The 89,377-nt window shown below is 42.6% G+C and carries 87 protein-coding genes, 1 tRNA gene, 1 other RNA gene, 1 pseudogene and 1 riboswitch; of the genes and pseudogenes, 21 read left to right on the top strand and 69 right to left on the bottom strand.

Annotated elements, in window-relative coordinates:
- Window positions 1–333: 333 nt before the first annotated feature.
- The 3 genes from LU279_RS03360 to LU279_RS03350 form a co-directional block, all read right to left on the bottom strand.
- Entirely contained in the window at window positions 334–1,038 is a 705-nt protein-coding gene (locus LU279_RS03360; RefSeq protein WP_274421158.1) for a CvpA family protein, read from the bottom strand.
- Window positions 1,039–1,054: 16 nt separating this feature from the next.
- Window positions 1,055–2,236 (bottom strand): DUF5711 family protein, encoded by a 1,182-nt coding sequence (locus LU279_RS03355; RefSeq protein WP_274421157.1) that lies wholly within the window; start codon window positions 2,234–2,236, stop codon window positions 1,055–1,057.
- A 181-nt stretch (window positions 2,237–2,417) separates the two neighbouring features.
- Entirely contained in the window at window positions 2,418–3,854 is a 1,437-nt protein-coding gene (locus tag LU279_RS03350; protein WP_274421156.1) for a LysM peptidoglycan-binding domain-containing protein, read from the bottom strand.
- A gap of 160 nt (window positions 3,855–4,014) precedes the next feature.
- Here LU279_RS03350 and yyaC point away from each other — a divergent pair, with 160 nt between their 5' ends.
- The gene (gene yyaC, locus LU279_RS03345) at window positions 4,015–4,581 is read left to right on the top strand and encodes a spore protease YyaC (RefSeq protein WP_274421155.1); all 567 of its coding nucleotides are present in this window, start codon (window positions 4,015–4,017) and stop codon (window positions 4,579–4,581) included.
- Here the strand turns inward: yyaC and LU279_RS03340 are convergent.
- The 8 genes from LU279_RS03340 to LU279_RS03305 all read right to left on the bottom strand — a co-directional run bounded on the left by LU279_RS03340 (window position 4,565) and on the right by LU279_RS03305 (window position 12,364).
- On the bottom strand, window positions 4,565–5,503 hold the full coding sequence (locus LU279_RS03340; protein WP_274421154.1) for a transketolase family protein: 939 nt from the start codon (window positions 5,501–5,503) through the stop codon (window positions 4,565–4,567). The genes yyaC and LU279_RS03340 overlap by 17 nt on opposite strands.
- A complete protein-coding gene (locus LU279_RS03335; RefSeq protein WP_274421153.1) occupies window positions 5,491–6,330 on the bottom strand; it encodes a transketolase in 840 nt (279 codons plus the stop codon). The genes LU279_RS03340 and LU279_RS03335 overlap by 13 nt, the downstream gene beginning before the upstream one ends.
- A 100-nt stretch (window positions 6,331–6,430) precedes the next feature.
- Window positions 6,431–7,084, bottom strand: a complete 654-nt coding sequence (gene fsa / locus LU279_RS03330) for a fructose-6-phosphate aldolase (protein WP_274421152.1) — start codon at window positions 7,082–7,084, stop codon at window positions 6,431–6,433.
- 258 nt (window positions 7,085–7,342) lie between these two features.
- A complete protein-coding gene (locus LU279_RS03325) occupies window positions 7,343–8,434 on the bottom strand; it encodes a LacI family DNA-binding transcriptional regulator (RefSeq protein WP_274421151.1) in 1,092 nt (363 codons plus the stop codon).
- A gap of 45 nt (window positions 8,435–8,479) precedes the next feature.
- Window positions 8,480–9,076, bottom strand: a complete 597-nt coding sequence (gene recR, locus LU279_RS03320; RefSeq protein ID WP_022066902.1) for a recombination mediator RecR — start codon at window positions 9,074–9,076, stop codon at window positions 8,480–8,482.
- Window positions 9,076–9,432 carry a YbaB/EbfC family nucleoid-associated protein gene (locus LU279_RS03315; RefSeq protein WP_022066901.1) on the bottom strand — a complete coding sequence of 119 codons (357 nt, stop codon included), beginning with the start codon at window positions 9,430–9,432 and terminating at the stop codon, window positions 9,076–9,078. The genes recR and LU279_RS03315 overlap by 1 nt, the downstream gene beginning before the upstream one ends.
- 123 nt (window positions 9,433–9,555) lie before the next feature.
- A complete protein-coding gene (gene dnaX, locus LU279_RS03310) occupies window positions 9,556–11,169 on the bottom strand; it encodes a DNA polymerase III subunit gamma/tau (RefSeq protein WP_274421150.1) in 1,614 nt (537 codons plus the stop codon).
- A gap of 112 nt (window positions 11,170–11,281) precedes the next feature.
- A complete protein-coding gene (locus LU279_RS03305) occupies window positions 11,282–12,364 on the bottom strand; it encodes a 6-phosphofructokinase (RefSeq protein ID WP_274421149.1) in 1,083 nt (360 codons plus the stop codon).
- Between the two features lie 136 nt (window positions 12,365–12,500).
- Here LU279_RS03305 and ffs point away from each other — a divergent pair.
- Window positions 12,501–12,762, top strand: an RNA gene (gene ffs / locus LU279_RS03300) — signal recognition particle sRNA large type.
- Between the two features lie 54 nt (window positions 12,763–12,816).
- Here ffs and LU279_RS03295 read toward each other — a convergent pair.
- Entirely contained in the window at window positions 12,817–13,254 is a 438-nt protein-coding gene (locus LU279_RS03295; protein ID WP_274421148.1) for a GatB/YqeY domain-containing protein, read from the bottom strand.
- 146 nt (window positions 13,255–13,400) lie between these two features.
- Complete coding sequence (gene tadA / locus LU279_RS03290; RefSeq protein WP_274421147.1) at window positions 13,401–13,883, bottom strand: tRNA adenosine(34) deaminase TadA; 483 nt, start codon at window positions 13,881–13,883, stop codon at window positions 13,401–13,403.
- A 193-nt stretch (window positions 13,884–14,076) separates the two neighbouring features.
- Here tadA and LU279_RS03285 point away from each other — a divergent pair, with 193 nt between their 5' ends.
- A complete protein-coding gene (locus tag LU279_RS03285) occupies window positions 14,077–14,772 on the top strand; it encodes an anaerobic ribonucleoside-triphosphate reductase activating protein (RefSeq protein WP_274421146.1) in 696 nt (231 codons plus the stop codon).
- Here LU279_RS03285 and LU279_RS03280 read toward each other — a convergent pair.
- The 3 genes and pseudogenes from LU279_RS03280 to LU279_RS03270 all read right to left on the bottom strand — a co-directional run bounded on the left by LU279_RS03280 (window position 14,746) and on the right by LU279_RS03270 (window position 16,721).
- On the bottom strand, window positions 14,746–16,101 hold the full coding sequence (locus LU279_RS03280; protein ID WP_274421145.1) for a hypothetical protein: 1,356 nt from the start codon (window positions 16,099–16,101) through the stop codon (window positions 14,746–14,748). The two genes, LU279_RS03285 and LU279_RS03280, sit on opposite strands and share 27 nt — an antisense overlap.
- Window positions 16,102–16,261: 160 nt before the next feature.
- Window positions 16,262–16,381 (bottom strand): annotated as a pseudogene (locus tag LU279_RS03275) (ABC transporter ATP-binding protein); the annotation flags it as partial.
- Window positions 16,382–16,647: 266 nt separating this feature from the next.
- Window positions 16,648–16,721: transfer RNA gene (locus tag LU279_RS03270), tRNA-Pro, on the bottom strand.
- Between the two features lie 231 nt (window positions 16,722–16,952).
- Between LU279_RS03270 and pduB the strand changes: the two genes are divergently transcribed.
- The gene (gene pduB / locus LU279_RS03265; RefSeq protein ID WP_274421144.1) at window positions 16,953–17,666 is read left to right on the top strand and encodes a microcompartment protein PduB; all 714 of its coding nucleotides are present in this window, start codon (window positions 16,953–16,955) and stop codon (window positions 17,664–17,666) included.
- Window positions 17,667–17,767: 101 nt separating this feature from the next.
- Here pduB and LU279_RS03260 read toward each other — a convergent pair whose 3' ends face one another.
- The 6 genes from LU279_RS03260 to LU279_RS03235 all read right to left on the bottom strand — a co-directional run bounded on the left by LU279_RS03260 (window position 17,768) and on the right by LU279_RS03235 (window position 24,120).
- Entirely contained in the window at window positions 17,768–18,469 is a 702-nt protein-coding gene (locus LU279_RS03260; RefSeq protein ID WP_274421143.1) for a response regulator, read from the bottom strand.
- Window positions 18,462–21,092, bottom strand: coding sequence for a sensor histidine kinase KdpD (locus LU279_RS03255; protein WP_274421169.1), 2,631 nt, complete (start codon window positions 21,090–21,092; stop codon window positions 18,462–18,464). Before LU279_RS03255 ends, LU279_RS03260 begins: the two co-directional genes overlap by 8 nt.
- A 158-nt stretch (window positions 21,093–21,250) precedes the next feature.
- Window positions 21,251–21,754: a LysR family transcriptional regulator substrate-binding protein gene (locus LU279_RS03250; RefSeq protein WP_274421142.1), complete on the bottom strand. Its 504-nt coding sequence runs from the start codon at window positions 21,752–21,754 to the stop codon at window positions 21,251–21,253.
- Between the two features lie 49 nt (window positions 21,755–21,803).
- Window positions 21,804–22,451 carry a potassium channel family protein gene (locus tag LU279_RS03245; RefSeq protein ID WP_274421168.1) on the bottom strand — a complete coding sequence of 216 codons (648 nt, stop codon included), beginning with the start codon at window positions 22,449–22,451 and terminating at the stop codon, window positions 21,804–21,806.
- Between the two features lie 21 nt (window positions 22,452–22,472).
- Complete coding sequence (locus tag LU279_RS03240) at window positions 22,473–23,813, bottom strand: TrkH family potassium uptake protein (protein ID WP_274421141.1); 1,341 nt, start codon at window positions 23,811–23,813, stop codon at window positions 22,473–22,475.
- A 118-nt stretch (window positions 23,814–23,931) separates the two neighbouring features.
- Window positions 23,932–24,120, bottom strand: a complete 189-nt coding sequence (locus LU279_RS03235) for a hypothetical protein (RefSeq protein WP_274421140.1) — start codon at window positions 24,118–24,120, stop codon at window positions 23,932–23,934.
- Between the two features lie 551 nt (window positions 24,121–24,671).
- On the opposite strand from LU279_RS03235, the gene guaA reads away from it, so the two are divergent.
- Complete coding sequence (gene guaA, locus LU279_RS03230) at window positions 24,672–26,216, top strand: glutamine-hydrolyzing GMP synthase (RefSeq protein ID WP_274421139.1); 1,545 nt, start codon at window positions 24,672–24,674, stop codon at window positions 26,214–26,216.
- A gap of 292 nt (window positions 26,217–26,508) precedes the next feature.
- Here guaA and LU279_RS03225 read toward each other — a convergent pair whose 3' ends face one another.
- Entirely contained in the window at window positions 26,509–27,039 is a 531-nt protein-coding gene (locus LU279_RS03225; protein ID WP_009247529.1) for a helix-turn-helix domain-containing protein, read from the bottom strand.
- A 448-nt stretch (window positions 27,040–27,487) separates the two neighbouring features.
- On the opposite strand from LU279_RS03225, the gene LU279_RS03220 reads away from it, so the two are divergent.
- The 10 genes from LU279_RS03220 to LU279_RS03175 all read left to right on the top strand — a co-directional run bounded on the left by LU279_RS03220 (window position 27,488) and on the right by LU279_RS03175 (window position 37,724).
- Window positions 27,488–27,676 carry a transcriptional regulator gene (locus LU279_RS03220; RefSeq protein ID WP_009247528.1) on the top strand — a complete coding sequence of 63 codons (189 nt, stop codon included), beginning with the start codon at window positions 27,488–27,490 and terminating at the stop codon, window positions 27,674–27,676.
- Complete coding sequence (locus tag LU279_RS03215; protein ID WP_009247527.1) at window positions 27,677–28,768, top strand: site-specific integrase; 1,092 nt, start codon at window positions 27,677–27,679, stop codon at window positions 28,766–28,768. It begins immediately after the preceding gene.
- On the top strand, window positions 28,758–29,093 hold the full coding sequence (locus LU279_RS03210; RefSeq protein WP_009247526.1) for a plasmid mobilization protein: 336 nt from the start codon (window positions 28,758–28,760) through the stop codon (window positions 29,091–29,093). Before LU279_RS03215 ends, LU279_RS03210 begins: the two co-directional genes overlap by 11 nt.
- Window positions 29,083–30,237 carry an AAA family ATPase gene (locus LU279_RS03205; protein ID WP_009247525.1) on the top strand — a complete coding sequence of 385 codons (1,155 nt, stop codon included), beginning with the start codon at window positions 29,083–29,085 and terminating at the stop codon, window positions 30,235–30,237. Before LU279_RS03210 ends, LU279_RS03205 begins: the two co-directional genes overlap by 11 nt.
- A gap of 355 nt (window positions 30,238–30,592) precedes the next feature.
- A complete protein-coding gene (locus LU279_RS03200; protein ID WP_019190307.1) occupies window positions 30,593–31,732 on the top strand; it encodes a plasmid recombination protein in 1,140 nt (379 codons plus the stop codon).
- Between the two features lie 26 nt (window positions 31,733–31,758).
- Window positions 31,759–32,136: a TnpV protein gene (locus tag LU279_RS03195; RefSeq protein WP_009247523.1), complete on the top strand. Its 378-nt coding sequence runs from the start codon at window positions 31,759–31,761 to the stop codon at window positions 32,134–32,136.
- A 453-nt stretch (window positions 32,137–32,589) separates the two neighbouring features.
- Window positions 32,590–34,134, top strand: coding sequence for an ATP-binding cassette domain-containing protein (locus LU279_RS03190; RefSeq protein WP_009247522.1), 1,545 nt, complete (start codon window positions 32,590–32,592; stop codon window positions 34,132–34,134).
- Between the two features lie 84 nt (window positions 34,135–34,218).
- Window positions 34,219–34,716 (top strand): nucleotidyltransferase domain-containing protein, encoded by a 498-nt coding sequence (locus tag LU279_RS03185; protein ID WP_009247521.1) that lies wholly within the window; start codon window positions 34,219–34,221, stop codon window positions 34,714–34,716.
- 1,164 nt (window positions 34,717–35,880) lie between these two features.
- Window positions 35,881–36,336, top strand: coding sequence for a MarR family winged helix-turn-helix transcriptional regulator (locus LU279_RS03180; protein WP_274421016.1), 456 nt, complete (start codon window positions 35,881–35,883; stop codon window positions 36,334–36,336).
- A 29-nt stretch (window positions 36,337–36,365) separates the two neighbouring features.
- Window positions 36,366–37,724, top strand: coding sequence for an MATE family efflux transporter (locus tag LU279_RS03175; protein ID WP_274421014.1), 1,359 nt, complete (start codon window positions 36,366–36,368; stop codon window positions 37,722–37,724).
- Window positions 37,725–38,054: 330 nt separating this feature from the next.
- Here LU279_RS03175 and hpf read toward each other — a convergent pair whose 3' ends face one another.
- The 21 genes from hpf to LU279_RS03070 all read right to left on the bottom strand — a co-directional run bounded on the left by hpf (window position 38,055) and on the right by LU279_RS03070 (window position 60,758).
- A complete protein-coding gene (hpf, locus tag LU279_RS03170; RefSeq protein WP_274421012.1) occupies window positions 38,055–38,582 on the bottom strand; it encodes a ribosome hibernation-promoting factor, HPF/YfiA family in 528 nt (175 codons plus the stop codon).
- A gap of 184 nt (window positions 38,583–38,766) precedes the next feature.
- A complete protein-coding gene (locus tag LU279_RS03165; RefSeq protein ID WP_274421010.1) occupies window positions 38,767–40,602 on the bottom strand; it encodes a glycosyltransferase 87 family protein in 1,836 nt (611 codons plus the stop codon).
- The gene (locus LU279_RS03160; protein WP_274421008.1) at window positions 40,599–41,636 is read right to left on the bottom strand and encodes a glycosyltransferase; all 1,038 of its coding nucleotides are present in this window, start codon (window positions 41,634–41,636) and stop codon (window positions 40,599–40,601) included. Before LU279_RS03160 ends, LU279_RS03165 begins: the two co-directional genes overlap by 4 nt.
- Window positions 41,633–42,565 (bottom strand): NAD-dependent epimerase/dehydratase family protein, encoded by a 933-nt coding sequence (locus LU279_RS03155; RefSeq protein ID WP_274421006.1) that lies wholly within the window; start codon window positions 42,563–42,565, stop codon window positions 41,633–41,635. The genes LU279_RS03160 and LU279_RS03155 overlap by 4 nt, the downstream gene beginning before the upstream one ends.
- Window positions 42,566–43,005: 440 nt before the next feature.
- Window positions 43,006–44,847, bottom strand: coding sequence for a thiamine pyrophosphate-binding protein (locus tag LU279_RS03150; protein ID WP_274421005.1), 1,842 nt, complete (start codon window positions 44,845–44,847; stop codon window positions 43,006–43,008).
- Between the two features lie 82 nt (window positions 44,848–44,929).
- Entirely contained in the window at window positions 44,930–46,249 is a 1,320-nt protein-coding gene (locus LU279_RS03145) for a phenylacetate--CoA ligase family protein (protein ID WP_274421003.1), read from the bottom strand.
- Between the two features lie 38 nt (window positions 46,250–46,287).
- A complete protein-coding gene (locus tag LU279_RS03140) occupies window positions 46,288–47,502 on the bottom strand; it encodes a lipopolysaccharide biosynthesis protein (protein WP_274421001.1) in 1,215 nt (404 codons plus the stop codon).
- 16 nt (window positions 47,503–47,518) lie between these two features.
- The gene (locus LU279_RS03135; protein ID WP_274420998.1) at window positions 47,519–48,835 is read right to left on the bottom strand and encodes a phenylacetate--CoA ligase family protein; all 1,317 of its coding nucleotides are present in this window, start codon (window positions 48,833–48,835) and stop codon (window positions 47,519–47,521) included.
- Between the two features lie 42 nt (window positions 48,836–48,877).
- Window positions 48,878–50,218, bottom strand: a complete 1,341-nt coding sequence (gene rfbH, locus LU279_RS03130; RefSeq protein ID WP_274420996.1) for a lipopolysaccharide biosynthesis protein RfbH — start codon at window positions 50,216–50,218, stop codon at window positions 48,878–48,880.
- Window positions 50,219–50,235: 17 nt separating this feature from the next.
- Window positions 50,236–51,300 carry a CDP-glucose 4,6-dehydratase gene (gene rfbG, locus LU279_RS03125; protein WP_274420995.1) on the bottom strand — a complete coding sequence of 355 codons (1,065 nt, stop codon included), beginning with the start codon at window positions 51,298–51,300 and terminating at the stop codon, window positions 50,236–50,238.
- 81 nt (window positions 51,301–51,381) lie between these two features.
- Complete coding sequence (locus tag LU279_RS03120) at window positions 51,382–52,782, bottom strand: DUF6382 domain-containing protein (RefSeq protein ID WP_274420993.1); 1,401 nt, start codon at window positions 52,780–52,782, stop codon at window positions 51,382–51,384.
- Window positions 52,782–53,237, bottom strand: a complete 456-nt coding sequence (locus tag LU279_RS03115) for a TadE family protein (protein ID WP_274420992.1) — start codon at window positions 53,235–53,237, stop codon at window positions 52,782–52,784. Before LU279_RS03115 ends, LU279_RS03120 begins: the two co-directional genes overlap by 1 nt.
- Window positions 53,234–53,650, bottom strand: a complete 417-nt coding sequence (locus tag LU279_RS03110) for a prepilin peptidase (RefSeq protein WP_274420991.1) — start codon at window positions 53,648–53,650, stop codon at window positions 53,234–53,236. The genes LU279_RS03115 and LU279_RS03110 overlap by 4 nt, the downstream gene beginning before the upstream one ends.
- 12 nt (window positions 53,651–53,662) lie before the next feature.
- Window positions 53,663–54,466 carry a TadE/TadG family type IV pilus assembly protein gene (locus LU279_RS03105; protein ID WP_274420989.1) on the bottom strand — a complete coding sequence of 268 codons (804 nt, stop codon included), beginning with the start codon at window positions 54,464–54,466 and terminating at the stop codon, window positions 53,663–53,665.
- Between the two features lie 27 nt (window positions 54,467–54,493).
- Window positions 54,494–55,981, bottom strand: coding sequence for a DUF5702 domain-containing protein (locus LU279_RS03100; RefSeq protein ID WP_274420987.1), 1,488 nt, complete (start codon window positions 55,979–55,981; stop codon window positions 54,494–54,496).
- 63 nt (window positions 55,982–56,044) lie between these two features.
- Window positions 56,045–56,224, bottom strand: a complete 180-nt coding sequence (locus LU279_RS03095; protein ID WP_274420986.1) for a Flp1 family type IVb pilin — start codon at window positions 56,222–56,224, stop codon at window positions 56,045–56,047.
- A gap of 26 nt (window positions 56,225–56,250) precedes the next feature.
- Window positions 56,251–57,276 carry a type II secretion system F family protein gene (locus LU279_RS03090; RefSeq protein WP_274420983.1) on the bottom strand — a complete coding sequence of 342 codons (1,026 nt, stop codon included), beginning with the start codon at window positions 57,274–57,276 and terminating at the stop codon, window positions 56,251–56,253.
- 38 nt (window positions 57,277–57,314) lie between these two features.
- The gene (locus LU279_RS03085) at window positions 57,315–58,073 is read right to left on the bottom strand and encodes a type II secretion system F family protein (protein WP_274420981.1); all 759 of its coding nucleotides are present in this window, start codon (window positions 58,071–58,073) and stop codon (window positions 57,315–57,317) included.
- Complete coding sequence (locus LU279_RS03080) at window positions 58,070–59,260, bottom strand: CpaF family protein (RefSeq protein ID WP_274420979.1); 1,191 nt, start codon at window positions 59,258–59,260, stop codon at window positions 58,070–58,072. Before LU279_RS03080 ends, LU279_RS03085 begins: the two co-directional genes overlap by 4 nt.
- Window positions 59,257–60,270 (bottom strand): hypothetical protein, encoded by a 1,014-nt coding sequence (locus LU279_RS03075; protein ID WP_274420977.1) that lies wholly within the window; start codon window positions 60,268–60,270, stop codon window positions 59,257–59,259. The genes LU279_RS03080 and LU279_RS03075 overlap by 4 nt, the downstream gene beginning before the upstream one ends.
- On the bottom strand, window positions 60,267–60,758 hold the full coding sequence (locus LU279_RS03070; protein WP_274420974.1) for a prepilin peptidase: 492 nt from the start codon (window positions 60,756–60,758) through the stop codon (window positions 60,267–60,269). The genes LU279_RS03075 and LU279_RS03070 overlap by 4 nt, the downstream gene beginning before the upstream one ends.
- A gap of 393 nt (window positions 60,759–61,151) precedes the next feature.
- Between LU279_RS03070 and LU279_RS03065 the strand changes: the two genes are divergently transcribed.
- Window positions 61,152–61,901 (top strand): GNAT family N-acetyltransferase, encoded by a 750-nt coding sequence (locus LU279_RS03065; protein ID WP_274420973.1) that lies wholly within the window; start codon window positions 61,152–61,154, stop codon window positions 61,899–61,901.
- 127 nt (window positions 61,902–62,028) lie between these two features.
- Here the strand turns inward: LU279_RS03065 and LU279_RS03060 are convergent, their stop codons facing one another.
- Window positions 62,029–62,598 (bottom strand): folate family ECF transporter S component, encoded by a 570-nt coding sequence (locus LU279_RS03060; RefSeq protein ID WP_274420971.1) that lies wholly within the window; start codon window positions 62,596–62,598, stop codon window positions 62,029–62,031.
- Window positions 62,599–62,666: 68 nt separating this feature from the next.
- A riboswitch (THF riboswitch) is annotated at window positions 62,667–62,773 on the bottom strand.
- A 193-nt stretch (window positions 62,774–62,966) separates the two neighbouring features.
- On the opposite strand from LU279_RS03060, the gene LU279_RS03055 reads away from it, so the two are divergent.
- Both LU279_RS03055 and LU279_RS03050 read left to right on the top strand, forming a co-directional pair.
- The gene (locus LU279_RS03055) at window positions 62,967–63,221 is read left to right on the top strand and encodes a hypothetical protein (protein WP_274420969.1); all 255 of its coding nucleotides are present in this window, start codon (window positions 62,967–62,969) and stop codon (window positions 63,219–63,221) included.
- An 18-nt stretch (window positions 63,222–63,239) separates the two neighbouring features.
- Window positions 63,240–64,379, top strand: coding sequence for a hypothetical protein (locus LU279_RS03050; protein WP_147599835.1), 1,140 nt, complete (start codon window positions 63,240–63,242; stop codon window positions 64,377–64,379).
- On the opposite strand, the gene LU279_RS03045 is transcribed toward LU279_RS03050, so the two are convergent.
- The 7 genes from LU279_RS03045 to LU279_RS03015 form a co-directional block, all read right to left on the bottom strand.
- Window positions 64,360–65,235, bottom strand: a complete 876-nt coding sequence (locus LU279_RS03045; protein WP_173752857.1) for a Xaa-Pro dipeptidase — start codon at window positions 65,233–65,235, stop codon at window positions 64,360–64,362. The genes LU279_RS03050 and LU279_RS03045 overlap by 20 nt on opposite strands.
- Before the next feature lie 36 nt (window positions 65,236–65,271).
- On the bottom strand, window positions 65,272–66,423 hold the full coding sequence (locus LU279_RS03040) for an alanyl-tRNA editing protein (protein WP_173752855.1): 1,152 nt from the start codon (window positions 66,421–66,423) through the stop codon (window positions 65,272–65,274).
- A gap of 329 nt (window positions 66,424–66,752) precedes the next feature.
- Window positions 66,753–68,234 (bottom strand): glycoside hydrolase family 32 protein, encoded by a 1,482-nt coding sequence (locus LU279_RS03035; protein WP_147599832.1) that lies wholly within the window; start codon window positions 68,232–68,234, stop codon window positions 66,753–66,755.
- Window positions 68,235–68,272: 38 nt separating this feature from the next.
- Window positions 68,273–69,121 (bottom strand): carbohydrate ABC transporter permease, encoded by an 849-nt coding sequence (locus LU279_RS03030; protein ID WP_022068549.1) that lies wholly within the window; start codon window positions 69,119–69,121, stop codon window positions 68,273–68,275.
- A 17-nt stretch (window positions 69,122–69,138) separates the two neighbouring features.
- Window positions 69,139–69,981 (bottom strand): carbohydrate ABC transporter permease, encoded by an 843-nt coding sequence (locus LU279_RS03025; protein ID WP_390573370.1) that lies wholly within the window; start codon window positions 69,979–69,981, stop codon window positions 69,139–69,141.
- Window positions 69,982–70,134: 153 nt separating this feature from the next.
- A complete protein-coding gene (locus LU279_RS03020) occupies window positions 70,135–71,448 on the bottom strand; it encodes an ABC transporter substrate-binding protein (RefSeq protein WP_274420959.1) in 1,314 nt (437 codons plus the stop codon).
- Between the two features lie 247 nt (window positions 71,449–71,695).
- On the bottom strand, window positions 71,696–72,697 hold the full coding sequence (locus LU279_RS03015; RefSeq protein WP_274420957.1) for a LacI family DNA-binding transcriptional regulator: 1,002 nt from the start codon (window positions 72,695–72,697) through the stop codon (window positions 71,696–71,698).
- A 313-nt stretch (window positions 72,698–73,010) separates the two neighbouring features.
- On the opposite strand from LU279_RS03015, the gene LU279_RS03010 reads away from it, so the two are divergent.
- From LU279_RS03010 to LU279_RS03000, 3 genes are read left to right on the top strand one after another with little or no spacing between them, the layout of a single operon-like run.
- Window positions 73,011–73,595, top strand: a complete 585-nt coding sequence (locus LU279_RS03010; RefSeq protein ID WP_147599830.1) for an RNA polymerase sigma factor — start codon at window positions 73,011–73,013, stop codon at window positions 73,593–73,595.
- 1 nt (window position 73,596) lies between these two features.
- Window positions 73,597–74,115, top strand: coding sequence for a hypothetical protein (locus LU279_RS03005; RefSeq protein ID WP_147599829.1), 519 nt, complete (start codon window positions 73,597–73,599; stop codon window positions 74,113–74,115).
- A complete protein-coding gene (locus tag LU279_RS03000) occupies window positions 74,112–74,870 on the top strand; it encodes a hypothetical protein (protein ID WP_274420954.1) in 759 nt (252 codons plus the stop codon). Before LU279_RS03005 ends, LU279_RS03000 begins: the two co-directional genes overlap by 4 nt.
- 178 nt (window positions 74,871–75,048) lie before the next feature.
- Here the strand turns inward: LU279_RS03000 and atpC are convergent, their stop codons facing one another.
- From atpC to LU279_RS02915, 17 genes are all read right to left on the bottom strand, one after another.
- Window positions 75,049–75,456, bottom strand: coding sequence for an ATP synthase F1 subunit epsilon (gene atpC, locus LU279_RS02995; RefSeq protein WP_274420952.1), 408 nt, complete (start codon window positions 75,454–75,456; stop codon window positions 75,049–75,051).
- Between the two features lie 12 nt (window positions 75,457–75,468).
- Window positions 75,469–76,860, bottom strand: a complete 1,392-nt coding sequence (gene atpD / locus LU279_RS02990) for a F0F1 ATP synthase subunit beta (protein WP_274420951.1) — start codon at window positions 76,858–76,860, stop codon at window positions 75,469–75,471.
- 5 nt (window positions 76,861–76,865) lie between these two features.
- A complete protein-coding gene (gene atpG, locus LU279_RS02985) occupies window positions 76,866–77,756 on the bottom strand; it encodes an ATP synthase F1 subunit gamma (protein ID WP_274420949.1) in 891 nt (296 codons plus the stop codon).
- Between the two features lie 19 nt (window positions 77,757–77,775).
- Window positions 77,776–79,293 (bottom strand): F0F1 ATP synthase subunit alpha, encoded by a 1,518-nt coding sequence (gene atpA / locus LU279_RS02980; protein ID WP_274420947.1) that lies wholly within the window; start codon window positions 79,291–79,293, stop codon window positions 77,776–77,778.
- Window positions 79,294–79,298: 5 nt separating this feature from the next.
- Window positions 79,299–79,802, bottom strand: a complete 504-nt coding sequence (atpH, locus tag LU279_RS02975; RefSeq protein ID WP_274420945.1) for an ATP synthase F1 subunit delta — start codon at window positions 79,800–79,802, stop codon at window positions 79,299–79,301.
- On the bottom strand, window positions 79,783–80,283 hold the full coding sequence (atpF, locus tag LU279_RS02970) for a F0F1 ATP synthase subunit B (RefSeq protein ID WP_274420943.1): 501 nt from the start codon (window positions 80,281–80,283) through the stop codon (window positions 79,783–79,785). The genes atpH and atpF overlap by 20 nt, the downstream gene beginning before the upstream one ends.
- A gap of 36 nt (window positions 80,284–80,319) precedes the next feature.
- A complete protein-coding gene (gene atpE / locus LU279_RS02965; RefSeq protein WP_022068536.1) occupies window positions 80,320–80,544 on the bottom strand; it encodes an ATP synthase F0 subunit C in 225 nt (74 codons plus the stop codon).
- A gap of 66 nt (window positions 80,545–80,610) precedes the next feature.
- Window positions 80,611–81,279 (bottom strand): F0F1 ATP synthase subunit A, encoded by a 669-nt coding sequence (locus LU279_RS02960; protein WP_274420938.1) that lies wholly within the window; start codon window positions 81,277–81,279, stop codon window positions 80,611–80,613.
- A 177-nt stretch (window positions 81,280–81,456) separates the two neighbouring features.
- Window positions 81,457–82,437 carry a biotin--[acetyl-CoA-carboxylase] ligase gene (locus tag LU279_RS02955; protein ID WP_330684538.1) on the bottom strand — a complete coding sequence of 327 codons (981 nt, stop codon included), beginning with the start codon at window positions 82,435–82,437 and terminating at the stop codon, window positions 81,457–81,459.
- Window positions 82,382–83,428 carry a helix-turn-helix transcriptional regulator gene (locus tag LU279_RS02950; RefSeq protein ID WP_274420935.1) on the bottom strand — a complete coding sequence of 349 codons (1,047 nt, stop codon included), beginning with the start codon at window positions 83,426–83,428 and terminating at the stop codon, window positions 82,382–82,384. Before LU279_RS02950 ends, LU279_RS02955 begins: the two co-directional genes overlap by 56 nt.
- Before the next feature lie 10 nt (window positions 83,429–83,438).
- Window positions 83,439–83,705, bottom strand: coding sequence for a hypothetical protein (locus LU279_RS02945; protein WP_274420933.1), 267 nt, complete (start codon window positions 83,703–83,705; stop codon window positions 83,439–83,441).
- 173 nt (window positions 83,706–83,878) lie between these two features.
- Window positions 83,879–84,334: a metallophosphoesterase family protein gene (locus LU279_RS02940; RefSeq protein ID WP_274420931.1), complete on the bottom strand. Its 456-nt coding sequence runs from the start codon at window positions 84,332–84,334 to the stop codon at window positions 83,879–83,881.
- A gap of 290 nt (window positions 84,335–84,624) precedes the next feature.
- Window positions 84,625–85,221 (bottom strand): GDSL-type esterase/lipase family protein, encoded by a 597-nt coding sequence (locus LU279_RS02935; protein WP_274420929.1) that lies wholly within the window; start codon window positions 85,219–85,221, stop codon window positions 84,625–84,627.
- Window positions 85,222–85,902: 681 nt separating this feature from the next.
- Window positions 85,903–86,175, bottom strand: a complete 273-nt coding sequence (locus LU279_RS02930; protein ID WP_274420928.1) for a DUF1294 domain-containing protein — start codon at window positions 86,173–86,175, stop codon at window positions 85,903–85,905.
- Window positions 86,176–86,182: 7 nt separating this feature from the next.
- Window positions 86,183–87,178, bottom strand: a complete 996-nt coding sequence (locus tag LU279_RS02925; RefSeq protein ID WP_274420927.1) for an alpha/beta fold hydrolase — start codon at window positions 87,176–87,178, stop codon at window positions 86,183–86,185.
- An 807-nt stretch (window positions 87,179–87,985) separates the two neighbouring features.
- A complete protein-coding gene (locus LU279_RS02920) occupies window positions 87,986–88,546 on the bottom strand; it encodes a M48 family metallopeptidase (protein WP_274420925.1) in 561 nt (186 codons plus the stop codon).
- Complete coding sequence (locus LU279_RS02915) at window positions 88,539–88,967, bottom strand: N-acetyltransferase (RefSeq protein ID WP_274420923.1); 429 nt, start codon at window positions 88,965–88,967, stop codon at window positions 88,539–88,541. The genes LU279_RS02920 and LU279_RS02915 overlap by 8 nt, the downstream gene beginning before the upstream one ends.
- Window positions 88,968–89,377 lie beyond the last annotated feature (410 nt).

Here is an 89,377-nt window from a genome sequence, read left to right as displayed (position 1 = left end):
TCAAGGTTCTTTGTTTTCTGTCTCTCAGACAGCTCATTTACTTTATCACATCTCTTTTTGTTTGTCAAGAACTTTTTCAAGTTTTTTCCAAACTTTTTTGATGTTCTTTTAAGCAGTTCGCTCTCTCGTTGACAGCTTGTTTACTTTACCACATCTTCAAGCGGTTGTCAACATTTTTTTTAACTTTTTATTTTTCTTTAAATCAGAAAAAATAAAAGCCCGCTTCTTTTTTGAAGCGGACTTTAGTATAGCATCCATGTTCTTTTTAGTCAAGCACTTTTTTATATTTTGTAAATAACTTCGACCTCATAACACAAAATTTACTTTTTCAGCTCACATCCCATAAAAAATGCTCATAAAAACATTTACAAAAATATCATATTCATACAGCACGCTGAGAAAGGCATCCTTCTCAATAAGCGCAAGAGCCTGTTTTCCAATGGATGTGCTGCACAAAATCGTCATTACAAGAAAAGCGATCCACACAAACAGCACGCCTTTCACCACTCCTACAACTCCTCCTGCCAGCTTGTTTGCACTTTTCAGTACAGGAAGACCGGCAAGAAGATTTAACACCCAGGTACCAAGGCGCAGGATTACCGATGCCAACAGATAAGAAACAAAAAAAGAAAGTCCATTTACAATCATCCTTGCCAGGGCTTCTGATATGTATTCCCCAAAAGAATCAACTGCAAGGTAGGTATATACCTCTGCGGTATTATTTGACTCAAGACCTTTCTGCAAAAGTTCTGGCAATTCCAGTCCCTGGATAAAACCTTTCTGCTCATCAGCTCCCGGCGATGCCAGTTCCTGTTTTTTCTGAGATTCCACAAAACTCTGACAGCTTTCCTGTATTTTTTCATACACAGGCGTATTTTCCATAAAAAACTCATTGACATAAGGATTGATCGCCCATGACACTGCAAGAGCCAGAAATACAAAAAAGAAGGATACAATTTCTCTGATAAATCCTCTCCTGAACCCTTTATAAGCCGTCAGAAAAAGGATACCTGCCACTGCTATTCCCAACCAGGTCAATGCTATTCCCCCTCCTTTAACTGAATTTGATCACATTAACCCCGCTGTCAAGCACCAGCAGATAACGATTCCATCCGATTTTTATAAAATTATTGATACTTCCGTCTACTGTGCCACTGTATTTTTCTACACCTCTGCTGTTCATCACACAAATCTGCGAATCATTATAAAGCAGAATATTTCCTCCGCTGATTTTTATAGTGGTATACGGAATATTAAAATCCTTTGTAAACCGAAGGCTTCCATTAACAGAATACACCTTCATGGTATACTGCTTGTCTTTATTTCCGTTTTTAAACACCATGCCTATGGTATCGTCATCACAGAACGTACTTACAATTTCTTTGTCCACCTTTTCTGTAGCACTTTCCTTTGGGATCTGCCGTCCTTTATATACGGTAAATCCGTCTTCCCGAAGCGCCACAGACTGTTCTGTGTCAAAATATCTGATTTCCGGAATCACCACTCCCTCATATGTATAACCGCTTACAATTCTGTCATCTTCATTTTGTCCTACATCGCCAAAATTATAAAAAGCTACATAACTGGTCGTATCACTTCCATCTATAAACTGATATGTCACCATCATGATCTCGCCATTATCCGAAACCGCCACATCCATTGGATATCCGGGATCTTCCACATGAGTCTGATTCTCTGCTATCAGACTTCCATCCGAATCATAATAATTGATCCATGTGGAATCCCCTCCATCCAATATAGCTGCAACAAGACCATTGGACGATATCCTTGCTTTGACAATGCTATATGACGTTGTAACACTTCCCACTTCTCCGTCTTTGTCAAAAATCTCCATGGAGGTTCCGTCAACATCAGCGATCACTGCCCAGTCCCCTCTGATATCAGCCACAGGATTCTGCATTTCATACAGCGTACTCCAGTAAGCATCCATTTCACTGTTTACAAGAGCCGCTCCATCCGGACTGTATCTCAGGATTTTTCCTGACATCACTTCATACTTTGTGGAAACAATATCCTCCTGTTCACTTGTCTGAATAATATCATAAGTGCGATAGCTTCTCTTTTCTATAAAAAACACAACTCCCACTGCCACTGCCGCCACTACAGCCACAGTAAAAGCTGTCTTTTTCATTGCTGCAATTTTATGCATGGAAAGCTGTCTTCTATATTCTTCTTCACTTCCCACATCCCTGGACAGTTTCCCATTCTGGGCCATTATTTTGGCTCTCTTTCGTTTTTTTCTCCATTTTTGAAATATATTGGACATACTAAACCTTGCCTTTCGGGTTCTCTCTCTGTTCTTTTTACTGACATATGAGAAGTTTCTCCGTTACTGTTCAATCCGTTCACAATAACGTCTTTTCGCTCTTCTCATATGTCACATTATAGCAAAATTCTCAGGGCAATACAATTATTTGTCCGGGATAAATAGTGTCGCTTTCTGACATATTGTTCATGCGGCATATTTCCGCAACCGTTTCCATGCTTCCATATTTTTCCATACTGATCTGATACAAAGTATCTCCGGGACGTATAATGTATGTCTTTCCGCTGGCCGACGTTTCCTCTGACCGGACATTATTTTCATTCCCTGTTGTTTTTTCTGAATCTGTATTCCCGGCAGTATCCCTGGACTCACGAACTCTTCTTTCCGCCTTTCTCATATCTGATTCCTCTCTGTAAATTGCCCGATCCTCATCTGACAGTTCAGACTGAACATTTTCATTGGAGGTTTTCGCTTCTGTTTCAACGGTTTCCGAAGACGCTGCTTCCCGCTCATCTTTTTTCGGTTCTGACTGATTCCCGGAATTTTTTTCTTTTATCTCATTTTTTCTCGCAGAAAAATCTTCTATTTTCCCTGTGTTTTCTCCTGATTTTTTACCGTGATCTGTTTCTTTCCCACCAGCTTCTGTCCTTTCTGTCCTATCCGATGGGTTCTCCATTTTCTCTTTTATTTCTTCCGGAAATTCTGTATCTTCCGCTTCAATCACAGAAGCTGCCATTTCCGCCTTTGCATCTGCCTGCTGCAAAGACTGATAATTCTGATAAAACTTCATTCCTGCTGCCACAACAGCCAATGCAAGACAGGCTGTAGCTGCATATGAAAAAACAGAGGTCCGTTCTTCCGTATCCTCCGTCTGTTTTTCCTCTGCACTCTTCTTTTTTTGTATGATTCTCCGAAATGCTTTTACCGCTTCATCCGGAACCTCTTCCTGCCTGTCCTTTGTTCCTTCCGGATTTTTTTCCAGCATATACGACTGCATTTGCGGATTCTTTTCATAGTAAAGATAATATCCGCTCTGCTTTACAAGGAAGCTGTTTTCATACCGAAAAAACACCTCTTCCCGCTCCGCCGGATCCATCAGCATCAGAACCTTTTCCCCTCCGCCAAAGTGTTTCAGGTGTACCCGTTTTAAAAGTTCTGTGGCCTCCAGAGGCATTGATTTCTGAGAAAAGAACCAGCCCACGATCTCCTGTCCCTCAAAATATTTTTCTGTTTGCTCCTGTATTTTTTTCCACATTTTTTCTGTGAACTCAATATGCTCCGCTGAAATATCCTCCGCTTCCACATCCAGCGCCCCTTTAATGAACATATAGGTGATTCCTGAAGCCCACTTTGTTTCCCCGGTCAGAACCGCCAGACATTTTTTCTCTTCCCCGTTTATGTCCCCTGCCCCGGCAGCTCTTCCAAGAAAAGTGTATACATAATCTTCCATGTAAATCCGGTAATCCTCGCCGGCCTGACCTATCTGACGTATATTCTTTGGCACAGAAAATATACTCTCATTGCCCTTTGCTTCCTGTTTCTCATCTTTATAGATGACTTCTATCATGATATATCACCCCTTCGGGTACAAGAATAGCATATAAAAAATGCGGATTTTAGCATAATGTAAGATGCCTGTATCATAATTTAACGACATATTCCGCACATGCATAATTTGTTCCGCAGGCGGATACAATAAATCAGGACAAACACTGCGAGGAAAATTTATGACCTTTTATATTGACACAAATAAAACCGGAGCCGCCAGAGAAATCTCTTCTCTTCTTAAAAACTGCATCCTTCACCACGAAAAAAGCTGGAAAGAGCTTGTTTTTCTGTGTATCGGCACCGACCGTCTCACCGGAGACTGCCTTGGTCCCTATGTGGGACAACAGCTTCTCTGCAATGTATCTGAAAAAATTCATGTATATGGAACTCTTTCTCATCCGGTACATGCTCTGAACCTTACCAGCGCAAGCCAGGATATCTGCTGCAGCCATCCGGAAGCTCTTGTGATCGCAATTGACGCTTCTCTGGGACAGAAAAAGCACCTGGGCTACGTGACCATCGGAGACGGCGCGCTTTACCCAGGTGCTGCGGTCCGGAAAGAACTGCCCCCGGTAGGGGACATTCATGTAACCGGAATTGTAAATACAGCCGGATTACTGGAGCAGCTTACACTCCAGACAACCCGGCTGTCTACAGTCATTCATCTGGCTGACAAGATCACTCAGGGAATCCTGGCCACGATCCCATCTGCCATGCACGAATCATATTTTATACAAAAGCTTTAATCTGTTTATAGATGCCCTCTCCATCCAGACCGTATTTCTCAAGAAGAGCAACAGCCGGACCGGACTCACCGTATACGTCATTGATACCAATGCGCTTAACCGGAACCGGAGCTTTTTCGGACAGACATTCGCAAACTGCACCGCCAAGTCCGCCGATTACAGAATGTTCCTCAACTGTAACCACTTTTCCGGTTTCTTTTGCCGCTTCAACGATCAGCTCCTCATCAAGAGGCTTGATCGTATGGATATTGATAACTTTTGCTTCAATTCCATCTGCTGCCAGTTTCTCTGCCGCTTCCAGTGATGCAGCAACACAGAGACCATTTGCAACGATCGTCAGGTCTTTTCCTTCACGGAGTACGATACCCTTGCCAAGCTCAAATTTATAATCCGGTCTGTCATTGATCACCGGAACCGCAAGACGGCCAAAACGCATATACATCGGGCCCACATGCTCATAGGCAGCCTTTACCATAGCTCTTGCCTCAATGTCATCAGACGGAGAAGCAACAACCATTCCCGGAATACTTCTCATCAGGGCAAAATCCTCACAGCACTGATGAGTCGCACCATCCTCACCTACGGAAATTCCGCCGTGAGTTGCGCCGATCTTTACATTCAGTTTCGGATAACCTACAGAGTTGCGCACCTGCTCAAATGCACGTCCAGCTGCAAACATGGCGAAAGTGCTGACAAAAGGAACTTTTCCTGTAGAAGCAAGTCCCGCTCCGATACCTACCATATTGCACTCTGCGATACCACAGTCAATATGACGCTCCGGAAATTCTTTTTTGAACATTGCAGTCTGAGTAGCAGCAGCAAGGTCAGCATCCAGAACAACAAGATCCTCATGTTCTTTTCCAAGTTCCACCAGAGCAGCGCCGTAGCTTGCTCTTGTAGCGATTTTCTTTACATCTGACATAATGCTTCACCTGCCTTTTCCAAATCTTCCATTGCCTGAGCGTACTCGTCATCATTAGGAGCTTTTCCATGCCATCCAGCCTGGTTCTCCATGAAAGAAACTCCTTTGCCTTTCACTGTTTTCATGATAATTGCAACCGGCATTCCCTTTACAGTTCTTGCCTCATCAAAAGCTGCTTTCAGCTGATCCATATCGTTTCCGTCTTCCACATTGATCACATGGAAATTAAATGCTTCAAACTTCTTGTCAATCGGGTACGGAGAACATACATCATCTACCTTACCGTCAATCTGAAGTCCATTGTTGTCAACGATCACAACAAGATTGTCCAGTTTTCTGTGACCTGCAAACATGGCAGCTTCCCATACCTGGCCTTCCTGGATCTCGCCGTCTCCAAGAAGAGTATATACTCTGTAGGAATCATTGCTTAATTTTGCAGAAAGAGCCATTCCCACTGCTGCAGAAATTCCCTGTCCAAGAGATCCGCTTGACATATCAACACCCGGAATATGCTTCATATCCGGATGTCCCTGAAGATAGGAACCAAGGTGACGGAGAGTTTTCAGATCTTCCTTCGGGAAGTACCCTCTCTCAGCCAGTACAGAATACAGACCCGGAGCTGTATGCCCTTTTGAAAGGACAAAACGGTCACGATCTGCTTTTTTAGGATCCTTCGGGTCAATGTTCATTTCTTCAAAATACAGATATGTAAATAAATCTGCTGCTGAAAGTGATCCGCCCGGATGGCCGGCTTTTGCAGCATGGACTGCTGTAACGATGTCTTTGCGGACTTCGTTTGCAATCTTCTGAAGTTCTAATTTGTTCATGTTGGTCTGTCTCCTTTAATTTTATAACACCATACATGTTACATCATACTATATCTACAACTTACATTCAACAGGGAAGTTCAATTCACCGGGTTCTCTGTTAATCCCCAAAAACAGCTCTGTAATCTTTCTGGAATTTTTCAATTCCCGCATCTGTCAGAGGATGATGAAGCATCTGTTCCAGGACTTTATACGGAACCGTGGCAATATCAGCCCCTGCAAGCGCGCACTCTGTCACATGTACAGGATGGCGTACGCTTGCACAGATAATCTCTGTATCAAGGCCTGCAACTTCAAACATCTGAACGATCTGACGGATAAGCTCCAGTCCGTCTGTGGAAATATCATCCAGTCTTCCAAGGAACGGAGAAACATAAGTTGCTCCGGCTCTGGCTGCCAGAAGTGCCTGATTTGCAGTAAAGATCAGGGTTACGTTTGTTTTGATCCCCTCTTTTGAAAGAACCTTAACAGCCTTCAGTCCTTCCCCTGTCATAGGAATCTTCACCACCATATTCGGATGGATTTTTGCAATTTCCCGTCCTTCAGCGATCATTCCCTCAGCATCTGTGGTAGTAGCCTTTACCTCTCCGCTGATGGGTCCGTCTACGATGGATGTGATCTCTTTTATGACCTCATTAAAATCTCTTCCCTCTTTTGCGATCAGAGACGGATTTGTGGTAACACCACAGATAATCCCCATATCATTTGCCTTACGGATATCCTCTACATTTGCTGTGTCAATAAAAAATTTCATTCTTTTTCCCTCCTGAGTTCTATCGTCAGTTTTACCGACGGATCACGTTCTTTATGGCTTCATTATAGCAAAAACTCCCAAAGGGTCAAGATAAGTCATTTTTATTAATAAATTTTATATTAATAATTTTGTGTTTTATTAATAGTCTTTGAGGATATTAACCTCTTTTACAAAAAGGCAGATGCGAAAATCCCTTTTCTTCTATTGTACTGAACTAATCATAAAAATAATTATTAATAATATTTTTTTAAAAGATATTTATTTTTTTACTCTGGCATATGCTGTGGTTTTTCGGGCGATCAGCTTGGGTGTATATTCAATATTATACAGACTGGTAGGCTGAAGTCCTGTATAAAACTGATCATTGGTAGTAATTTTCCGGATAATAATATCACAGGCATCTCTGCCTTTCAGAGCCACAAAATGCTCTATGGTAGTAAGAGACAGCCTGCTGATCCCTGAATAAAAAATATTATCGCAGCCGATCACAGATACCTCTTTCGGTACATGGATCCTGGATTTTTCCAGTGCATCGATAGCTCCAATGGCCATCATATCATTCTGCCCTGCAATGGCAGTAAAATATTTCTTCTCTTTGAGCAGTTCCATAGTCAGCTGGTATCCCATGGTATATTCTGAATCCATCCTTGGAAGAGTGCGATCCACAGACTCATCTGCTGCCTTGATCAGCACGTGGTCTTTCAGTCCTTCTTTCTCAAACTCTTTTACAAAACCATCTATCCTTCTGGAACGCTGCCACTGCCGTTTAGTCAGGGGAGGCGTAATAAACGCAACATCCCTGTGTCCCAGATCCAGAAGATGACGGGCCATCAGCCTGCCAACCATCGTATTATCCTGATTAATGGCATCCACAGTTGTTGTTTTCTCTTTATTACTGATAATAACAAGAGGAATCTCTCTGGCCATTTCCTCTACCTTTTTCTGAAAATCCGGGTGTGGATTGCAGGTATAAATAATTCCCTGCGGCTGTACCGTTCGGATCATACGGAGATATTTTTCTTCCAGACCGGCATCTCTCTGTGTGTTACAGATAAAAACACCATATCCCTTCTCATTTGCCACAGCTTCGATCCCCTGAAGCAGCAGCACATAGTAAGGGCTGGTAAGTGTGGGACAAAACACCACGATCAGCTTTTCTTTTCTGCTGTCTGCTGTTTTTCTCCTTCCCGGAAGCTCATAGCCCAGTTCTCTGGCAGCCTGCTGTACCCGCTCCACGGTTTCTGCTGAAAAAGACACATTATTTCTGCGATTCAGGATCATGGAAACCGTTGCCTGAGAAACCCCTGCTCTTTCCGCTACCTGAGAAGAAGTTATTTTCTTTTTTGCCACTGATTCTTCACTCTTTCTCTGCAGATATCCCTGCGCAGCTCCGGATCAGAGTTCTACTCTTCCCTCCAGAGCGCGCAAAAGCGTCACTTCGTCAATATATTCCAGATCGCCGCCTACCGGAACCCCGCTGGCGATCCGGCTGACCTTAATGCCGGTAGGCTTGATCAGTTTGCTGATATACATTGCCGTAGTCTCCCCCTCAAGGCTTGAATTTGTGGCAATGATCACTTCCTTTACATCCTTCTGGAGTCTCTGCATCAGCTCCTTCAGGCGAATATCATCCGGTCCGATACCAAGCATAGGCGAAATCGCCCCGTGAAGTACATGGTAAACACCATCGTACTTGCCTGTTTTTTCGTAAGCTGCCAGATCTCTTGTATTTTCCACAACCATGATCGTTGTTGGATCTCTGCGTGGATTACTGCAGATAGGGCAAAGCTCCTGGTCTGTCAGTGTACAGCAGTTTTTACAGTAACGAACTTTCTCCCTGGCTCCTGTAATGGAAGAGGTAAGCTGCTCCACCTGATCTTTCGGCATATTCATAATATGAAAGGCAAGTCTCTGAGCAGATTTTGCCCCGATTCCCGGAAGATGCGAAAGCTGCTCGATCAGCTTATTAATGTGTGTACTGTAATATTCCATCAGAAAGGAAGACCTCCGCCCAGGCCGCCAAGACCTCCGGTAAGTTTTGACATTACAGCGCTGGATTCCTCATCCACTTTGCGAAGAGCTTCATTTGTAGCTGCTACGATCAGATCTTCCAGCATTTCAATATCATCCGGGTCTACCACTTCCTCAGAAAGTGTTACCTTTTTGATCTCACGCTTACCGGAAATAGTTACCTCTACAGCTCCTCCGCCTGCTGCCGCAGTGAATTCCTTTTCTTCCAGAGCTTTCTGGTTTTCTTCCATCTGACGCTGCATTTTCTGTGCCTGCTTCATTAAATTATTCATATTTCCCGGCATTCCCATGCCTGGAAAACCTCCACGTTTTGCCATGTTTATATCCTCCTGATTTTTATTACAAAAATATCTACTACGCTCTCTACTATATTTTATTGTTCCCACTGTGTCAATATGTTTGCGGTGTGGAAACCACAGCCATACAGCCTTGCGCTGTGACTATTCGCCGGAAAATCCTCCCGGTTCCTCCTCAATGATCACATCCATATGAATGTTTTCCCTGATTGCCTGGTCTACCGTAATTCTTGAAAGGTTGGTCTGCTGATGATCCTCAGCCACCAGCATATGAAGCTCCACACTTTTTCCGGTCTGACGCTCAATAATCTCTTTTAGCTCCCGGCAGGCATCAGAATCATCCGGATAATTTCTTCCCAGAGGAGTCTGAAATTCTACATACAGAACAGGTTCCCCTGTTTCGCCATTATACTTTGGTATGGATTTCAGAAGAGCCTGCTTAAAGGCAGCCGTAGTCTGTCCCACGATCACCTTCCAGCCTGCCACGATCTTCTGCAAATCTTCCGGAGCCGCTTTCTGTGGTTTTTTCTCTTCCGGAGCCGCGCTCTGATGCGCCTCTCCTGTATTGCCCGCAGACTGCTGAACGATCACCTGCTGCACAGGAGCCTCGTCCATTCTCTGCTCCAGAACACGGATACGGTCCAGAACAGAATCAAGATTTGTTTCCATGGCAGGGCGACAGAGTTTGATCAGCGCGATCTCCACCAGAACTCTTTTTTGCGTGGCAAAGCGGATCTGATTGGAAAGCTCTGAAAAAATTCGGATATACCGCATAAGAGTATCCACATCTGTCATTTCACTTTCTTCTTTCAGAAGCTTCAGATTTTCTGAGGACACATCAATGGCATCCTCAGGGTTTTCCGAAGTTTTTACCAGAAGAAGATTACGCATGTACCAGGTAAAATCTCCCACAAACTGGCTCAGCTCCCGTCCGCCTGTAATCAGATCCTCCAGAATATGAATGGAGCCTGTCACATCTCCGGAAAGCACTTTCCTGAGAAGCTGGCTGAACACCTCTGTATCCACTGCTCCCAGAACTTCCAGAACCTTATCATAAGTTAATGTCTGTCCGAGATAAAAAGCAATACACTGGTCCAGAAGGCTGAGCGCATCTCGCATAGAGCCGTCTCCTGCCTTTGCCACATAACGCACAGCTTTTTCCTCCGCCTCAACGCCTTCTGCTTCCAGAAGCTCTGTCAGACGGGCCGCAATCGTATCAATAGTGATCCTGTGAAAATCATACCGCTGACATCTGGAAAGTATGGTAATAGGAATCTTGTGGGCTTCTGTTGTGGCAAGAATAAAAATCACATAGGAAGGCGGCTCCTCAAGGGTTTTCAGCAAAGCGTTAAACGCTCCTGTGGAAAGCATGTGAACCTCGTCAATAATGTAAACCTTATAGTTTCCCTCTGTCGGACGATAGGTTACCTCCTCACGAATCTCACGGATATTGTCCACACCATTGTTGGAAGCGGCATCGATCTCGATCACATTCATGGATGTTCCGGCCTGGATCGCCCTGCACATTTCACACTCGTTACAGGGACTTCCGTTTACCGGATTCTGACAGTTGACTGCCTTTGCAAGTATCTTTGCCACTGTTGTTTTACCGGTTCCCCTTGTTCCGCAAAACAGATAGGCATGACCGATACGGTTCGCCTTGATCTGGTTTGTCAGGGTTGTCACAATATGATCCTGCCCTTTTACATCATCAAAATTATCGGGCCTGAATTTACGGTACAGGGCAGTATAGCTCATAAGTCATTCTCCTCTCCTTATACCCAGGGGCATGAAAAGGATGCCGCAGAATACCTCAGTACAGTCTGCAGCACCCTTTATTGTTATCCTGTATATTTACTGCGCCGGCCGGTCAGTCGCCAAAGCTGATTCCTATCTGTTTGGCAGCCTTAACCGTCTGATCTTTCGGTGAAACCATTTTCAGCTTGCCCGCACATTCCTCCAGCGGAACACGCTTGATCTTGCCGTTTACCATGCCGATCATAATTCCATATTCCTCATCCAGAATGGCTTCTGCTGCGCCGGCTCCGATCCTTGTGGAAAGAACACGGTCATAAGGACAGGGCTGTCCGCCTCTCTGAATGTGTCCCGGAACAGTCACACGGACTTCACTTCCAATTTCTTTAAAGATCTCATCTGCAATCTCGTAGGAAACAGACGGATACTTCTTTGCTCTGGCTTCCAGTTTTTCTTTATATTTCTTTTTGGGCAGTTTGGCGTCTTCCCTGGAAATAGCTCCCTCGGCAACTGCAAGGATGGTAAACCTCTTGCCTGCTTTATTTCTTTTCTGAATGGCTTCTGTTACTTTCTTAATATCATATGGGATCTCCGGAATCAGAATAATATCTGCTCCGCCCGCCAGTCCTGCATGAAGAGTCAGGCTTCCAACTTTGTGTCCCATAATCTCCACAATAAACACCCGGCCATGAGAAGTCGCTGTTGTGTGAATACAGTCAATGGCATTGGTCGCAACCTCCACAGCACTCTGAAAGCCAAAGGTCATGTCTGTGCCAAAAATATCATTGTCAATGGTCTTTGGAAGATGAATAACATTCAGCCCCTCTTCTCTCAGAAGATTTGCTGTTTTCTGTGTCCCGTTTCCTCCCAGGATCACCAGACAGTCAAGACACAGTTTGTAGTAAGTCTGTTTCATTGCTTCCACCTTGTCCAGTCCCTTTTCATCCGGAACTCTCATCAGTTTAAAAGGCTGGCGTGAGGTTCCCAGAATGGTGCCTCCCTGTGTAAGGATCCCGGAAAAATCCTTTGCGGTCAGCATGCGGTATTTCCCGTAGATCAGGCCTTTATATCCATCGTCAAATCCATAAACTTCCAGATCATCCACAGCATTGGACAGCGCCTTTACAACACCCCTCATGGTAGCGTTTAATGCCTGGCAGTCTCCGCCGCTTGTCAGCAATCCAATTCTTTTAATCATAATTGACACACCCCGCTTCTTTTTGTAATTATGTTGTTACTGTTCACCCCGTTCCCAGTAACCTGACAGTTCTTTATCATTATATAATATCCGGGCCCCACTTGACAAGACTCCAAAAATCGTCTATACTTAAATTCCGCGCAGCCGGGGAGTTAGCGGTGCCCTGTACCTGCAATCCGCTACAGCAGGGGTGATGCCAATCTGAGGCTTGTATTTTGCAGAGCTGCCCTTTATAAGCGGCGCTGACGTCCGGGTCTCACGCAACAGGAATCCGCGAACCGTGTCAGGGCAGGAATGCAGCAGCACTAAGCGGACACTCTTGTGTGCCGTGAGGGTGCCTGGGCCGAGTTGGCTGTAAAGGTAACGTCTGTGAGTACATTTCGAGGTGCGGCGCGCGTAAAAAATGAATGTTTTAAGGAGTTCCATGCAGATTGCAGGAACTCCTTTTTCTTTTACTGGCAAATAGATGCCACCACTTTATTGATCAGCTTTCCGTCAGCTTTTCCCTTCAGATCGCCCATTACCGCTTTCATGATCTGGCCTTTGTTTTTTGTTGCAAGAACCTCTGCAAATTTATCTTCCAGATATGCGCGGATTTCTTCCTCGCTCATCTGCTGAGGCGCATATTTTGCAATGATATCATATCTTGCCTGATACTCTGCACGAAGATCCTCTCTGTTTTCCGGACAGGTATCCAGCTGCTCTTTTACTGTTTTCAGTTCCTTGAGGATAACACGATCCACCAGTTCCTCCGAAATATCATCCCGGCATCCCTCGTCGATCGCTACCTTTTTTGCTGCTGCGATCAAAGAAGAAACCGCCTCTTTGGTCACCTTATCTTTTGCTTTCATAGCTGCTACCATGTCTTTTCTTAAAGTTTCTAACTGCATGATATATTCCTCCTTAAATCTTATATTATTTGTTAGCTTTTCCCTGATTTATTCATGCTCCTGAAACAGAGCTGCAATCATTCAGCCTTTCCTTTGTCTTCATTATCAGACTTTTATAAAAAAATTTATTAAGCCCGAAAACTGCTTCAGACTTTTGCTTCTTTTCTGAGTTTTTTCTCCCGACGCAGCTCCCGAAAAAATTCCGAAAGCATGGAAGAACATTCCTCCTCCAGGATTCCTTTTGTAATTTTTACTTTATGGTTAAAGCCTTCCACTTCCAGAAGGTTCAGAACCGATCCGGCGCAGCCGGCTTTCGGATTCATGCTTCCGATCACAACCTCATCGATTCTTGACTGCACAAGAGCTCCCGCGCACATCTGGCACGGTTCCAGCGTCACATACATGGTACACCCCTCAAGTCTCCAGTCCCCAAGCTTTTTGCTTGCTTTTCTGATAGCGTTCAGTTCCGCATGAGAAAGAGTATTTTTATCTGTATTTCTTCGATTGTATCCTCTGGCAATGATCTTTCCCTCTGACACAATGACACATCCGATAGGAACTTCCTTCAGAGCCCAGGCTTTTTTTGCCTGTCGGATGGCTTCTTTCATAAAACGTTCTTCTTCTGTCACTTAAGCCTCTCCTCTCCTGGTTAATGATAGAGCAAAATACATTGCAAAATCATTCTGTGAGAATAATAAGATGTCTTTCTTTTTCTGTGTTTATTATAGTAAATGGCCATTGCAAAATCAATGTGAAAAATCTAAAATAAAAGAACAAGTTCTTCTTATTGTTCGTTACATATTTCAGGATTGGAGGTTCTTTATGAAAATATACGGTTTAAATAAAACAACCCTTCTTGACTATCCCGGTCGGGTGGCCGCCACCATTTTTCTGGGGGGATGTAATTTCCGCTGTCCCTTCTGCCAGAACAGCAGCCTGGTACTGAACCCTTCCTCGCAGCCGGAGCTTTCTGTAGAAGAAGTTCTGTCCTTTTTAAAAAAACGTCAGGGCATACTGGAGGGAGTATGTGTCACCGGCGGAGAACCCACTCTTTCTCCTGATCTCCCTGAATTTCTGGAAGAAATCCGAGCTCTTGGATATCCCATAAAACTGGACACCAACGGTACCCGGCCCGATCTTCTAAAAACTCTTTCCCAAAAGGGACTGATCCAGATGACTGCCGTAGATATTAAGGCCTGTCCTGATAATTATCCTTCACTTTGCGGACTCCTTCATCCTGACCTTGATGCCATTAAAGAAACGGTTGATTTTCTCATAAACGGAACCCTGGACTACGAATTTCGGACAACCGTAGTAAAAGAGCTTCATTCCGAACAGGATTTTATTATAATCGGAAAATGGCTTTCCGGAGCAAAAGCCTATTATCTCCAGGCATACAGAGACTCTGAAGAAGTTCTGCAGCCTGGATTCAGCAGCTACTCTCAAAAAGAGCTGGAGCATTTTCGTCAGATTCTGTTGCAGACCATTCCTTTAGTAGAACTTCGGGGAATTGATTAAACGATACCAGTATCCGCCTCTGCTTTTAGGAAGCTGAATCTGCCTGCTTTCTTTAAAATACGGAAAGCCAAACATATTTGCCATAAATCGTTCCTGTTGGTCATAACCTCCCGGCACTCCCAGTATGTAATGCCCGGAACAGTTCTTTCCTATCAGTAAATGGCCGAAATTATAAAATCCATACTGCAGAAAACGATTATTCCGAAGCCCACATTCTCCAGGATGAAAATGACAGAGATCTGCCGGCTGTATTTTACGGCAGTCAAAGATTTCCCCATCACCAAACGCATCAATCGGATCTCCGAAAGAAAGAGGCTTCTCTTTTACTCCGGACATTCCCTGATTGCAGGCAGGCACCGCCTGAGATGTCAGATACTCTGCTCCCGGCTTTTCTGAAGTATGCGCTTCCTTTTCTGCCTCTGTTTTTTGCGGATGTCTTTCTGACGGAATATGCTGCCTCTCTGCCTCCATCACATCCTGCTTTAAATCATTCTCTGAGCTTCCCGAATTTTGTTCTCTCAATTTATTTTTCTGCATTTCCCCTGTAGCTTTTTTCTCTGTATTCTCAAGTGTCTGACAGATATTCTTTTCCAAATTCACAAGGTTCACGCAGGTATTCTTTTCTTCTGATTGTGCTTTCTGTTGTCCTTCTACAATTTCCGTTTCTGAATCCACATCTTTCAGACCAGCATTTTTCTCTTCCCTCTTACTTTCCTGTACTTCTTCTGTCACAGCTTCCGGATTATGCATTTTCTGACAGCTATGATTGGATTCCACTGGATTTTTCTGCATTTCCCCCTCTGATTTTGTTTCCGCAAAAATATGCTCATCCTCAGATTTCATTTCTTCAGGGGACTCTTCTGATGTTCCGCTGTGCATGGTACTATTTTGCGGATTCATTTCTTTGTCTTCTCTTTTATCCCCTATGCCCTCTGCCTTTACTCTGCGGAAATTTTCCGGACGGATCGGTTTATCATCCCATTCCGTTCCAAAAAACGCCCCGTTTTCCGTAAGCAGGATCATTCCCCCCATGTTCTCCAAAGTCATTGTACTTCCGCCCATATGTTCCCGTTCCGTTTCCAGAACACAGTCCGCCCTGCTTTCTTCAGTTATGCAGGATCCCAGCAATACTCCATCCAGCAGCCCTGTTTTTCTCGTAAATCCAAATATTTCACACTTTACCCTGGGAGTAAGTCCCGGACAAAGAATGTGCGCCTCCATTCTGCATATCTGCTCTTTTGCCTCCACTCGGATAAACCCACAGTTTCTTCCTTTTTTTCCTTTTTGGTACTCATATACATATGCGACAAAACGCCGATATCCACTCAAAGGATTTCCTCCTGGCATATCATTTCATTAATGTATATGTATCTTATATAAAAAAAGACCCCCTTATCTTTTCCAAGTCACACACTGTTTTTCTGGGGATACAGAAACTTCTAGACAGCCCGCAGAACAAAAAACAGAGTTACAACTCCAACAGATACTTTCCTGCCTTTGCAACAAACTCGCCTTTTTCTACTGAAATACTGACATCATCCACGGCTTTTACCAGGCTGTCGCCCTGACCATAATATTTTTTCAGATGTTTTGTCTCTAATATTTTCATAAAAAACATCTCCCTTCGCTATGTTGAGTTTATCATAACAAAGGGAGATTACAATCTGGTAACAATATAAAGTTTTAATAGCTGTTTTTCAGAATCGCACTGTAAAAGTTTTGTACATAATACGAAAATCAAATATTTCAGGGATATTCATGGAGTGGGATTTTTCAGGTAAAAAGAAGGTTTTAATGTAACACGAACATATTTTCTCACACTGTTTCAGCAAAAAGAAAAAGAATCCCTTGAACAAAGGATTCTTCATCATTTAGTCGAAGCGACAGGATTTGAACCTGCGGCCTCTGCGTCCCGAACGCAGCGCTCTACCAAACTGAGCCACGCTTCGATTTCTTTAATTGTCAGCCACAACTCGCGACTGCAAAAATTATTATATTCATTTCCATGCCATTTGTCAACACTTTTTTTAAAAAACTTCAAAAAACCTGTAAAAAAATTCCCAAAATCATATTTCTTATTTTTAAAGGCATAAAAACGCTCTCAAATACAGCAAAATCCATTGAAATCCCACAGCTTTTAAGCTAAAATTAAAATCACAATACCAAAAGGGGATTTTTTTATGAATGTAAAAGACATCAGTACACACTGCACACGTACAGAATTTGTCGGAACCACAGTTCTTGATACCATCGGACTTGTGATCTCCGGCGTTGACGATACACTTCTTCCAAAAATGAACATCGGAACAAAGTATCACACTCTTGGACTGTTCAGCTCCCGGACAGGAGCTGCCGGACAGCTCACTGCCATTGATGATGCGGTCAAGGCTACTAACACAGAGGTTCTTTCCATTGAGCTTCCCAGAGATACCAAAGGCTGGGGCGGTCATGGAAACTATATTGTACTTGGCGGAAATGATGTTTCTGATGTGCGTCACGCAGTTCAATTGGCTCTGGAGCTTACAAAAAAATATGCCGGTGAACTTTATATCAGTGAATCCGGTCACCTGGAATTCGCCTATTCTGCAAGCGCAGGTCCTGCTCTTCAGAAAGCTTTTCACGCAGCGCCGGGCGAGGCCTTTGGTTTTATGGCCGGATCTCCTGCTGCTATCGGACTTGTCATGGCAGACACTGCCATGAAGGCATCCTCTGTAAAAATCGCCAGCTATATGACACCGGATATGGGAACCGCTCATTCCAACGAGGTTATTCTTGCTCTTTCCGGCGATGCAGGCGCTACAAAAGAAGCCGTCCTTAACGCCCGCCAAATTGGTCTGGAACTGCTGATTGCCATGGGCAGTTATCCTGAAATCCCAGGTACACCTTACCTGTAAATCAAATTCCCGGAAACAAGAGATTCAACTGTAATATCCGTAAATATTAAAAACCCGGTTTCCCTGAAAGCTGAACTGTCAGCAGGGCACCGGGGTTTGTTTTATTCTGTTTTTATCATACGATAACCTACACCAATATGGGTCTGGATATATTGTGGAGAATCCGGACCTTTTTCTATTTTTTTTCGGAGTGTTGCCATAAATACACGGAGAGAGGCAACGTCATTTTCCCAGTTGCTTCCCCAGATATTCTGAGTGATAAAAGTATGAGTCAGAACTTTCCCTACATTTCTGGAAAGGAGGCAAAGAAGCTTGTATTCAATGGGAGTCAGATGAAGCTCTTCATCGTCCAGATATGCACAGCCTGCAGCGTAATCAATACGCAGGGCTCCATTTACAAAAACAGAAGCTTCTGCAGGTGAATCATTTTTGATCATGGCCAGACGTCTCTGTACAACACGAAGTCTTGCAAGAAGCTCTTCTACAGAAAAAGGCTTAGTCAGGTAATCGTCAGCTCCTGCATCCAGCGCATCAATTTTATCCGTATCTTCACTGCGGGCACTGATAACAATAATTGGCATATTAGACCAGGAACGGATCCTCCGGATCACTTCCACTCCGTCAATATCAGGCAGACCGAGATCCAGAAGAACGATATCCGGATTGTGGGAGGACGCTTCAAGAATGGCAGTTTCTCCGTTTCCGGCTACCAGATAACGATAGTCATGGGTTTTCAGTGTAGTTGTGATCAGATTTTTTACGGAAGAATCATCTTCCACTACTAAGATCAACGGTTTATTCATGTAACTGTACCTCCTCAGCTGGTAATGTAAAAGTAAACACTGTTCCATGTGGGACATTGTCAGAAACACTGATAGATCCTCCATGTGCATTTATAATAGACTTGCACAGGGAAAGTCCAAGTCCCAGACTTCTCCGGCTGTCTACTACCCGGTTCGAACCTGTATAGAACATATCAAATATTTGCTTTTTGTTTTCATCAGGAATACCCGGACCATCGTCTGATACAGAAATGACAGCCCAGTTGTCTTTCCGGAAAGTGGAAACCTGGATCTCCGATCCCCAGGGAGTATACTTAATTGCATTATCCACCAGATTTATAATAACCTGAACAATCAGTTTGGCATCCATTTTTGCCAGAAGCAGATCGTCCTGATGCTTTACTGTAATGTGATGTTCCGCAGAAAGTCTGTTTACATGACGGAGAGCTTCTGTAACCACCTCGTCTGTCAGTTCTGCGGAAATACGAAGATTCAGTCTGCCCTCTTCCAGCCGGGTAACAGACAGAAGATTTTCCACAAGGTTGATCAGCCACATCGAATCATCATAAATATCCTGATACAAGGTCATTTTTGTATTTTCATCAAAAGAGCTGCTGTTTGACAGAAGATTGCTGGCATTTCCGGAAATAGACGTCAGCGGAGTACGCAGGTCATGAGAGATTGTGCGAAGAAGATTCGCTCTCAGCTGTTCGTTCTTTGCCAGAATAGCTGCTTCTTCTTTTTCATGGGCATTTTTTTCGTTTTCCATAGCAAGAGCACATTCCCCAAGTATGGAAAGAAGAATATTGTTTTCTGAGGCATCCAGAGGCTGCTTTCCGGCTGCAATGCCTACAACTCCGTAAACAGAATCATTTACACGGATTGCCAGATAAAGACATTTTGCGTTGGAAAGTGTCTGAGTAGTGGCGCCTGCATGGCGGTTGTTTTTAAATACCCATTCAGCCACTGCGCTTTCGTTTCTTGTAAGATAATCAGAAGCAGTATCTTCATCACTGGCAAAAAATGTCATGGGCGCAGCCAGGGCATTTTTTTCCGCAGGATAGATCACAATATCTCTGTTCAAAAGTTTAGTAAGCTGATGAGCAGTAGACGTCAGAATTGCATCGCGGTCTGTTGCCTGCTGAAGTATCTGACTGGTATCAAACAAAATCTTTGTACGGAAAGCTGCACGGGCAGACTGTTTCGCAATGGTTTTCATTCGTGTGGTAAGAGTTCCTGTCAGAAAAGCTGAGATAAACATTACCACAAAAGTAACGGGATAACCTCTGCCATATGCCATAAGCGTAAATTTGGGATCTGTAAACAGAAAATTAAACACAAGCACACTGACAATTGAGGTGATCAGGCTGTATACCCGGTTTACGGTTACAATGGAAGTTACCAGTACCGCAAGTACATATATAGTAATAATATTGGCCTCATCAAAGCCAAGCTGCTGGAAAAGGTAACCCAGGCAACTGGCTGCCGACAGGATAAAAATACTTTTTAAAATGTCGGATGCCGAAAAAATAATATGATTTTTCCGTTTGCGGACCATTTTATTCCGGTCCGGTGTCTGGTCTGGAATAATATGCACATCCATATTAGGGGCATTTGTAATAAGCCGTTCTGTAAGGGAAGCTTTTCCAAACAGATGCCTGCCTGTCACCGTACTTCTTCCGATTACAATCTTGGAAACTCCGGATAACTTTGCAAATTCTGCAATCTGAAGGGGAACATCATCTCCGTAAACAGTTTCTATGGTTGCGCCAAGCTGCTGCGCAAGATAAATATTAGAACGCAGCCGCTGTCTGTCCTCTTCCGTCATAGAAGAAAACTGTGAGGTTTCCACAAACAGCGCGGTAAAGGTTCCACGGAAAGCATTTGCCATTCTTGCTGCTGTCCGGATGATCTTTGCATTGGACGGAGAAGAAGAAAGGCAGACCAGGATGTGTTCATCTGTATAATAGTCGCTTTTATTTCTGATACGGGCAGCCTCAGTTCTTTTGTTTACCCGGTCCGCACATCTTCTGAGCGCAAGCTCTCTCAGCGCAGTCAGTTTTTCCAAAGTAAAACTAAAGCTGTCTCCCTCAGAGGCATCTGACCTGTTTTCAGAAGCCAACCGTTCAAGAAGTTCCTGAGGTTCAATATCCACAAGTTTTACCTGATCCGCATTGTCAAAAACCGAATCCGGAATCCTTTCAAGGATCCTGTTTCCGGTAATTGCTGTCACCATATCATTAAGACTTTCAATATTTTCTACGTTGGCAGTGGTATAGACATCAATGCCGGCTTTTAAAAGCTCATAAATATCCTGATACCGCTTATGATGCCGGCAGCCGTCTGCGTTTGTGTGCGCAAGTTCATCTATAAGAATAAGTCCGGGTTTTGCTTTTATGGCTTCATCAAGATCAAACTCTTCCACAGGAGTACCATTATGTTTGGAATGGAGAGACGGAAGAAGCTTCAGACCATTCAGCCGCGCCCTAGTCTGAGGATGGGCATTTGGCTTAATATAACCTACCGCAACATCTGTCCCATGCTTTTTTTCCATATGGGCAGCATCCAGCATTGCATATGTTTTTCCCACTCCTGCCGCATAGCTGAAAAAAATCTTCAGATGCCCTCTTTCCGTAGAGGACATCTGATCGGATACTGACGGCAGGATATCTGCGCTCTGATTTTGTTTTTCCACACTATCACTCCTCGTTATTTGATACAGGCATTATAACGTATCTGACAGAATCCTGCTGAAAAATATGTTGGACACAGGTATTTTTATGTAAAGCCCATGAGCAGCAGCTATTTTTCCAGGTATCCTGATTTCAGCAACCGGATAAATAATTCCGCTTCCTGAGAAATGCAGTCTTTTTTCCACAAAGCATTCACAAAAAATTTCTGACGATTCAGAGGCATAACAGGAAGTCCCATAGGCTCACATGCAAGAATGTTTTCATCCATGAGAAAAAGAAAAGAACCAAGACTCTGATCAGGCTCTGTATTTACATCCGCCCGTATCAGACCAAGATCGATCTTTCCTTCATCCAGCTGTTTCTGGATATCCTTTGCAGAGCCGTAAAAAAGACTCAGCTCGCAGCCGGGAGCCTGATGTAAAAACCTTTCCAGAAGGTCATTTAAAAGGGAAATTTCTTCTGTATGTTCAAAGGCAATGGAAAGCGTTAAGGGGCTGTTGGAACTGATTACAGTCCGGCTGCTGTCGCCAAAGAAAATATCCATTTTTTTCAGTAAGAGAAAGCACAGGGCAAAAACAACAGCTACTGCGCCAATCAGAATCAGCTCTTTCATATAATCATCCCTTCATGTTACATACATATTTACAGAAGTTTTATTCCAATCAGATATGGAAACACTTCTGAATATCCCTGATGTTTCCAAGAACAAGCATGGTATTGTTTTCCGGAACCGGGGTGTCTGATTTAATATTCATATTCATGACTCCCCTGTGCTTAAATGCCATAATATTGATGTTATGCTTATTTCGGATATCAAGCTGTCCGACAGTTCTTCCCACCCAGTTTTCCGGAACAGAAATTTCAAAAATAGCATGTTCATCATCAAGTTCCACATAATCCAGAATATGATCTGCACTGTAACGGATCGCAGCCCATTCAGCCATCTGTTTTTCCGGATAAATAACTTCATCAGCACCATTTTTCAGAAGAAATTTGGCATGGACATCTCTGGCAGCTCTGGAAACAACACATTTTGCTCCCAGTTCACTGAGCAGAGAAGTGGTTTCCAGAGAGCTCTGGAAATTATCACCAATAGCAACAATACATACATCAAAATTCCTTACTCCAAGAGATTCCATAAAACCTTCTTTTGTGGCATCGCCAATCTGTGCATTTGTCACATAAGGAAGAATGGCATCTACTCTTTCTTCATTTCTGTCAATAGCCATTACCTGATGATTAAGCTCATCCAACTTCATTGCAATATGTCGTCCAAATCTTCCAAGTCCTATCAGTAAAATTGATTTCATCATAACAATTATCTCCTTTTATTAACCTACTGTAATTTTTTCCTGAGGATATCTGGATCCAAAGGAATTTCTTTCTGAAAGTGCGGCAAAAATAAGTGTCAAACCACCAACCCTGCCAAAGAACATAAGCAGGATCAGGATCAGCCTTGAAACCATCCCAAGAGTCGGAGTCAGTCCAAGGGACAGACCAACCGTACCAATCGCAGAGCTTGTTTCAAACAGAGCAGAAATCAGCGGAACATTGTCAATATAGCTGATTATCATACCGCCTCCAAGAAACAGGACCAGATACATCAGCATAATGGTCGCAGCATTTTTGATCACACTGTCCGGCACACGTCTGCGGAAAAAGTGAGCAGATTCATTTTTACGGAACACGGACAAAGCTGACGAAAACAGAACTGCGATAGTAGTTGTTTTCATACCGCCGGCTGTGGAGCCGGGAGAACCACCGATCAGCATCAGAATGATCATTACCATCAGTCCGGTTTCTGTAAGCAAGGTGAGATCTGCCGTATTAAATCCCGCTGTTCTTGGCGTTACTGACTGAAACAGAGAAGTCAGCATCCTTTCGCCCAGAGGTAATCCGGAAAATTCACAGAAAAAGAAGTAAACTGCAGGAACTGTGATCAGAATGGCAGTAACCGTAAGAATCACTTTACTCTGCATATTATATTTTTTAAAATGTAATTTATTTTTTTTGATATCCGCCCAGGTAACAAAACCTACGCCGCCTGTTACGATCAAAGCCATGATCGTAAAGTTTACAATAGGATTGGAGGCATAGGAGGTCAGAGAAGAAAACGGTTCTCTGACACCGAACAGGTCAAATCCGGCATTACAGAAAGCAGATACAGCGTGGAACAGAGAGTACCACAATCCCTTCAGAATGCCGAAGTCTTTACAGAATACAGGCATCAGAAGCGCTGCTCCGATCAGTTCTATAAAAATACTGGTTTTCAGAATAAACTTGGTAAGACGTACAATACCGCCTACCTGGTGAGCAGAGATCGCCTCCTGCATAGTGCTTCTCTGCATCAGACCAATTTTACGGCCTGAAGCAACCGCAATGGCAACCGCAATCGTCACAACACCCATACCACCAATCTGGATCAGCGTCAGAATGATCGCCTGACCAAATTCAGACCAGTAGGTTGCAGTATCATGAATAATAAGTCCTGTTACGCAAACTGCCGATGTGGCAGTAAAAAGGCTGTCTGCAAAGGATGCGCCATTTCCGTCCCGTGTGGAAAGCGGAAGCATCAGAAGCAGGCTGCCAAAAAGTATTACAGAGAAAAATCCCAGGATGATCACCTGAAAAGAAGTAAAATGTCGATGTTTTCGGTTTCCTGTATGATTCATTGCGGCGATTGCCTCCCTTTATCTCGTCTTTATATTGTCTTAATCATATCTTAATTCGTATTAAGTATGTATAAATAAGAATTTGATAATATTAAGATTGTATAAAGACAAAAGGGCGTTATCCGAGGAACAATGTAACCGGTAGTGTAACCAGAAGCGTAAGAAGAGATACAGCTGCCAGAATAAAAACGGGAAGTCCTATAAACATAGCCAGAACAGCCGCATGAGGATGACGAAAAGCAAATCTCTCTGCACGGCTGTCAAATTTATACTCTAATTTGTGTATGGATTTCAAAATACTGGACATAATCATTTCTCCATTCTTATTTTATAGTAAGGAATCTGTTTTCAGACTCTCTTCTGTTCTGAAATTATGGTAACACGAAAAAAATTAAGATGGGAAAAATGCATAGTCCTGTGAGATAAAAGTTCTATAAAGAAGGAGGGCCGGGCTGTACGGCCCGGCGAGTATGAAAAAGAAAAATTTGATTTATGTAAAAAAGCATTCGCTTTATTTACTTAATACTATAAATGGAATTTGTGATGAAAATGTGAGGATAAGTTGAAAAAAGAATGATGTAATTCTAAAAAACCTGTAAAATCAGCGAAAGCGTTTTTCCGACATATGTATACAAAAACCTTAAGACATACAGGTTAAAATGCTGTCAGCGAAGATGGTCGGGAATGTTTTTTATCAGATTGCTGTGAACATAGTAAAAAATAACAAAAATTTTTGCGAATCCTGGCCTGACGAAAAAAAATATTGTAAAATACATTCTCCTTCTATATAATAGGAAAAGAAAAAACAGGAAAAGCAAACGAGCGCGTTGCTCATAACCAACTCTCAGGAGGAAAATAATGAAAAGAGAAACAGTTGTTGTACTTGATTTCGGCGGTCAGTATAATCAGTTGATTGCCCGCCGTGTAAGGGAATGCAATGTATATTGTGAAATCTATTCCTACAAGACAGATATTGAAAAAATAAAAGAAATCCAGCCGAAGGGAATTATTTTTACAGGCGGACCAAACAGTGTGTATCTGGAAGATTCTCCTGCGTATACAGAAGAAATTTATAAACTCGGAATCCCGATCCTGGGAATCTGCTACGGTTCTCAGCTTATGATGCACCAGCTTGGCGGCACAGTAGAAAAAGCTCCTGTACGCGAATACGGAAAAATTGAGGTTAATGTAAACACAGATTCTGCACTGTTTCAGAACGTTTCTCCAAAAACAATCTGCTGGATGAGTCATAATGATTACATTTCCAAAGAAGCCCCAGGCTTTGAAATTTCCGCCTGGACCAATGACTGCCCTGTAGCTGCAGTGGAAAATAAAGAAAAGAAGCTTTATGCAGTTCAGTTCCACCCGGAGGTTCTTCATACTCAGGAAGGAACCAAAATGCTGTCCAACTTTGTATATCAGGTATGCGGATGTGCCGGAGACTGGAAAATGGATTCTTTTGTGGAAGATTCCATTAAGGCAATCCGTGAAAAGGTAGGAAATGGAAAAGTTCTCTGCGCTCTTTCCGGCGGAGTGGATTCTTCTGTGGCAGCCGTCCTTCTTTCAAAAGCAGTAGGAAATCAGCTTACCTGCGTATTTGTGGATCACGGTCTTCTCCGCAAAGATGAAGGCGATGAAGTGGAAGCAGTTTTCGGCCCGGAAGGTTCCTATGATCTGAACTTTATCCGCGTAAATGCTCAGGAACGTTTTTATGAAAAACTCAAGGGTGTTGAAGAGCCGGAACGTAAACGTAAGATTATTGGCGAAGAATTTATCCGTGTGTTTGAGGAAGAGGCAAAAAAAATCGGCGCTGTGGATTTCCTTGTACAGGGAACCATTTATCCGGACGTGGTTGAAAGCGGCGTAGGCGGCGAGTCCACTGTCATTAAATCACACCACAATGTGGGAGGACTTCCTGACTATGTTGATTTTAAAGAAATCATTGAGCCTCTGAGAAATCTGTTTAAAGATGAAGTGCGTAAAGCCGGACTTGAACTGGGCATTCCGGAGTATCTTGTGTTCCGCCAGCCGTTCCCGGGTCCCGGACTGGGTATCCGTATTATCGGAGAAGTAACTGCCGAAAAAGTAAAAATGGTTCAGGAAGCAGATGCCATCTGGCGTGAGGAAATTGCAAATGCAGGCTGGGACAAAAAGGTAAATCAGTATTTTGCAGCCCTGACAAATATGAGATCTGTCGGAGTTATGGGTGACGAAAGAACCTATGATTATGCCATTGCCCTTCGCGCAGTCACCACCACAGATTTTATGACTGCCGAAAGCGCTGAGCTTCCCTGGGAGATTATCGGAAAAGCTACCAGCAGGATCGTTAATGAAGTAAAACATGTCAACCGTGTTCTTTATGACTGCACCGGAAAACCTCCGGCAACAATTGAGTTTGAATAAATCGAGTTGCTTAAAAAAGCCAGTGTTTATGCGGGTTTCAGCGATTTCGATTAGTCTTTTGATAACAAATTGATAACAGTCATAGCAAGTGCCATTATTCTTGTTATCCAGTGGTTTATGGGTAACGGAACAATTAACAGGTGGCTTGCAGACTAAAGTTCGGAGCTTGGCTCTGAACAAATTCCATATTATAAACTAAGCCCTTAGCTGTGGTTAATAACCATAGTTAAGGGCTTTTTTGTCGTTGCCAAAGCATCTGTAGGGAGCTGCCAGTGGCAGGTCCTGTAGGTGCTTATTTATCTTTCAAGTGGTCTTTGAATGCTTCCACGAGAGCGTCACTTAATTCCTGTGATGGAACTTTTGCCCAACGCTGTGTGGTGTCGAACTCTGGATAATGGTAACGCCAGTTATCGTATTCTTCTCTGTTGATTTCTTCGGAAGATAGCTTGTCTGCCTGTTCTTTCCAAGCATACAGCATTTTGAGGAGTTCATATGCTTCTCTGCCTTTGTCCTTGTTGACCTTTAAGCATACCTCTCCGTCTGCTTCACTGACAGTAAGACCGTAAATATCTTCAAGGGTAAACAGAGTGTGCATAAGACCGATATAGCTGTCTATGTCAGGAACATCAAGAGCCTGTGGAGAAACATCAAGCACCTGTGCCAATGCATTTGTAAGGTCTGCTTTCGGTTTGCGTGTACCAGTTTCGTACTGTGCCAAACGCACATCAGCACTCTTTTCTGGAAAACCGATTGCTGTACCGAGATACTTTTGTGTCATACCACGCATTAGTCTGAAAAAATGTATTCTTTCGCTGATAGCCATAATGATACGCTCCTTTTATATTTAGTGAAATAAGTATAGCAGAAATGTTTAGTGGAAGTCAAGAAAAACCGAAACAAAAATGTTTAATATTTTCTTTGCAACCACTTGACAATAGCAAATATGTTTAGTAAAATAAATTACGAATTAAACAAATATGCTTAATGCGACAACTGAATGACCGTCCGAAAAGCCAAACCGCCAAGACCTCGTCGGAGCAAGTTCCGTATCGTTCGCTTGTGTGCAAGCACAAAAGCTCATTCGCTGCACTGCTCCTCCTCTTCCCCAAAAGTCTCCGACTTTTCGGGAACCCCTATACGAGCGAGCGCCTGATGTACTGCGGTGCATTGGGACAGCACAGCGCCTGCCGACAAGCAGGAGTGCCTGTTGGAACTTTAACACGGAGAAAGCGGCAAGCAAAAAATTATTTTAAGAAAGGAAGAAAAAGGATATGGAAAACAGATTTATCCGAGCCGAAGATGTGGCTCAGGAACTAAACGTATCAAAACCTTATGCATATAAACTCATCAGACAATTAAATGAGGAATTGAAAGCAAAGGGCTTTATTACGATTGCAGGGCGTGTAAATCGCCAGTATTTTTACGAAAGGCTCTACGGAGCAGGAAAGGGGGAAATGTAAATGCCGGTATTTAAGAATGAAGATAACGGTACTTGGTATGTGATGGCAAGGTATGTGAACTGGAAAGGGGAACGCAAGCAGAAATGCAAGCGTGGCTTTGCTACCAAACGAGAAGCACAGGAATGGGAAAGAATGTTCAAATTGCAGACTTCTTCAGACCTTGATATGAGTTTTGAAGCCTTTACGGAGCTTTATATCAATGATGTGAAGAACCGTTTGAAGGAAAACACGTGGCTTACCAAAGAGCATATCATACGCACAAAGATACTTCCGTATTTCGGGAAACTGAAAATCAGCGAGATTTCCACAAAGGAGATTATTACTTGGCAGAATGAAATGCTTGCCTATCGTGATGAGAAGAAAAAGCCTTATTCACAGACGTATCTGAAAACGCTGCACAATCAGTTGTCCGCCATTTTCAATCACGCTGTCCGCTACTATGAACTGCGTTCCAATCCTGCGGCAAAGGTGGGAAATATGGGACGTGAGGAACACAAGGAAATGCTGTTCTGGACAAAGGAAGAATACAAGAAATTCTCTTTTGAGATGATGGACAAGCCTGTTTCCTTTTATGCGTTTGAAATGCTTTACTGGTGCGGTATCCGAGAGGGCGAGCTGTTAGCTTTGACTCCGGCAGATTTCAACTTTGATAAGGAAACAGTCACAATCAATAAATCCTATCAGCGTTTGAAAGGGCAGGATGTGATTACTTCTCCGAAAACGAAAAAGAGCAACCGCACGATTAAAATGCCGAAGTTTCTGTGTGAGGAAATGAAAGAATATCTCGGTATGCTTTACGGATTGAAGAAGAAAGACCGTATCTTTACGGTGACGAAAAGCTATCTTCATCACGAGATGGACAGAGGGGCAAAGGCGGCAGGCGTGAAGCGTATCCGCATTCACGATCTCCGTCACAGCCACATTTCACTCTTGATTGATATGGGCTTTTCTGCGGTGGCGATTGCTGACCGAGTTGGTCACGAAAGTATTGATATTACTTATCAGTACGCACACCTCTTTCCGTCAAAGCAGATTGAGATGGCAGAAAAATTAGATGATTTAGGGAAAGGAGATTTTGAAAATGTCAGCTAAGAACAGAGATAACAAAAATCGTTGGAGGAATATCACAGTAGGGTTTCGAGTATCGCCCGAAGAAAACGAACTCATTAACAGAGCTGTAGCTCTATCAGGATTGCCAAAACAGGAGTATTGTTACCGCCGTTGCTTAAATCAGGATGTGGTGGTACAGGGCAATCCGAGAGTGTATAAGGCGTTGAAAACGGAATTTGCCACAGTCCTTGCGGAACTGAAAAGGATTGAAGCAGGAAAAGGTGTGGATGATGAACTGCTGAGTGTAATAGAACTGATTTCCATTATTCTCGGCGGTTTGAAAGGAGAGGATGCGAATGGAGAATAAAAAAGAAATGACTATTCCAAATGTATCTGCGGCAACAGATGCGGAACAGTCACTTTCCAAATGTACTGACAATAGTATAGTCAATCAGGATACGGATTTCAAGGGGTACGAGCAATCTTTTGAAGAAATGCAAAGGGAAATACTCAGACAGTTAGACCCTTCCTATCTGAAAACAGTATCAATGACAACGCTGTATGATACGGTGTTTGAGGTTCAGACACCACTTATCGACGGTCTGCTCCAAAGGGGAACTTACCTTTTCGTAGGTTCCCCGAAAGTGGGAAAGAGCTTTATGATGGCACAGCTTGCCTATCATATCAGCACAGGCACACCGCTTTGGGAGTATAAGGTGCGTAAGGCAACGGTGCTTTATTTTGCCCTTGAAGATGATTACCCACGTTTGCAGAAGCGATTGTTTCAGATGTTCGGTGCAAAGGAGACAGGCAATCTGTATTTCGCAACGGAATGTAAAACGGTCAATGGCGGACTGGAAGAACAGATAAGAGGGTTTATGAGGGAACACCCAGACACAGGCTTGATTATCATAGACACCTTAAAGCGTGTGCGTGAAGCAGGCGGAGCAGATTACAGCTACGCAAGTGATTATGATGTTGTGGCAAGGCTGAAAGCGTTGGCAGACAGTTACAAGGTTTCAATGCTTATTGTTCATCATACACGCAAACAAAAATCGGAAGATATATTCGATATGATTTCAGGCACGAATGGTCTGATGGGTGCGGCAGACGGTGCATTTGTTCTCAGTAAGGACAAGCGTACTTCCAACAATGCCACACTTGATGTTGCTGGCAGAGACCAGCAGGATATGAAAATCCATCTTGTAAGGGACAGCGAGCGATTGGTGTGGAACTTTGCAAAATCGGAAACGGAGATGTGGAAAGAACCGCCCGAACCTCTGCTTGAGAAGATAGCGGATACGCTCTTTTCGGAAAGTGACAGATGGGAAGGAACTGCTTCGGAACTTTGCGAAAGGCTTGCGGTGGATATAAAGCCGAATGTACTTTCTTTAAGGCTCAGTATCAACGCAAGCAGGCTGTTTCGTGATTACGGTATCCGTTATCAGAACAGCCGCACACACGACGGAAGAAAGGTTTCACTTTGGAAAGAAACCGAGCAGACGGCGTGACAAACGGTGTCAAAGGTGTCAATGTTTTTGAGAGCAGCACGCTGTGAAAAACATTGTCACCATCGTCACACTTTGACACCGGATAAAGTTTAGGGGAGTGTGCAGAGAGTGCCTTTTCAAAGGCGGCTCTTTGGTCTCGCCTGCTGGCTCGGTCGGTTCGCAGGCGTGTGTGCCACCGGCACACGCTCACCCCTCGGAGAGCCTTCGGAGAACGCAAAACCTGTTTACAGGTCGCATTTTTGATGGGTGTACCCGTCAAAAGTGCTTTTGCGTTACTTTTGACAAAAGTAACAAAACCTGAGAATGTTGAAATTTACAGATGGGAGATGAAAAAATGCAGAGAACGATAAGTGCAATGGTCGGTAAAGGCTCGGTCAATCACAATAGCCGAAAGTTCCGAGCAGAAAATGTAGACGGAACTCGTACTCATCTCAATATCGACTACTGCAATGAAAATATAAAGACAGTTTATCACGAATTGTTTGATGAAGCATTGGAAAGATACAATGCCAAGCAGATAAGGTCAGACCGAAAGATAAAAGATTATTATGAAAAAATCCGAAGTTCCAAGCAGGAAAAACCGTTCCACGAAATCATTTTACAGGTGGGCGGTAAGGGAAATATGAACGCCGATACGGAAAACGGAGAACTGGCAAAGCAGATTTTAGATGAATACTATCAGGGTTTTCAGGAGCGAAATCCACAGCTTCGGGTGTTCTCGGCTCATCTGCATATGGATGAAGCTACACCACATCTGCACATAGATTTTGTACCTTTTACCACAGGCAGCAAGCGTGGACTTGATACAAGAGTGTCACTAAAGCAGGCTCTTGCAACGCAAGGTTTTAAGGGCGGCAGTCGTGGCGATACGGAGTGGTCGCAATGGATACAGTCCGAAAAAGAACAGCTTGCGGCGGTGATGGAACGTTATGGGATTGAGTGGGAACATTTAGGCACACACGAAAAACATCTTTCTGTTTTGGATTATAAAAAGCAGGAAAGAGAAAAAGAAGTGGCGGCATTAGGTGCGAAAATCGAGCAGAAACAGATTGAATTTGATGTGTTGTCGGAACGAGTATTGAACTATGATAAGGCAAAAGACGAGCTGTCAAATCTTGAAATAGAGCTTGATACTGCACCGAAATATCAGTTGCCAGAACCAGAGAAATTTATGACTGCAAAGGCATATAAAACCAAAATGGCAGAGCCGGTTGTAAGGAAATTGAAGCAACTTGTCAAAACGGTGCTTGCCCGCTGCTTTGAGGGGTGGGACAACTATCATAGGCTGAATACAGCGAATGCACAGTTATACCGCACCAATCAGCGTTTGGAGAAAGTCAATGAAAGATTGACCGAAGAAAACAAAATCCTAAAAGCAGAAAATAAAGATTACAGCCTGCTCCGTAAGGTTTTTGGTCGCAAACAGATAGATGATTTGTTGGAGCAGGCAAGAACAGTTAAAGGTCGCAAGCGTGATAATACACGATCACGATAGACAAAAATCACAGGAGGAAAAGGAAAATGACAAAGACAATTTTTGAAGAAATGGGCGGAACTTATAGACAGGTGGGTGATTATTTATTGCCGAACATCACAGTACCAGCCGAAGAAGAAATAGAGCCGATTGGTTTATGGGGGAAACGACATGCAAGGCATTTAAAGGAACACTATAAAGTGTTATATATGAACCTGCTGACAAGCGGAAAGCTGCATAGTTATCTTGCAGAAGTCGATAAGCAAGCAGAGGATATGTTTCTTCGACTGGTAAAGGAATATGCCGACAGACAAGATGTGACGGAACAATTAAAGAAAGATAATCCCTACGAATGGATTGGAAGAATGAATAATATTCAGGCTTGTGTGAGGGAAGTTGTAGGAACGGAGTTGATTTACACATAAGCGTTTTACGGTATGGTGCTCCTGCGTTTGCTGGAGTGCTGTGGTTGTGGTTGTAAAGAGGTTGTGAAAGATTGAATTTCGTAATGGTTGGATGTATAATTAGGAAGTGAAAATTTTAATTTGCACTTCCATAAGGTGAAATGTATTGACACAAAAAATACAGTATGATAGTATTGCCATTAGAAGAAAGAAAGGCACATTTTGTGTAAGGTGAGGAAATGATTAATAGATAATTTGATTTAAGTAAGACACATATAGTTATTGAGCCTGTAGAGAATAGGTTTGTTTTGTGTACGCTTAAGTTGGATTATCGCAAGAGGCATTTCCTTTGTTTTCCTTTTGGAAAAGAAATAAGGGTCTATTTAGCGAGTCTATTTTTGCGTATGCAAAAAAGACTCGTTTTTGTGTGTTCAAAATAATAATTGGCTCAGACTTCGAAAAGGAGAAACTTTAATGTTGCAGATAAAAAAATTAAATTTAACACATAAAAAAGACCTGAGAATAATTCTTAATGATTTCAACCTTGTGCTAAATGATGGAGATAAGGCAGTTATTATTGGAGAAGAGGGAAATGGGAAATCGACATTAATGAAGTGGATATACAATCCGTCGCTTGTAGAAAACTATATAGAAGCAGATGGGGAAAGGATAATGGGACACGAACGTCTTGGTTATCTTCCGCAGGAGATGCTCGATGAAGATAAGGAAAAAACAATATACGAATATTTTTCTGAAGAGGAAATATTCTGGGAGAAAACGCCTAAAGAATTGTCTGTTATTGCGGGAAAATTTGGAATGAAAAATGATTTTTTCTACAGTAACCAGACAATGGGTAGTCTTTCAGGAGGCGAAAAAGTCAAGACACAACTTATGAGGCTTTTCATTCGCGATGTTTCTGTGCTGTTGTTGGACGAACCTTCCAATGACATCGACATTGCGACGCTTACATTACTGGAAAAAATCATAAATGACTGGAAGCACATTGTGCTTTTTATTTCACACGATGAAACGCTGATAGAGCGTACTGCCAACATGGTGATACATATCGAGCAGATTATACGAAAAACAAAGGCGAGATATACCGTGGCAAAGCTTCCCTATAGACGCTATGTGGAAGAACGGCTTCATAAATTTGAAATCCAAAAACAGCGGGCACTGAGTGACCGTAGGGAGAAAAAGATTCGCGATGAAAAATATCAAAGAGTTATGCAGAGTGTACAAGGTGCATTAAGAAGTTGTACCAGACAAGCACCGTCTGTTGCCAAAAACTTAAAGGACAAAATGCATACGGTTAAGGCAATGGAACGAAGATTTGAAAAAGAAGATGAAAATATGACTCAGATGCCGGAACAGGAAGAAGCAATCTTTGTCAAATTAGGGGATGAAAACTCACACATTCCCGCAGGAAAAACGGTCATAGAATATGAACTTTCAAAGCTTGTGACTCCGGATGGCAAAAGAATTTTAGCAGAAGGAATTCATTTAAAAATAAAAGGTTCAGAAAAAATCTGTATGATAGGAGCCAACGGGGCAGGAAAAACGACTCTTCTAAAAAAGATAGCGGAAGAACTCCTAAATCGGAATGACATTAAAGCAGAATATATGCCTCAAACTTATGAAGACCTGCTGGATTTGGATGTTACACCGGTTGATTACCTTGATAAAACAGGAGATAAAGAAGAGCGTACAAGAATTAGAACATACCTTGGTTCACTTAAATACACACCAGATGAAATGGAGCATCCGATTCGGGAGTTATCAGGCGGACAAAAGGCGAAAGTGCTTCTCTTGAGGATGAGCTTAAGTGGTGCAAATGTTCTTATTCTGGATGAACCGACAAGAAATTTTTCACCATTGTCCGGTCCGGTAATAAGAAAAATGCTCCGAGAATTTCCGGGGGCTGTCATTAGCATTTCTCACGATAGAAAGTATATTGAAGAGGTGTGCGATAAAATATATCAGCTAAATCCTAATGGATTACAGCTAATTGGTGATTGATAACAAAAAGGATGAAAGACTGACAAATTTCAGGCTTTTAGTGAGTTGGAAAGCATACAAAGATTTGAATTTGGAGGATAGATTATGGTACGTACAGAAGATGCATGTGAAATTATAAAATATGCTTTGCAAAACGAAATTAAAGTATATTTAGATGGCGGATGGGGTGTTGATGCACTTCTTAAAAGAGAATCAAGAATACACAATGATATTGATTTGTTTGTTGAACTGAAACATTATCATGATTATATTTATGTGATTAAGCAGCATGGATTTGAGGAAGTAAATACTGATTATACAACGGATGGTCATACTGTCTGGAAAGATGATAAACAAAGAATCATTGATTTACATTGTTTTGAATTTACAGATGACGGAATTGTTTATGAGGGAGATATATTTCCATCAAAAACTTTTTCCGGTATTGGAAAAGTTGGAGATATAACTGTTTCTTGTATTGAACCATTGAGTCAGGTAATGCTTCATTTGGGATATGAACACGATAAAAATGATGTGCATGATGTGATGCTGTTGTGTGAAACATTTCAAATAGCAATACCAGATGAATATAAGGAAAAGTAAAATTTCAGTTTTGTGTTGAATCTCTAAGCAAAATAGCTTATAATTTGACATGCTACATATAGTTATTATCCACAGTTATCGAGTAGGTGTTATCAATGCCGATAACAAAATGATAACATTAGCTCGTATAGGCAGGATAATATGGATATATCAAATAATCAAAAGAACGAGAAACATTACAGAGAATAATTCCTAAACAAAAAGCGTTAGTCTTTGTAGAAATGGAATAAACAAAATGTCACTTAACAACCTTCGTTATCCTCTTTTTAACAAAAGTCGTTAGCGTGGGAAGAATGGCAGGCATAAAAAATAATACAAAGAAAATGAGCATGAAAAGACCTTGAAGGAGAAATCCTTTAAGGTCTTTTTTTAACGAATTTTCTGACCGTATCATCTATCAGAAACCTTGTAAAATCAATACTTTCGAGCATTTACGAATACCTTGAACGAATATCTTTTATGAATATTCGTTAAGAAAATCTTGAAAGAAATCCCAGTGCGAAAATTCGTTAAGAAAGTCGGACAGAAAGTCGGGGAGACGCTAACGGAGTTTGTTAAAAAGACGCTAACGGGATTTGTTAAATGACACAAAAATGCTTAGTGAATCCAGCATTTATGCAGGTTTGCAGCACTTTTAAAAACCTTTTGATAAAAATCCATATTAGAAAGCCCTTAGCTGTGGGTATGAAACTCATGGCTAAGGGCTTTTTGTCGTCTTTATTTATCTGGTTTGAATTGCTCTAGGAACATTTCAGCTAAGTCGTCACTAAGTTCCTGTAATGGCACTTTCTCCCACACTTAAGTGGTATCGAACTTCGGATAGTAATAACGCCAGTTATCGTATTGAAGAATTGAGAAGATGAAATAATCAGGCAAAACCAAAAAAGGAAAAATCATTAGAAGAAACGAAAAAGCAAGCGTGCTGAAAAAGCTGCACCACTATCAACAGGAAGGCAGATAACAACCAAAACAATCAGTCAAGAAAAAATCTATGGATAGAGAACGATAGGAAAGGTGGGACAGACAATAAAGAATACAATATTTGAAATATATAATTAAATATAAATTATTTGTGAAATATCATATTGTATGATTGAAAATACTACGAAATCGTAGTAATATAAATAATATGATTTCGTAGTATTTTAAAGTGGAGGATTATGTATGGATAATATAAGTAAGAAATTAGAAGCTCTCAACCAGGTCTGTGATATGATTGAAGATATTTACTATCAATATGCAAATTCTTTTGGTATTACAGATACGGAGCTGAATATTTTATATGCTTTGAGCGAACATGATGGAGAATATTTACAGAGCGATATTTGTAGAGAATGGCATTGTAGTTTGCAGACAATTCATACAACCGTAAAAAATATGGAGAAAAAAGGTATGATTGAATTGCTCTGCCAGGAAGGAAATAAAAAAAATAAGTATATTCATCTGACAATTATGGGCAAAAAGCTACTTGATAACATTATAACGCCGCTAGTAAAAGCCGAAGAAGAAGCCTTTAGAATGTTGACTGTCCAAGAGCAGGACATATTTCTTCCGTTGTTGCAGAAATATGCGGATGCACTGGATACAACAATTGGGGGCATTGCCGGTAAGAAAGACTAAAATAACTTACAAAATTAAGGAGGATATTAATGGAAACAAATATTTGTGTGTTTGAAACATTACCACCAACAAAATTATTTATAAAATGTGCTGTTCCTGCCATGTTGAGTATGATTTTCAGTGGTTTATATTCCATAGTAGATGGGATTTTTGTTGGACGTTGTATCGGTTCGGATGCATTAGCAGCAGTAAATCTTGTAATGCCACTCATTTCCATAGCATTTGCACTTGCAGAATTGATAGCAGTTGGTTCATCTGTTCAGTTAGCAATGTTGTTAGGCGAAAAAAAGCAGGAACAGGCAAATCGTACATTTAGCGTATGCATTAAAGTAATTACTGGTATATCTGTTTTCGTTGGAGTAATATTCTTTTTTTTCTGTGAACCAATGTTGACACTGATGGGAGCAAAAGGGAATGCTTTACAGTATAGTGTTGAGTACATACGAATGTATGCTGCTTTTGCTCCCTTAATTATCGTTTATTTTGCAGTAGATAACTATCTTAGAATTTGTGGTAAGCCAAAGTATAGTATGATATTGAATGTTGCAACTGCGGTGTTGAATATTATTCTTGATTTTCTTTTGATTGTTATTTGGAAACAGGGAATTTGGGCAGCTGCTTTTGCAAGTTGTATTAGTATGTCAGTTGGTACTGTAATGGCGCTTATTCCATTTATACAGAATAAGCTAGAGTTAAAATTTGTGAAAGGATGGATCCCTATAAAACAATTTGCTCAGATTATTGCTAATGGCTCATCAGAGTTTTTTGCTAATATTTCAGGTTCGATTTTTTCTTTTATTTTAAATATTGTGCTTCTTTCCGTTGGCGGATCAACTGCTGTTGCTGCAATGTCAATTGTGATGTATATTGAAAGTCTTGTTGCAGCTTTGCTTTTTGGAATGGTTGATTCTATGCAGCCTGCTATAAGCTATTGTGAAGGAGCAAGTTTGAAGAAAAGGGTATATGCACTAGAGAAACGAGTTCTCATTTCTGCAGCAGTTCTTTCTGCGATTACCTGTATAATTTTAAGATGCTGTGGAAAATGGATAGTTCCATTTTTTGTGAAACCTGATGACACAGAATTATTAAATCTTAGTATTCAAGCTATGAGCTTATATGCATTGTCATATTTAGCAAATTGGATTGATGGCTGTTTATCGGGATTTTTAACTGCTTTGGGACAAGCGGGAAGATCATTTATTGCATCAATTACGGGAACACTGCTTTTTCCAATAATAGGTCTTGTTATTTTAGTTCCGTCTATGGGATTAAATGGCGTGTACTTAATGCCGTTATTTTCTAGTATAATGAGTGCGATATTATCAATTGTATTAGTTGCTACAATAAAATCAGATTCGAGAGATTTTGGGAGAGAGTTACAAGTATAAAAACTAATATTGATTTGTTTATAGCATTGTGGTTAGATACTGTTGCATTTCTCAACACCCCCCTTATAATTTGAACCGAAACATATTGTTATTATTTACAGTTGCAGAGCAAGTGTTATCAGCAACGATAACAAAATGATAACATTAGTTCATACAGACAGAATAATATAGATAAATCAAATCGTCAAAAAATAAAAACACGATAACAAATAATCTCTAAACAAAAATAATTAGTGATTGTCGAAATGGTACAATATATAAAAGCTGAGACAGGTTTCTGCCTCAGCTTTTATATGTTTGTTAAGTTTTTTATTTGATTTTATCCATTTTTTAGAATTCCGGTTCAATAAGACCGTAAGTATTTCCTTTGCGTTTGTACACAACATTTACCTGATCTGTCTCTGCATTTACAAATACAAAGAAATTATGTCCCAGAAGCTCCATCTGAACACATGCGTCCTCCGGATACATTGGTTTGATATCAAACTTCTTGGTACGGATGATCTTTACCTCTTCATCCTCTTCATAATCTTTTTCCAGATACTCCTGCTGGAAATTACCAGATGCCTGCTTCCTGTCTACAAGTTTATTTTTGTATTTGCGAAGCTGACGCTCAATTACTTCTTCCACCAGGTCAATAGATACATACATATCATTGCTTACCTGCTCAGATCGTATAATATTTCCCTTCACTGGGATTGTAACCTCAATCTTCTGTCTTTCTTTTTCAACACTTAAAGTTACTACAACTTCGGTGTCAGGAGTGAAATACCTTTCAAGCTTTCCAAGCTTGTCCTCAACGGCTGTTCTAAGCCCTTCAGAAACTGTGATGTTTTTTCCGCTAATAATAAATTTCATACATCCATCCCCTTTGCTGTTTATTTGGGTAATGTCCACGCAGATAAAAATCTACGTCTATTACTTATGGGTTCATTATACCACATATTCATGAATTTTAACAACACTTTACAAAATTTTTATATTAATAATTGATAAATTTCGCTATTAACTGATAAAATCAGTTACTACTAAACTCTGTTTCTCACTGTTCCCCGGAAATACACATCTGAAGGCTTCTTTTTTCAGAAGGATCTGCCAGAAGTTCTGTTCCCTTATTGTCTGTTACGCAGTAAAGACCAGTTCCGCTTCCTTTTGGCGCATCACTGGAGATTTCCAGAAGATAGGCTTTCCCCGGTTCTACAGAGATATCATCTTTCAGAAAAGGATAAAGAGCTGTATTCTCTTTCATTCCATATGTATCTCCGTTTTTTTCATAAAGAACCTTTCCGGTATCCTTTTCCTTCAGTACCACATTCAGACTATTGAGCTCACTGTTTCCCGGCTCTGTATATATACGGATTTTAATTTCGGAAAGTGTATGACCGTCTGCAGTAAATTCCTGTACCACCGGAACATTTTCTTCCAGCATCACCACGTTCTCTGGTTCCATATTCTGCCGGCTGTTATCAAAGAAATTTATTTTCCCCTGAAGAACGCCTGCTGCACACACAGTCATTGGAAGTACAAACGCAGCGACTCCAAACAGAAAGGCGGTTCGTATCTGCCACACCATCCCTCTGGCAATAATATTTCCTTTTCTGCTGTGATATCTGGGATGTCCAAAGACCACATAAATCAGTAATACCACCCACATGGCAGTACAGAGAAGCTCCTGGTCATGGAACCCGTAAAGGTCCCACATACGCACAGAAAACTCACGGTCTTTCAAAATATATTTGAAAATACCACTGTTCAGTACTCTCTCGTCCACCATACTCTGGCTGCAGAAAATATACATGGCAATCATAAAAATATTTGTTACCATATAAAGAAGATTTCCGTTTTCATTCATCATAAAGTTCAGAACAAGGAACGGAGCCATTAAAAGAATCCACTGCGGATTCCAAGTGGAAAATCCAAAGATTGCAAAGCTTACAGCCACACAAAAAAATACAGACCATGACCGGATCTCATCCTGTGTTTCTGCTTTTTTCTGATAGGCCCACACGAGGACAAAGGCTGCGGCAGCTGCCAGAAGATTAATCCCGCTGAAAAATCCCAGAGAAAAAGGCTTCTGCACATATTCCAATGCCCCAAAACCGAATACGTTTCTCCGAAATGCCTCAGAACCTATATTAGGAAGAATCTCTGCAAGCAAAGGCGCAAGCATGACAGCAGTATATCTGATCAGATTTCTGATCTTTTTTTCCCTTAAAAGAAGAAGCACCAGGAAATAAAGCACTGCATGATATTTAAAGGTCGCAGCAAATCCGCACATAAGAGCAAACTGCCACATTTTTCCCCGAAGGAAAAAATAAAATCCAAGTACCAGAAAAAGTACTGTAAATATATCATACTGGCTGAAAATAAACTGACTGAATACCCCCATGGGAAATACAAGAAATGCAAACTTGCACAGAAGAGATTTTTTCTCGCCAAATCCCATTTCCTTTCCAATCCTGTATATGATCTGGGCAGTAACAAAATATAAAATAACCGGAAGAAGCTTATACCACATAATATTAATAAAACTGTTTGTCAGCATTGCTTCCGGCGCATGACCGGTAAGATAAAGGGGAAGATTCCAGACAGCGTAGGCAATAAATGTACTTGGAAGATAATTTGCCCAGTACCCTCCTGACTGCTCATAGCTTGCCTGATAAAAATCCGCAAAGTGTTCATACATCAGGAAGGAACGGTTTCCTGTAAGCTTTACATCAGAATGAGCGCAGGTAACAAACAGAACTGCCAGTATCAGAAAAGATAAAATCCAGTCCAGTCTGCAGAGTTCATTTCCACTCCACAGTTTCATGCTGTTCCATTCTGTCTTTTTTCTGCCCATCCATCCTGATGCATAGGTTGCTTTTTTCTTATTCATGAATGCTCTCCTGCCGTTGATTCTTTTTTCCGGGAATCCCTCTCATCGGCTTCCTGTGTTTTTGCTTCTCTGTTCTGTTGATTCTTTTTATTATCATCTTCAAAATTCAGGCGCTCTTCCTCCACTACCAGCGGTCTGTCCAGCACCCTTGTATTAATACTCAGTACATATTCTCCCAGAAATCCGATAAAGAAAAGCTGAAGCGCCCCAAGAAAAAACATACCGATAACGATAGGAGCAATACCTGCTGAAAAACGATCCCAGTACATCAGCTTCAGAATCAGGTACACGATACCTGCGGCAAAGCTCAGTCCACCAATAATAAAACCGGCAAAAGTCGCCAGCCGCATCACTACCTTAGAATATGAGGTAATACCAATCATGGCATAATCATACAGACTGTAAAAGTTATTTTTGCTCTTTCCTGCTCTTCTTTTTGGCTGTGTATAAGGAATTGCTTTATAATCAAATCCAAGTTCCGCAATAATGCCCCTTAAATAAGGCATCGGATCATGAAGATCACGCACCACATCTACAAATTTTCTGTCATACAGTCCAAAACCTGTAAACTGCTCAATATGGTCGATCTCTGTGATCTTTCTGATCATCTTGTAATACAGACCTCGAATCCTGTACATTCCCTTTCGTTCCTGGCTGGCATTTTTCACACCGATCACAATTTTATTTCCCTGTTCCCATTCTCTGACAAATTGAGGGATCATATCTACCGGATCCTGAAAATCAGCGCACATGCGAACCACACAGTCTCCGTATGCCTGCTTCATACCATAAACGGGAGATCTGGCCTGGCCGAAGTTTTTTGCATTAAAAATCGCCTTAATGTTTTTATTATTTGCACACAATCCACGGATCAGCGCCTGCGTATTGTCTTTGGAATGATTGTCAATAAACAAAATCTCATAGTCATAATTACTGAGTTCGCGTTCCATTACTTCTGTAACTGCTTTTGCCAGAGGAACCACGTTTGCCTCTTCATTATATGTGGGAATTACCACTGAAATTTTCTTTTTCATTTTTTATCTCCTGTACTCTGACTTTTCAGCCAGGTAATTGTTTCTCTGATTCCCTGTTCAAAGGTATACTCCGGTACAAACCCCGTATCCCGATAAAGAGAATCAATATCTGCGCAGAGGTTCATCACAGCGCCTTTTGGATATGGCTTTGCTCCGATTCCCGGATTCCTGTAATCTGTCAGCTCTGCCATTTTCTGAATATAATCCCGAAGCAGTGCAGTCTGTCCGCTTCCTATACAATACACAGCTCCGCCCCGCCCTTTTTCTCCGATCAGATAAAAAGCGCGCCCTGCATCTGCGCTGAAAAGATAATCCCATCTTTGCATTCCTGGGGTAAATTCTGTAGGTTCTCCTGCCAGCATTTTTCTGAGTCCGGAGGCGATCATGGTAGTTTCCTTCTCATAGATCCCATAAACGCTGAATATTCTGGGCCAGATACACTCGATTCCCAGTTCTTTGCAAAGCATCCCCGCCAGATACCCGGATGCAAGCTTTGCCGCTCCGTAAGGAGTGATCGGATTTACAGGGCTTTCCGGTGAAATCCGTTCCAGGTCCAGCAGACCGTATTCTGCCTGGGAGCCTGCTCCGATAAAACGTTTGCAGCCAAGGGCTGCCGCCGCTTTTACTGCCTCCAAAGTATACGCAATGTTCCGGCTTTGAAGCTCCGTACTGGTATTTCTGTTTTCTCCGGTATTTCCCCATGCAATGTGATAAAAAGTATCACATTTCTGCGAGATCATTTCCGGCAATCTGTCCAGATATTCCAGAGAACAGTCAACAAATCTGATCAGACTGCTTTCCGGCAAACGGGAACACTTTTGAGATGATTCCCGGACAACTGCATAAATCTCTATCCCATACTTTATGCATTCTTCTATTAAAGCCACTCCAATCATACTGGTGGCTCCTGTTACAATAATCCGCCGCATAATTTTCCTTCTTACTATAAATAAATATCGAATTTTGCACAATAGAATCCGCAGTATACGGACATAAAAGAAATATTAAACTCTATATGTGCATTTTATAAAGACAACTTCGTGATGATTTTGTACACTTTTTCAAATTTGCTCATTTACAGCTTCCTATTTAAGTTTTGTACTGTATTTTTAAATTTCTGAAATCAGGAAGAAACATCTCTTCTGTATCTCTGATATTTCTGCAGTTTTACAGAATATTTTTGTCTGATTGAAAGAGTATAAAATACTCTGGCGTATTGTCTCATTCATTTTCAGTATAATGACGCAAAGTAAATTTTCAGGCTGTAAGGCGAAGAAAAGATGCGATGCGGTGGCATCGGCAATTGACAGCAACGCTGTAGCTGGAAATTCAAGCAGGTTATTATACAAAATGTGAATGAGATATTATACTACTTCTGCTCTGGAAGAGGAATGTACATATTTTCTTCCAGTTCTTCTCTGGATAAAAACGGATACATATCTTCAAGAGGTGCAGACACCATTCTTCCGTCAGGAAGCTTTTTCGATGAGGTTTTCGGCTCGGTTTTCTGGTACTTGGTGACAAACACCTCACATACAGCCGCTCCGTCCATTTCCAGAACTTCTTTAATCGTATCTGACAGTTTTTCTGAACTGTGAATACATCTGTATGGAAACCCATAAGCCGGAATAAGCTTCTGAAGATCCGGAAAACTCAAATCTCCGCTTTCCTGTCCCACTCCCACCAGAGGCTCTCCAAAATAGCTCTGCTGAGTCTGTCGGATAGAGTGATATCCCTGATTGTTGATCACAAAAAGTTTTATCGGAAGTTGATTCTGCCGGATTGTCTGAAGTTCCTGAATATTCATCTGAAGACTTCCCTCTCCGGTCACACAGATTACCGGCTGTTTCCCGGATGCAATGCACACACCTGTTGCCCCGGGAAGGCAGAATCCCATAGACGCTGTATTAGGATTTGTAATAAAGCGCTGGCCTTTTTTCACACGAAAAGCCTGACTTCCTGCAACTCTGGAGGTTCCTACACTGACCATAAGATTCTGGTTTTCCTCCATGGCTCTGGACAGTTCTTCATAAAACGCATAAATATTTGTGCAGCCATCCTCCACGGTTTCATAATGCCCGGACACAACAACCGGATATTTTTGTTTCCATAAAAGGCACTGATTTCTCCACGCCTCTCCATGAAATAAAGGATTTTCCCTTGATGCCCCACGTTTTTCTGCAGCTTTTATCAGCTTTCGGATCAGTTCTCCTGCATCGCCGCAAACAGGCATACTGACATGAAGGTTTGGTTTTTTCAGTTCATTTTCATCAATATCGTTCAGAATAGTATAGCTTTCTCTTGCCCAGTCCTGATAGCGGAATCCTGTCTGCGCAAATCCCTGACGATTGCCAAGGGAAAGAAGTACATCACTGTTCTGAAGTGCAAAATTTCCCGGTCTTGTTCCTGTTCCTCCGCTTCTTCCCACAAACAGAGGATGATCTGACTCAATGGCGTCCACGCTGCTCATGCCTGTTACCACTGGAACGCCCAAGAGTTCGACAAGCTGACAAAACTCCTTGTGCGCGCCTGCCAGCCGCACACCATTTCCCGGTGAAAGAACCGGACGTTTGCTTTCCTGTAATTTATCCAGGATCTTCTCTACCGTTTCATCTTTTATTTCCTGAGGCTTCTGTTCAGGATTTTCCGCCGGATCATAGGCTTTCAGATGATCCGTTTCTATCACTGCCCCCTGAACGTCAAGAGGAATATCCAGCCACACCGGCCCCGGTCTTCCATTTACAGCCAGATAAAGAGCCTTTTCCAGATGGTATCGGATATCTTCCGGATGAACGATCATGTGAGCATACTTTGTCAGACTTTTTACTATCGGAACAATATTACATTCCTGCACCCCCATACTGCGAAGAGGCAGACCTGAGGCAGCAACCGTAGTTGCATAGCGGGCCTGACCTGAAAATATCAGCATTGGAATGGAATCCATCCATCCCCCCAGAACTCCGGTAATTGCATTTGTAGCTCCCGGTCCTGTTGTCACACAGACTGCTGCCATTTTGTTTCCAAGACGGGCATACGCCTCTGCCGCCATAGAACAGGCCTGTTCATGATGCTGATAAGTACAGTGCAGCATTTTGTGGTGTCCAAAAGCATCATTCATATGCATGGCTCCGCCTCCGGTAACCGTAAATACGTCCCGGATTCCCCACTGTGCAATATATTCCGCTATATAATCAGATACCTTCTGTTTCATTTTCTCTCTCCATATCAACTTTTGTTTCAGACGTCTAGTATATCTGCTTTATCTGAAATCTTTTTTCTGCATCTCTCACATCCTACAGGTAATCCTGACATTTCTGAACGCATACCATACGCTTTCCGGATGCCTCAATAGGAATTTCATCTACATAAGTTACATCAATCTGGGCTTCATCACCCAGATATTTTCGATAAGAGGCTACCACCTGGGCTTCATTGACTTTTGTGCGGTCTGCATTTAAGAGAAGCTCATATCGTTTCTTTTCCCACTGAATGCATTTTGCCTGATGTACAATCCCTTCCATATTAATCAGTACATTCATAAAAACATGAATGGACAAAGGTTCTCCCTTACAGTTATACATCATGGAGCCACGGCGTCCGTATATTTCTGTAAAATAGCCATGCTTTCTGCCGTTTTCGTCCATTACTTCCTGATAAATCCCCGTGTCTCCTGTATCATAGCGAATCATAGGAAAAGCTTTGTTATAAAAATCAGTTACAACAATTCTTCCAAGCTCTCCCGGCTTCACCGGTTCATCTGAGTCAAGGCTCAGCATCTCAATATAAAAATTATAAAGGTCTACTGTATATCGGTTCTCCTCGCCAACCTGGCATGCAAGAAAACCATTTTCATTATTCCCATAAGAACGGACTGCCGCAAAACCAAAGATTTCCCGGATCAGATCATAAGTTCTCTGCGGAAGTGCCTCACCCATAGCAAAGACCATTTCCACATCCCATTTTCTGATATCAATATTTTTCCTTTTCAGATAATCTGCAAGAACAGTCAGAGCGCTGGAATATGCAACCAGAACCTGTATCCTGTCTTTTCGTATTTTTTCACAGATATCTGCAAGAGCATCATCTCCCATGTTGGAGATATCGATCATGATCAAATTATTTTTAAAGGATTTCCATCTGGAGATTACATTTTTCCCGGGGATCCATACGCGGAATTCTCCTCGTTTCATTCCCATACGAAATCCATTCAACTCCATAAAGGAAATAAAGTTCATATTTACACGGTTCATTTTATCTCCGTCACATAAAACAGTAAACGGTGCTCCTGTAGAACCGCTTGTTTTCAGACGGAACAGGCTGTCTTTTTTATCCCGGAATGTATCGCAGAGAACTGCATCCATATTCTCGTTATATTTCATTTTTGTCATAACAGGAAACTCTGTAATATCCTGTGCATCCTGATAATTTCTATAATATGGAGAATGCTTTTTGGCATAATCAAGAAGCATTTCCACACGGCGCTGCGCATACTCCTCTGTAATACCTTCCACAATTTCTCTTTTATTTACTTTTTTTATTTTTTCAAGCTTCCCGCCGTGAAGCTTATCCAATATATTAAACGCTGTTCGTCTTAAAATTTCTCCAGCCTGCATTCTTTTTCCTTCCTTTTTATGCTGTAAAATCAGTATGATTATTTTTTCTGTTGTTCAGGGGCGCTGCCTGCCTTCCATAATCCAAGAAGGATCACTGCTGCCACACGTACCACATTGGCAATGAGCACGGCTGCCGCAAAACCCATAATACCGCTCTTTTCTGTAAAAATCAACACAAGGACTGCAATCACAGCCAGATGTATGATCTGAAGGATCAACTGCCACTTTTCTTCTGTAAAAGTAAGAACTACAATAAAAAGATAAGCGGAAAGTACACCAAGAATCTGGCTCAGGTTTACAACTGTGATCATCCCTCTCACTGATTCATAAAGATCTCCGTAAAACAGTTTTACGAAAACAGGAGTTCCTATCTGGGCTCCAAGAAAAAACACAAGACTTACGCCTGTTCCGATTCCGGTAAACAGAAGGAACTGCTTTTTGTCCATTCGCTCCTGTTTTCTTGTAAGGTAGGAAATAATGATCGTATTAACAGGCGCCACCAGAAGCACCAGGGTTTTTCCGATCAGAGAAGTTACATAATACTGGGTTACTGCCAGATGTCCCACCATATGCTCCAGTGCAAGTCGATCAATATTCAAAGTAAAATTTGTGATCAGATAGGAAAATACTAAAAATCCTCCCCGCTGGAACGCCTGTGTAAACCATTTGCTCCGGTCAAAAAATCCTCTGAACACAGTTCCGGTTGCAGCAAGATATACCAGAGCTGCCGCCTCACCGGTCAGAAATACCAGAAACCAGTTTTTTGTCAGAAAGTAAAGGCCAAAGCCGGCTATATATCCGCCTGTCAGCACGCAGTAATAGTAAAAATATTTTTTATAATTTAGATTCAGACGGTATTCCACATCTCCGTAATAACGAAAAATTGTCGTCATAAGAAGGGCTGCTGTCCAGAAAATAACAGGCAGAGATACCATAGAATCCCCTGCCACAAAAAGAGTAACTGCTGTGCCAATTCCCCCAAACAGCAAAAGGAGGACATTATAGTCCCCGTTTTTTACCTCATAATCTCTTCGTACAACAAGACGGCTGGTGTTTAAGGCCTGCCCCACAGAAGGGCAAAGTATTGCAACCAGTCCCATAAGATACAGAAGCTCTCCCAACTGATCGCTTCCCATTTTTCGGTTCAGCAGAGGGTAGACAACAATCTGCAGAACTCCGTTCATAAGAAGCGCTCCGCCTATGGTGTACGCTGTATTCGATACAATTCTTTTCTGTTTTTCTTTTGATGCCAAAGAAAAGCCTCCCCAGTTATTTTTTTATGTACTTTTCGCACCGGTTTTCAAAAGATTTCCTTTTTCCGGAACTCAGAACCGGAATCTCATCTACATACTCTACTGTAATTTCTGCTTCCTCACCAAAGTAGGGACTGATAAAATCCAGGATTGCTTTCTCATCGATTGCCTGTCTGTCACCATTCAGCCACAGAGTATACCTGGTTATATCCTCCTGAATAAAGCGGTACTGATTTATTCCCTTTGCCATAGAAAGACCATTCAGCAGTACGAACGGAGACACAATCCTTCCCTTACAGTCATATATCATATCTCCCCGTCTTCCGTACAGTTCTTTCAGATACAGACGGAATCTTCCATTTTTTTCCTTTCGTTCCGCCACTGCCAAATCTCCATTGTCATAGCGTATCAGAGGAATGGCATAATTATAAAGATCTGTGATCACGATTCGTCCAAGCTCTCCCGGTTCTGCCGGTTCATCACTGTCCAGTTTAAGGATCTCATAATAGTAGCTTTCAGAATCAATATAATAGCTTTCGTCTTCTTCACGCTGCAGACCCATAATACCGTTTTCTTCATTTGAATACCAGGAACGTACTGTGCAATTAAAAATTCTTTCCAGATTTCTTCTCACTTCACTGGGCATACTCTCTGAAATAGGAAGGATTGCTTTCACACAGAAATCTCCGGTATCCATATGATGCTCATCAATATACCTTCCCAGTTCTCCGATCGCAGACGCATATCCGATGATACACTTTACCCGTTTCTTTTTAATCACGGAAACCATTTTACCAAGAGCCTCTTCATCCAGATTGGAACAATCCATCATGATCAGATTCTCTGCAGTTCTGGAAATCCAGCTTTTTTTCGCGTGGTCTCCTACCCACATACGGATAAAAGCCTGTTTCATTCCGATATAATACCCTCCGGCCGCTCCCAGAAAAATACTTGCAGCTGTGTTATGAAGGATTTTATTGCGATTCTGTATCATGGCAAAAGGAGTTCCCGTAGAACCGCTTGTATACATAATACGATTATCTGAAGCATCTTTATAAACGGAAGACTGACACTGCTCATAATGACTTCTGTAAGTTTCTTTATTCATAACAGGCATTTTCTCCAGAGGAGTATCCTCTGGAAAATCCTTATAAAATTCCGTTGTGCGAACTGCATGAGAGATCAGCTTACTGATCTTTTCCCGGGTCTTTTCTACGGAAGTCCCGTTTTTATAGCTGTCACGGATTTCTTCATAATAGCTGCGTACCTTTCCGCCCTGAAGCCGGTCCACCAGCCAGAATCCATACCAGCGCAGCTTTTCATCTATCACCATTTACTTTTATCCCTTCTCTGAAGTATCTTTTCAACAGCGGATTTAAAGATTTCCGGCCTCCCGGATCACCTTTGCCATATAATCAATTTTTTCATCTGTCATACCCGGATAAAGCCCTACCCAGAAAGTATCGCGCATAATTCTGTCTGTATTTTCCAGACTTCCGGCAATGCGGTATCCTCTCCCTTCTGCTCTCATCTGGTCAAAGCAGGGATGTTTTGTAAGATTTCCTGCAAACAACATTCTTGTCTGAACACCCTTGCTTTCAATATAGGGAACCACTTTATTTCTGTCCACACCCTCTTTACAGGTAAGAAGGAAACCGAACCAACTTGGCTCAGAATCAGGGCAGGCTTCAGGAAGTATAAATTTTTCTTCCATTCCCTCAAGCGCTTTTCTGAGACGCGCATAGTTATGACGACGTTTTTCCACAAATCCGGGGAACTTTTCAAGCTGGGCGCATCCTACTGCTGCCTGCATATCTGTTGCTTTCAGATTATATCCGAAATGAGAATATACATATTTATGGTCATAGCCAAGAGGCAGCTCTCCATACTGCCTGTCAAAACGATGTCCGCACACATTATCACGGCCGGACGGACATCTGCAGTCACGTCCCCAGTCCCGGAGAGAACGGACAATTTTGTGTAAAAGCGGATTATTTGTATACACAGCTCCACCTTCTCCCATTGTCATATGATGGGGTGGATAAAAGCTTGATGTACCAATATCTCCAATAGTTCCTGTAAGCTTTTTCTCTCCGTCTATCACATACTCGGAGCCAAGAGCATCACAGTTGTCCTCGATCAGCCACAGTTCATGTTTTTTACAGAAATCTCTCAACGCTTTAAGATCAAACGGATTACCCAGGGTATGAGCCAGCATCACTGCCTTTGTCCTGGAAGAAAGAGCTTCCTCAAGTCCGGTTACATCAATGTTATACTGAGGTACTGTCACATCCACAAATACAGGAACCGCACCATACTGGATCATCGGCGCCACAGTTGTAGGAAATCCGGCTGCCACTGTAATGACTTCATCTCCCGGACGCACCTGACGCTCTTTCAAAAGAGGTGAGGTCAGCGCCATAAAAGCAAGAAGATTCGCTGAAGAACCTGAATTAACCAGAGAGCAGAAACGAATTCCCAGGTATTCTGAGAATTTTTGCTCAAATTCGTCCGCATATCTGCCGGCTGTCAGCCAGAATTCCAACGCACTGTCCACAAGATTTACCATTTCTTTTGAATCATAAACCCTGGAGGCATAGGGAATTCTGTCTCCCTCTTTAAAGTTTTTTTCTTCATTATGATATTTACGGCAATAATCATCTACAATTCCAAGGATCTGCTCTCTTGCCTGCTGTTCTGTCATATTTTCAAACATATTTTTTCTCCTGTTTTTTATTTTATATCAGCCAGAAACTCCTGAATCTGTCTGTCCATAATTATGTTTATATCCTGTCCCGCCTGCCATTCCTTTGTCCATTCCACTGTTTTCTCCACAGCAGTACAAACATTCCAGACTGGTTTCCAGTTAAAAACACTTTTTATTCGGGAACAGTCAAGCTTCAGAAAATTCGCCTCGTGGGGACCGCCTACAAAATGATTTTCCCAGGTCTGTCCATCCCCCCATGCATGACAGAAAAGATCTACAAGTTCTCCCGTTGTTACACAATCCCTGTCATCCGGCCCCACATTATAATACCCGGAGTATTTACTTTCTTCATACTGCATGGCAGCAATCATAAGATACGCATATAAAGGCTCCAGTACATGCTGAAACGGTCTTGTGGAATGAGGATTTCTTACCGGTATAGATTTTCCCGCCAGAGCTGCCCGGATACAATCCGGAATAATTCTGTCTGCAGCAAAATCTCCGCCTCCGATCACATTTCCTGCTCTTGCAGTGGAAACAGCAGGCACTCCATCCATAAAAAATGAATTTTTATAACTGTGGGTCACAAGCTCTGAGCATGACTTACTGTTGGAATAAGGATCGAATCCGTCCAGAGGATCGTCTTCCCGGTATCCCCATTCCCATTCCCTATTATGATACACCTTATCAGTTGTCACATTAAGAAATGATCTCACAGAATCAGTCTGACGGATACATTCCAGTATATTTACAGTTCCCATTACATTTGTTTCATAAGTATATACCGGGTTTCTATAAGATTCACGCACAATCGGCTGGGCTGCCAGATGCAGCACTATTTCCGGTTTTTGCTCTCTGAACACTTCCAGCAATCTGTCCAGATCACGGATATCACCTGTTATACTGTTCATCTGTCTGTCCATGCCTGCAAGTCCAAAAACGGATGGTTCTGTAGGCGGCTCCAGCGAATATCCGGTAACCTGAGCTCCCATATTCAGAAGCAGACGACAGAGCCATGTTCCCTTAAACCCTGTATGTCCTGTTACCAGAACTCTTTTCCCACTGTAAAAGTTGAGATCAAATTTCTTCATATTTTATCTAAACTCCTGTAATCCAATATTAAGAGTATTATACTATTCTTTCATCACAGTGGCAAGATAGCCCTTTGCTGTTTACTTTATAAAAATATATCTTGCCTGGGCAAAATCCACCTGATCCTCATCCTGAAGCTGATACTCTTCATCCCCTTTCAACATTCTTCCGTTCACTGCAGTACCATTTCTGGAATTCAGATCTGCCAGATAATATTCATCATCTCGCCTTCGGATTCTTGCATGCATACGACTGACTGTCGCCATTGGAATCACTGCGTCTGAAGCATTTGCCAGCTTCCCTACCACTGTCAGCTCCTGTTCCAGATAAATCGTTGCCAGTTCACCCGGCTCTCTGCTTACAAGAGTAGCCGGTCCCTTTTTCTGTCCGGCAGAAAGGACTACTGTTTCACCGCAGATTCCCTCCTGGCTGTCTTCCTCTTTTTTCTTTGTTCCAAAAAGCTCTCCTGTAATACTGGTTTCTGCTTTCCGGCCTTCCTGGATTGTTTCCGGATCTTTTTTTATATCTTCTTCCCGAATAATCTGATCTGACACAAAATTGCTGTCTGTTTCCTGTTTTATTTTGTTGTGCCATGGCGCTGTCTGTTCCTGCTTCCGTTTCTTCTTTTCTGTGATCCATGCTGCAAATGCCCCTGTACCCAGAGCCATAATTCCTGCCCCCAGCACTATTTCTATTGGAAGTTCCGGGATAACTCCCAGAAAACCTGCTGTCAGCACGGCCAGAGCAACTGTACCGCCTGCTCCACAGCATATGATCCAGGTCCATGGAATTTTCTTCTCTTTTTTCTTTGTTTTAACCTCTTCTTGTTTCTGTTCATCCGAAATCATCGGATCTGTAATTTCATTCCACAGCTTCTCCGATGAAACTTCCTGACACTTGTCTTCTTTTTGGTCTGATATATTTTTATCCGCTTCTCCTTCTTTCTGATAAATCGCCTCCTTTATTATCTCAAGCTGAAATCCCGGTTCAAGAGCTTTCCTGTAAATACCATACCCCAGCATTACTGCCTGATTATCTTCATGGTCAATCTTTGGAAGGATATACTCCGTCAGTCCCCGAAACTGCCCCTGGATTTCTTTTTGATATCCCGGAATACAGCAAAAATACACTTTTTTCCGCTCTGCATCCATATAAATATATTCCGGCTGAAGTACAAGCTGATCCGTATTCATCAGGAATTCCGCCATTTCTTCCATAACTTTTACAAATCCTTCCAGAATACTCTGGAGATCCTGACTTTTTAATTTTTTGTCCTCAAACAATGTTGCTATAGACTGTTTCGATGTTATATCATAATAAAACAACACCTCACCATCAAGATTCTGCAAATGACATTTCAGTATAGACGGAATCACATTTCCCGTAAGCATACGTACCTGATAAGATGAGGTATCTACAGCCTTCTCTTCCTGTAAAATAAGGTAATTGTGACTTACATCTCTCTTATATTCTGCGTGCATTACCACCCTCCTGCATCTGAAAAAATATCTTCTGCCGATTTTAATTTACGGATCCATCTTACCGGATCAATGACTCTGGATTTTCCTTCTGCTCTCAGTTTCCAGGAAAATCCACCAAATCCTGATATGGTATCTGCCATATAGCTTACAGTTACATTTTTTCCTCCTTTTACCTGAGTTTTCAGATTTTCAGTCCCAAAAAATCCAATATTACCAAGTTCCCGGATGCGTTTCTCTGCTGCTTCTGCTGCTTTTCCACCCTCTCGGTTTCCTTCCATACTGCCCATAAGCGCTGACTCACAGGCTGCTGCCGTAAACCATGCCCGATTATGTACAAAAAAGCAAAGATAAAGAATTCCCATTACTGTCACAAGTACCAAAGACATTACGCAGGCCGCTTCAATAGTAAAGCTTCCTTTTTTTACTTTTTTCCGGAAATGTTTTTTTAATGTCATATAAAAATACCTCCTGCATATCCCAGGAATAAAAATGGAATAAAAGGAATTTCTGTTTTGCGGTTTCTGTGAAATACTGTCAAAAGTATCGCTGATATCACTGCAGACAGAAAAAGCCCAATGCCAAGGGTTCTGAGGTATGCCATTGTACCAGTCATACACCCCAGTGCCAGCAATATCCATCCGTCTCCCATTCCCAAAGCACCTCTGGTTATCACAGATGCCGCAAGAAAAACTGCTCCTATCAGTACCGGAATCAGAATATCCTGAATTTCTCTTCCTGACATAAAACTGTAAATCAGACCGACACTGGCATAAACTCCTGTTAAAATCAGGGAAATTTCATGTTTTCTCCAGTCTGTCCATGCACTGTAGCCAAGAAACAGCATTGTAACAATTTCTTCGAACATCATATACTTCCTCCTCTATCCGCAGCTGCTGCATGCCCCCATATTATGAACATCTGAAAGCTTTACAAGCCTGGCAGTACGCTTGAGTCCACTACAGGAAACATGATTGTGATACCTGTTTCCACTTTTTGTAACATAAACAGTTCCTGCAGGTTTCTGATTTCTGCTGCAGCTTTCACAGGCATAATATTTTTCTCCATATATATTTCTGGCAGATTTTACTCCGGAACCAGACATTTGCTGCACAACAACATTCAGGTATCTGCACCCTAGATTTCTGTGATATACCGTCCCGGCCGCGGTCACATATACCATTCTTTCCGCCTGCTCTCCATTCAAGGCAAACCGCCTGCTGTCTGCACCAGTCCAGGCATGTACCTTTACTGTATTGTACATCCGCACTTTTGGCAAAGGAATCACTCCTCCCACCGGAGTATAAGAATAAACATCCGGTAAAGTAATCTCTTCCGTTCCCGTTCCATCCAGCACATAGGCATACATGCCTGCCTCCTTTGTTTTTTCACAAAGGGTACAGAGATGTTCCGTCTGGATCTTATATATATCCATAAAAGAAATCAGCGTAACCATACCCAGAAAAAACACCGGCAGCACAAGGGCTGTTTCTACTGCAAAACTTGCCTTTTTCAGAAAAGAGGCACAAAGAGATACCTTTTCAGGAAACCTTCTGCTTCTCCTGCTCATCGGGGCAAGCAGGTATCTGAAGCGCAACAGAGAACTTATCCTTTCTTTCCTTTTTCTGTCTACCCAGTTCTTATGATCCTTCCCATTTATGAATTTATGTGTCTCCTGAAAAAGCATCTTTCTGCACCTCTTTTCTGCTATCTTTTATACATAACTGAATTGTTTTGTTACTGTAAATGTCTTTTTTCTGTTTGCCCGTACATCTACAGAAGCCTCTATAGCTTCTATACAGTGATCCAGACGGAACTCTTTCTGACCGGTAGTGTTTCTGATACAACATTCCACCATGTCCATTCCTCTCTGAAGTTTATTTCTTTTGGACTGAGATAAAAGAAGTATCTGAAGATACTCTTCATAGGACATTCCATTTTCATCACTTTTTCTCTGACTATCCAGTCCCTCCAGAATATGCGCCAGATTATCCAGTGAAAGCTGCCAGTTCCCGGAGTTTTTTATCAGAGGAACCTTTCCCCCATGAAACAGTTCTCTTAAATCTAAAATACTCTCCCCAAAGGACCAGCAGAACAAAAGCGCAGCCTCTATGACTACAGCAGCCGGAGGAATCAGAAATGCAGAGGCAATAGCCAGTGCCAGACCATGCATCTGCGCCCTCTTGGCAGGATCAGCGATAAGAAAAGCTGCATTTACGCCTTCCCGGACAAGAAGCAGTCTCCTTGCAACTGACTTCAGATTTTCTCTGTCGCTGGTTTTTCCGCACAGAAGATATTCCGTCTGGTATTTTAATCCTCCGGGAGCAGGACTGGTATAGCAGCCAAGCTTATCCATAAGATACTGCTGAAATAAAAGGCTGGACGCATAGGAACCGTCTGTTTTTACAGGCTCTGGCATTTCCATGCCTTTTTCGAGATTTCGTCCAGACAGAAGCTCGGACTTTGATACACGGTTCTCCGAAATCCCTTTTTCTGCCGGAACAACCAGGTCAAGAAGGCTCATATTGCGTACCGCCTTCAGGACAGGAATAGGATTTTCTACCTTTTCTTCCGGCTTCCCGTCAGAAAGATCTTCACCTGATGATATATCTGTATCTCCACTTTCTAAATTCCCGGATTCTTCCTGCTGTTCAGCCTCCTGACTGTTCTGGGCTGCTGCATCCATTTCTGAATCATAGCTTTCCAGATATTTGTTTTCCTCTGCCTGAGTTCCGGCTTTTTCCGCTTCCTCCACACGCTCCTTTTTTTCCTGAAATTTCTGTATCAGTTTCTGAACGCCCTGACTGCCAAGGGTATCTTTCATGTATGAAACAGCCTGTCTGTAAAACACTTCTCCATCTTCATCTGTAGCCAGACGATATCCGGACAGTCCTCCCTGGACAATAGACAGTTTCTGGCTGTTCTGCTTCAATACTGGTTTCATATAGCTTTCCATATCATCATATACAGCTGCAAGATTTAAGGTCCCTGAGCTCCCTGAGCCATTTAGAAAAAACAGATCATATTCTTTCAGAAATTCCCTGTCATACTGACCGAACAAGGAATAAAGTCCTATATCCAGACCGCTTAAGATCTGCGTCCTTGCTGCTGCCATTCTCACAGATTCTATACTGGTACATACCAGCGACAGAAGAAGGCTGAGGATCAGCGCCAGAAACACTGTAATGCTGCCTTTTTTCATAACAGATACCCTCCTTTTCCCAAAATGTCATTTTCTGCTCCCGGATTTATTCCGGACTGTTTCTCAGATTGAATTGCTTTGTTTTGTGATCTTTGAAAGAATATTTTTTACCAGACTGGTCAGCTGTTCTTTAAAAATAATAACCAGACCGATCAGAACCACCAGAATCAGAATAATTTCCACAACACCAACTGCATCCTCTTCTGCCGCAAATCCCTTTGCCAGTTTCCACAGTTTTTTCATGTACTCACCTCCCCGCTCCTGCATTCTTATCCATAAAAGGACAGAAACGCCGGAATCATAATAATTGCCATTACAACAGCCAGCATCATCACCATAGGTACCAGAAGCTTTGTTGCTGCCGCTTCTCCAAGAACACGGGCCTTTCTTTTACGTTCATCCCAGGCTTCAAGCGCCTCCTGTTCCAGAATATCAGCCATTCTGCGGCTTCCCTTCTGAAGATTCTGGATCAGCAGTGTAGAAAACGTCTTATATTTCATCTGTCCGCATTTTTCTCCGAATCGTCTGTAAGCCTCGGATTCTGATACTCCGCTATCCATTTCATAACAGGCTGCCGCCACAGCCTCATAGACAAAATGCCGTCTTTTCGTTTTTCTGCGCTCATAGTCAGCAGACATTTTCCGGAATGCGCTTCTTGCCGTCATTCCTGCCTGTATTAAAAGAGCAAATTTCATCACCATTCCCGGATAATCCATAAGAAGCTGCTCTGCCCGTCTGGCTTCCTCTTCCTGTTTTTCCCTTGTGCTTTTTAGCAGAACTACAAAGGCAGCAAACAGGCCCAGAGATGCCAGAAGTTCTCCTGTATGTTCTTTTGGACGTTCCCATTCCAACTGATGTCCCTTCCACTCCGAAGGCAGATAATAGTAATCCGGATCCTGCTTTTCCTGATTATACTGATCCAGCATTTCCTGTAATTCTTTCTGTCGTCTGCTCTCAGGAGATTCCTTTTCCGGAACTGTTTCCTCCGGTTCTTCTGTTTCTTTTTCCGGAACCTGAATTTTAAAAGATTCGCTTTCTTCTCCGTCTACTGAAATCAGATACTCTTTTTCGTATGCTCCTGTCTCCTCACGGGGAATCCTGTATGCATCCGATTGTGCCATTCCTCCTTCCCCGGTCATTGTCATAGCTATTCCAAGAAAATTCCCACACACAGCAACTGCCAGAAATAAACGTACTCCTTTTTTATCTCCCAGCGCATCCAGATGGATCCAGCCGGCTTTACTGACCAGGACTGTCCCAAAAGCCAGAATAAATATTACGATATGTACCCACATAATCTTCTCCTGTCTGTTTTTCCACACCTTCTGTCCGTTTATACTTCAATATCCACAATTCTTTTCCCCAGCCAGTAAGAAAGTGCATAGATCCCCAGGCAGATTGTCATCGCACATACGCCAAACAGATTTCCATACAAAACCTCCAGAAAACCCGGAGAAGTAAGCTGCAGATACAGTATGATCCCCGCAGGCATCAGACTCATGATTGTCTGCTCTGCCTTTTTTGCGGAAAGAGTTGTTTCTATTTCCTTTCTGACATCAATTTTGTCTCCAAGCATTCTGGCAGAGGTCTGAATGATCTTGTCCATATCTCCGCCGGAGCGCTTTGCTGTACTGAAAACAGCGGCAAAGTTTTCAATGTCCTCAATCCCGCTTCTTTCACCAAGCCCCAGAAACAGCTCTTCTACAGGAACACTGACTTTTTTTCTGCTTTCAATGTAACGGAGTTCACGGACAATATCAGATTCCGGAGGATACAGCCGCTCCATGTCCTTCATACATGCTGTCACAGCATTCTCCACAGAATAACCAGCCTGTACCGCAACGCTCAGAGAATTCAGCGCATCCTTAAACTGATAATTTAAAGTCCTCTTCCGCTCCCTGATATGCTGTCTTTTTTTCCATTTTAAAAACAGCACCGCTGCCGGAACAGCCGCGATCATGCACCACCAGTTCTGATAAAACAGATAATCCACAGCCCCACACAAGGCTGTACTCTGAAAAAGATATTTTGCGATTTCTTTTTTTGTGTAATGATATTCCTCATAATTCTGCTTTGTTTTGTCCTGATTCATATTTCCACCCCTGCCCGCGTCAGCTTTTCCCGGTTAAAAAGCTCTGATATCTGTACAAGCCCCAGATCTTCTTCCCTTCGAAAAAGAGTCCGCGTTATAATCTCATTTTTTTCATAACCACATACTTCTGTAATTTCCAGTACTTTTCTTGTTTTATCCCTCATTCGCCCCAGATGGATCAGAATATCCACTCCTGAGGCAATCTGTCTCCGTATTGCTTCCAGAGGCAGATCTACTCCCATAAGCGTCATTGTTTCCAGACGGCTTAGCATATCACCGGCAGAATTTGCGTGAGCTGTACTGAGACTTCCTTCATGCCCTGTATTAAGAGCCTGAAGCATATCTACTGCCTCGCCGCCTCTTACCTCTCCCACAACAATTCTGTCCGGTCGCATCCGAAGCGCTGTTTTTATCAGATCCCGGATGCTAATTGATGCTGTACCCTCCATATTTGCCATTTTCGCCTCCAGCCGGACCAGATTTTCCACTCCCTGAATTTTCAGTTCCGCATTATCCTCAATGGTGATGATACGCTCATCTGCAGGAATATAATCAGACAAAGCCCCAAGAAACGTAGTTTTGCCGCTTCCTGTACCTCCGCCTATGATCATGGAATACCTGGCCTTTACCAGCGCTTCCAGAAACCGGGCACATTCACAGGTAAGACTTCCAAGCGCAATCAGCCTGTCCATTGTAATGGGACTGTCCGGAAACCTTCTTATAGTAAGGATAGGACCATTCAGTGCCACCGGACTGATCACTGCATTTACTCTGGCTCCATTATCCAGACGTGCATCCACGATCGGCATGGATTCATTGATCACTCTGTTGCACCGTCCTGCAATCTGCTGGATCACATCCTCAAGTTTTTCTCGGGAGGTAAAGCTTTTATCCCATTTCCCAAGCCGTCCTCCTCTTTCCACAAAGATAGCATTCGGGCCATTTACCATAATCTCTGTAACTGTTTCATCTTCGATCAGCTCCTGAAGCACATCCAGCTTACGCACCGAATAAAACAGTTCCTGTCTGAGCTGAAGCTTTTCGTTCAGAGATATATACGAATCCCGCATACGGTTCAGGATAAGCTGGTCAATCTCATCCAGTATCTCTTTGTCAGTCATTTCTCTGGACATATCCAGTTTTTCCATCAGAAGATCCCTGATCGCCTGAAAAGTCTCCCTGTTCATATGTTTTCCTTTCTTATCAGTTCCTTTACATACTCTCCCAGCTTACTCCATGGCAGCTGTTCTACATACGCCCCGTTTCCGGAAATACTTTCATAAAACGGAAGCTTCATTCTTACCGTTTTTGCCAGCACCTGAGGATAATCCAGCACTCGCAGCAGATTTTCAAACTGTGTGATCTTACATTCCGAAAGACCGTCTGAACACACTGGCATATAGATCCTTTTACAAAGATCCAACAACTGAAATACCTCGTCAATCCCATTTCCTATATCCAGAATAAGCACCTCGTAAGAACTGTGCAGAACGATTTCCTGAATCAGACAGACCCAGTCCTGCCAGGGAGTTCCTCTGATATCCATAGGAGACTGAACCGGTGGAACAAAATCAAGCTGCCCTGCTGTCTCAACCATGCTGTTCAGCCTGACTGTCAGGTTCTGATCCCCCTGACGCACAAAATACAGAAGATCACTTAACGTTCCTGTAAAGCTCTTGCCAAACAGCTCTTCAAATCCCGAGTATTCCTCCAGATTCAGATATAAAACAGGTTTTTCTCTGGCAGCAATCTGACCAAGAGTAAGAGCAAAAGAAGTTTTCAGGCATCGTCCTACCGGAGAATAAACACCCAGTATCTGTGTGGATTTTTTCAGCACAGGTGACTGCACAGGCATTACCGCCTTCTCCTCTCCATAACACGCCATAACCTCTCTTACTATCTGCGCAGAAGACTGGTACTTGTAAACACCCGCATAGTCGCTCAGCTCCGGAGACTTCACCCCTTCTGTAAGGACGATCAGCTTCCCCACGTCCAGTTCCCGTACTTCCCGGCACACAGCCGACTCTGCGATCAGGAGAATCTCGATTCTGTTCTGCTCTGCAAAATCCAGCAGGCTCTTCACTCCGGTAAATGCCTGTACCTCAAAAGTAAGATTCTGTTTCCTGTTCAGATACTCCATAAAGTTTTTTGCATACTCAGCCTCTGTATCACAAACCGCAAAAATCTGTTTTTTCAATATATACCTCCTGCATAAAGCATCACACTCATAAAAACAGGAATTGTAAAATGAAAATTTTCCAATGCGAATCCTCTGTGATAATAGGGTTTTCTGATTCCTGTTCTCAGATAGTCTTCCAGATATGATGTCAGATAGCGCAGTCTTTCTGCAGGATTTCCGCAGAATATCAAAATCGCCAGAGATATGGCGGCTCCCGCCAGAAAAGAAAATTCAATACAGCGCCAGATATCATGCGCCCCCATAATTCCTCCAAGAGCGCAAAACGGTTTTATATCACCCGGTCCCAGCATCCTGAACACAAACAGCCATCCAAGAACTGCCACCGGAATCGTTACACCAAGAAAAAATTCATATGGACCGTTTCCATTTCTGCTGAAACAAAACAGAAAACCTGCCAGAAGAGAACAAAGAATCCAGCCATTGCTGATCCGCATACTGGAAATATCCATTACAACACCAACCCCGGCAATTGTCAGCACTAACATTTCTTTTACAGTAATTTAACTCCTTCCCCCTTTCTATCTGCTGTCATTCTTTTAATAAACAGTAAACGGGTACTTAAAAAAATAATAAAATGGGATAAATCCGTCTGACCAGACGGCAGGAATACCAGAAGATTTCTGGTGAGTCTTATTATAGATCTTTCGGACCTGTATGTCCACAAAATTCGTTCATCAAATTCCGACAGTAAAAATCATCCATACAACTGCAAAAACATTTTTATTTTTTTGCATCTTTCATTCACCATTATATTTATATATGAATATTTATTCTTATATATTGCATATTCATGTGTTTTTATGTATAATATCTACATTGCAATGTAAATATATACATGCAAACCTATGATTTCATCAACAGCGCAAGGAGATATGAATATGGAAGCAAGCATAAAAAAAATAGAAGATATGTCGCTGAATGCATGGCCTTCCCATAAAATGGAACTTTATGACGGATGGATCCTCCGTTTTTCTTATTTTTATACACACAGAACCAACAGTGTGGAACAGTTTGGAACCTCCACACTGCCCTGGCGGGAAAAAATACCTTACTGCGAAAATGTTTACAAACGCCTGGGAACCCCGGCGATCTTTAAAATCAGTCCGCTGGTATCTCCTGATTTTGATTACACCCTGGAAAATCGCGGATATGAGATCCAGCATACAACAGATGTAATGACACTGTGTCTGAGGGATGCCCGGCTGACTGCCGCCTTTGATGACGTACAGTTCACAGAAGCCATTCCTGATTCATGGATCTTCAGTCTGTTTGACCTGAAAAAAATGACGAATCCCGTTCACAGGGAGGTGGTTCCGTCCATGTACCATGCAATTCCCAAGGAAACTTTATGTGCCTCTGTTCAGAAAAACGGAAAAATCATCGCCACCGGACTTGGAATACTGGATCGGGATTATATTGGGATTTATGCAATTCACGTAAAAGAAGAATTCAGAGGACAGGGCCTGGCCCGCCAGATCTGCACAGGGCTTCTCAAAGAGGGAAAAAAACACGGGGCAGAGAACGCCTATCTCCAGGTAGTTCATGGAAATGCCCCTGCCCGGAGTCTTTATACCTCTCTGGGATTCCATGACCTGTATACCTACTGGTTCCGTGTACAGCCTGTATAACAGCAGGCTCCGATCATATCAAACAGCTTGTTTTCGAAATAACAGAACAGGACGCAGTATCAATACCGCGTCCTGTATGGGGAATCGAATATGTAATTTTTACTCTATAAAATTTCTTCTGCGTACTTTATACAGTTCTCTTTTCCAGTACAGCGGAAGCGCTGTGTCCAGCCACCATAGAAGTCAGAGGACTGAAATACAAAAGGCAGGTCAGTACACAGTAAATCGGGATCATAATTGCAAACTGAACAAGTCTCACCGGCATGATCGCATAAAAATTATACCCAAGCATAAGTACCAGTCCGGCTGTTGTCAGGCACAGAGAACTGATAGCGCCTGTAATGACAATGGAAGCAGAAATCCCCACTGTCTTTGCCTTTCTGGATTTGCTGGCATAAAATTTTCTGGCAAGAGCCGGAAGAACGCCCCAGAGAACAGATGCCAGTGTAATAAACGGATTCACCGCATAGCCTTTCAGAATGCATCCTACAATATCCGCGCACAGTCCGCAGACTCCGCCGGCAACCGGTCCCATCCACAGTCCGGCAAGCACAGTACATACGGTTCCTACAGTAATACGAGAAGGCCCCAGATCCAGTACCAGAACCCTTGTAAGTATCAACTGCATGGCTACCAGAAGGGCCATAAAAACAAGATTTTTTACATTCCAGACAGATTTTGTGCTGTTTTTCTGCATAATAAAAACACCTCCATAATGTTATCATAAATAATATTCCCTCCACATTATGAGATGTTCTCATATGTAGCAACGGGTGCGGAAAATATATCGTAAGCTTTTTCTGTCAGCAGCTTTTCGTTTCACGGCGACTCCCCAGCCTGTGAACACTTAACGCATAAATTCCTACTTCGCTATTATTTATTTACCCACAGTATAACACACTTTACAGATATTTCAACATTTTTTTGTTATAATATTAACACTCTATAACTGAATAAAGGTTACTGTTCACAGCAACTTGATCTATGAACAGTAATGAATAAAATACAGTTTTTTTACCATACTATCTCTCAAAACCATTGCCAACAGCATAAAGGAGGGGTATTATGGAACACAGAAAACATTCCGATCCGAAGTCTGTAAAAAAGACAAAAGATCCCTATAATGTATATTACGAAAATTACCTGGACACCAATGCCTGTACCGAATGTACAGGGCTGATGCCCAATGCTGCCCACAACAGAGAGGAATGGGATGCCTATCGGGAAATCTTTGATTTCACCGCCAAGCCTCCGGCTGCGGACAGCACAGAGAAACCTCTGTCCGCAAAAGACAGCCTGCAGGAAACGTCCGGTAATTGATCATACTGGAGGACATTCATGAAAAAACTATCAGCTGCTCTTCTCTGCACAACACTTCTTTTTGCCGTTTCCGGCTGTATTCCGTCTGAGACTTCTGACGGACCAGTTTCTTCTGACAAGCCGGAAATCCAGGCTGATGCTCCACAGAATCCCCGGGTATATATGGATGAGATCCGGGGAACTGTAAAGGATTTTACAGGAAGCCGCCTTACCCTCTGCCAAAAGTCAGATACCTACAGCTTTGACATCTCACAGGCAGAGCTTGAATGCAGGGAAGGACTTCTTGCCGGGGCTGACGTCTGCGTAATCTATGAAGGTCAGCTTAACACCACTGATACCAGTTCTGTCAGAGTCCTGAAGGTGGCAGATGCCTACCACGACAGAGCGGAACTGAAAGAAAAAAAGACTTACGGACAGGTTCAGGGACTTACAGAAAATACCATTACCCTGAAATCAAAAAGCGGCAAAACTGCCACTTATCCTGTTACCGGAACAGAACAGTATTATCAGAACGGACTCCGTCCCGGAGGCTGGGTCTATCTTCATTACAGGGGAGATTTTGGCCAGGGTACCTCAGAAAATCCAAATATTCTGGACGCATCACAACTGAAGGTGCTCAGAGTCTCCGATATCGATCCCCTGAAAGTACCTGAACCTACCCCCACTCCGCCGCCTCAGCCGGATACTGCTGTTCCCCAGGAAAAACAGCTTCGCACTGTGATCCGCTCTGTAAATATGAACATACTTCAGGTATCGCCTGACAATTCCGACACTGTACTGAAGCTTGACATGTCTTCTGTACCCTGTCACTTCAGCGGAGGAATTGCAACAGGAGCTCATGTGAATATTACCTACACAGGAGAATTCAACGGAACCACTCTGGATGGCATAACTGTACTGGGAATTACAGGCGAAATACCGGAACAGGCCAACAAACACTCCATTTCATCTGCAATCTCAGGCGAGATCATCGGATCCACTGCCAATACCATTACGATTATGAGCCCGGATGGAATCAGTCTTACTTTTTTTACCGATACAGCCCAGAACTCCTCTACAGGAGGGCTGCTTACCGGAAGCAGCGTAAAGCTTACTTTTGATCCGGCAGAATCCCGGAACACCAACATTTATACCTGTGTCAAAATCGAGGATGCCTGAACCGGGTTTTTATTTCATTTTCACCCTGTCTCAGCCAGTTCTCCAGATCATCGCTGTCTCCCAGAACTGACCGGAAGGCAGTATACTCATCAACAATTCCGTTTCCATGCATTACCATGTAGGCGCCGGCGTCGCTTCCCAGAGCCACCTGCGCCTTTTTCTGACATGCAAGAAAAAGATTTTCTTCTGCTTTTCTGATAATAGGGATAAGAACTCTGTCCTCATATCGTCCGCATCCTCTGAGATTTCTCACAGTCACAAGGGTGGGGACCCAGACTGTGCGGCTGTCTGCCAGCATGGAAATACATTCCTCATCCATATAATTCCCATGCTCCAGGCTGTCCACTCCGGCTTCTATTGCTGCCTGGACTCCATATACTCCATTGGTGTGGCTCATAACGGCAAAGCCTTCTTCATGTGCGATATGCACCATCTCACAAACCTCTTTTTTATCCAGAGGTGTGCCGGTCACCTTTCCCTGATCTGCAAAATCCAGAAGTCCGGTAGTCATGATCTTAATAAAATCAGCGCCCTGCCTTCCGGCTTCCAGAACAAGACTGTGGAATTCTTTTAAATCCGTAAAGCTTTTTCCCACAATACTTCCATAATGTCCTGCCTTGTGTATGGCAAAAGCAGAGGTACGATAGTCGATATCGTACTCCGGCGCCAGCTTCCGGGCCAGAACAGAAGCCCCGTAAGGATCTCCTCCGTCTCTGACAAAGCTTATTCCTGCCTTTTTGTAGGCTTCCAGATGCTCTCTGATTATTTTTTCGTCTGCTCCGTCTTTATGACATTTTACAGCTTCCCGGTAATTAATTCCGTCCATAAATATATGAGCATGACATTCTCCAAACATTTTCTTTCATCTCCTGCTGACTGTGTGTGTTATAGTTTATTTCTCAAAAAATTTTCTGATCTCTGCCTCACCGGCATTTACTGAACCCTGGGCAAAAAACGCCCTTCCGCCGCCTCGCCCGTTTAAAGCCTGATTCATCTCTTTTATAAACTGCCGGAGATTTCCGTCCTTTTCCCCCACAGCATATTTATAGCTTCCATCCGGATTCTCTGAAAAAACAGCGCAGCGGCCCTTGCATTTCTGCATCACAGCATCTGCCATTTTACGCACACTGTCTGCATCCATCCCCTGATGAAATAAAAGTACATTTCCAGCGCCCTCCCATCTCTTTGCCTCTGTATCACACAGCTCCTGTTCCAGACGGAGGATCCGGCCTTTCAGACGGTAATTTTCCTCCTGAAGCCGTTCTACTGCCCGGGCTGTTTCTGTGGCTTTTGCCGATAATTTCACAGAAACCTTATGATTCTGTTCATTCACCATATTCAGATAATCCAGAACCCTTTTTCCACTTATCATGGTAACTCTTACACCCTCACGGAAATTTTCCACACTGAGGATTTTTACCATTCCGATCTCTCCTGTATGGGTCACATGAGTTCCGCAGCAGGCGCAGAGATCTGCCCCCGGAAAACGTACAAGGCGGATTTTCCCTGTCAGTTCTTTTTTACTTCTGTAAGGCAGAGCCGCAAGCTCCTCTTTATCCGGATAAAAAATTTCTACAGGATTATCCTCCCATATGTTTCTGTTTGTTTTTTCTTCGATCTCCGCCAGCTGTTTCTCATCAAGAACACCGCTGAAATCAATGGTGATCACATCGCTGCTCATATGAAAACCAACATTATTGTATCCATATGCTTCATGCACAAGACCGCTTACTATGTGCTCCCCTGAATGCTGCTGCATCAGGTCGAATCTTCTCTGCCAGTCTATTTTACCGATCACTTCTGTTCCGGGTTCCAATTCGCTTTTTACATAATGGATCAGCTCTCCGTTCTTTTCCTGAACATCTGTAACCGCTGTATCTCCCAGAATTCCAAGATCGGATGGCTGACCGCCTCCTTCCGGATAAAATGCGCTCTGATCCAGAATCACCTGAAAGCCTTTCTCCTCTTTTCGGCATTCCACAACCTTTGCAGAAAACTCTTTTATATAAACGTCTTCATAATATAATCTTTTTGTGTCTGTCATAACATCTTCCCTCTCCTGAAATCGTTCTTAGTTTATGTCAGGTACCATATACTGTATCTCTTTTCCAGTATATCACAGGTGCCTGCCTGAGAACAGTCCCCCGGGTTCCGGCAACTTAGTCAAAATACATTCCAAATCACCTTCGGTGACGGCATTTTGCCCTGTATGTCCCCGGAATCCTGGCATGTATGCCCAAACACCTCCCGGGATGATTCCCCTTTAAAGTCCCCTGTATACAGAAAGAGCGCTGTACGGCAATCCATTGAAATAAAATTATTTCTCCAAATGCCGTCTGAAGCGCTCTTCTGTTGGGTATTATCTATATTCAGTTAAAAAGAAAGAGTGTATTTTTCTACGGAAATTTCCGCTTCTCCCTCTGCCGCAAAGGTAATTCCCTCCGCATTCTGAGGAGTATAAAGGGTAAAACTGGCTGTCTGTCTTCCGCCATTGATAAAGATTTCCAGGCTGAACCGGTCCATCAGACAGCGAAGTGTTATCATACCGTCCACAGGCTCCACTGCAATCTCACGTCTGTGCATAATATCATACAGATAGCCGCTGTGGCTTCGGTCCACACAAAGTACCTTTCTGTGGATGTCATAGGAAACAGAAGTGTAATAATCTTCATTCTGTGCAACCTTCATGCAGAACTCCCGGAAATTATCGTCTGCCTTCAGCTTTACTGTCATATCGATCACACGTCCGGAAACTCCTTCCAGAGAGGTCTCTTCTGTTATTTTTACTTTTTCATGACAGATCCGGCCGCTTCTGTATGCCTCAAGCTCCCGTACCGGTTTCTGGATCAGCCTGTTATCCTTAAGAGTCAGCTCTCTTGGAACTGTCATCTGTCCAAAATACTTTACTCCGTCAGGCACAAACTTGGAATTACTCCATGCCTGCATCCAGGCAATCATAATACGTCTTCCGTCAGGAGCTTTCATTGTCTGGGGCGCGTAAAAATCAATTCCACTGTCAAGGGGCTGCACGTCTTCTCTGGTAAAAGCATGGCTGTTTTTGTCATAGGTTCCGGTAAGATAAATCGTTCCGTGTCCTACATGGAATTTCAGCCCCTCCGGCATCATTTCCATTGGACTTACCACAAGAACCTGCTTTCCGTCCAGGGAAAAGAAATCCGGACATTCCCACATCCAGCCAAGCTTTTTGCAGCTGGAATCAATAACACTGCAAACTTCCCAATGAAGCGCATCCTGGCTTTTATACAAAAGAATAGAACTGTTTCCTTCTGCGTTGGCATTTGATGCCACTGCATAAAACGTACCGTCTTCCTCCTGCCATATTTTCGGATCACGGAAATCGATCCTGCTTCCGCCTTCCGGCACATTGTCTGCTGTAATTACAGGATTGTTTTCATATTTTTCATAATCTGTTCCGTCACCAAACGCCATGCACTGTGTCTGATGATCCCTGCGGCTTCCATCCTCTTCTATGACCTTCCGCACGCCTGTGTACATCAGAAGATGGCGTCCGTCCGCGAGTTCAAGGGCGCTTCCGGAAAAGCATCCCGCATTGTCATATTCCTGATCCGGAGCCATAGCCGCCGGTCTGCGCTCCCATTTTATCAGATCCCTGCTCACCACATGCCCCCAGTGCATTGGTCCCCATTCATTGGCATAAGGATAATACTGATAAAAAAGATGATACTGGCCTTTATAATACGAAAAACCATTTGGATCATTAATCCAGCCCGCTCCGCCTGTTACGTGATACGTCGGTCTTTCCTCCGGGCTGATCTCGCTGATCCGTTTTTTCTCATATTCTCTGGCCTGTTTTAATAATTCACTTGTCGTCATATTGTATTCGCCTTTCAGATTCTTTTTACCGGCTTTTTTCAGCCCTTGATTCCTGATGAGGCAATTCCCTCCACATAATATTTCTGCATGAAAATAAACATAATGATCATTGGAATTGCAGAGACAACCAATGCTGCCATGATCGCACTGTAGTGAACCGGCTGTGTTCCAAAGAAGGACTGTACTGCAAGCTGAATGGTTCGCTTATCTTCTCCGGTCATAACCAGGAACGGCCACATAAAGTCATTCCAGTGAGCTACAAAGTCAAGAATAAACACGGTTGCATATACTGTTTTGGAAATTGGTACAACAATCTTAAAAAATGTTCCCGCAGGACTGCAGCCGTCAATGGCCGCTGCCTCGATCAGTTCGTCCGGCACATCACAGAAAAACTGCCGGAACATATAAATGGAAAAGCATTTTGCTATAAACGGCACAACAAGAGCCGGAAGTGTATTGACCCATCCAAGCTGGGACATTTCAATATACAGCGGCAGCATGATCGCTTCCATTGGAAGAACCATCAATGCAATCACAAGATTCATGATCGCACCTTTGCCCTTAAAATCAAATTTCGCCAGGGCATAACCGCACATGGAGTTTACCAAAAGATCAAAAATAAGAATCAGGCCAATGTAAAGCAAAGTATTTTTGAATACCTGAGGCATGTTCAGCCTTGAAAACACCTCTGCATAATTGTCCAGAGATGCCTGAATGGGCAGAAATGTAGCCAGGGAATCCATGTCTGCAAAAATCTTTGCCTCCGGCTTCAGAGATGCCGAGATCATCCAGATCAAAGGAGATACAAAAATAATGCCGATCACAATATTTCCGAAGTAAAACATAAATTTGCCGAATTTAGCAGAAAATTTCATTGATTTCGTCATAACCATATCCTCCTTTCTCAGTCTGTAGCCGCTGTAACTTTTTTCATTGCCATGGACAACGTTACCACAATCACAAAGAATACTGCTGCAATAGAGCAGGCATAGCCGAAGTTACCCTTCTGGAAGCCCTGTGTATAAATGTAATATACAAGTGTTTTGGTAGAATTTTTCGGGCCTCCCTGAGTCATGATATAAGGCTGGGTAAACAGCTTCATTGCCTGGATCATTGTGATCATAACAACATATTTTATAGTTCCCTTTAATCCGGGAAGGGTAATATACAGGAACTGTTTAAATTTCGTAGCGCCGTCCACCGCTGCCGCTTCATACTGATCCTTGGGGATTCCCTGAAGACCTGCCAGGAAGATCATCATCTGATATCCAGCCCCCTGCCATGCAGACATGAAGATAATCGAGTTCATTGCTGTGTCTGCGTCGCTGAGGAATTTGATAGGCTCCATTCCAAGGGAAACAAGAAGAGAGTTGATCAGTCCTGTATTTGGATTCGCATTATAAAGAACTGACCACAGAACCGCGATTACAACCATGGAAGTAAGCTGAGGACTGAAATACATTGTTCTGAAAATGGATACGCCCCGGAATTTTTTTGAGACAAGAAGCGCAAGTCCCAGAGCAAGAGCACACTGGATCGGTACAACAAGAACTGTAAAATAAACCGTATTCTTTAATGCGATCCAGAAGTTCTTATCACTGAACAGCTTCTGATAATTTTCAAGTCCGATAAATTTGATTGCGTCCGGTCTCATGATCTGATATTTGAATCCTGAGAAATATACAGTATAAATCATCGGAACAACCAGAAATGCGATCAGAAGAATCACTGCAGGAGCTACAAACATATATGCAGTAATTCTCTCATCTCGTTTCCGGCCTGTAAGTTTTTTTGTCTTTGCCATAATCTTTCCCTCCTTTTCCTGCCAGTAAAAGAAACTGAGAGGTCAGAAACAGCCGCACCGCCAGGCGATGCGGCTATCCCGTAAATTTCTCAGTCTTTATTCTGCATAATAGGTTTCATAATCGTCTGTAAATGTTTCTGCTGCTGTGTCAAGCTCGGACTGGATATAATCCTCATCCACTTCCTCATTACTGGATGCATCAGAGAAAATATTTGTCATTGCTTCTGCATATGCAGATGAGAAAGTTGCATAGGAAGGAGTTCTCGGACGCGGAACTGCTGTGTTTTCAAGCTGCTCTTTAAATACTGCGCGAACGCCTTCTTTGTATTCTGCCATTTCCTCTGTGTCATAAGCAGAAATACGGGTTGCAGGTTTTGCAATAGCCGCCGCATAAGAAGCAACATTGTCTGTATTCATCAGCCACTGAAGGAATTTACCTGCTGCTTCCGGATTTTCACAATCCTTGCTTACTGCTGCCGCCCAGTCGCCGCAGGGAGAAACAGCTTCCTTTGTATCATCATTGACCGGATAGTAAGTTACGCCCCAGTCAAACTCTGCACTTTCCTCCAGAACAGCTGTATCCCAGGAACCGCCAATCATGGTTGCGCAGGCTCCGTTTAAAAATTCATCCTTGATCGGCTCAACATTTGCATAGCCTTTTGCGATCAGATCAGCCAGGAAAGAGGTAGTTTTTACAGCTTCTTCACTGTTTACATAACCGTCAGCTTCTGTACCGTCCTCACTGATATAATCTTTTCCTGCAGAAAGATACATTGGCTCCAGTGCATAAGGAAGTCCCTCGCCGTGATCCATAATAATATGAGTGCCTACATAATCCTCTGTGGTACATTTTTCTGCAATTTCTGCAAGTTCAGACCAGGTGATCGGATTATCAATTGTGCGGGAATCAAGATCCTCTACATCCACTCCGCATTCTTTCAGGTAGTCTTTATTGTAATAAAATACCACGGATGACTCTGTTGCGCCAATAGCATACAGATGACCATCGTATGTGTTCTGTGTGATTGCTGAATCCACAAAGTCCTTCTGATCTTCTTCTGTAAAGTAATCGTCAAGAGGAACAGTCAGACCATTGGCTGCATAATAGGATACCTGAGGGCCATCCACATAAAAAATATCCGGGAGATCATTGGATGTCTGAGCAGTGGCAATTTTGTTATCATAGGCATATGAGTCAGAACGGTCAATCGCTTCACGTTTCACCTGGATATCCGGGTTTTCTTTATTCCATTCTGCAAGCTTTTCTTCCCACCATGCTTCGATCGCTTCTGTATCTGTGGGGCTCCAGATGGTAAGCTCTGTCACATCATCTGCCATTACCGGTACTGTCGTTGCTCCTGCTGAAAGAGCAAGCGCTGCTGCCATTGCCATACTGATTGCTTTTTTCATGTTCTCTTCCTCCTTAATCTGAGTTCTTTCCGCGCGCCTGGAAAGCAGGGAACCTGTTCCATATATCACAGTCTGCGCTCTCTTATAAATTTATTTGCGCTCTCTGTGGAACCCGTTCCATATTGTGCCTTAATAATAAAACCTACTGACTTATTTGTCAATAGGTTTTATCTAAAAATCATATTCAAAATAACATTTCCGTCTGTTTTTACAGTTTTACCGTTCTTTTTTTGTATGTATTGCACAATCAGAAGTTCCCATCCAAGACAACTGGATTTGTGGTCTGCCCCTGGTGAACCTCAACAGACATGATCTGTTTGTGTGGAACCCGTTCACTTCCATCAATAAGTTTTATCACTGTAGAAGCGCAGGTATCTGCCAGAAAACGGATATTCTGATCAATACTTGTTACCCGTGGATAACAGAGCCTGGTGATATCCATTCCATCATAAGCCACTACCTTCAGATCTTCCGGCACTCTTCTTCCGGCCTCCATTGCAAGATGCATATAATAAAGAGCCGGCTGATCTGCTGCAAACACCCCGTCTATTCCGTCACACTTGCGTATGGCTTCCCTTGCGGCATACCAGTATGCCTGATGGTCAAACTTGTTCCATTCCATCATCAGATCTACTATTTCCACTCCATGTTCGGCAAGAATCGACTCAAATATGGCATGTCTGTCATTGGCGGCAACATTAGGCGCCACTCCGGTAATATGAAGGACTTTCCTGCACTTGTTTTTAAGGATAATCTCTGCGGCAGCCCGGCCTCCGTAAATGTGGTCGGAACCTACCATGGGAATCTCCGGTCCGAAATCCTGATCCAGAGACACGATCGTTCTCTTTCTTTTTAAGTATTCTTCCACATGAAGGGTATGGGAACCGGTTATGATCCCGTCTACCATATTCCGGTCCAGCATATTCAGATAATCCAGTTCCCTGTTGCTGCTTCCTATGGTATTGCAGATCATCACTTTATATCCTGCTTTATAAAGAGCAATCTCTGTCTCCCTTGCAAAAGCGGAAAAAAACGGATGATCCAGATCCGGAACCAGAACGCCTATAATGCCTGTCCTGTTTTTAAAAAGATTTCTTGCCAGCTCATTTGGGGTATATTCCAGTTCACGGATCGCTGACTCGATTTTTTTTCTTGTATCTTCTGCAACATACCCGCTGCCATTGATCACTCTTGACACAGTGCCGACTCCTACGCCTGCTTTTTGTGCTACATCTCTGATACTTGCCATAATTTCCTTCCTGATAAATACTGCAGTTCTTCATCTTTCCACTGATCTGCTACTGCTGACCTCGTTCACAGCAGCCACATTCATTTCTGTCTATACACTCCTTTGCCGAAGCACTGCCCGAATATCATAACCTGTCCTGTTATAGTCAAATATTATAACATATTCTTCTCACTTTACAATCTGTCCAGTGTATGAAAATAAACGGATTTTTCGTCAAACTGTGTGTTCTGTACAGCATTTTATTAAAAACTTTCCGGTTTTATGAAGTTTTTGTTCTTTTTGTTCCGTTATAATATAATGAACGGGAGAAAGAATGCCGGGAAGCTTCATTGCCGTTCATTATCCAGGCAGCATCAGGAAGGGGGATGATCGTATTTCACAGGAAGAATATTTGAAATATCTGCTGGAGCAGTATCAGAATCTGATCTACTCCATCTGTCTGAAATCCGTAGGAAACCCTTTTGATGCAGAAGATCTGACCCAGGAAGTATTTTTATCTGCTTACAAAAACCTTTCCCGTTTCGACGGCACCTATGAAAAAGCATGGCTGAGCAAAATCGCTGTACGCAAGTGTCTGGATTTTCTGAAGGCAGCCGGGCGGCGCAGTATTCCCACAGAAGATACTTATTTTTCTCAGATACCGGACACATCCTCTACTCCGGAGGCCCTGTATCTGAAAACAGATTCTGACCGGCAGGTATATACCCTGTGCCAGCAGCTCAAAAGCCCCTATAAAGAAGTTGCTGTTTCGCATTTCTGTAAACAGCTTACTGTTACAGAAATCGCCCGGCAGACTCAGAAAAATCCAAAAACCATCCAGACACAGCTTTACCGGGCAAGGGCAATGCTGAAAAAGCTCCTGGTTCCGCCGGGAAATGTCAACGAAAGGAGAGTCTGATATGCATGTTAGGGAAAAATCTCTGAATAAGATTACAGACAGCAATACAGTAAGCACGGAAGAAATGATTGCGTTTCTGGAGCATCTTGATCAGTGTGATTTCTGTCTGGATCAGATGATTGAAGAAGAAATCCGAAATACCGATCAGCCGGCTCCGGACTATCTGGCAGAACAGATTCTGAACCGTGCAGCCGCGCCGGATGTTCAGGCGGCAAAGGCTGTACGCACAACATCCAGAAAAATGCAGCTTTTTTATTATGGACTTCGCACTGCAACAGGCATGATCGCTGCTCTTTTTCTTCTTTTTGTTATTCAGCAGGCGGATCTCAGCACTTTTTCCGGAGTTTCTATTCCGGAATCCGGCAAATCTGCCATCCGCACAGAAGTCAGCGCTCACCCGGAAACACTTTCACGGCTGTCACAGAATATTTCTGCAGAGCTTTCACGCAGCTCTGATAAACTGACTGGTTATATACGAAATTTTTCAAATAAAATCTTAAACGGAGGCGATTTAAAATGACAAAACAAAAAAAGGGACTTTTGCTTTTTATCTGCTCACTGATCCCGGGAGCCGGAGAAATGTACATGGGCTTCTTTAAGCAGGGAATCAGTATTATGCTTATGTTCTGGGGGACTTTAGGACTGGCAACTTTAACTTCACTTAGCTTTATTATCATGTTTCTTCCTATTATGTGGTGTTACAGCTTTTTCCATGTACACAACCTGAAATCCATGTCTGAAGATGATTTTTATGCAGTGGAAGACAGTTATCTTCTCCATATTGACCAATTTATTGGAAATGCAGATTATTTTGTAAAAAAATATCGCAAACTGATCGCAGTGATCCTGATCATCTTCGGCGTTTCTATTTTGTGGGATAATATCAGTGGACTGATCATATGGCTGCTTCCCAATGGTATGGTAAATGTTCTGATGAATCTGTTTTATAACATTCCGTCTATTATCATTGCAGTTGCTATAATCGCTATGGGCATCCATATGCTTAACGCCAAAAAACAGGAGATTGACAGCGAAAAAAATTCTAAAACATCTCAGAAGGAAGAGCACTACTGGGAGCCTTATCGTCCTTATCAGCAATCTCAGGAAAAAACAGCAGAAGCTTCATCCACCGAAACGCTGACACCTGAATCTTCAGAACAGGCCGCTGTTTCTGAAATATCTTCTGATGCATCCGGTGCTCAGACAGTTCCGGAACAGACAGAACCTGCTCAGACTTCTGAGAAAAATTCTTCCGAAACAGAAAAAGCAAACTGACTCTGAATGTCTTATCAGATCCACAATAACTGGTGAAGATAAATCTGAACATATCAAAAGTAAAATAAACTTTACTTTTCCAAAAAACGGGAGCCGTTCCTGAACAGATCATCAGGACGGTTCCCGTTCTTTTTATAAATAAAATTTTTATGTTTATAACGATTTCTTCTATAATATATTACAGTTTTTTTGTTACACGAAGCCTTGTCATTGCCCGTGCCAGAGCCAGCTGATTCATGTGGTATTCCTGAATACTCTGCTTCTGACGAAGCTGCTCCTCTGCACGCTCCTTTGCCTCCTGAGCTCTGTGAATATCAATTTCTTCCGGTCTTTCCACAGAAAGACAGAACAGCTTTGCACGGTTATTGATCATTTCCACAAAACCATTGCTGACTGCTGCAACCACCTTATTTCCGTCAGCATCTTCATAACGAAGCTCACCGGGAACAATTGCTGCGATCACATTTGCATGATGAGCCAGAAAAGCCTTTTCTCCGTCCTCTACAGGCACAACCAGAGATCTGGCGCGTCCGACATAAGCCAGCTTGTTACTGGCATAGATTTCCAGGCCAAATGTACTTTCCATAAGCTTCACTCCTTACTGTTCAAGGGTTTTTGCTTTTTCAATAACCTCGTCAATAGTTCCCACATTAAAGAATGCATTTTCCGGATATTCGTCCATCTCTCCATTTACAATAGCCTTAAATCCACGGATCGTTTCTTTCAACGGAACGTATTTTCCGGGGATTCCGGTAAAGTTTTCCGCTACATGGAATGGCTGGGACAAAAATCTCTGTATTTTTCTTGCACGATATACTGTATTTTTATCTTCATCAGACAGCTCTTCCATACCAAGAATTGCAATAATATCCTGCAGTTCCTTGTATTTCTGAAGAATTTCCTGAACACGACGGGCAACCTCATAATGTTCCTCTCCTACCACGTCTGCTTCCAGAATACGGGATGAGGATTCCAGCGGATCCACTGCCGGATAAATACCCTGCTCAACAATTTTTCTGGATAATACAGTTGTCGCATCCAGATGAGCAAAGGTTGTTGCCGGAGCCGGGTCTGTCAGGTCATCTGCCGGAACATATACTGCCTGAACAGATGTAACGGAGCCTGATTTTGTAGAAGCAATACGTTCCTGAAGCTCTCCCATTTCTGTAGACAGAGTAGGCTGATATCCAACTGCGGACGGCATACGTCCCAGAAGTGCAGATACCTCAGAACCGGCCTGTACAAAACGGAAAATATTATCAATAAACAAAAGTACATCTCTGTGCTCTGTATCACGGAAATACTCTGCCATAGTAAGACCTGTTTCCGCAACACGCATACGTGATCCCGGCGGCTCGTTCATCTGTCCGAACACCAGCGCAGTTTTTTCGAGAACCCCTGATTCTTTCATTTCACTCCACAAATCATTTCCTTCACGGGAACGCTCTCCTACACCGGTAAAAATAGAATAACCGCCATGCTCAGTTGCAATATTCTGGATCAGTTCCTGGATCAGCACGGTTTTACCTACTCCGGCGCCTCCGAACAGACCAATCTTTCCGCCTTTTGCATAAGGTGCAAGAAGGTCAATTACCTTGATTCCTGTTTCCAGGATCTCAACTGCCGGACTCTGATCCTCAAAGCTAGGCGGATCTCTGTGGATCACCCAATGCTCTTTATCCTCCAGAGATTCACCGCCGTCCACAGTTTCTCCAAGAACATTAAAAAGTCTTCCCAGAGTACAATCTCCTACCGGAACCTTGATTCCGCTTCCTGTGGCGACTACTTCTCTGTCTCTCTGAAGTCCCTCACTGGCACTTAACATAATGCAGCGCACTACGCGGTTTCCCAGATGCTGTGAAACTTCCATAATACATTTTTTTCCATTGTTTTCCACTTCCAGGGCCTCCCGGATATCCGGAAGCTCTCCCTGCTCAAAAACAACATCCACAACAGGTCCCATGACCTGTACAATTTTACCTTTATTCATCCTTGTCACTTCCTTCTCTGGGCTTTTGCGCCGCTGATAACCTCTGTGATTTCCTGTGTGATGGCCGCCTGCCGTGCACGGTTAAACTGAATGGAAAGCTCCTGCAGCATCTTTTTTGCGCTGTCTGTAGAAGACTGCATTGCTGTCATTCGCGCGTTGTTTTCACTGGCATAGGCTTCTACCAGGCATCCGTAAATAACACCTGTCAGGTAGTTGGGAATCATTGTGTCCAGAACCACATCTGCGGAAGGAAACATTTCAATTTCCTCCTGGGGAGCTTCCGCCGGAATCTGATCTGGTGAAAAGCTTGCTTTTTTCAGCGGAAGAAGCTGCATATCCACCGGCTCCATCACTGCCGCATTGTGCATCTGAGTATAAATAATATGTACCTCATCCAGCTCACGGTCAAGAAAAGCTCTTACAATTTCCTCGCTGATCAGTCTGGCGCGATGCATTGTAGGCTTCTGCACCGTATAACGAAAGCTTCCGTCTACATCTGCATTTTTCTTTTCATAATACTGACGGCCTACCATTCCAAGTACATACAGCTTGTGAGAGCCCGGAGTTTTTTCCATAAACTCATCTGTCAGTTTCGTGATATTGTGGTTGTAGGCTCCTGCCATTCCTTTATCTCCGGTTACTACAATAATTCCGGTTTTACGCTCCTGCTGAGGTACAAGATGGCGGACACTGAAAAAAGGATGCTGGATATCCGGGATATGACGCAGGATTCTGGCAATAGCTGCCTGCATATTATAGAAATATGGCTCCGTATCCTCCAGTACCTTTTTGGCTTTCTTCATTTTTGAAGAGGAAATCATGTACATGGCATTGGTGATCTTCATGGTATCCTGGACGCTTTTTATTCTACTCTGTATTTCTCTTGCGTTTGCCATAGGTTCCTCCTGCTCTTAATTATTCTGCAGCTTCTGAACGGCTTCTGAATTCCTCTGCAATCTGAAGGATTTTTTCTCCCAGTTCATCAGAAAGCTGTTTTGACTCATTGATCTCTCTTCCCACTTCCGGATAAACATTATCAAAGTATTCCAGCAGTTTTTTCTGATACTGCTTGATCTTTTTTGTCTCCACATGCACAAAAGCTTTATGAGTGGCTGCCCACAGGGTAATCACCTGCTCATGGAGTTTCAGCGGACTGCAAAGCGGCTGTTTCAGAAGTTCCATCAGGCAGCTTCCATAAGTAAGCTGAGCCTTTGTAGCCTCATCCAGATCGGAACTGAACTGAGTAAATACTTCCATTTCTCTGTACTGAGCCAGATCAATACGAATACTGCCCGATGCCTTTTTCATAGCTTTTGTCTGAGCGGCTCCGCCTACACGGGATACAGAAAGACCTACATTGACAGCCGGACGCATGCCTGCAAAAAACAGGTCGCTTTCCAGGAAAATCTGTCCGTCTGTAATGGAGATTACATTGGTTGGTATGTATGCGGATACATCTCCTGCCTGTGTCTCAATAATGGGAAGCGCAGTAATGGATCCTCCTCCTGATTTTTCATTCAGACGGCTGGATCTTTCCAGAAGTCTGGAGTGAAGATAAAATACATCTCCCGGATAAGCCTCACGACCCGGAGAACGTTCCAGAAGAAGCGACAGAGCACGATAAGCAACCGCATGCTTGGAAAGATCATCGTAAACGATCAGGACATCTTTTCCCTGATACATAAAGAACTCCGCCAGAGCTGTTCCTGCATAGGGAACAATATACTGAAGAGGCGCACAGTCACTTGCTGTGGAAGAAAATACTGTTGTGTATTCCATTGCCCCGTGTTTTTCAAGAGTGGAAACAACTTTTGCAACAGTGGATGCTTTCTGCCCAACTGCCACATAAATACAGATAACGTCTTTTCCTTTCTGGTTCAGAATCGTATCAATAGCCAGAGAAGTTTTTCCTGTCTGTCTGTCGCCAATGATCAGCTCACGCTGTCCGCGTCCAATAGGAAACATGGAATCGATCGAAAGGATTCCTGTTTCAAGAGGAACTGTTACAGATTTACGGTCGATAATTCCCGGCGCAGGATATTCAACAGGACGATACTCTTCCTCTTTGATCTCTCCCTTTCCGTCTACCGGAGCTCCAAGAGCATTGACGATCCTTCCTATAAATCCGTTTCCAACAGGAATACCTGCCTGTCTGCCGGTTCTGGATACTTTTGATCCCTCGCGGATTCCGGAATCACTGCCAAACAAAATGCATCCCATACTGTTTGTGCGGATATCCTGAACCATTCCTTTCAGACCATTCTCAAAAACCACAACCTCACCGTACATGGCATGATCTATACCATATACTGTGGCGATTCCGTCACCTACAGAAATAACAGTACCGACCTCCTGGTTTTTGCTGATCTCATCATAATTCTCTATTTCTTCTTTCAGAATTGAAATAATCTCATCTGGATTAATTGTACTCAAACTGTTCACCTCCGGGTCAGTTTCTGTTCCAGCCTGCGGTAGCGTCCCCGCAGACTCCAGTCATATTCTTTACCGCCTGCCTGAAGTATAAATCCTCCGATCAGGCTTTTGTCCTCAATTATCCGAATCTCTGCTTTCTGTACCTGAAATTCCCTGCACAGAAAATTCCTGATTCCTTCCAGCTGTTTATCTCCGGGCGGTGTCACGCAGATCAGAACTGCCTGCAGGACACCTGCATCTTTCCTGCAAAGCTCCTGATATTCATTAAATATTTCTTCTAAAAGATCTGTTTTGTGATATCTGCAGGCAACCTTCACAAAACTCCTCATATCCTGAGGAATAGTTCTGTCTATGATCCGGCTTTTTGCCTCAAACGATACCAGTGGGTTTCCCAGGCACTCTGTAAGTTCCGGATTTTCCTGAATAAGATTTTCCGTTTCCTGAACAGTTGTCCTGGAAACAGGCATCCCATACAGAACTTTTGCATAATTAACAGCTGCCGTTGTCATCGGGATCACCTGCTTTTTCTATAAATTGATCATACATGGAAAGATCCTGTTCCTCACCGGCCTGGCTGCCTACAATTTTTGCAGCGGCTTCCATTGCCAGCTTCCCGATCTCACCCTGCATCTGTCTCATGGCATACTCACGCTCAGACGCAATATCTGCCTGAGCTTTGGCAAACAACTGATCCGCCTGAACTCTGGCCTCCTCCGCAGTACGCTCTGCCTGAGCTTTGGCTTCCAGTTTCGCCTGTTCCACAATCTGATAGGATTCTTCTTTTGCTGATTTCAGAGCATTCTCATATTGTTTCTGCAACTGGTTTGCTCTGTCCTCTGTCTTTTTTGCCTCCTCAAACTGCTGTTCTATCATTTCTTTTCTCTGATCCATGATCCTGATCACAGGTCCAAACAGAAATTTTTTCATAAGAATGTAAAGAACCAGCAGATTGATGATCGTAAAGACAAGATTCAGATTAATTTGAATCATCGTCTGTACCTGCCTTTCTGTTTTTGTAACAATTTATCAGCCAAGCATAACAACGATCAAAAGACCTACTACAAAACCAAAAATAGCAGTACCTTCGGCAAGGGCACATCCGAGAAGAAGGTTTTTGCTGATCTTACTCTCTGCTTCAGGCTGTCTTGCAATGGCCTCTACTGCCTTGGATGTTGCCAGACCAATACCAATACCTGCTCCAATACCTGTTAAAGCTGCAATACCTGCTCCGATAGCGATTAAACTTGTCATGATTTTTTCCTCCTGAGTTTTCATTAGAATTGTTAGATACATGTGACTGTGCTGCCTGTGCGGCGATTATTCCATTGTTTCTTTCATGAACATGGATGTTAAAAAAACAAAAATATATGCCTGTATGAAACCATCAAAAAAATCAAAATACAGGCTGAATGGAATTGGCAGGATTGCCGGGCATACAAACTCGACAAGCGCCATTACTACAAACCCTCCGAGAATATTACCGAAAAGTCGGAAACAGAGGGCAGTTGGACGAATGAGAACCTCCATAATATTCATCGGGAGCATAACCGGTATTGGATCCAGAAAGCTCTTAAAAAATCCTTTCAGACCCTTTTTATGGATACCGCAGTATTCAATGAGAAACATACTCATAACTGCAAGTGCCAGCGTAACGTTCAAGTCTTTTGTCGGCGGCTTTACGCCAAAGATACCTGACACATTAGAAACTCCCAGATAAATAATTACTGTCATCATATACGGAATGTACCGATCTCCGTCCTCCCCCAGGATTCCCCGGAAAAAGTTTCTCAGAGCGCCGATCCCTGATTCCAGAAGAAGCTGTTTTTTTCCGGGGTTTTCAACTTTCAGATTCCTTACCAGAATCAGCGACAATACTACCAGCACTGCCATGATCACCCAGGTAACTACAACTGATTCAAATACCGGTATTCCTTTTCCAATTGGAATCGTAAAAACCGTTTTGCAGTTCAGCTCTTCTTTCAACACTTCTGTTAAACTGTTCGTTTCACTCCCTCCTTTTCTTTCAGTCCGAAATCTGGTCAGACCGCTTTTTCGATTTCTATATTTTACTCTTCACGCCCTGAAAGTCAATATTTTTCTCTACTATTTTGCACAAAAAATGGATGATTTTTTATGCAAATCATCCAAATTTATTTTGATTATCTATATTTTCAAGGACACCTCTTCATAGGACAAAATGCTCTCCGAACCGTCTGTTTCCAACACTTTCAGCCTTCCATCCCGGCATATTTGCAGGGCTTTTGCAATTCGTTCACCTGAATTGTCCATAATATGAATTCTGCGTCCCACAACCATACTTCTGTCTATATATTCCCTGGGAATACAGAGCTTCTGTGTTTCTTTCAGAAGATGATTGATCACTGCTACCGCCAGTTGATTTCTGTTTATCCCGGCAGCTTCTTCCCGGCTTTTATAAAGAGCGCCGGCAATCCCATCCAGCTCCGCCGGATATCCCTCCTCCGGTTCATAAATATTCAGTCCGATTCCCACAACTGCAAACTCAATGTCCCCGCTTTCAAAATCCGTAACTGCCTCTGTAAGAATTCCACATACCTTTTTATTACAATAGTAAAGATCATTTACCCACTTAATATCAAGTTCTTTGCCTGTCAGTTCCTTTACTGCCTTATAAACAGCCACTGCCGCCTCAGCCGTCAGAGCAAGACTTTCCTGAATGTTTCCCTCCGGCTCCAGAATCACGCTGAGATACAATCCCGCATTATAGGGTGAATAAAACTCCCGTCCTCTCCTGCCTCTTCCTGCCGTCTGTCTGTAAGCCAGCACCGCGCTTCCATGGCCTGCTTCCCCGCTGATCGCCGCCTGTTTGGCAGTTCTGTTGGTTGATTCCGTTTCCGGATAAACTTTCAGAAAAACATCCGGTTTTGCCAAAAAAGGACGAATTCCCTCTTCTGCCAGTTTATTACTGTCTGCAGACAGCATATATCCTTTATTGGGTCCTGCTGCGATTTCATAGCCTTCCTCTCGAAGAGTTTTTACCGCTTTCCACACTGCAGCTCTTGTACACTGAAGTTCCTCAGCAATCCTTTCTCCTGATATGACTGTTCCCTTATTTTTTTCCAGAAGTTCCAGAAGCCTGGATTTTACTGTTATTTTTGTCCTCATTTCTTCCCTCGTTATTTCTCAGCGCCTGTTTTAAAAAAGTTGCGTATTCTTTCCGGATCTTTTCAGGACCAACAATCTTTACGCCTTCTCCAAGACCTGCAAGCCAGCCAAAAAACTGCCTGCCCACACAGACATGCGCCTGGAAAAGAAAATGATCTTCATCTGACTTTCTGATCATAGCCTCTGTGCCAAAGCGATCCAGAACTATTCCGATCAGACGATTATCAAATTCCATTTTAAGCAAAACATCTCTGCCGCCTGACATTCCAAACGCATCCACAGAAAATTTACCAAGTTCAAGATCCCGAAAAATCGCAGCTCCGTTTCTTTTTTCCTTTTCCAGCTGCATATCTTTCATTTTATCCACCTGGTAATGCTTGACAACTCCGCTGTTTTCATCCAGACCAAGAAGATAATAGCTGTCATCTCTCCAGAAAAGTTTCCACGGACTCATTCTGCAAAAAGCTCCGTTTTTCTTCTGCCTAAGTTTCTTTTCAACCGTCCATTCGTAATAAGAAAAACTGATCTGCCTGTCTGTGGAAATTGCATTGCAGATCACCTCAATATTTACATATACTTCCCCATTTTCCGTTCTGGTCTCACACACTGCCAGCGCCTGTCTCTGCATCTTCTTTGCCTGATGGATACTGGTCAGCCCTTCCAGTTTACGGATAAGCTTCTGCGTATGTCTGACCGGAAGAAAATGCGAGGACTGAACCATATCTGTGAGAAATTTTAATTCTGCAAATTCAAAAGTCCGTTCTTCCAAATAATACCCTGACACCTTTCCTCTCCGGTTCAAGATATTAAGTCCAAACAGTCTCAGAGCCTCAATATCATCATAAATTGTTTTTCTTTCTACATTAATGCCATAAGCCTGAAGATTGGCAATGATATCTTTGACCTGCATGGGATGATCCCTGTCAGATTTCTCTTCAAGAACCTTTTTTACATACAGAATCTTCAGCTTCTGATTAAACGATCTGGGCATAAACACACTCCTACCTGTCTGTCAGTCCCGCTACAACTCCAAAATATACTACCACAAATGCAAGAATCAGCGCAATCCGATCCACAGAATGAAAGTCCACATGAAGAAACATCGCTCCAAGAATTATGATCTCCAAAGTCAGCACAATTCCCCAAAGCAACGCCTTTCCTCCGGAAAGCTTTTCCTTACTCTGTTTCCTGTGTCTTCTGCCGTATGAATCGTACTTATCTGACGCATATGCAGCCATTTCCCTGCCTGCTCTCTGCCCACTCTGCATCTTTCGTTCCTCCCTGTGCAAACATATTTTCTGAACATTTCTTTTTGATAAAAAGGATTATATCACAAGCTATGTCCAATAAAACGGGACGAACTTATTTTTTTCGAATCTTTGTTCGTGAATGTCTGTTTTCGCTTATAAAACCAGCCTCTATTCACAGTTTTCCACAGATTCTACGGTTCAATAACTATTTTTTCCACCTGATATTTCCCGGCATCCACATGCATAACAGCCATGGTAATCTCCTGGTCAAATCTGCGTGGTCCGCAGCTTCCCGGATTGATCCACAAACGGTTATCTATTATTTTTTCAAAATATTTATGCGTATGTCCAAAAACAACAACCTGAGCGTTTCCAAGCTCCCATGCCACATCTTTTTTGTTATGTGTCATAAAAAACTCCACACCTTCTATCGTAAAGCGAAGAGTTCTGGACAGTCCCTCCGCCCAGTCCTTGTCATTGTTTCCACGCACCACATAAACAGATGCCAGCGGTCGAATCTGATCAAGGATCTCCGGCTTGTTCATATCTCCGCCGTGTAAAATACAGTCGCAGGTTTTGAGAATTTCCAAAACCTCCGGACGCATCAATCCATGAGTATCGGATATGATTCCTATTTTTTTCGCCATACTCATCCCTCCGTTTCCTTGGTGAATTTCTTTTATCAATTTTCCTGTAAAATTTCTTTGATACGTTTACTCAGGGAATTTCAACTAAAAGCAGGAAATTTATGCTTTTTTCAAATTTGTCTTTTATAGTTAAACGCTTTTCATCCTGTTATAACCAATCCTTGGAACTGTAAAAATGAACCGTAAATAAGTACCACTTTTGCTTTTGCACAAAAGAATCAGCAGTATACATATACAAAAGAACTTTTCTTGTTTTTGTGGTAGTTTCTTTCTTCTGCACCTGGTTTATTTTATAAAATTTTCAACAGTCTGTCTGCAAATTTTCTGTGACCGTCCTCAGAAAAATGCACACCGTCATATGCCACAGAAATTTGCCAGGCTGCTGTTCCTGTAAAATCAATGTTCAACTCCCCGGCTGCTTTTCTGTATACCTGGTCCAGTTTTTCAGCCTCCCGGCAGATTCGTTCCTCATCTACCCAGGCTCCCCGCTTTACAGGAGGAGGGGATATCAGCCGGACTTCCATTTCCCGATTACTGATTTTTATCTGCTCCACCAGCACCTGAAGAAATTTTTTCATACGAAGTCCTGTATCTTCTGCAGTAAATCCCGTCTCCGTCAAAAGATCATTTGTCCCCAACATAACCCATATTTTTACAGGACCATTCATCTTACACCAGTCTTTCATCTGCTCACAGAAAAAGTGGATCTGAGATGGATTATGAGGGATACAGCGCCCGTTCACTCCATGATTCTTTATGCTCCATCCAGATTTTTCCTGAAGAATACCTGTCCAACGAACATTTTCAGGATACCGTCCCCCTGTCAAAGACCGAGGATCATATCCGTAAGTATTGGAATCTCCATAACATATAATTGTTCCCTTCATTTTTCTCTTTTCCTCGTATTATAAAGTAGTAGTCTCTATAGTCCCTCTCCAAGGACTGTATGCTATACTGTTGGAGATACTGTGGATTATTTCTATTTTCACATAACTATGATACACAATATCATAAAAAATTTCCCTTATTTTTGCTTTTTATGTCCTAACTTTTCACAGTTTCTCTCGTGTTAGATTTTTAAGCTGATATACTGTAGTTATTCCTCTTCTCTATTCCTCTACTATCCGGATTCTCCCAGCTTTCCTGAACGCTTTTTCAGACTTCATGCATAATGCCTGTTCTTAATATATTGTGCAGTAATCATGTAATCCTATGTATGATTTCCGGCATCGTAAATTATTTTAATTCCGGTATTATTCTTTCTTTTTTAAGCTACTACAGACTACACAGCCCCCGCTTAATAATAAAACCACATATAGATAAACCCCTAAAAACTGCACATTTTTATTTTTCGCTGTATAATACACATATAACGTCTGATATTTCTTTGTTATCCACATATTACAGATTTCCATGTTCAAAATTCTATAGAAATAAACCAATACAAAATTTTGCATAACAAAATCCGTACTATACGGTCACAAAACAATCTTAAACTCTGTATATACATCTCCTAAAGACAAAACAACGAGAATTTGTGTGCTTTTTCAAATTCGCTCATCTACATTTTACCTAATAGATACAAGAACCCAAAATCCCACAATAAGCTCTGCAGCCAGAATCACCGGAACACCCACAAAAAATTTTGCCTTTCTGGTTTTATGATGGAATATTTTCATTCCTGCAAGCGCCCCGATGCTGCCGCCCAAAGCAGCCATTCCCAGCAATGCCTTCTCTGAAATCCTCCACTGATTCCGCACTGCTCTCTTCTTGTCGATTCCATATGCCAAAAAAGCTATCATATTTATAAAAATCAGGTACAAAACAAAATATCTGTACATAAATATTTTATCCTTTCAAAAAACCAAATACATATCCCCAGTATTTTTCCAAAATATCATCCGGTCCATTAAAAATTTCATGCTTTGTACCCGCCATTCTGATGAGAGTACAGGAAGTTTTACCACAATTATTAATTTTTTCTGCAAAAATATCCTGCGCTTTCAGGGAAACCAGACTGTCTGTTTCTGCCTGAAGCAAAAGCACCGGCGCAGCAATGTCTTTCCATGCGCTTCTCTGCAGATACCAGTTCATTTTTGCTGCATTGTACAGCCACCCATAAGATGGCGAAAATGTCTGACATTCAATATTGTTTCTGCGAATTTCTTTATACCGTTCAAACCGCGGTCGCGAAAGACCTGAACTTGTCTCAAACTGTTCCGTTCCGTCATATGGTTTCTGCCCTGCCACATATTTCATTTCCCGTCCTGTTCTGCATGCTGCCCTAGAAATCCTGATTGCAGCGGGATAAGGAACATTTCCCGTGAGAGGACGTATCATCGGAGAAGACAAAATCACCTTTTTGTACATATAAGGCTCTCTTGCTGCCGCAATTGCCGCTACCGCCCCTCCCATAGAATGTGCGAATAAATACAGCGGTAATCCGGGATGCGCTTTTCGTATCAGTCTTGACACCCTCAGAAAATCCCGGCTGTATCTGTTCCAGCGGTCCAGATGAACAAGCGAAGGATCCTCTGTAAGACGATAACTCAGTCCGTGCCCACAATGCTCAGGTAAATACACATGATAATGCTCCTGCAAAAAATAATAGATCAGTTCAGGATATTTCTGCGCTGACTCCGAAAACCCATGACTGATGACCACTACGCCTCTGGCCTTATCTGCCAGATATCTTAGCACATGAACCCTTCCCCTGTTTTCCGGAGCACATGGAATCCAGGCTTCGCTTACTCTCTGCTCCAGATACGGTAAAACCTCATTTTGCATTTTGCAAACATATTCATTTTCATGAATAATTTTTTTATATCTGTCATCCTTCTGCATAACACTAATCTCCTCTCTTTGGTATAGATAATCAAAAAACTACGGGCTACTGACAAAAAACCTTCATATACTTTCATTTTTTTACTGCGACCATAAATAATGGTAAAACTACAGGCACATGACAAAAGACCTGCATATACTTTCAGTTTTTTACTGCGGTCATAGATAATGGTAAAACTACGGGCTACTGACAAAAATTCTTCATGAGCTTTTGTCTTTTAAACACAAATTCTGTCATGTTCATTTTAGGCGGAATCGCTGTTGACTTTTTATCATGACCTCTACAGATTCTGATCTCTGCAGATTCGCCCCTCTGGCAACATTAGCAACTTCCTCTTACACAACTTTTTATTATCTGTGTCTATCTTTTTTCATTTCTTCACACATTAATTATTTATGTATTTTTATACAAAAATCTATAAAGAAGCAACGGCAAAATCTCGCATAACAGCATTCATAATATACGGTCACAAAACATTCTTAAACTCTGTATGTGAATCTCCTAAATACAAAGCACCAAAAGTTTCATGCATTTTTCAAGTTTACCTACTCATAGTAAAGGCAACATGGTAAGCACACTTCCAACGTGTATATATTATAATAACTCTAATTACCCTTTCGTGTGCCTCCGGGCTTTGATACAACCTGCGAAACCAGTATCGTTATAACCATAAAAGTTTTTATACTCTAAATAATTCTGCGTCTTTGTCGGTTCTCCCATACAGAGGAGATATTAACAGACTTTTCATAAGTAGAGCATTTCGTCACTATCTGTTCATAGTAAATTTCCACCTGGACTCTGTATAATTATAAAAACTGCCCCAGCTTTTTCAGCTCATTTCTTCTGTTCTGATAATCCGGCAGCACCTGTTCCACAATAGCCCAAAATCTGGCTGAATGATTCATTTCTTTCCTGTGAGCAAGCTCATGAACCACCACATAATCCAAAATCTCCTGAGGCATCAGAACCAGCTTCCAGTTAAAATTCAGGTTGCCCTTCTGACTGCAGCTTCCCCATCTTGTTTTCTGCTCCCGAACTGTGATTCTGCCATAATCTACGCCCATTCTTCCAGCAAAAAACGCTGTCCTCTCCGGAAAAATCTTCAAAGCCTTCCGAATCCCCTCCAGACGCTCCTGCTCTGTGATCTCACGCCTTTTACAGCTCAGTTCCTGAACCCTGTTCTTCTGCTTTTCTATCCAGTCCCTGTGTTCCATTACAAAACTGTCAATTTTATCTTTTGGCAGCCTCAGAGGCGCTCGTACAACCACCATACCGTCCCCCTTTACCTGAAGGGCAAGGCTTTTTCTTTGAGAACGGATCAGTTCATATTCTGCATAACCGTCTTTTATTTTTGTATTTTTATTCATTATTGCACCACTCCAAAAGCATTTCTGTTTCTCCCACATCCTCGTCTTCCGTCTCAGAAACAATCATAAATCCATTCCTCAAGTAAAATCTGACCGCTGCCTGATTCTTTTTATATACAGACAGACTCAGTTTCTTTTTTACAGTTTTCACATATTCCAGAAGCATCCCTCCAATACCACAGGAACGAAATTTTTCATCCACAAAAATACCGGCGATATAGTTTTCCATCATTCCAATAAATCCCCTGATATCATCATCCTTCTCATACACATATACTTCCGCTTCCGGAAGCATGGAGCGCACCTGCTGCCAGTTACTCCGCCAATATTCCTCCGGGATAAAATCATGAGCCTGTATATTGGAAAAAAGCCATATGTCCATTACTTTATCAAGATCTGTTGACTTCATTTTTCGTATCATACGCATACCTCCGGTGGGGGATTTTGACAATGGAAACCTATAAAAAACAGATGGAAATGAGAGTACCCATGTCCTCTGAATATTCTGTCAGATTCATACAGCTAGAATGACAACACACACTTCCTCATATATTCCCACTTCAACAGCACTTAGCAAAATACATTAACGTTTTACCTGGAATATATCTATACTGCTTTCTGTTATATAATTGTCTTTATAATAAACAATCGCTATGAATCAATTATAGCAAAGAGTAATAAAAAAACAATGGATTACTTCTTATTTATATTGAGAGCAAATTTCAATATTCTTTTTAATAAAATACAGTTATTAACAAAACAACAGGCCGTCACACAGACTGCCTGTTATTCAAAATAATACATATTAAATTTTTATCATTTGAATTCGCA

The sequence above is a fragment of the Blautia sp. XA-2221 genome, from assembly GCF_028767025.1.
Taxonomy (GTDB): Bacteria; Bacillota; Clostridia; order Lachnospirales; family Lachnospiraceae; genus Blautia_A.
This window is presented reverse-complemented; position numbering and strand designations above follow the sequence as displayed.

What these genes read in the sequence shown, in the direction of transcription:
- dnaX (WP_274421150.1), bottom strand. Translation starts at nt 11,169, where the DNA reads ATGAGCTATACTGCCCTGTACCGTAAATTCAGGCCCGATAATTTTGAT.
- LU279_RS03035 (WP_147599832.1), bottom strand. Translation starts at nt 68,234, where the DNA reads ATGACGACAAGTGAATTATTAAAACAGGCCAGAGAATATGAGAAAAAA.
- rfbG (WP_274420995.1), bottom strand. Translation starts at nt 51,300, where the DNA reads ATGAAGAAATTTGATCTCAACTTTTACAGTGGGAAAAGAGTTCTGGTA.
- LU279_RS03015 (WP_274420957.1), bottom strand. Translation starts at nt 72,697, where the DNA reads ATGGCAAGTATCAGAGATGTAGCACAAAAAGCAGGCGTAGGAGTCGGC.
- LU279_RS03025 (WP_390573370.1), bottom strand. Translation starts at nt 69,981, where the DNA reads ATGTTTGTAGCTCCTGCAGTGATTCTTCTGATCGCATTTCTGGTTGTT.
- LU279_RS03100 (WP_274420987.1), bottom strand. Translation starts at nt 55,981, where the DNA reads ATGAAAAAAGGCAGCATTACAGTGTTTCTGGCGCTGATCCTCAGCCTT.
- LU279_RS03085 (WP_274420981.1), bottom strand. Translation starts at nt 58,073, where the DNA reads ATGAATCAGGACAAAACAAAGCAGAATTATGAGGAATATCATTACACA.
- LU279_RS03055 (WP_274420969.1), top strand. Translation starts at nt 62,967, where the DNA reads ATGGAACACAGAAAACATTCCGATCCGAAGTCTGTAAAAAAGACAAAA.
- LU279_RS02950 (WP_274420935.1), bottom strand. Translation starts at nt 83,428, where the DNA reads ATGCCCAGATCGTTTAATCAGAAGCTGAAGATTCTGTATGTAAAAAAG.
- recR (WP_022066902.1), bottom strand. Translation starts at nt 9,076, where the DNA reads ATGGAATATTACAGTACACACATTAATAAGCTGATCGAGCAGCTTTCG.
- LU279_RS03335 (WP_274421153.1), bottom strand. Translation starts at nt 6,330, where the DNA reads ATGAACAAATTAGAACTTCAGAAGATTGCAAACGAAGTCCGCAAAGAC.
- LU279_RS03215 (WP_009247527.1), top strand. Translation starts at nt 27,677, where the DNA reads ATGCCGGTATTTAAGAATGAAGATAACGGTACTTGGTATGTGATGGCA.
- LU279_RS03220 (WP_009247528.1), top strand. Translation starts at nt 27,488, where the DNA reads ATGGAAAACAGATTTATCCGAGCCGAAGATGTGGCTCAGGAACTAAAC.
- LU279_RS03185 (WP_009247521.1), top strand. Translation starts at nt 34,219, where the DNA reads ATGGTACGTACAGAAGATGCATGTGAAATTATAAAATATGCTTTGCAA.
- LU279_RS03210 (WP_009247526.1), top strand. Translation starts at nt 28,758, where the DNA reads ATGTCAGCTAAGAACAGAGATAACAAAAATCGTTGGAGGAATATCACA.
- LU279_RS03225 (WP_009247529.1), bottom strand. Translation starts at nt 27,039, where the DNA reads ATGGCTATCAGCGAAAGAATACATTTTTTCAGACTAATGCGTGGTATG.
- LU279_RS03115 (WP_274420992.1), bottom strand. Translation starts at nt 53,237, where the DNA reads ATGACATTAAAAAAACATTTCCGGAAAAAAGTAAAAAAAGGAAGCTTT.
- LU279_RS03080 (WP_274420979.1), bottom strand. Translation starts at nt 59,260, where the DNA reads ATGAACAGGGAGACTTTTCAGGCGATCAGGGATCTTCTGATGGAAAAA.
- atpC (WP_274420952.1), bottom strand. Translation starts at nt 75,456, where the DNA reads ATGGAAAGTACATTTGGCCTGGAAATCTATGCCAGTAACAAGCTGGCT.
- LU279_RS03350 (WP_274421156.1), bottom strand. Translation starts at nt 3,854, where the DNA reads ATGATAGAAGTCATCTATAAAGATGAGAAACAGGAAGCAAAGGGCAAT.
- LU279_RS03070 (WP_274420974.1), bottom strand. Translation starts at nt 60,758, where the DNA reads ATGTTAGTGCTGACAATTGCCGGGGTTGGTGTTGTAATGGATATTTCC.
- LU279_RS03205 (WP_009247525.1), top strand. Translation starts at nt 29,083, where the DNA reads ATGGAGAATAAAAAAGAAATGACTATTCCAAATGTATCTGCGGCAACA.
- LU279_RS03120 (WP_274420993.1), bottom strand. Translation starts at nt 52,782, where the DNA reads ATGCACGCAGAATATAAGAGAGATGTAAGTCACAATTACCTTATTTTA.
- LU279_RS03340 (WP_274421154.1), bottom strand. Translation starts at nt 5,503, where the DNA reads ATGTCAGATGTAAAGAAAATCGCTACAAGAGCAAGCTACGGCGCTGCT.
- LU279_RS03240 (WP_274421141.1), bottom strand. Translation starts at nt 23,813, where the DNA reads ATGAATCATACAGGAAACCGAAAACATCGACATTTTACTTCTTTTCAG.
- yyaC (WP_274421155.1), top strand. Translation starts at nt 4,015, where the DNA reads ATGACCTTTTATATTGACACAAATAAAACCGGAGCCGCCAGAGAAATC.
- atpF (WP_274420943.1), bottom strand. Translation starts at nt 80,283, where the DNA reads ATGATTCAAATTAATCTGAATCTTGTCTTTACGATCATCAATCTGCTG.
- rfbH (WP_274420996.1), bottom strand. Translation starts at nt 50,218, where the DNA reads ATGTTTGAAAATATGACAGAACAGCAGGCAAGAGAGCAGATCCTTGGA.
- LU279_RS03260 (WP_274421143.1), bottom strand. Translation starts at nt 18,469, where the DNA reads ATGAATAAACCGTTGATCTTAGTAGTGGAAGATGATTCTTCCGTAAAA.
- LU279_RS03045 (WP_173752857.1), bottom strand. Translation starts at nt 65,235, where the DNA reads ATGTTTGGAGAATGTCATGCTCATATATTTATGGACGGAATTAATTAC.
- LU279_RS03285 (WP_274421146.1), top strand. Translation starts at nt 14,077, where the DNA reads ATGAAAATATACGGTTTAAATAAAACAACCCTTCTTGACTATCCCGGT.
- LU279_RS03200 (WP_019190307.1), top strand. Translation starts at nt 30,593, where the DNA reads ATGGTCGGTAAAGGCTCGGTCAATCACAATAGCCGAAAGTTCCGAGCA.
- LU279_RS03110 (WP_274420991.1), bottom strand. Translation starts at nt 53,650, where the DNA reads ATGATGTTCGAAGAAATTGTTACAATGCTGTTTCTTGGCTACAGTGCA.
- LU279_RS02930 (WP_274420928.1), bottom strand. Translation starts at nt 86,175, where the DNA reads ATGTACAGATATTTTGTTTTGTACCTGATTTTTATAAATATGATAGCT.
- LU279_RS03095 (WP_274420986.1), bottom strand. Translation starts at nt 56,224, where the DNA reads ATGAAAAAACTGTGGAAACTGGCAAAGGGATTTGCGGCAGAAGAGGAT.
- LU279_RS03180 (WP_274421016.1), top strand. Translation starts at nt 35,881, where the DNA reads ATGGATAATATAAGTAAGAAATTAGAAGCTCTCAACCAGGTCTGTGAT.
- LU279_RS03195 (WP_009247523.1), top strand. Translation starts at nt 31,759, where the DNA reads ATGACAAAGACAATTTTTGAAGAAATGGGCGGAACTTATAGACAGGTG.
- LU279_RS03245 (WP_274421168.1), bottom strand. Translation starts at nt 22,451, where the DNA reads ATGAAATCAATTTTACTGATAGGACTTGGAAGATTTGGACGACATATT.
- LU279_RS03235 (WP_274421140.1), bottom strand. Translation starts at nt 24,120, where the DNA reads ATGTCCAGTATTTTGAAATCCATACACAAATTAGAGTATAAATTTGAC.
- LU279_RS03250 (WP_274421142.1), bottom strand. Translation starts at nt 21,754, where the DNA reads ATGAAAGAGCTGATTCTGATTGGCGCAGTAGCTGTTGTTTTTGCCCTG.
- LU279_RS03060 (WP_274420971.1), bottom strand. Translation starts at nt 62,598, where the DNA reads ATGCAGAAAAACAGCACAAAATCTGTCTGGAATGTAAAAAATCTTGTT.
- LU279_RS02945 (WP_274420933.1), bottom strand. Translation starts at nt 83,705, where the DNA reads ATGCAGAGTGGGCAGAGAGCAGGCAGGGAAATGGCTGCATATGCGTCA.
- LU279_RS02915 (WP_274420923.1), bottom strand. Translation starts at nt 88,967, where the DNA reads ATGATACGAAAAATGAAGTCAACAGATCTTGATAAAGTAATGGACATA.
- LU279_RS03160 (WP_274421008.1), bottom strand. Translation starts at nt 41,636, where the DNA reads ATGAAAAAGAAAATTTCAGTGGTAATTCCCACATATAATGAAGAGGCA.
- LU279_RS03000 (WP_274420954.1), top strand. Translation starts at nt 74,112, where the DNA reads ATGACAAAACAAAAAAAGGGACTTTTGCTTTTTATCTGCTCACTGATC.
- LU279_RS03010 (WP_147599830.1), top strand. Translation starts at nt 73,011, where the DNA reads ATGCCGGGAAGCTTCATTGCCGTTCATTATCCAGGCAGCATCAGGAAG.
- LU279_RS03175 (WP_274421014.1), top strand. Translation starts at nt 36,366, where the DNA reads ATGGAAACAAATATTTGTGTGTTTGAAACATTACCACCAACAAAATTA.
- LU279_RS03305 (WP_274421149.1), bottom strand. Translation starts at nt 12,364, where the DNA reads ATGATTAAAAGAATTGGATTGCTGACAAGCGGCGGAGACTGCCAGGCA.
- LU279_RS03150 (WP_274421005.1), bottom strand. Translation starts at nt 44,847, where the DNA reads ATGAAACAGAAGGTATCTGATTATATAGCGGAATATATTGCACAGTGG.
- LU279_RS03355 (WP_274421157.1), bottom strand. Translation starts at nt 2,236, where the DNA reads ATGGCCCAGAATGGGAAACTGTCCAGGGATGTGGGAAGTGAAGAAGAA.
- fsa (WP_274421152.1), bottom strand. Translation starts at nt 7,084, where the DNA reads ATGAAATTTTTTATTGACACAGCAAATGTAGAGGATATCCGTAAGGCA.
- LU279_RS03065 (WP_274420973.1), top strand. Translation starts at nt 61,152, where the DNA reads ATGGAAGCAAGCATAAAAAAAATAGAAGATATGTCGCTGAATGCATGG.
- LU279_RS03090 (WP_274420983.1), bottom strand. Translation starts at nt 57,276, where the DNA reads ATGTGGGTACATATCGTAATATTTATTCTGGCTTTTGGGACAGTCCTG.
- pduB (WP_274421144.1), top strand. Translation starts at nt 16,953, where the DNA reads ATGAATGTAAAAGACATCAGTACACACTGCACACGTACAGAATTTGTC.
- LU279_RS03145 (WP_274421003.1), bottom strand. Translation starts at nt 46,249, where the DNA reads ATGCAGGCTGGAGAAATTTTAAGACGAACAGCGTTTAATATATTGGAT.
- LU279_RS03040 (WP_173752855.1), bottom strand. Translation starts at nt 66,423, where the DNA reads ATGACAGACACAAAAAGATTATATTATGAAGACGTTTATATAAAAGAG.
- LU279_RS03020 (WP_274420959.1), bottom strand. Translation starts at nt 71,448, where the DNA reads ATGAAAAAAGCAATCAGTATGGCAATGGCAGCAGCGCTTGCTCTTTCA.
- LU279_RS03155 (WP_274421006.1), bottom strand. Translation starts at nt 42,565, where the DNA reads ATGCGGCGGATTATTGTAACAGGAGCCACCAGTATGATTGGAGTGGCT.
- LU279_RS03005 (WP_147599829.1), top strand. Translation starts at nt 73,597, where the DNA reads ATGCATGTTAGGGAAAAATCTCTGAATAAGATTACAGACAGCAATACA.
- LU279_RS03105 (WP_274420989.1), bottom strand. Translation starts at nt 54,466, where the DNA reads ATGCTTTTTCAGGAGACACATAAATTCATAAATGGGAAGGATCATAAG.
- LU279_RS02955 (WP_330684538.1), bottom strand. Translation starts at nt 82,437, where the DNA reads ATGAGGACAAAAATAACAGTAAAATCCAGGCTTCTGGAACTTCTGGAA.
- atpE (WP_022068536.1), bottom strand. Translation starts at nt 80,544, where the DNA reads ATGACAAGTTTAATCGCTATCGGAGCAGGTATTGCAGCTTTAACAGGT.
- LU279_RS03135 (WP_274420998.1), bottom strand. Translation starts at nt 48,835, where the DNA reads ATGGTGATAGATGAAAAGCTGCGCTGGTATGGATTCTGGCTGGTGGAC.
- LU279_RS03165 (WP_274421010.1), bottom strand. Translation starts at nt 40,602, where the DNA reads ATGAATAAGAAAAAAGCAACCTATGCATCAGGATGGATGGGCAGAAAA.
- LU279_RS03295 (WP_274421148.1), bottom strand. Translation starts at nt 13,254, where the DNA reads ATGCAGTTAGAAACTTTAAGAAAAGACATGGTAGCAGCTATGAAAGCA.
- LU279_RS03050 (WP_147599835.1), top strand. Translation starts at nt 63,240, where the DNA reads ATGAAAAAACTATCAGCTGCTCTTCTCTGCACAACACTTCTTTTTGCC.
- atpH (WP_274420945.1), bottom strand. Translation starts at nt 79,802, where the DNA reads ATGACAACGGCAGCTGTTAATTATGCAAAAGTTCTGTATGGGATGCCT.
- atpD (WP_274420951.1), bottom strand. Translation starts at nt 76,860, where the DNA reads ATGAATAAAGGTAAAATTGTACAGGTCATGGGACCTGTTGTGGATGTT.
- LU279_RS02940 (WP_274420931.1), bottom strand. Translation starts at nt 84,334, where the DNA reads ATGGCGAAAAAAATAGGAATCATATCCGATACTCATGGATTGATGCGT.
- LU279_RS02925 (WP_274420927.1), bottom strand. Translation starts at nt 87,178, where the DNA reads ATGCAGAAGGATGACAGATATAAAAAAATTATTCATGAAAATGAATAT.
- LU279_RS02920 (WP_274420925.1), bottom strand. Translation starts at nt 88,546, where the DNA reads ATGAATAAAAATACAAAAATAAAAGACGGTTATGCAGAATATGAACTG.
- LU279_RS02935 (WP_274420929.1), bottom strand. Translation starts at nt 85,221, where the DNA reads ATGAAGGGAACAATTATATGTTATGGAGATTCCAATACTTACGGATAT.
- LU279_RS03190 (WP_009247522.1), top strand. Translation starts at nt 32,590, where the DNA reads ATGTTGCAGATAAAAAAATTAAATTTAACACATAAAAAAGACCTGAGA.
- atpG (WP_274420949.1), bottom strand. Translation starts at nt 77,756, where the DNA reads ATGGCAAACGCAAGAGAAATACAGAGTAGAATAAAAAGCGTCCAGGAT.
- LU279_RS03030 (WP_022068549.1), bottom strand. Translation starts at nt 69,121, where the DNA reads ATGACGAAATCAATGAAATTTTCTGCTAAATTCGGCAAATTTATGTTT.
- LU279_RS03315 (WP_022066901.1), bottom strand. Translation starts at nt 9,432, where the DNA reads ATGGCAAAACGTGGAGGTTTTCCAGGCATGGGAATGCCGGGAAATATG.
- guaA (WP_274421139.1), top strand. Translation starts at nt 24,672, where the DNA reads ATGAAAAGAGAAACAGTTGTTGTACTTGATTTCGGCGGTCAGTATAAT.
- hpf (WP_274421012.1), bottom strand. Translation starts at nt 38,582, where the DNA reads ATGAAATTTATTATTAGCGGAAAAAACATCACAGTTTCTGAAGGGCTT.
- LU279_RS03255 (WP_274421169.1), bottom strand. Translation starts at nt 21,092, where the DNA reads ATGTCCTCTACGGAAAGAGGGCATCTGAAGATTTTTTTCAGCTATGCG.